Genomic DNA, 115,343 nt, shown 5'->3' on the forward strand with positions numbered 1-115,343 from the left:
CGGAGCGGGCGCTGGAGCGGCCTCCGCCGGCGCGGGCGCCGGACCGGAGTCCACATTGCGAATGCTATCCACCGTGTACCAGTGCAAAAGACTCTTATCGTCCCGAAGCACAAGCCACTGCTCGTCTGCCGCGACGAGAGTGCCTGAAAACGTGCCGGACCCCGCATCGTTCCGTAACGTTACCGTGACGGGTATCCCGACGGGTAACTGCGCCTCCGCCGGAAGGGCTGCGTACGTTTCGGAATTCGAGAACGCGAGCGCGAACGCGAGTACACCCACTACACCCAGCACCACCAGAATCAGCCGACGCATCGTTATCATCTCCTTTGTTGGACCTGACGGCCTTGCAAGCGGCGGAAGCATAGCACGAAGCCATCTTCCTTACGCCAGAATATTTTTCCGGACACCCGGCATCCCGCGATTGGCCTACAGTACCTTCTGTACTATGTGTATCGCGCATCCGGATGGAAGCAGACCACCGCCGCGGTCGTGCCCGTCGGAGAGAATTCGCCCGCGTCCGTAATCGTTATGCCGATGCGTCCGGTCGCTCCAAGCAGTTCGAGGATCGTGCGGTTGTACTTGGTGTCCGCCATCGCGGGATACCCCGGCGACCAGCGTGCGCCGTGCGCGGGTTCGAAGTGGAACCGCTCGCGCACATACCGGTGCGCGTAATCCGCCATGTCCTCCGCGATGCGGTCCGAAAGGCCCTGCAAATACAGTTGCGATTCGGAGTCGCCCGCTTCCTTGAACGCGCGAAGTTGTGCGTCAACCTGCGGGCCGCTCGTCGAAAGCTGCACACCGATCGCATCGAACTGACCGGAGTCCTTCGTCCGAAAGTATTGCGCCGCGCACACGGTGTCTTTTCGTCCGGCGCCGACAACCACCGTGAAACCGAATCGGGCGATTTCGCGCGCGAGATCCGCGGGGTCGTATACGATCACCTCGTCGCCGTCGGACTGGCACGGCCACACCCCGCAGACCGCCTGCGGCTGCACCCAGCCTTTCCTGTCCGCAAGCGCGATCCACTCCTCCAACAGCGCGCGCAGTTTCTCCGGGCTTTCGCCGCGCTTCTCGCGCCCCGCTTTCCCGCCAAACTTCCAGTTCAACGCGAACAAGGTCTTCGTGTCGATATTCGGCGCGAAGGTGTGCAGGTCGATGCGCAAAACCTCCGGCGAAAACCACGGTTTCTCCGGCAACCTGTGCTCGTCAAACGATATGACGCGGCGCGGCAACGTGCGCAGTAGTTCCGATTCCTCCGCCGCTCGTCTTTCCGCCTTCTCGAAGTTCTGACGAAGTTTTTCCAGGTTCACGCGGAAAAACGGATCGACCTCGCCGCCGGACTTCAGCGTATTCATTACATTGACGCCGTCCATCGCAGTCGGACAATAGAATACGTTCGACCGCATCGACTCCGTGTTGGTGTTGCCCGCCATCGCCACGTACGCCGCGTGCCGGTCGTTCACCGGTGCGCCGCCTATCAGCACCGGCAAATGGCCGAGGCCCTGTTCGAGCATCATCTTCGACACCGTGATCATGTGGTTCGACGTCTGCACCAGCAGCGCCGACATCCCAATCGCGTCCGCGTTGTGCTCCTTTGCCGCGTCGAGATAACTCTGCAGCGGCGTCATCACGCCAAGATCGATCACGCGGTAGCCATAGTTCTCGAACAGCGTCTTCGCGAGGTCTTTCCCGATCGAGTGAACGTCCTGATACACCGTGCCGATAACGATCGTCCCTTTGTATTCAATCTTCGAGTGCACGTCGATACCCGCGGACACGCGCATGTACTCCTCAAGGAACCCCATCACCTGCTTCATCACGTCCGCCGATTTCAACAAATGGGGGAGAGACACCTCCCCGCGCGCAAAGCCGTCGCCGAGTTCGTTCATCGCCCACATGAGGTGCATGTTGATAAACTCGAGCGGTTCGTGCTTTTTCACGACTTCCGCGACCTGCAACACGATTTTGTCCGCATACCGATACTCATGCCCGGCTACTGTGATGCTGCCCTGCGCGCGTTCCTTGAAACCGTCTTTCACCTTCTCGCAAATCGCCGTCTCCACGTCGAGATCGTCGTAGCTCGTGCGCTTGACGACCTCGAGTCCCTTCTTGCGCTCGGCAATCTCCTCGAGTTCTTCGTACGCCTGCATGTCGCGCTGAAGGATAACGCGCAGACCCAGTTCGTAGTCGTGCGGATCGAGGTCGCGCACGAACACGTAGTGGTGCGGATTGATAATCGCCGCATCGAGCCCGCGCTTGCGCGCTTCGTCAAGCCAGACGGACGTGAGCACCTTGCGCATGTACGGTTTCTTTGCAAGCCCATTCGTCAAGTTGCCGACACCGCACGTCGTCCGTAAATCGGGATGAATCGCCTTGATCAGCGGAATAGCCTCCAGCGATTCCATGGCAAAGTTCATCGATTCGTCCGATTCCGAACCAACCGGAAACACATTCATATCGATCAGAATCTGGCCCGGCCTTACACCATGTCGCGCTGCGTTCTCGACAATCTGCCGCGCAAGATCCGCCTTCTCCTCCCGCGTCGCGCCGGGGCCTTTTGCGCCCGCGGCAAGCCCGATATACAGCGGACAATGCTCCTTCGTCGCTTCACACACGGCGTCTACTTTGGTAACGCCCGGCGCCACCTCCTCCATTGACATCGAATTGATGATTGGGCGGCCCGGGTAGACCTTGATAGCTTCGGCAAGCGCGTCCACCGCAAACGAATCGAGACACATCGCGCCCGCAAAGTCCGTCGTCTGCTTATGGACAACTTCCGTAAGCGCCTTCGTCGTGTCGACAAGGTTCGAGTCCATGCACACGTCGATGACTTTCACGCCGAGCCCGCGCACCTGTTCTTCGACGACCTCCTCGAGCGCGGCATGATCGATCGGCCCTCCGCTCTCGACGGCGTCCCGCACTTTCTTCGAACCGCGCACGTTCAGCCGCTCGCCGATCATGATCAGCGTCTTGCTGCTATCGAGCAGCACCGCTTCCTGCGGTCCCGAAACGTACAAACCGTTCTCCGGCGTTCGCTCCGCGGGCTTGCGCGCGCGTATCGTGTCCGCGATCGCGCGGATGTGGGCGGGCGTCGTCCCGCAACATCCGCCGACAATGTTAACGGCAAACTCGCGCGTGAACGTATCGAGATACTTCGCCATGTCCTCTGGCGAGAACTTGAACACCGTGCGTCCGCCTTCGGACACCGGCAGGCCCGCGTTCGGGACCACACTTATCGGCAGCGGCGAATACCGCGCAAGCTTCTCGACCGTCTTCGTCATCAGGTCCGGGCCGATGCTGCAATTGATCCCGAACGTGTCGATGCCAATCCCCGCGACCGTCACCAGCGCCGCGTGAATGTCCGTGTTGAAGATTTGCATCTTCGAGAATTGATCGACCGTCACCTGCGCCATGATCGGCAGCTTCTTGCCGCGCTCGCGCATCGCGCGTTGCCCGCCCATGACCGCAGCCTTCACTTCCAAAATGTCCTGCTGCGTTTCGTACAGCAGCACGTCCGCGCCGCCGTCGATGAGGCCCAACACCTGCACGTGGAAGTTGTCCATCATCTCGCCGAACGTCGAAAGCTTCAGGTTCGCGTCCGTGCTCGACAGCACTCGGTTCGACGGTCCAATCGATCCCAACACGAACAACGGCCGACCGTCATATTCTGGATCGCGCCTATATTCGTCCCGCGCCGCGCACGCGATCTCCGCTGCCCGCCGGCTGAGGTGATACGCCATGTCCGCATGCGGCAGCGCGCGCAAATCGACGTTGTACGGGGTCGCCGCGAACCGCGACAGGTCGAGCCGCGAGAAATCGTATTCCGCCAGCCGGAACGGCGTCGCGCCAAATGTATTCGTCTCGACCGCGTTCGCCCCCGCGCGAAAGTAGGCGAGATGAATGCCCTTGATTTCGTCCGGGTGCGAAAACACGAGGATATCCGGAAGCATCTTGAACTCGACCCCGCCGTAATCGGCGTCCGTCAAGTCCAGGTTCTGCACCTGCGTGCCCATCGCCCCGTCAATGACGAGGACTTGGTGCTTGAGAGTAGATAGAAAGTCCATGTTCCTGAGAAATCCAATCAGGAAATTGTATCGAAGCGCGAATGCTACCTAAACAACGATCTGGTTGGGAGTATTCAACGGCGCGTTGATGCCGGCATTGCGAGCAAAGCCGATGGACGAGGAAGCTAACGCCGTGGAACGGCTACTCGTTCACTATAGCTTCCAATGCGGGCAAAAGCGCTGGAAGCTCGTCTTTCACCGTTTGCCACACGACACCGACATCTATGTCGAAATAGGCGTGTACAATTCGATTGCGCATTCCGATCATGTCTTGCCACGGAATCTCAGGGTGACCTGCGCGTGTTTCGAGCGACACGCGCGACGCGGCTTCGCCAATAATCTCAATACACCGCACGAGCGAATGCTGCAGTTGGCGGTCCTGTCGCGCCGCTTCGAAATCAACATCGTGCGCAAACTCGATGGCCTCACGTGCAGCGTCAACAATATGGCGTAGTCTCACCTTATCCGAATCAAGAAGCATACTGGACAACTGCTTCGCGGATAACGTTATCTCTAAAGTATCGGCTCAAATCTCCGGCTGTCCGCATGTCGGCTCTCCGGCCGAGAATTTCCGAGAGCTCTCGCTCCATGCGGCTCAATGCCAGAAGGCCGGGCACATGGTCAGGTTCAAATTCAACGAGCACATCCACGTCGCTGTCGGGTCCAAAATCGTCACGCAGCACTGATCCAAACAGCGCAAGTCTCGAGATATACCGCGCTCGGCAGAATTCTGCCAGCCTGTTCTTATCCACACAAAAGCTCATTTCATAGTCTCCGATAAGGAACTGCGTTCAACTATACCACAGGGAATATTGACGGATGGGTATCGAACCCTATCCGCGGGGCAATCGCACTAGATTGGCAAGTTTGCCGCGTATAAGTGGGGCAAAGCGGCGATACCTCGCCGCACTTCAAGGCGCTTTGCACAAATACATGACGTCGATTGCCCGCGCGGAGCGCTTTGGAGTGCGCCCCGATAGCGGCGCTTTTCTTCGCCCAGGCCCTGATTGTCGCGACTTTAAGCGCGCTTGCCTTGACCCTGCCCGCCTAGTGGAGCATATGCCGCTCGACGGAGTATGCTCCCGCTCATCATGCGACGATACATCTCAAAACGGACAGACTCCCGCCCAATGTGGAGCCGCGCCGACAGTCTGGCGGTGATTGTCGCGCTGGGGGTGTCACTCGCGGGCACGGTGGCTGTTTTCGTATTTGGAATACTATCGCGAGAGCCCGCCCACACGATATCGAAAACGGAGCCACCGGTAACAGCAGTGAAGCATCCCGCGGGCTCGCGCGAGGACGCCAAGCCGGCGGTTGTCGAACCGCCAGCCTTGGCCTTGGCGCCAAAGGCTGACACTCCTGCCGACAGGGCGGAATTCGAGCCGAAGCAAGTCGAGACGAAACCGTCCGCACCGTCCGGCCCGATCACCATCCGCCCGACAGACACCGTCATCTTGAAAGACGTCACCCGCTTCGGCCTCAACATCGGCGCGCGCTCAACCTACGGCGCGGCGCAGCATCTGAAAAACCTGATCCCCAACCCCGGCTTCGAGGCGGGCGTGTTCGGCAGCATGATCCACGCCGCCAAAGGCGCAACGACCGTGCGCGTCGCGCAGGCTTTTTGGGACACCGACTGGACGCGCGAGGATTACGGCATCGGCCAGCCCGCCGGCTTTTGGGACGGCGGCGAATACGAGTTCACGTACGGCGCGGCCAAAGGCCGCACGGGCCGAATCACACGGTTCGCGCTCGAGAACCACGAAAACGTGTTCTACCTCGACGGCGGCGGCCCCGCGCCGAACGAGTGGGACGTGCTCGTCGTGCGCCGCGACCTTCCGGGCCTCGTTGCTGGCCCGCGCATGGCCACCGACTGCGTCTCGAACGACGTGCGCCCGGGAAGTCCGGGCAAACAGTCGCTGCATCTGAAAGCGGGCGGCGAGTGGTCCAAGTGCGAAGTGTACATGGACAGCGAGTGGCGCGACGGCGACAAGAGCGCGGGCAAACTCATCGTTGTTCGCGGCCCGTGGAAGATTTCGTTCTGGGCCAAAGGCAAGGGCGTCGCAGACCGCATCCGCGTCATGTTTCATCGCGAGGGCGAAGGCAGTTTCATTGACGAATCGATCAAACTCTCGCCGCAATGGCAGCTCATCGAGCGCGCCTTCACTGTTCCCGACGGCGCGGACAAGCTGGGCCCGTACAACGAAGGCGATTATCATCCGCTCCTCGTGCTGTCCCTGAGCGTCGACAACGACGGGGGCCAGGTCTGGCTCGATGACGCAGCACTGGAACCCGCAAACGAAAAGAACCCCACCGTCTTCACCGATGCATTCGTCAATCGCCTGAAGGAGTTGCGTCCCGGCGTCCTGCGCAATTGGAGTACACAGCACGGCAACACGCTCGTCAATGAGATCGCGGAACCGTTCGAGCGAAAGACGAATGGATACAGCCCGCGGCAACGCGCCGCGGGCGAGTGGGGCTTCTCTCTGCACGAATTCCTGCAATTGTGCAAAGAGATCGAGGCCGAGCCGTGGTACGTCATGCCGCCCATGTGGAGCGAGCGGGACGTGCACGGGTTGATGGAGTACCTCGCCGGTCCCGCGGACGGCGCGCATCCCTACGCGGACCGCCGTGCAAGCCTCGGTCAACAGGAACCGTGGTCCGATGTGTTCAAACGCATCCACATCGAATTCGGCAACGAGATGTGGGGCGAAGCCTCCGCGAACGATCCGTTCTTCGGCGCATCGGCCCTCGGCGGCGAACGGCTCGGCACGATGGCAAACGAACGCTTCGCGTTATTGCGCGCGAGTCCGTTCTTTAAGGACGATAAGATCAACCTGATCATCGGCGGACAGTTCTACTACCCCGGGCGACAGGGGGAAATCGACGCAACGGGCAACCACCACCGCGAAATCGCGCTCGCACCGTACTTCGGTTCTGACAAGGAACATGCAAACGACGACGAACTTTTCTATCCCCTGTTTGCGCGGCCCTTCGAAGACGTCGCGACGGGCCGGATGAAACAGTCGCAGGACGAACTCGACAGGGGCGGCAAGAAGACCGGTCTTGCGATCTACGAAATCAACTTCCACACCACCGGCGGCGAAGCGCCAATCGACGTGACAAACGATTTTGTGACGGGCGCGAACGGCGCCCTCGCGCTGCCGCTTTACATGCTCGTCTACCAGCGCGACATGGGCGCGAAAAACCAATGCGCATTCACCGCGATTCAATACTCCTTCGGCATCGGCGAAGGCCGCTACGTCCGCGTCTGGGGCCTACTGCGCGACATCGCCGCCACCGCCCGCAAACGCCCCACCTGGCTAGGACTCGAACTCGTCAACCGCGTCATCCAGGGCGACATGGTCGCCGTCGACATCGAGGGTACGAGAAACGGCTGGACCCAAAGACCCATCAACACCGTCGAGAACGAAATCGACGTTCCATTCGTTCACGCGTTTGCGTACAAGAACGGCAACACGCGCAGCCTGATCGTGTTCAACCTCAATCTCACGGACGCAACATCCGTCAACGTCGCAATCGAAGGTGCCGCATCCGGTCCCATCACACGTCACCAAATAGCCCCTAAGTCGCTACACGACGACAACGAAGACGCGGAAACCGTATCAATCGTCACAGATTTGCTCGAAGCCACAAACCCAACTACCCTGGAGCTTCCGGCTCACTCGCTGACGGCTCTGGAATGGCAGACCTGACTCCTCTCCCCTTTGAGATTTCAAATCAGAGATTTAAGATTCCTCCCCTCAATGCGGCGCCGGATTCACGGTCAAGAACAAATGGTATGAGCCGCTCCTGACTCCTGACTCCTGGCTCCTGATCTCCTCTCCCTTCTGAGATATCAAATCTGAGATTTGAGATTCCTCTCCTCGAAGCCGCGTCGGATGCACGATCAAAAGACGAATGGTATGAAACACTACGTCGTGGCTGGCGCTCCGTTTGACACGATAATCTCGAATGGCGGCGTTCTGTCCGCCAAGTACCGAAGCAGGGCGAAGATGAGTATGCTCACGCCGATCATCTCGAGCGATTCCTCGAAGGTGACGTAAGCCGTGTAACGCGCGTTCATGTACCCGCCCGATTCGTCAATCGGCCCTTCCAACAATTCGAACCCGACCGACCCGGCAATAAACACGGCCCCGCCAAGAACCATCAATGCCATCACCGTGTGCGGCAAACGCATCAGGAAACGCAGGTACACAAAGAACACAACGATGGCAAAGATCAACGCCGGAATTATCCACACGTAATACAGGAATCCCGTGGCGCGCATGCCTTCCATCCGCAGCAGGTTCACCACAACCCCGCCCATCCGTTCGTGGAACTGGATTGTCTCGTCCATGCCGAACGCGCAGAAGATTCCCGCCAGCCCCGTCCAATGCGGCCAGTCGCGCCCCGCCCCGCGCCGTGCGGAATACGCGATCAACCCCGCGAGCGCTCCCGCGCCAAGCCACAAGCAGGTTGACCAGAGGCTCGGTATGTTCGTCTCCTCCTCCATGTTGAAGAGGGGCACCAACCCATACAGACGCCCGTGGCCGAACACCAGACGCGACACCTGCCCCAAGATATGAATCCCAGCTAGCCCCAAACTCACGCCAATGAGAAACGCGAATGTGCGGTTCGGAGAAATGCGAATGACCATACCGAATAGATCCCCCGCCACGAATCGTCCCGCCTCGCGGCGCGGCTGCGGCAACGCTGATCTCGCGGACGTTCGGGCCCTAACCGTTCGGACAAGAATCCTAATCGAGTCCGATACACGATTCGAGTTTCTGGGCCGGAAGTCTACCTGCTCCAAGGATCTCAGGTCGCGCTACTGCGACACCCACCACCGGCTGTTCTCGTACACAAGGTCTATCCCGACCTCCGTTCCCACGACCTGCACTTGCGCTTTGCTCTTGTCTTCGACCGACTCCAACTGCAACTGGAAATCCGCCGGCAGAACTACTCGGAGCCCGCCTTCAAACTGGTCGCTGAAAGCATCGCGCTGTCCCACTGCGACATGCCTCAGCGCTTCATTCCGGTCATTCCTCGCGACGGCCGCCCAGTTTACCTCTCTCTTTCTTTGCAAAACAGGTGCTACCCGCATGTTACATACTAATTCGCATGCTGCGTCTCTTGTTCCCGTTTCATCTTGTCTTTCGGAAGGAATCGCAACACGCCGTCCGGCTCAATAGTAATAATCTCGCTTGAGATTGATTCGTCCGTTGGAATGGCTTTGCAGACGAAACTGGGCCCTCCCTTCGATGTCTGAATTACCTCTATATGAAAAGCAAAACCCTCGATTTGGTCGTCTATGTTACCGTCCGCAACAGTCGTTGCCAGGTCTTGGAGATCGCCGTAGTCTTGCTTCCCGTCGTTGTCGGGGTCAAACATGCCTCTTTCCAGAAACGTCCGCTCCCAATGAGCTATTCGTTGCAGCTTAAGAATGGCGTCCTGCTTGCGTTTGCTGCTGGCGTGAGTCGAAGACATCGATTCGGCGACTCCAGATACATACGGTTTTCCACCGACACCTCCCGCGCCTTCATACCGCACCACCTCTTCGTGCGTGATCACGAGCGGCTTTAAATCTAGGTCAAGTCCTTCAAGCGGACGCGCAGAACACAAATAACCAGGCTCCTTTGAATCCGCTCCTTTGCTTGGTTTCCAGATCGCCGTCTCCGAACTGTTGCTCACCATAATGTTCAGCACATATCCGCCGTGGGCGCCACGGCCATACTCCTCAGGAATGGACTTCTCCTCGATGAGTTCGGCGAGCGTCGCGTAGTCGGGCACACCGTCGCCATCGTTATCGTGCTTGCCCTCCTCGCGCCATTTGCGCTCGGCTTCTGCAATCGTGCGCAGCATTTGCACGGCTTTGTCTTGGGCCATCACAACTTGGAGTTTCTTGAAGCTGTCATATCGTGCGTAGAAGATGTATGTGCCGAGAGCCGCAATCGCCAGGATTGCGGTCGCGCCGATCATTCCACACCCGCAACCCATCGAGCGCAAAAGCCCCCGATCGCTTCGTGGTTCCCTGGCTGGCACAGCAGCGGGCGTTGTCGCTGCGCCCGACTTCTCGCCGTTTGTGTCCGCACGCGATTGTTCCACCCATTTTTGGCCTTCGTCGAGAATCGCCTCCGGTGAGCCAACCTCGGCAAGTGAGCGCCGCAGAATTTCCAGCGTGACGAGGGAACCCGCTTCTCGTTCTGCCTTTTCGACGACATGTTCCCGCAGTCCAGACGCAATCTCTTCGCCGTCTTCGCCCGAACCGCGCGCTAAGGCCCGGACCTGTTGCAGGTATCCGTCGAGATACTCTCTTGCCTCCGGTGTCCACTCAGCCATGGTGTCCCTCGCTTTCATTCTGGAACCGGGTGACCCCGTCCGCCAGTTCGTTCCAATACATATTCATTGTTCCCCGCATCCGCTCACCCGCGGCGGAGAGCCGGTAGTACTTGCGCGCCGGGCCGCTAGTCGATTCCGCCAGCCGCGTCGTGACCAGCCCAAGCCGCTTCAATCTCGAAAGCAGCGGATAGATAGTCCCTTCCGTGACAACCAGCCCCCTGACCTCCGACAACTGCTTTACAAGGTCGTACCCGTACACGTCCCCCTTGGCGAGCAGGTTCACGATGCACAACTCCAGCAGCCCTTTCCGGAGTTGCGTGGTCCAATTGTCGATATCGCTCGCTATCGCCTCATTGGTATCCACGATTACAATGTATCACACATTACAATGTATTGCAAGGTATATGTAGAGAACGGTTCGCCCCGATCCAATCGACTCAAATCTAATCGTAGTCAACACAGTATAAAAGGACATAATTCACCGTTCCGTTCACCTGCTGTCAGTCAAATACGGGTCGTTCCGCGTGCGAATCCGCACGACAAGTGCAACACGTTGGGCAAAGATATGGAGACCCAGTCATACCATGTGACCACAGCCCGCTGGAGCCGCGAACACAGGCCGCATCGGGGGTGTATGGACACGTTTGCCCGACCCGGCCTAACGCCGGAAGACATCACTGGCACGTCCGGTCGTGAATTCGCCTTATCGAAACAACCCCAAACCGCGCATCCCGCCCGGCCCATGCCAATTTCGATAAAACTGGATCCCGCGACGATTCGGACACGTCTACCCCCCCTTAAATCGTCAAATACCCCTCGCATACCCAATCGGAGGCACCCATAAAATCAACACCTACGAGGATCGGTGCTCACCCACCCCCTCGATTCGTCAAAAAAACTCAGAACACCCCCCAACCGAGGGTGTCCTCTGAAGCGTCAGGCGAAAGAAGATGCAACACGATGGGCTAAAGTGTGGAGTGTGACGGCGGAGTCCACCGTAGCGGCGTGAAAGTTGAAGGCGCTGCCGCGTTGGCTTCCGGCGGAGTCGGGACCTGGCCAAGGGACGACGTTCAGCGCGCTCGGAAGGCTACAGCGAATGCTAGCGCCCGCTCGTTGCACCGGCGTCGAACGCCGAAACAGCGTAGAGGAGATGCCTTGGACCGATGGCCCGTACTCGACACCCCTTTTGACTCACTGTGTCATGATTGCGGAAGATTTGACGTCACAGTCGCGGCTCATCTGGAAACACGGACGTGCAAACCGCCGGATTCCACTGCGCCGCGCGCGTCAAGAACTGGGGATTGCCAACGCAATCTCCTGTAGGGCTACTTCGATGTCGTCAAGTGTGATCACCAATGCCCTCACATCCATCCTGACCGCTGCGGTCATGCTTGCCCTGTACAAGATGTTTCCGCCGCGGCTGCAAGATTACAGGCTGCCGCCTGGAACGGATATGCAGGCACTTGCCCAAAAATACTACAAATTCGAGTTCGGCCTGAACCTGTTGTACATTCTTGCGCTTGTGGCGTGGATGGCCGTTGCATACTGGGTATTTCGTGCCGTAGGTGAGTTTTTCGCAAGCCGCCTCGGCGAAGCCGAATTCACCTTGACGCCGCTTTGGTTCGTTTGGTTCTTTCCTGCGTTCCCCGCCGCAATGTTCCTGGCCGCGCTGGTTGTCGAACCGCTGGCGCTGCGGATACTCGGAGATCGAAAGGCCGAATACGACGCGGTCCAGGAATCGAGGTTTGGCAGGCTGGCCCGAATGACCGCGCGTCACTTCTACATCGGATGCTTTCTTCCATCATTGGCAATCGCGTACTTGTTTGTCGATACCTACGTTATCTTTCGCGAGGGCGAAATCGTAATTGACCCGCTGACGCGCTTGGCCGCGCGTCACTACATGTATTCGGACGTCGAACGCATTCTCGCCGCGCCAAAATCCGTCGCGCCAAACGGGAACGTGGGCGGAGAATGGCGGTTTGTGATTTGCTTTGGCGATGGCGGCCGTTGGAACAGCAAGTGGGACCCCTCCGGCGCGGGCGTTGCCGTGCACAAGCGAATCGCGGAATTCGTTTCGCAGAAATCGGATGTGGAAATCGAAACGATCGAGGTGCTCCAACGCGCCGATCAATAGCGGGCCGCCCGGCCGGGGCCCGCGCGAAGGAGTCGTTGCCTCGTGACAATGCCGTCGAGCATGATCGTGCGCGCTACGGTGCGTTACATCGGTACCCCGTTTGCCGGGTGGCAGGTGCAACCCGACCGCCCGACCGTGCAAGGCGAGATCGAAAAGGTCCTCTCAGAAATTGCGAACGGCCCCGTACGTATCCACGGCGCCGGGCGCACCGACACCGGCGTCCACGCCATCGGACAGGTCTGCTCCTTTCCCTGGAAAGCCGGCGCCGATCTTGATTCTCTGCGGCGCTCGCTCACCAGGATGCTCGCGCCGCACATCCAAATCTCGTCCCTTACGGAAGCGCCGCACGACTTTCACGCGCGCAAGTCCGCAGTCGGGAAGAAGTACTGGTACTGCGTGTCGACCGCGCGCGATCCGGACCCATTCAGCGCGCCATTCACTTGGACTCTTCCATTCGGCACAGACCTCGACCGCTTGCGCGCACTATGCGCGCGGTTCGCCGGCACGCGCGACTTCGCCGGCTTTCAGTGCAGTGGTTCGGAGCGGGAGGACACCGTTCGCAGATTGATCGCTCTCGATGTCTCCGAAGGCGGAATCGTCGTGCCGAGCGACGCGCGCGGCCTGTTCGCGATCCGCTTTCACGGCGATGGCTTCCTCTACAAGATGGTGCGCAACATTACCGGCACCCTCGTAGACGTCGCGCGCGGCGCGGTCCCCGAGTCGCGCATTGACGAACTCCTTGCGTCGCCGGGACCCTATCGTGGCTACACCGCGCCCGCGCACGGCTTGACATTAATCGAGGTGCTGTATGCGTGACTCCGGCAAGCCGATCCTGACAAGCGACCAATACAGCGCCGAAAGCTTGAGGCGCTACGAGTGGGTATTCGGCAAAGACTTTCTCAGTTCTGGCGCGCAGGAGATGGCGAAGCGCGCCGCACAATACTTCGGAATCCGCCCCGGTTTTCGCGTACTCGACGTCGGCAGCGGTCTTGGCGGCGCTGCGTTCTATTTCTCCGGTTCATGCGGCGCCACCATCCTGGGGCTGGACATACTTCCTGAGATGGTCGCCGAGGCGCGAAATCGCGCCGAAACCCAAGGGGTGACCGGTGTAACCTTCGTATGTGCAAATGTGTTGACCATATCAATTCCCGCGCATTCGTTCGACGCCGTCCACAGCAAAGATTCGTTCCTGCACATTCGCGACAAGATCGGACTCGCACGGCGGCTCCTGCAAGTTCTGGTACCCGGCGGCCGACTGTTCTTCACCGATTATCTGCGCGGCCGTGCGCGCGGGAGCGACGAGTTTGAGTCGTACGCCGCCGGTTCTGCGTACGAATTATCGACTGGTGAGGACTATGCCGCGTCCTTGCTCGAAGCGGGATTCGTCGATATCGAGCAAGTCGACTGGACCGGGAGATTGGTCGAAATATTGTGGGCCGACATCGATCGGTTGCGCTCGGCGGGACCAGCCAAGCAGGAATTGCCGCAATTGGACGTGGACTACCTCTTGGAAAGATGGCAACTGAAAGTGCGGTGCCTACAATCCGGCGATATGCGGTGGGCGAGTTTCAGCGCGCGCAAGCCGCCGCTCGTGTACGAATGAGAAATGCGCTACGCCGTTAAGCAATAGCGCACTCGTCAGAGGGTAAGACCTGGGGCTGCCTTTTCCAACGGCGGTGGGATTAGTCCGCCGGGTACTTCTTGGAGTGACGTGCCTTGGTCTTTATAAGGTTGACATCCGTGTCACTCGCCGCGACCTCCGTGTCTTGGCTTACACCTACTTTATCGGCCAACCCCAAGAATACTTGAGCCCGCTCGGCAGTTTAGGAAATGGCCGCGCCCCCGAAGGTCCGCTTCGGGGGCGCCGGGAGAAAAAGGCCGTGAGTGATTAGCCCTGCACGTTAATCAGGCTCGCGCCGTGCGTGTCGAGCGGCTTCGCCCGATCGTTGGCGTCTTCGGTCACCGCCTTCGCAAACGCCTCTTGCCACGTGTTTCGCATTGTGGTCAGGTGTGCGATGGCTTCCTCGAGCGGCGCGCAATCCTTGCGGATGTTTGCCTTGATCAGCAGATGCTGGAAGTACTCGTAAATGCAATCCAGTTGCTTGGCAATCGCGACCTTCATGTCCAGCGCGCTGCGCAGTTCCGCGACGATATCCTGCGCCCGGAGCAGATTGTTGTGTACGCCGTCTGTGCGCCCCTTGGCGAGCTGGCGCTTGGCCTCTTCCGCGCGTTGAATGGCGCCGTTGAACAACATCACGATGAGTTTCCCCTGCGATGCCGTCTCGACGTCGACGCGCTTGTAGGCATTGTACTGGGCTGCTGCTGACATGTCGTTCCTCCTGCTGCCAACCTATATCGACAAAAAACTGCTCTGAATACCGGCAAGCGACGCTCCCTGCTGCTGGAACTGCGACGCCATGGACTCGAGCCGCGTGAACTGCGCGCGAAGCCGGCGTTCCTTGGCCGCGATGCGGTCTTCCATGCGGTCGATGCGATCGTTCAGGTCCTGAATCTGCGTATCGATTGAACCATTGCTTTTGACACGCTGGTTCAAATAACCCGTCGTTGAAGTCGCTTCGTCAAGGAAATCGAAGAAGATGTCGGCAATGCCGTTATCGTTCGAGTTCGAAAACAAATCCTCGACATTCGTCCGGTTTGTCCGCAGCGCCTCGCGGAACGTGTCTTCGTCAAGTTGCAGCGGGGACACGGTGCCGGAATCGAAACTGTCGCCGGTGGTAATACCGATGTCCGCCAAGCTCTCGTACGAGCCGCTGATGCCCGAAATCTGGTTGAAAATGTTCCCGCGCAAATAGTCTTCGATCTGCTGGAACGTGGTGTCGCCCCGGAGCGGACCCGTGCCGCGCACTTGATCGCGAATCGCGGTAATCGCGTCGTTGTAGGCGGTCAGGAGTTCGTTCACGTCCTCGACAATGGCGTCATCGTCAACCGATACCGTCACCGTGCTCGTCCCGACGCTCAACAGCCGAAGCGTTACGCCGCCGATCGCGTCAGCGACTTCGTTCGTGTTGCGTGTAAGCGTCGCGCCGCCATTGATGGTGAACTGCGAATCGGCGCCGGCCGTTTGCGTTGCTGCGGCGAGGTTCGTAACGCTCAAGAAATTGCTCGTGCCCGCCTGGAACGAAATGGTCCGGCTGCCCAACGTGCCGCTGACCACGCGAATGGTATCGGTCGAGCTGTCGTAACTCGCGGTCACCCCCGCGTCGCTGCCGTTTATCCGGCCCAGAACGTCCGACAGCGAATCCGTCGTCGGGTCCACCGTGATCGTTATACCGTTGATCTTGAAGCTGCCCGCCGTAATCGCGCCGCCGCCGAAATTCACCGTGTTCAGAATGTCCGTTGCATCGATCGCGCCCAGATTGCGCGTGCTCGTCGCCTCCGTCGAACCGTTGCCGTTGGTCGACTGCGTCGCGCCGGTCAAGGCCAGCACGTCGAGAAGATTGCTCGTATCGCCCGTCGCGCCGAAATTGATAATACTCGTGTCGTTTGCCGCCGTATTGGCGATGGTGAGCGTATCGGTTCCTGCGTTGTACGTCGCGGTCACGCCCGCCCCGCTGGAATTGATCGCGTTGATAACCGATGTCAGCGAGTCCGTCGACGGATCGACGCTCAACTGCACGCCGTTGATGGTGAACGTGCCCGTCGAGATCTCGGTCGATATGCCGCTCGAATTCAGCGCCGCGCCCGTATTGATCGCCGCGCCCAGCCTTGCGCTGCTGTTTGCCGTGGTCGCGCTTGCGAGCTGAATTACATTGATGGCGTACGCACCCGAAACCGGGCTCTCGCCCGACACGGTCGCGGTCAACACCGATTCTTCGCTCGATGTCGACTGAAACTGATTGAAGAGATTCGTAAGGCGGAAGTCCTGGACGCGGTTGCGCAGGGTTTGCAGGGTGCTGCGCAGGCTGGTTACCGCCGACTTTGCGGCGTTCAACTCGGATATCTTGTCTTCCAGCCGCGAAATCGGCGCACGCTCGAGCGCGATAAGCTGGCTGATGATCTGGTTCGAATTGAGGCCGGTCACCAACCCGCCAATACTGAAGCCGCCGCTCATGTGAAAGCCCTTTTGTGGCCGTTCCGCTGCCCAATTGCGCGCCACATCGTTCGACCCTCCAAACAGAATCCCCGGCGCTCGGTGCGCCTAAGTCCTTATCGGCACAATTCGGGGGGACTTTAGCCGCCACGGCCAGTGAATTATTGGGAGGCTCTACGGACGTGAACGTGCAAGCCGTTCACTTATAACCACTTCCGGATCGGTTGACCGTGCCGGGTTCCAATGCCGGATTGTCTGGCGGGCTCCCGGCGGCATTCTTGGGTGGCCCCAACAGGACTACGTAGTACGTGTCGGGAGGGACATTCCCGAATACGTAGGGAAGCGGTCCGTAGATATCGGAATAGAACCCCGCGCCGACCGGCCTGCAGTTGACCGTCAACCCGCGCGTCGCTACAACTTCCGTCTTGGCAGTCCCGTACACCGACTGCGCCGGAATCGGGTCGACGTTCGCGTTGTTCTGAGGCATTACCACGTAGTCCCCAGACTGGTACGAAAAGCTGTTGCGGTCGACGCCGTTCCACCCCGCTTCCTCGAGGTAGTACTGCCACCCCCAATGCCCCTGGAAGTATGGAGTCCCTGGGCGCAGCTTCGCCTCTTTTGCATATGCCGCGGCCGTGGAACGAATTGAGCCGGCCCAGACGTAGTCCGCCCACCCGACTGCCATGGAGATTGCCAGGCAGACCGCCACCGGGACCCAGTAACTGCGCGGGTCCGACTGCGTTGCGCGCTGAACGCGCTCGATACGCCGGACGATGAGAATCGCAATCGCGGGCGCCATCGGCAGCAAGGTCCGCGCGGTGACGCTCCAGTTCAGGACGGAAGCGAAGACAAATGTTCCCAACACCCAAAAGGCGAGCAGTAGGGATGCCGGAGTTCGTACTGAGTAGAGTTCGTCAAGAACCAAGAGAAGCAGAATCGATCCGCCACAAACAAAAGGCACGATCTGCGCCAAGCTCGCCGCAGGCAACGCTTCGTCGCGGACTGCGTAAACGATAATCCCCGTGGCCGACGCGGTAATCCCGAGTAACACGAGCAATGTCCGAAAGAGGAAGCGCGCCGGGCGCATGAAGTACGAGAAGGCGAGGAGCCCTATTACGCAACCGCCGGAGAACGACAGGGCCGACGATATCCGAATGGCCATGCCCGATTGCTTGTCCGTGGCGATGTCGATCGCGTTGGCAAATATCGATCGACCATATAACGCGTAGTTGCTCGCCTGCTCCAATCCGAAGAGTGCCAGCGGAATCGCCAATGGCAGTATCCACGTGCCGACGCTCTTCCGCCGTGCCAACGCAAATGCGAACGCCAGCGGCACGAACGCAAGGCCGAAATACTTACACATGGCGGACGCACCGGCGGCAACTCCCGCCAGGACAAGGAGCGAGCCGCGTTTCGATTCGACACCCTCGCACCAAAGCGCTATGGCCGCGACGAAGAACGCCGTCATGGGCAGGTCCAACATGATGTTCGTCGAAGTGACCATGACTACCGGGGACCATAATGTAATCACGCCTGCAAGCAATGGATGTTCGCAGAAGCGCGACGCGACGGCACAGGTACTCGCCATCAAGAGGCACGCCATAATCAGGTAAGCAAGATGCAGCGACATCTCGCTCCATCCGAATAGCGTCCCCCAGGCCGCCAAGAGATACGGCACCAATGGCGGGCTTACGTGCATGTCGTACACATTCATGGAACGCCCATACCAATTGATTTTCAAGTCGTAGTAGTCGAACGGATCGTGGGTGATATGCTGCGCAACGCGAATGTAGAACGGGTCGTCGACGTGGAACGCCTTGCCGCAAAACGGCGCGAGGGAGACTACGCTGAGCGCGCAGATTATCGTGAGGGGCCGCAGGCGCAATTGCGGTCTCCCATCCCATTGGAGGTTAGGCGAAGCAAGCACTTCTTTGCGGCGTGTTGAAGATTTGCGTCACATGATACATGAAAGCAAAAGGGCGGGTATGTCTCGCGACATGCCCGCCCGTGAAAACCACTTCGTTACGTGTACGAAGTTCCCATAACGTGCGAAATTACGGGATCATCGACCACGAATACGACGACTGGTTGCCGACGAAGATGCGCACGACACCGCTCGGAGCCGGCGAATCCGTGTACAGAATCGACGCCGTACCCGCACCCGCCGTACCGGTAGCGTTCGGGATCGTCGAACCCGCGCCTTCGTTGGCGTCGGTCGCGACCGGACGCCACGAACGAGCGGCGTTGCCCGCGATCGTGAACGTGTTCGCGGCAGGCGTACGGTCTACGCCCTGGAGGGAGTAGTACAGAATCGTGTACTCCTGCGGCGACCCCGTGTTGTTCTTCAGTGTCATAAACGTGGCCTGAAGCGACGACGGCGTCAGGTTGATGTCCGTCGTGCCCGCGCCATCGTTGAACGCAGCTACGCCAAGCGTACCCGCGCCCGCCGTCAGCGCACCCAACATAAGAACTGATGCGAACAAAGCAAGCTTTTTCATTCTTTCACCTCCTTACACTGTGGAAAACTGCATACCAGGCATTAAGGACGAAACACGCATGCTTGGACGAATTGCGCGGGAAAATCACTACACCCCTTTCCCCGAAGACTTCAAAAACGTGTGCAGCCCGCCCACACAGTCGACCAATACCTGCTGACCCTCCCCAAGCGACCCGTAAAGTTCCGCACAAACGGAACTGAATGCAGCTGATTCTCTCCGTCGAAACTCTATCACAGGACAGGTTGGTTGTCAACCGTGATAACGGAGCCTAACGGATATTTAACACTTTTACTGGCTTAAAGTTCCGTGCCCTCGCACAAGACGTTTCCCGCGGTCATCAATGCACGGGATTCCGTACCGAGAGTCGCCGAACTGGGGCGTCCATGCTGCCTGCTGCGCCCCAATCAACTCGATCCCGGGCGGAGGGGTATGGGATGCCGTGGCAGTGTTTAGACATGTTCCAATTTGGCGCGAACTTTCGACTAAACATCCAATTGGAATACACGGATGTCTTGTTGACGGCTATCTGAGATACCCAATGTTCCTAATGTTTTCCTGCTGCTCGGGAGTCAGTTCGTTTGTCGTAGGCACGGCCTGGTACAAGGGGTGATCGCGATCCGCTGCCACCCGACCGGAAAGCGCTTCATCCAGCGCGCCGGCGCCCTCATATTCGCTCGCCGGGACACCAATGCTCTCAGTGGGGTTCGTATCCAAGTCGTATATCGTCCGCGTCTGAGCAATATTGTCCACAACGAGTTTCCGATTGCCGATGACCACCGCGTCAAGGTCCCGGTTGGAGCCCGTGATGGACATTGTCGCCGAACTAAACGTTGGCCGGTCGACGGGCAGCCGACCGGGGTCCGTATTCAGGTTGTGTCCCTGCCAGTCCGGATTTGGTTTCAGCCCCAAGAGCGAAGCGCAGGTTGGCAGCACGTCGATCAATTCGACTGGCGCGTCAATGGTCCGGGGCTGTGTGCCGGGAACGCGGACAATCAGTGGGACGCGCGTCAACTCCTCGTACACGGTTTTTGCATGGCCTATCGAGCCATGTTCCCATAACTCCTCGCCGTGGTCCGACGTGACCACAATAATCGTGTTGGGGTCGCGTTCGAGAATGCGGTCGATGAGCCGCCCGATTTCCGCATCCACGAAACGCACCGAGGAATCGTACTTCACGCGAATGTATTCCTCGCCCGCTTTGGACAGGTTTCCGAAAACGCGTTTCTTTGTGATCCCCACCTCGAACATGATGCGATCGCGATACCCATCGCCGTAGTTGTCGATGATCGCCTTGTCCTCCTCCGTGAGCGTCGGCAGAGCGGCGTCCGGATCGACGAATTCTTCTGGAGGGTTGTAGGGCGCGTGGGCGTCCATGTAATGCACGTAGAGCAAATAGGGGGGAGAGAGTTCGTCCAACCACTCGAGCGCGCGATCCGTTACCGCATCGCCATGGTGCTTTGGATACTTCAGATACTCGTAACGATCGAACCCTTGGCCAAACCCGAAGTGTTGCGTAATGTTCGCATTCGTCTGCAGCCCCATTGTTCGGTATCCGTTCGACTTCATGAACTCCGCAAACGTCTCGAACAATTCCGGGAGCACGTCCGTCTTGGGCAAATCGCGCAGATCGATATCGCCGTCGACTCCATACAGTACGCGATGCACTTCAGGGTACAGCGACGTGAACAAGGTCGCCATCGAAGGTTTTGTCCATGTCGCTTGCACGCGGCACTTGCGGAAGTCCCATGATTGCCCTGCGAACCTCGCGAGGTGAGGCATAAGGGGTTTCCCGTTTCGCCGGAAATCGATCCGGTCCGCGCGCAGAGTGTCCGCAACGATGAGCACCAGGTTGGATTTCGGCGAACTCTGCTCGACAATCGCCACGGATTCCTGTTTGGAACACGACGCGCAAACCGCCAGCATGACCACGGTCAATGCCAATTGCCGGATATACGTCCGGCACACCGATTGGGCAACGGCCTCCATAAGTGACTGGATGCGCCCGGGGCGCTCGCGCTCCGCTTGATACTGCATTGCTAGCCTTTCACTTCTTATCCGCCAGCGCGTTGATAGTCCGGACGACCGACGTCGAATACCGCACGCCGCGTCACTTACCGCCTGCAGAGACGTACCAATTCAAGAAGCGAATGTCGCCACTCTCGGTGTCCCGGAAAAACACATCATAACGCCCCTCTGCCTGGAGTCCTGCCGGCAAAGGCACTATCGCAGGCGAATCACCCATAACACTGATAGTTCCCGAATCGTACGGCTCGGTTGGATGCGACTGCGTCCCCAAATTCACTTGCTCAAACACGATCCGTCCCAAGTCGGCGAATGCCTTCTCCATGCCGTCCGGCAATTCCGTCGAAATGGTCAGGCGCTGTGCCGTCCCATCGCTCACCAACTGCCCTGCGTCGAACCAAGTCCATCCTGCCGTTCCAGCCGCGGTCCACGGCGTAATGACGCCTATCTCCGCGCCGCGGCCATCCGTGCGCGGCCCGGCGTTGAAGCGCAGCGCGGCGCGGGACACATTGGCCGGTTCCACCTCCTGCCAAAGGTACGCGTAAACGCGATAGGTCCCTGCGCTCAAGTACACATCGGCGAAAACGGATGCGGCCTCGTGCGAGCCGCGAGTCAACGCAGCGGCCATTTTGATAGGGTCGAGTACGTCGATGAATGCGGGATTCCCGTGAATTACCGGCTGCCAGACGTCGCTGCCCGGCTCGTTCCGGTTGAGCGACAGGGGCTCGATTGACTCGGCGCTCGCGAAGAGCCGGTACTCGATGGTTCGCGCGTTGGTGCTGCCGTTGCGAATCGTAATCTCGCCGGAACCGGTATTTCGTGCGGCCACCAGGGATCCGTCTTCCGTCCAGTCAGAAGCTGGGGCCTGACCAATGTCGCTGCCCGCGGCGTCCGTGTACCGAGGCACAGCAAAGCTTCCCGCATCAACAACCTGCTCGATGCGGACTGGCCCGTTACGCATCGCAGCAATGTCGAACAGACCCAGCCGCACCCCAAAGTACTGTTTATCGAAGCGCACGACCCCATGGCGAACCAGCCACGGCCGGTAGAATACGTGCCACGGCGGGGGCTGAAACGGTTCCCACCACGAATCCACATACCATATGCGCTCGCAGTTACCGGCGACCTCGTCGATTCGCGCCGGCAACGCGCCTGCGTGTTCCCACACCGATTCGTGCGGATACGCGGCAATCATACCCGTCCGGTCCTCTTCGGAGAACCCCACAGTTCCAATGGGCTTGCCGGGCAGATAGTGCGACTTTAGCGGAAAATGCGTTACGTGACTGAACTGCGCGACTACATCGCCATCCCGAAACTCCTCGCGAATGCGGTTGGAAACGTCGCGGTTTGCCACTTTGTACCGCACTCCGAGGCGATGGTCTGCGCTGGGGTGAATGCATTGCGCATAGTAGTCGGCGAGGCAGGATGCCGATAGGACCAGCCACAAGCCAGTCGCCGCAACACCAACCGCGCGGTTTCGAAAGGACACAAGCCCGCCTGCCGCGAAGATGGTGAACATCACACCGCACACGATGAACAACCGGTGTTCGTAGTACGAGAAACTGCGCATACTCCAGACCGCAAGGTTTCCAACGATCGGCACAATGGCCATTACCACCATCACAATCATGGAATCACCACGCCGGCGGAGCGACCATGCGCCCATGAATGAGAGCAAAGCTCCCGCCGAAAACAGCGGATAATACGCCCAAACGCGCGGGCTATAGCCCGCGAAAAATGTCTTGATCGTGATTAGTCCAGTCTTGAGCGTAAGCGGCGGATACCAACTCGAATCCGTGGCAGAAATAACGCTGTTAATGACCAGCCCTTGGCGAACCGCAGGAAAGATCAGGATCAAAAGCGCCAACTGCGAAACAACCCACCTATACGAAATACGGCGCCGGATCGCGCTGACGACGCAGACCGCCAAACCAAGGCTCGCGATGTACCACACGGTGAAAAAATGGGAGTACATCGACAGCGCCAGCATCACTACGAATCCCGTCCAGTGCACGGCGCGGTCGGATTCGAGTGCGTTGATCGCGAACCACAGCGCGCCCAGCACGAAGAACGTCAGGGCCGAATAGGGCCGCAACTCCTGCGCGTAGAACACATGGAACGGAGACACCGCTACAAGCACCCCGGCGAGCAGGCCAATCGAAGCCGAACCCGCGAGGCGTAGCGCGACTGCGAATGTCATCGGAATCGCCGCAATGCTGATCACGCACGGTACCAGCCGGACCAAGAAATCGGTCCTGTACGTGCCAGCAGCGAGCTCGATTCCGGCGGCCGACAGAAACGACTTCCACGCGTAAACGACAAGCGGCACCAACGGCGGTTCGGTCAGGATTCCCGGATCAAGCAGCCGCAGCGGAGACTCTGCCGCGAGCCCTGCCGCGTACATTGTCGTACCTTCGTCGTACCACAGGCTGTAGCGCGCCAGACCGTACACACGCAGCGCCGCGCCTAACGCCGTGATGCCCGCGAGCGCGAGCCAAACGCGGCGGTCAACGATACCAGGTTTATTAGACGTTTCGGCGCACGTTTCGCGCGCGGGTGCGTCGGTGCCGGGCATGGAAGCTCCACGTGTTGGATGGTATGCGAACGCGCGTTATAATGCCGTCCTCCGTTCGGGGTTGGCAACCATCGCCGCGCGGGTAGCGATGCGGAGAAGTCCGCCAAACCGCGGCACCACGGGCGCTCGCCGATGACATCGCAATCCAGTACCAAATCCATCGTTCGCGATGCCGCCTGGGTCATCGCGTTGTCGATCTGTGTCTACGCGCTAACCCGAATTCCATACAATTCCGCGGTCCGGAATGCGCCCGCCGGCGCCGTATCCATTGGTCAGGTTGCCGTAGCGGACGATGTAAACAGCTATTTCTCCTTCATGCGCCAGGCGGCGCAGGGTCACTTCGTCTTCCGCAACACGATGACGTATATCGACCACGATCCGGTTTTTGTCAATCTCGAATTCTGGTTTTTTGGTGCGCTTATGGGCTGGTTCGGCTGGGCTCCGCCACACTTGTACGATGTATGGCGCATTGCAGGCATCGCCACGTTGCTCTCCGGCTTTGCGGCGCTGGCCCGCGTGGCGCTCGCGACCGAGTTCCAGCGCCGTGTCGCGCTGCTAATGTGCGCGTTTGGTGGCGGATTCGGCTGGCTGCTCGTGATTCTGTATAAACTTGGCCTGCTCAACGTCCACACCGAGTTCGAAATACTGAACCCATTGCTGGACCTGACCGCCGGAATACACCCCTTTGTTCAAATGACTCGTAACCCGCACTTCTCGTTGCCGCACGGAACGTTTCTGTTCACGTTCGCGTGTATGGCCCTTGGAGAACGCACGCGCCGGGCCAAGTGGTATGGCATGGCGGCTCTCTTCGCGTTCGTGCACGGCCTCTGTCGTCCCTACGATCTCATCAGCCTGTTCGCGATACTTCCCGCCTTCGTACTGCTCGAGTGCGCGCTCGCGCGCCATATCGAATGGCGCTGGTGTATCGTGCGTTGCGCCCCGCTTGCGCTCGCCGCCCCGCTGCTTCTGTACAACGTATACCTGTTTTCCTTCCACCCCGTGTTCAAGTTTTGGGCAAGCCAGGGCGGTCACCCCGCGAACATCCCGATTCGATGGCACCTGTTGAGCCTCGGTATTCCCCTGTTGTTGTTCGTTGCACGGCTGCTCCGCGCTCGCGCACACCCCATCGCGACTCCCGCCGAACGCCTTATACTTGTCTGGGGCGTGACGCTTGTTGTGCTGTTCCACGCCTATCGCGTCTTTTCGTTCATGCCCTACACGCCACAACTTGTCATTCCCTCGGTAACTCCGTTGATCATTCTGGGCGTTTCGCTCCTGCCGGCACTCGAAACGCTCCATGCGTCGCAACGGCGATTATTGATTGTGTCCGCTGCTGTTCTTGTATGCGCGACGTCGCTTAGCACTCCCATCTACATCCGTCGAGAGTCGAGCCTGGTTACGCACAACGAGTTGCACTTCATTCGTACCGAGGACCTCGATGCAATCGCCTGGTTAAACGGCCATATTCGCGAGTCCGATATCGTCCTTGCGCGGTACCCCTACAGCTCCCGCATGAGTCAGTATCTCAATGCGCGGGTGTCGGTTGGCCACTGGGCGCTTTCGCCGCATGTAAACGACTTGCGTCCGCGTATCGACCGGTTCCTGGACGGTAGCGCCGCGCCTGAAGAAGCGAGGTTGTTACTCGATGAAATTCGTCCGCGGTACGTCTACCTCAATCGTGAAAACAGTGCGCCACCCCCGCAGTATTTTCAAAGCAACCCCGATCTCAAGCCGGTCTTCGAGAATGGTGGCGTGGCAATCTTCGAGGCGCCGAAAAGCGACTGACGTTGGGTCCGGGAGCGCGAAACTCTCGTCTCTGTCGCCGCATGGTAGAATTCATTCGTGGCTAAGCTACTCAACGCGAATAGCGCAAGCGGGGAATGGACGCTGACGCTGAAGAACCTGTTCTTCCCCATTTTCTGCAAACAGTGCGGTTTGCGGCTCTTGACCGATGACAACGGTTATTTTTGTCCAAACTGCTGGGAGAGCAGCCCGCGGATCGAGCGGCCGTTCTGTCCTGTATGCGGAAGACCGCATCGCGCTGGCGTCGGGCTTGGAGTCCGGTCGAACTTTCGGTGCGGGCCGTGCAGCGTGCTGGCGAAACCCCGGCCGTACGACCGCGTGCTCGGGGCGGCGCGCTACGACGGCGCCGTTCAAATGGCGATCAAACTGCTGAAGTTCAATGATAAACCGCGTCTGGCGCGACCGCTTGGCGCGCTGTTGTGGGAACAGGCGGAGCGGGAGTTGGATTGCGGCGAGTACGATTACATTGTCCCAGTGCCGTTGTATCGGGTGCGCCGGCGGGAACGGGGCTTCAACCAGTCCGAGCTGTTGTGCCGGGAAGTTCTGGGGCTTTTCCCAAACGCCAAAATCGACACCTCGCTGGAGCGTGTCCGCCCGACCCATGTGCAGAGCAGGCTGCGCACCGAAAAAGAACGGCGGGAAAGCGTTCGCGGAGCGTTCGGGCTTGTCCGCGGGGACCATCTCAAGGGCAAATGCGTGCTGTTGGTCGACGATGTTGTGACGACTGGCGCGACCATCGGCGAATGCGCTACCGTGCTGAAGAAGGGTGGCGTCGCCCGGGTCGACGTGCTGGCCGTTGCCCTTGCCGTACCGGAAATCGACGGCGAATCGTCGTAGTAATGAAAGGAGTCACCGGATGCCGCAACTGAAAGAGTGCTTTGGCCAGTGCGCCAACCTGACCATAAGATTCCGAGACCACTCCAAGCAGCATTATTTGAGGATTGACGAGGAGAAGTTAAAAGAATGTGACACCTGCAACCTGTTCAGCAAGTGCATGTTCCTGAAATACAACGAGTTAATTAAGGACTTGCTGAAGCTCTTAGACTCAAAGGCGTCGCTCGATCCGGCCGGAAATACCCGGATCGGTTAGGCTCGGGCAGGAACTACTTGATTGACGCGGTGAACCCCATGAAGAACCCCGACTGACCGGGGACCTTCTTAATCTTCAGCGTCTCGACGCTGTACTTGCGGAGTTTTTCGACTGCGTCTTCCTTCGTGTCCGCGACCACGGTTCCGCGTTCGACGCAATCATCCTTGTACCTGACGGTTCCGGTATAGCGATAGACGGCCAATGTACAGTTCTCCTCTCAATACTGGGCGTAAGTGAGGTACTACTACTCTTCGAACCACGCAACGGCCAGAGACTCGAGTGCGATCAGCCCACGCACTTCACAGAAGTGGCGAATCCTCCGCAGTATTCGCACGAGCGTATGGTAGCAAAAGGGGGCGAGAATCGTCAACCAAAATCGGAATCCAGACTAATCCGATTCGATTTCTATTGTTCCTAAATAATTGTGATTTAATATGTTACGGTTCGCGATGGGTCATCCGTCAGTCGCTGTCACCGTTGTCTTGGATCTCATTCGGATGTTCAACATTTCGACGAACAGCGAGAACGCCATGGCGAAATAGATGTACCCTTTCGAGACGTGCTGGTGCAGTCCCTCGATGACCAACATCACTCCGATCAGTATCAGGAACGACAGCGCGAGGACCTTAATGGTCGGATGGCGGGTAATGAAGGCGCTGACCCCTGACGCGAAGATCATCATGACCAGGACGGCGACCACAATTGCGGCAATCATGATGGGTATGTGGTCCACCATGCCGACTGCCGTAATCACCGAATCCAGCGAGAACACCAAGTCCAAGAGCATAATCTGAGCGAGAACAGCCGCGTACGAGGCCGTTCGTGCTTTCTGCTCCGTGTGGTGGCCTCCCTCAACCTTGTCGTGGATTTCCATTGTCCCCTTGCCGATCAGGAACATCCCTCCGACCAGAAGAATGAGGTCACGCCCGGAAAGTCCAAATCCGGCGATTGTCAGGAACGGCTTTGTCAGGCCCATGATCCACGACAGGGTGAGCAGCAGTAGAATGCGCATGATCATTGCCAGCGCCAGCCCAATCCGTCGCGCGGAGGCCTGTTTATGTTCTTCCAGTTTGCCCGTGAGGATGGCCACCATAACGATGTTGTCGATCCCGAGAACTATTTCGAGCGCGGCCAACGTCACGAATGCGATAGCACTCTGGACGATTTGGTCAGAAGCGAGGAATTCCACGACATACACTCCGGTGGGTAGTTTGGAATGGGTCCGCCAAGATCGCGCATACGCTAACAGAGTGCGAAATGACGCGCAAGCGCGCGCGCCGTATTCGCCGTGCGCGGCGCGCATAATTGGCGCCGCGCCGGTAGGGGACGAACATACCGGCGGGTACAGCGCAGAGGACGGGAATCGATGAAGGAAAACGTCAATTCATTCAAACAATTCGTTCTGGATCAACTTGCCCCATTGGACGGTGTAACATGCCGCGGAATGTTCGGCGGCTACGGAGTATATTGCCGCAGCACATTCTTCGGAATCGTTTATGAAGACCGGTTGTACTTCAAGACTACCGAAGCGACCGCCGCGAAATACCGGGACCTCGGAATGAAACCGTTCCGGCCCGGCCCCAACCAAGTGATGAAAAACTATCACGAGGTCCCCGCGGACATTCTTGAAGACGCGCGCGAATTGTGCGACTGGGCCCGCGAATCCATCTCGGCCGCCGCCAAAGCGCCCGCCAAGCGCCCGCGCCCCGCGCGAGGCAAGTGACTACGATGGATATGACTTTACCGTCGCCTTGTACGACGTGTCCATCGGTATGGAAACGCTTCCCATCTGCGGTACGGTCATGGACATGTTTCCTGGAACGTTCGCGGTGATCGTGGATTCAACGAGCCAACCGCTTGCTTCGTCAAATCTCATCGTTCCCGTCCCCTGTCCCGACATCTCCGTCTTGAGTTCCGGCATGTCACCAAACTTCTTCAGGAAGTTTCCAGCGGGATTGAGGCTCACTTGGCCGACATTTTCCACGCTGACCGTACCGCTTGACCGCTCTTTTAGTGTATATGTCGCATCCCAGTTCACCTCGGATGCGGCGTTTCCCAACGACAGTTTTTCTTGCCACGTATCCCCGATGTTGAGTTTCTTGTCTGGACGTGCCGCGAACACCGCTTGCATAAGATTCTTCATGGATTGATCGCCGATTGTCGCCACGAAAATGTCTTCGGCCGTCATTGGAAGTTTGGCGATTTCCGGCATCTTATAATCGGCAGCCGCCTTTTCCGCAATCGCGTCCGCGCCGCTGATCTCGGTAACTTGGCCCAACTTATTCACTTTCACGGTGAACGACTGGCCCTCCGCAGTCTTCAGGGCCGACTGCATCGCCTTCATCCCGAAGGGATCGTCGGTTCCAGGCATTCCCGGAATCTGTGGCATTCTTCCTGAGAACGGGGTCGTCATCTCCGCTGAAAGGGATCTTATTACAGCATCAAATGTTGCAGTTCCCGAGTCATCAATCTGCTTCACAGTCAGATCAAACGTGTATGCCGTCGAGTTGCCAAAACTCATGGTCGTGCCCACGTTGGTGATGGACGTGTTCATGGCAACTTCCATGTCGACAACACGCTTCGCGCCCTGTTGCGGCTTGAAGTAGAGCTTGTTCTTGTCCGGGTTGCAGCCCGAGCCCAATGCAAGGACTATGGCAAACGTGAAGACAATACCAGTCGTGCGTGCGTGCATTTATTCGTCTCCCTGCGTATAAGGCGCGTTCTTGAAATGGTCGTACCCCGCTGCTTCGATCGGTTCGCCGTCGATGCGGACGCCGAGCCACTTGTCGGTGACGACCCCGATCGTTGTCGTCTCGACGCGAAACTCGTGGTGGAACGCGTCGAGCACTGCGTTGGCTTCCGCCGCCGCCACCGTAAATGCCAACTCGTAGTCTTCGCCCCCGTGCAGCACAAACGCGTCCGGCTTACACTGGTTCTCCCAAGCGTACCGGGACAGGACGGCGGGCACCGGAAACGTTTCGGACATGAGGTTGATGCCCAGGTAACTGAACGAGGCGATGTGGCCCAGGTCCTGCACCAGGCCATCGCTAACGTCTATCATCGCGTGAACGCCGGTCCGCCTGCAAAGCCATTGCCCCTCGGATATCCGAGGGGTGGGACGCAGGTGCGCCAGCACCAGCTCCGGTACGTCGTGGCCGTGCCGTAACGCGTGCAGCCCAGCCGCGGACATGCCGCAGTGACCCGTCACAACGACATGATCGCCCGCTTCCGCGCCGTGCCGCCGCAGGCACCGGTTTCCGACTGTCTCGCCGATTACGATCACATCGAGCGCGATGCCGCTCTCCGTACATGTTGTGTCGCCACCCACTATGACCGCGCTGAACCGGGACATTGCGCTCGACAACCCCTGGTACATTTCTTCGACAAACGCCGTAGGTGTGTCCGCGGGGCATGCCAGCGAGGTGAGGCAAAACAGCGGCGCGCCGCCCATCGCAGCGATGTCACTAAGGCTCGATGCAGCCGCCTTCCACCCGATATCCGCGGGCGCCGCCCACTCGCGGCGGAAGTGGACGTTTTCCACAAACAGGTCCGTGGACACCAGCAACTGTTTGTCGCCGAACCGCAACACCGCGCAATCATCGCCGATGCCTTCGATGACAAGCGGCGACGTGGGTAAGAACCGTTCGAGCCGGTCGATCAGGCCAAATTCACCGATATCGCGCAGCGTCTGCATTCCCTAACAACCTTCAATCTCGCGCCACGCGCTTGGGATGGCAAGCAACAGATCGCGCGCGATCATACCGCGCTGCGACGCGCACTTGGCCGCGATGTCCCCGGCCAGACCGTGCACGTATGTGCCGGCGCAAGCAGCGTCCATCGGAGACATGCCTTGCGCCATCAGCCCGCCGATCAGTCCCGACACGATGTCGCCGGTGCCGCCGGTCGCCATACCTACATTGCCCGTGGGATTTACCATGCATTTGCCGTCCGGTCCGGCGATAACCGTGTTGTGTCCCTTTAAGACCACGACACATTTCTGGCGCGCTGCGAATTGCGTCGCGACGACGACTCGGTCGCGCTGCACGTGCTCCACAGTTATTCCCGCCAGCCGAGCCATTTCGCCCGGGTGAGGCGTCACGACGACGGGGGCGGCCGCCGTTGCGATGACGCCCGGATTGATGCTGATTGAGTTTAGCCCGTCGGCGTCTATTACAAGCGGCGTTTTGCACTGCCGTACAAACTCGAGGACAAACCGCCGCGTTTCGTCGTGCGTGGAGATGCCGGGACCGAGTACGACGGCCTGTTTGGACTCGGCCGCCGCGAGCGCGGGCGCGCTCGCCTCGGTGGAGAACGAATCGAATCTCGTCGCGGGCAGCGCCAGCCACATGAATTCCAGCAGCCCGGGCACGACGAGCGGTGCAAGTGGCTGTGGAATGCCGATAGTCACAAGCCCGGCGCCGGCCCTTCCCGCGCCCTCGGCCGCGAGTTTCGCCGCCCCCGTGAACCCGCGGGAGCCGGCAAGGATCAGCGCGTGACCGAATGTGCCTTTGTGGCCGTCGACGGGACGCGATGGAAGCAGGCCGCGGACCGATTGATGTGAAAGCATGTTGCTCATGGCGCGTAACGTTGAATCGTAGCCGCCGGTATCCGCAAGATCAAAAAAGCCGCCGCGGTTTTCATTGTCCACAGCGCGCCGGTATAATGTGTCGAATGCAGCGAGGTATGGGGTCGGCGGAACGTAACCCTCGTTTCGTCTTATCAATCGGGTAATGACTGATCAGACTGCCGAAGGCGCGGCGGAAGTGGAGTCCGGCGCGGAGGTGTGCCCGCATTTTCCGGAATGCGGCGGGTGCACCGCGCAGGACGTGCCCTACGAAGAACAACTGTCGCGCAAACAACTGGCGCTTGAAGACCTTTTCAAGCCGATGTGGCAGAAGGCCGTTCCCGTCGCGCCATCGCCCTCTATCTGGAACTACCGGAACCGAATCGATCTTACGTTCGGCCGCAAGCACTATGAGGAACCGCCGCCCAAGGACTTCGTGCGGGAGACCGTCCTGGGGTTCAAGCGCGAGGGCAAGTGGTATTGGACGATTGACATTACCGAATGCCGGATCGGGCCGGTGGGCGTCGAGAACCTGATTAACGCGGTGCGGGCGTGGGTGCGCGAGCGTTCCCTGACGGCCTACAGTTCGAAGTCCAAAGACGGTTTTCTGCGTGTACTGCTCGTGCGTGAGGGAAAGCGCACCGGCGAGCGCATGGTCGTATTGGTGACCAACGAAGGCGAACTCGACGCGGCGTCCTTTGTCGAAACGGTGCAGTCCGCATGGCCGAGTACGAGTATTCAGCACGCGATCTTCCGCGGCAAGGCGGAGGTTTCCGCGGCGGATGAGATTCGCGTGCTCCATGGGAAAGCGTACATCACGGACGAGCTACTCGTTCCCAATGGCGCGGGCTATCGCAAGATCGTGCTGCGTGTGTCCCCATTTGGGTTTTCGCAGACCAACTCCGCCGCGACGGAAGTGCTGTATGGGACGATACGGCAGTGGGTCAAGGAGAGCAGGCCACGGTTTGTGTATGACCTGTACGGCGGGTCGGGAGGTATCGCGTTCAGCGTGTCCGACAAGGTGGACCGCGTTGTGTCGGTCGAAAGCGTCGAGACCGCGTCCATCGACGGCACGTTCAATCGCGAAGCGAACGATGCCGACAACGTCGCCTTTTTCACGCAATCGGTCGAGGAGTACCTTCGCGATGCAATCTCGATGCAGCATGGCCTCCTGCCGCAGAGCATGGTCGTGCTTGATCCGCCGCGCGCGGGTCTGCACCCGAAGGCCATCAAGCGGTTGTTGCTGCTGAAGCCGCAAGAAATCGTGTACGTGTCGTGCAAACCGTCCGTCTTCGCGAAGGAGTTACCGCTGCTCCTGCCGTCGTACGATCTTGTCGATATGCGCGCCGTCGATCTCTTTCCCCACACGGAACACGTCGAACTCCTGGCACGGTTGCACGCGAAGGAGTAGCGCCGCGTCAACGCCGCGTGTGCGCAAGCACCTTTTTCAACGCGTCGGCGACATCGCGCACGTTCTTGTCCGTAAGGCCCGGATGCAACGGCAGCGAAAGTATGGAGTCGGACAGGGCGGACGCGTGGGGGAGATCGGAGTCGCGCACGCCAAGCGTTTCCCGGTAATACTTGTGCTTGTGCACGGCCACGAAATGCACGCCAGTGCCGACGTTTTCAAGTCGCAGCAGCCGTGCAATTTCCTCGCGTGGTACGGTTAGGGCCTCAAGCCGAAGCTTCACGATGTACAGATGCCACGCGTGCTGGACATCCTCGATAACGCGCGGTAGCTCAATCTCGTCTACGTCGGAAAGCACGGACGCATACATCCGCGCCATGCGCCGCCGCGCGGCGATAAAGCTGTCGAGTTTCTTTATCTGCTCGATGCCCATCGCCGCACCCACGTTGGTCATGTTGTACTTGAACCCCGGCCGTACCACTTCCGGGGACGCGGGCGGTGCGTCGCCGCTGTAGCGGTTCCACGCGAGCGTACTCAGCCCATTGTGCGCGAGCAGCCGCAGGGTGTGCGCCTGACCTTCGTTCCGCAGGGTGATCATGCCGCCTTCAATCGTCGTGATGTTTTTTACTGGATAGAAACTGAAGCACGTCGGAGCGCCGCAATTTCCGATGGACTTGCCTTTGTATGCGGCGCCGAGGGCGTGCGCGGCATCCTCGATGACGGTGACGCCATGCTTCTTTCCGATCGCGTAAATGGCGTCGAGGTCACATGGTTGTCCCGCGAGGTGCACGGGCATGATTGCCTTTGTACGCGGTGTAATCGCGCGCTCGATGGCCGCGGGATCGATGTTCAGGGTGTCGGGTTGCACGTCCGCCAGCACCAGCTTTGCGCCCATGTTCACGACAGTGTTCGCCGTGGACACCCACGTCAGCGGCGATGTGATCACTTCGCCGCCGGGCCCGGCACCTGCTTCGACCAGGCACAAATGCAACGCCGCGGTGCAGGACGAAACCGCGACGGCGTGCGGCGCGCCGACCTTCTCCGCAAAGCGATGCTCAAATTCGGTCACCTTCGCGCCGGTCGTCAGCCAGCCGCTGCGCAGCACGTCGATAACGGCGTGCTCTTCTTCCGCGCCGATAGAAGGCGGCGACAGCGGAATAAATCGCGGGGCTACGGCTTCGCCCCCCGCCGCGACGGGCGTACCGAGCAGTTCCTTCATCCGCCGCACGTTGAAATGAATGGCAGTAAACGGGTCGACGGGATCGCTTCTCAGCCAATCGCGGATTTCGATGGCGCCCCGTTCGGCGCTCCACTCCGGCTGGAATTTCAAGACGCGCGCGAGCTTCCCGAACTGCACGTTGTAGCTGCGCAGGTCCTCGTCCTCCTTCATCACATCGATTTTGATCCCGTCGATCAAGCCCGCTACAAGATGCGCCAGATCGATGATGCGGTAATTGTTCTTGTCCGATCCGACGTTGAATACCTGGCCGCTGACGTCCGCGGCCGGCGCTTCCACCATGTCGACGAACGCCCGCGCGGCGTCGCGCACGTGTACGAAAGGCCGCCACTGGCTTCCGCCGCCGTACACCTTGATTTCGCCGTTGCGCATCGCTGTCGCGACCATCAGGTTGATGGCGAGGTCGAACCGCATCCGCGCGGACCACCCGAACAACGTGGCGGGACGCGCAATCACGGGCTCGAACGTGTTTGATTTCAGCGCGATCAGTGCGCGCTCCGAATCGAGTTTGCTCTGCGCATACACGGATACGGGGTTCGTTGGGCAGTCCTCGTCGAGCATCTCGAACACACCCTTCCCGTACACGCTGCACGACGACGCAAACGCAAACCGGCGCACGCCGGCGGCTATCGCGCGATGGGCAAGGTCTTTGGTACCTTCGAGGTTTACGTCCAACGCCATAAGGGGGTCGAGGTCGCAAGATGGGTCATTGGCGAGGCCGGCGATATGGACGATACCCTCAACCCCATTCATCAGATCGGGGAAATCACCGAGCCGGCGGATGTCGCCGCGCACAACCTCACACCCCAGTTCAGTGAGCGCCGGGACCGGTGCGTCGCCAAAGCACAGCCGATCGAATACGCGCACCTGGTGGCCCCGCTCGATAAGCAGCCGGACCAAATGATTGCCCAGATACCCCGCACCCCCCGTGACCAAAATGCGCATGCACAACTCCTGGGCCGAACACCCCGTGAAAGCGCCGAGTATACTCGGTGTTTGGCCGCGCGGTGAAATGCAGTAATTCGGCTCTGGACATACTGGCGGCATCTGTGCATTATGATAGCCCGTGTTCGGCTGCGGTTGGGTTGAATGTTCGTTCGCAGAAATGGAGGAGCACTGCCAATGGAATACTATGACGAAATCGAGTCGGCGCCCGTGGTCAAGTCGTGGCTCAAGTTCGTTGCGATTGGGGTCTGTGCCGTTTTCGTTTGCGCGGAGGCGTGGGCGGCCGCGGCCCTGGCGTACGACGATATAACCGGCGTGCTGGGATACGGTATCGGCACCGACAAGGCGAGCGCCAAGGCGGCCGCACTCGCGGATTGCGAAAGCAATGGCGCGACCGATCCGGTATTCTGGTTCTGGTATTCGGAGCCGGGCTGGGGCGCAGCGGCGCATTCGGACGATGGCGGCGGCGCGTGGACCATCGGAGGCGCTTTGGGCTACAGCACCCAGAAGAAGGCCAAACGCAAAGCGAAAAGGCAATGCAAGAACAGCGGTGGCATTAATTGCCAGATCGTCGAAGTGTTCGAGGATACCATCGGCAAGAAGTCGAACAAGGGCGGCCGGAGCTTCCACCTGAATTCCGACTAGCAATAGCACGTATTCACCGGAGAGGGGCGATTCAATCAGGGCCGCGTGTCGAGCGCGCGGTCCTGATTCGCGTCTAACCAACTCCAGCGCGAGTGGGGGAGCCGACTCGGATTTTGCCTTCCAGTGAATTAAGAAGCGATATGAACAAACACATTATCATGTATTCGGGAGAGCTCTGCGGCGACTGCCAGCTCCTCAAAGCGTTTATGGAGGCGCGCGGCATTCCATATGAGAACCGCGACATCCGCGAGCACCCCGAGTTCGGCGAAGAGCTCCAGGCAAAGACTGGAAAACTGGGTGTGCCGTATCTCGTGATTGACGGGGAATGGGTGCGCGGGTACGAACCCGGAAAGCCATTTTCGGAAGAGTTTGCCGAAAAGCTATTGGGACTGGCATAGCGCGCAATGGAATCGCTCCAGCGACTGCTCGATAACAACCGTACGTGGGCCGAATCCGTGCGCCGGGCGCGCCCTGACTTTTTCCCTGCGCTCGCGCGACAGCAGCAGCCCGACTACTTGTGGATTGGCTGCGCGGACAGCCGCGTTCCCGCAAACGAGATCGTCGGCCTGCTCCCGGGCGAGCTGTTTGTGCATCGCAATGTTGCAAACCTCGTTGTTCACACCGATCTGAACTGCCTGTCCGTACTGCAATACGCGGTCGAGGTATTGAAAGTGGAACATGTCATTGTGTGCGGGCACTACGGCTGCGGGGGCGTCGCCGCCGCGATGGACGATCACGAACTGGGCTTGATCGACAACTGGTTGCGCCACATCCGCGATGTCCGCGCGCATCATGCGGACGAGCTGTGCGCGATCACCGACAAAGAGAAACGGGTCAATCGTCTCTGCGAATTGAATGTCATCGAACAGGCCCGCAATGTTTGCCGTACGAACATCGTCCAGAAGGCGTGGCGCCGCGGGCAGCCGCTGCAGGTGCACGGTTGGATATACGGCATTCAGGACGGCCTTCTAAACGACCTCGGATTGTGCGTTGCGGGCCCCGGAGACTTGGCGGAGGCGTACCGCATCGCCGTCGCGCCGTTCGGCCAGTGAAAATAACAACGGCGCGCAACGCAGTCGCGTGCGCGCCGTTTGATGCGGCGCAGTGCCGAATCGGCAGTTAGTTATCTTTCTTCTCGGAACCTTCCGCTGGCGGCGTCGCGGGCGCGGGAGCGCCTTGCCCCAGCGCATCCGGGCGCGGACGCCCGCTGCCAAGGCCGCCATCGCGCGGGCCGCCACGGCCTTGGCGGAACCCGGGCATTTCTTTAAGCTTCGTCACTTGCTCCGCCGAAAGAATCTTCCCCAAGTCCGCTTCGAGCTTCGAGCGCAGTTCGGACATCTTTTGGCGCACCACGTCGCGATCGCCCGCGGCCGCTTCACGGGCCTTGCCGGACTCGCCGATAAAGCCCGCAACCGCATTCATCGCGTCGGTCTTAACCTTATCGTCCAATCCAAGCGCATTCAGCGAATTTACCATTCCGTCCCACTGGATGCTGTACGTGCCGAGCACGGCCAGCGCACTCGCCGTCTGTTCCGGCGTCAGGAATTCCTTAAGCTTGGCATCGAGTTTCGCGCGCTCGTCCGTAATAAGCTTGCGGTACGCTTCGCCACGCCCGCCGCCAGGGCCGCCTTGACCGCCGCCCGCCATTTGTCCGATCGCGGCTTTGGATAGCGCTTCGCGGGACGCCTTGTACGCGTCCGTCAACTGTTTCGTTTTCGCATCGTCCAGCGATAGGCTCTTCGCCACCGTTGCGGCCTGTGGTTCCCAGGCCTTCGCCAACTCTTCCATCCCCGGCAACCCCGGCAACCCGCCGGGACCACCCGGCGGCTGCGCAATTGCCGATAGGCCGAGCAGCCCCGCCGCGCCTATGACGGCCGCAATTCCCAAGATTCGATTCACGCGCATGTTGGTTCTCCCGATCTGGTTGTTCGATTTATCTGCAAGCGCCGCCGACCGAGACTGGATCGGCGCCGCGCGCACCCGATTTGACTTCACTCGGGCGACTCGCGCCAGAAAGCGCACCGTTACGTCAACACTAACACCGGCCCGTGCGATTAGTTCCCTGAGACCCGGATGAACGACGCGTGTCCCTGGAACTCGATCGTTTGATTGTCCGACGCGAAGTTAGTATACGTGCCGTAAAGCGTATTCCCCGCCTTGCGCAAATTCCAAACGGTATTGCCAAAGAGGTCAACACCGCTTTCCCATGTCATGGTAATGTGGTTAGTGTCCGACACAGACCCGCCCACGGCGAACTGGCGGCGATTGGTCTCGCCACCGAGCCGCAGCGATCCCGTGCCCGTGATCGTATCGTCGGCGTTCACCGTGTCGATCGAGACCGCCGCCAACTGGCTGGCGCGATTTTCGGTTTGGTTTGTCGTTGAGGTGTCGAAGAAGGACGCCACGTAATTGCCGGGCAGCCCGCCGGCACTGCCAGATCGCCACTCCGCGTGGCCGCGGCTGACAAACGCGTCGCTTGCGTCAAACTGCGTATACGATCCAACAAGCACGCTGCCCGCCAGGCGCATCGACCACGCGAACCGCTCGCCGTTCCGAACCATGTCCATGGTCAACCGGTTTCCGACGATCGTGCCGTTTTCGATCGTATAATTTACGAATGCGGGCGAGGACGCGGTTTCCTCGAGCACGCGCACAGTACCGCTCAGCGAGTTGCCGCTAATAGTTACGCCCGACATAGCCATCACATAGTCCGCAAAGAGATTGCCCGCCGCCGCCGAATCGCCAAAGGAGGTTATCCAGTCGCGATCAAACTGCGCAGGCGTGGCATCGCCCGCCTCGAACCACGTCGCGTGGCCGAATCGAACGATCTGGCTCTCGTCGTTGAATTGGCCGTATGCCGCGGCGATGACGTCCCCGCTGTGGTACCCGAACCAGTCGACCTCGCCGTTTTCCGGCGTAAAGTCCACGAAGCTGAATCGTGTTTGAGTACCGCTCGACGATCCCGCTCCGACGTCGAACGCGAACTCCTGCGACGTTCCCGTCGAGCGTTGTTCCACATAGGAGCCCAGTCCCGATATTACGTTGTCTGCCACGGCAAGCGTGGCAACTGCCGTGCGATCGCGGGGAGCGAACCCCGCCCCAACACCGAACTTGTCGCCGAATGCCGCGGCCCACGACGCGTTCAGGTCGACTGCTCCGGCGGGGTACCACAGCGCGTGGCCGGAGCGCTGAACGACGAGATTGGCATCCCGTTCCGCGTACATGCCGACGAGCCGTGAATCCGCGATGCGCAGGTACCACGTTGGATTGTTGGCGAACACTCCGCTCGTGCCGCTCAGTGTCAGCGTCGCCTCGTTATTGTTCGCGGTACCGTTCGCGGTGATGCTCAGCGGTTCGGCATCGAAGGCGATCGAACCTGAATTGTAAAAGCGCACCATGGCGCCATTTCCCGTCAGCGCGTCGTCGTTCCGCGTGATCGCAATGTGCATTGCGTACTGCCGCCGGCCCGTCCCGACGGGCAAATCGTCGCCGTAGCTCGCGATCCACGTGCCGACGAACCGCGCGTCTCCGTTGCCGCCTCCGCCGCCACCGTCGTCACCGCCGCCATCGCCACCCCCGTCACCACCCCCGTCGCCGCCGCCATCCCCGGTTCCGTCATCGCCGCCGTCATCCGGATTGTCCGGCGTATCATCGCCCGCGACGGGCTGATTCAGCTTAATACCGCCGTCGTTGTGGCACGCAATGGACAACAACGAAAACCCGGTAAGTATCAATGCGGCAGCCAATGCGTAGCAATTAAGGCGCACAAATGACTCCTTATTGGGATCCGATCCGCGTCCAAGTCGACCGGTTCGGAGCGCTTCAGTATACAGGCAGCAAAGCGATTTCAATACTCGCCGAGACTCCGCTACACGCGCTTGCCCGTGGGTCCGTTTGCGTCGCGTTCGTCTTAAAGGTCCTTCCCAAGGCGGCCACCCCGAGTACTACACGCGTTCTAACGGAGAAAGGTTGACGTCCGGTCCGTTGCGCGCATTCCGGAAAACGACTATCGTGCTGCCCGCAGCCATGCAGAACACAACCCTCAAGTCATCGGTTGGCACATTGCCGTGGGCGCGGCGGACTCTCGGTGCGCTCGGCGCCTCGGATCGGTTGGCGCTCGCCGGCCAGGCGATTCGGCTGCAGGGCTTCCTTGCTTCTAGCCTGCTGTTTCGCCGAAATCGCATCCGCATCGACATCGCCGAGATTCGGACACCGGACTCGGCACTCGCACGCAAGGCCGCGGACCTCTGTGCGGCGGTGTCCCCCGAACAATTGGTAAACCACTGCTGCCGCGCCTACCTTTGGTCACGACTGTTTGCAGATGCCTACGGAATTACCTTCGACGACGAGTTGCTTTACGCCGCGTGCATGCTGCACGACCTTGGACTGACCTCCGCCTATGACAACTGCGCGCGCCACGGCGAGTGTTTCACGCTCGACAGCGTGGAAGGGGCGAGTGCCTGGGCAAAGGATGCGGGTTGGGACGCGGCACGGCAGGATGCCCTTGCGGAAGCGATCCTTCTTCACATGAACGTCAAGGTTGGCATCGAACAGGGTGCGGAAGCGCACTTGCTCCACGAAGCGGCGGGACTCGACTGCCTCGGTCTGCGCGCATGGGAAATCGAACGCGCAACGCGCGACGCCGTCGTCTCCCGCCACCCACGGGACCGGTTCAAGCCGTTTTTGATCGAGACGTTTTCCGCGCAAGCACGCAAGCGGCCCAACTGCCGTGCCGCGTTTCTTATTCGGTATCTCTTGTTCCGCCCCATGATTCGGCTCGCCCCCTTCGCCGACGCGCCGTAGAAAGCCAACGTCTGTCACGATGCCCAGTAAAGCCTTCGAGACTCTCGTCGCGATGCAGCGCGCGCGCCGCCCTCAGCGTGACGCGAGTGTCGAGAATCTCCGTGATCGGTTTGAAAGCATGGTCCCGCTTCTGGGTCCGCCACCGGACGGCGTAACGATCGAACCGGGCACGATCGCAAACCTTCGAGCGGAGCGGTTCATCCCCTCAGGCGCGCACTCCGATTCGATTGTTATGTTCTTGCACGGCGGCGGATATTGCATTGGCTCGCTGAACACGCACCGGTGTTTCGCGGCGAACCTCGCGGAATGCGCGGGTGTATCGCTCGTTTCCATCGAGTATCGCCTCGCGCCGGAGCATACGTTCCCCGCGGCGGTCGACGACGCGATTACGGCGTATCGCGGTTTACTGCGCGACGGATACGCCGCGCACCGCATCGTGGTCGGCGGCGACAGCGCGGGAGGGGGATTGGCGTTGGCCGCGATCGCCGCGCTACGCGACGCGCGCGACCCGCTCCCGGCCGCGGCGTTCGCCCTTTCGCCGTGGACCGATCTCGCCCATACCGGCGCTTCGATTGACTCGCGCGCGGCGGCCGATCCCATGATCCAGCCGTGGGAATTGCGCGGATTCGCGGACCGCTACCTCAATGGGAGCGATCCTCGCAACTCCCGTGCATCGCCGTTATACGGCGACTTTCACGGTTACCCGCCACTGCTTATTCACGTCGGCGGCGCCGAAATCCTGCGCGACGATTCGACGCGCCTCGTCCAACGCGCCAAGGACGCGGGCGTCGAAGTCACGTTTCGGCTCGATCCTGACATGATTCACGTCTGGCATTTCTTCTCCACGCTTATACCCGAAGGCGCGCAAGCGCTTCGCGAAGTGGGCGAGTGGGTCCAACGAAAGCTTGCGTAGGCACCACACACCGTCGTCGTGCCGGCATTGCATCCCCGTGAACTCCGCTGCCTCCGAGCTGTCACAATAGCCTCCCAACCTTTACGCCCTCCTCGCACCGTGCCGCTGCCTTCTATTAGAATCGGCCAATAACCATGAACGATCCGCTCGATAGCCTCCGCTCCGAAGGTGACCTCAACATTTCGCCGCGCCGTGCCTCCTGGGCGTTGTCATCAATCGACCGCGACACGCAGGCGATTCTTGACGAAGATGCGCGCTACTTCCTGCACCAGTCCCTTTCAACTCCGTGCCTCAACGCGATCGTCGAGTGCGACGGCATCTACCTCATCGATGCGCAGGGCCACCGCATCATGGACTTCCACGGAAACAACGTTCACCAAGTCGGTTACCGCAATCAGAGGGTGATGGACGCGGTTCGCGAACAACTTGAAACACTTCCGTTCTGCCCGCGACGCTACACCAACGCCCCGGCAATCGCGCTGGCGAAGAAGCTCGCCCAACTTGCCCCCGGGGATCTCAATAAGGTGCTCTTTGCACCCGGCGGGACGAGCGCAATCGGTATCGCGCTCAAGCTGGCGCGCGCCGCGACCGGACGATTCAAAACAATCTCGATGTGGGAATCGTTCCATGGTGCTTCGCTCGACGCGATCTCCCTCGGCGGCGAGGCCATTTTCAGGCGTGGCGCCGGACCATTACTTCCCGGCGCGGAGCACGTGCCGCCGCCCGACCCAACACACTGCCCGTTCGGATGCGGCGCGACGTGTACGCTCAGGTGCGCGGACTACATCGAGTACGTCTTGGAAAAGGAAGGCGACGTGGCTGCGGTCATTGCAGAGACCGTGCGCAGCGCACCATTCGTACCCCCACGCGAATACTGGCAGAGAGTGCGCGCAGCCTGTGATCGGCACGGCGCATTGCTCATTCTCGATGAGATTCCAACCTGCCTCGGCCGCACCGGCCGCATGTTCGCGTGCGAACACTACGACGTTGTGCCCGACATATTGGTCATCGGAAAAGGCCTGGGTGGCGGCGTAATGCCGATTGCCGCGGTTATTGCACGCGACAAACTGAACGTCGCCGGAGACCGCGCGCTTGGCCATTATACGCACGAGAAGAACCCCGTAGCGTGTGTTGCGGGGCTAGCAACTCTCGAATTCATAGAGGCCGCCGGCCTGCTCCGACGGACGCTGGAACTTGGCGCGTACGCCCTTGAGAGAATGCGCGCGTTGAAAGAGTGTCACCGCATCGTTGGCGATGTGCGCGGCATCGGATTGATGCTCGGGATGGAGCTTGTCCGCGATGGCGACCGCACGTCGCCCGCGACTTCCGAGGCCGAAGACGTCATGTATCGCGCCCTGTCAAGGGGGCTAAGCTTCAAAATCACGATGGGAAATATCTTGACGCTGACGCCGCCGCTGACCATCTCGCGGGAAGAATTGGATCGCGCGTTCGACATCCTCGATGCGTGCCTTCGCGACACAGCGCGTGGGTGACTTGCCCGCCGGAATCGTTTTCCCGCACCGTGTGCGACGCACTGCGCGCGGGATGTGCGGAAGCACGGATGGCCTTTGTTTATAGGGGCGATCGCGATGCCCGCGAAATCGCTCGCGATGGAACACGGAGTGTGCGCGGCATGATCGGTCGCAACGCGCCGCGCATGAGCGGGAGATCGCATACATCAGAAAAAACTGGAGTCGAATCGCGTTCTCAACGCGCTTCCGGTGTCGCCGCGGAATCCCGTTACCCGATGAAAAGAAATTTTTCCAGAAAAAATACTTGTATTTTTCTTCAAAGCATGATAAAAGTTTAGTCGGATGTTGCAAGGTTGAGCGAAATCAACTACAGCAACCGAACAGTTGGATGAGCGAAAAAGACGGCGCGCGAGCGGATCGCGAGTCGCAACCGTACAGTTGAATCAATGGTCTTCGCGAGCGCGAGACGGCCGCAAGCGCGAAAAAAATGAGCGCCCGGCAGTGAAACCAATCGTTCTCGATAAGACCTCAATTTCGCCCCGGTGGCGTCCCAAATCATCTCTTCGCGGAACGCGTTCCGCGCCAATTCATACGAGCCGCCGTGGGCAAGACAAAGAGACGATTCGCACGGGTTCGGCGAACCAGGGGGCATGACGTATGGGGCGTCATCCAAGATCGCCGGAACGCGCCGCCCAAGCGCGGCATCCCAATTCGGGAAATCCAGACAGTGCGTTTCCCAGTTCCCGTTGCACCCGGGGGCTGAGAACATAGACCAGTAGAGCCATACCGGGCCGAAAGCCCGATGGTCATATTCCCGTAGGCACCTGCGGGAATGAGCGCCGGATATGGCATAGCCACCCGTGGTGGCTTAGTGACACCAGGCCGGTGCTGGTGGAAGAGCTCAAAAAAAGGAGAGCTAAGAATGGCAGCGAAGAAGAAAGCAGCGAAGAAGAAAGCGGCCCCGAAGAAAGCGGCGAAGAAGCCCGCGAAGAAGAAAGCCGCCAAGAAGAAGAAGTAGTTCTTCTATTCTTCGTAACTGAAGGGCTCCGCCGTCAGCGGTCGGCCGGCTGCACCAGCTAGGCGGATTGGAGCAGTAGGCGGCGGTGCCCGGTCAGTGAGTCTGTTGTTCTTGCACGTTAGGTTACCCTAGGGGCCTGACGTGCTTTTTTTGTGCGGCGCCCGTCCGAAATCGCCTCCTACCCGAACCGCCGCTCGCGTCATTCGCGTTCGTGCTCGAATCGGATTCGTAATCGGTTTAGAATATGTGCATTTGCCTCACTTCCGCCCGCGTACTATGGACCATGAGGGGATTCACTTGATAGATCAATTCTTGACAAGCAAAGCCTCCAAGACCGAGACTGCGCTTCGTTCCTACCTCACGCGATGCTCCGACGCTCCGAGCGCGTTGCGTGAAGCGATCGAGTACAGCCTCTTCGCCGGCGGAAAACGCCTGCGTCCCGCGCTCGCGCTCGGCGCCGCGGAACTGGTCTCCGGCAACGACGCGCCGGCGTTACCGGTCGCATGCGCGCTCGAGATGATTCATACGTACTCGCTCATCCACGACGATCTTCCTTCGATGGACAACGACGACCTGCGTCGCGGCAAACCTACTTTGCACAAGGTGTACGGTGAAGCCGTGGCGATTCTCGCGGGTGATGCGTTGTTGACGCTAGCATTCGAAGCGGCAGCGGATTGCGGAAGCATCCGCGTGATGCGGGAAATAGCCCAGGCCGCTGGAATGTGCGGCATGGTCGGCGGGCAGGTTATCGATATCGAGAGCGAGCACCGCCGCCTGGGCGTAGCGGAACTCCGTAAACTTCATGCGAAGAAGACCGGCGCGCTGATTCGGGTTTCTGTCCGCGCGGGCGCGATGGTCGCAGGCGCGGCCGAATCGCAGCTCGGCGCGCTGACCCAATACGGCGAAGCGATCGGCCTTGCGTTTCAGATCGCCGACGACATTCTCGACGTGGTCGGCGACGAGGTGGCCATCGGAAAGCCCGTCGGCAGCGACGAGGCCAGACAGAAATCGACCTACCCAGCGGTGATCGGGCTGGACGGTGCGCGAAAACTCGCGTCCGAAGCGATCGCCGATGCAGTCAATTCGCTCGCGGAGTTCGGACCTAAAGCGGACACGTTCCGCGCCCTCGCACGCTTCATTATCGAACGCGACCACTAACCGGCCCGCCCCGCAGCAACCAAAATCGAATTCCCGAAGCCGTTTCGTTCATAATCCCCGGATGCCCCATCTAGATACAACATCCGCCGGTGTTTTGTGGGAAGATCAAGATGCCCGCGAGGAATTGCTGCGCCGGGTTGTGACCGAACGGCTGGCCGAAAACCCACCGCCGCGAATCGATGACTACGTTGTCGCCACGTACTTCTTCGCACTGCGCACTACGCGGCTAACCGATGCCGCGGAGGAAATCAGCTATCTCGCGACCAGCGGGGTGCACAATCCGCCGCCGGGTTCCCTGCTTGACCAATGCTCCGCCAAACCCGCCGGCGTGGACGCCTTTGATGCGACCGGCCGGTTGGGTCTTGCGCACGTCGCCATTCCCCTCAAGATGATGCAGCATCCCGACGGCCACGTGACGTCCTGCGATCTCCTGCACACCATCGCCGGCGCGGGCATTTTCGATCTGTACGAACGGCAAGACGCACGTCTCGTCACGCTGCAGATTCCCGCCCACATCCTTCGCACGTTTCCCGGGCCTGCGTACGGGCCGAAAGGCGTTCGCAAAATGACCGGATTCGCGCCCGACCAACCGGCGTTCGGCACAATCCTGAAACCTACCGCGGGCATCACGCCGGAAGAGGTAGAGTTCCTTGTTGAAGAAGCGGCGCAGTGTCCGCTGTTCCTGTTTGTGAAGGAAGACGAAGACCTCTACCCCGACCTCGACTACTCGCCGGTCCGCGAACGCGCCCGGCGTGCGATGGCCGCCATTGACCGCGTCAAGGACAAGCGTGGGGGACTTGGCATCATCTTCGCGCCGCACGTAACCGGCTCTCCGCACGAAATCCTCGACACCGTTCACGCGGTCCTCGAATGCGGCGTGCGCGGCGTCATGTTCAGCGAAACCTTTGCGGCCGGGGCCGTGCGCATGGTGCGCGAATCGACAAAGCGCCTTCCGAATCCGCCTGCCATTTACGGCCACAACGCCGGTATCGGCACGCGCACCCGCGCAATCTGGCGCGACGTTATTGATTTGCTCGCACGCCTTGACGGCATCGACTTTCGGCAGACCGCGCCGCTCAAAGAGGGTATGCCGTTCCTGCGCCCCTACGGCGGCGAATGGCGCGCTTCCGAATCGACGCTGACAGCGCCCATCGACGGTATTAACCCGACGATGATCGTCCGGGCAGGCGGACTGGACCAGGGCAATATCGGCATCAACCTCGCCGACGTCGAGGCCAGAGGGATCGAGGAGAACATCCTCTTCCTTGCGGGATCGGCTATTAACTCGATTAAGGACGGCGAGGGCAAACCCAATCCGCGCCTGGGCGCCGAGGCCATGCTGCAAGCGATCGACGTCCACAAGACCGGCGAACTGCGCGGAATTTCGGCTGACGACCATGTCCCCGCGCTTGTGTCCGTCGCGGAGCGCCGGAAGCTGATTGCCCTGCGCGAGGCCCTGCGCCAGCGTTATCCGCAGGTGGCCCAGTGATCGCGAAAGAGCCGCGACTGCTCCGCGTGGGCGTACTCGGTTGTGGGCCCATCGCGCAGTTCGCCCATTTCGACGCCTGCCGCAAAGGCCGCAACACGGAACTCTACGCGATTTGCGACGCCGCACCCGACCTGCTCGAACGTATGGCTGCCGTCCACCGGCCCGCGAAAACCTACGCGAAATTCGACGATATGATGAACGATCCTGATGTGGAAGCCGTCATCGTAGCCACATCGGACCAGTTCCACGTCTCGTTGTGTGTGCAGGCGCTCAGTGCCGGCAAACACGTGTTCGTCGAGAAACCGCTGGGCGTCTCCGTCGAAGAATGCGAAGCGCTCCGCGCGTCGTTTCACGCAATTCGCGCGAAGGATCATCGCGTCTTCCAGGTCGGCAACAACCGGCGGTTTGATCCCGGAGTCCGGTTCGCCCACCAATTCATCCAAGAGGAAATCGGAGGGCTAATCGCGATGAAGTCGTGGTACTGCGATTCCACCCAGCGCTACGCCATGACCGACAACCTCCAGCCGATTCCGATCACCAGCGCCAACGCCGTGCGCCCCGGCGGCAATCCTAAGGCCGACAAACGCAAGTACTTCATGCTCACACACGGCAGCCATCTCGTCGATTCCGCGCGGTTTCTCGCCGGCGAAATTGAGGCTGTAACGGCCAAGCTTGTCGAAAAGTACGACTCCTATTGCTGGTTTGTCTCCGCCGACTTCAAGGGCGGACACGTCGGTCACTTCGACCTTACGATCCCGATTCGAGGCGACTTCCAGGAGGGATTCCAGATTTACGGCGAGTTCGGCAGCGTTTACGGCAAGATACCGCTTCCGTGGTATCACAAGAGCGGCGACGTCGAATGCTTCTCTGTTAAGGACCGCCAATTCCGCCGCGTACTTGGCGAAGACGCCTACACGTACAAACTCCAGCTCGAAGCGTTTGCGGATTCCATCCTGCATGGCAGGGCGCAAGTCGGCGCGACGGTCGACGACGGGACCGCCGCGATGCGCGCGATGGTAGCAATTGCACGTTCCGTCGAATCCGGCGCGTCCGTCCGCCTCGACCAAGTCACAGGGTCGGTTTAATCAGCGGCGGTTCTGCTGAGCCGCTTTCCATTTCATCTAAGGTCCGGATAATGCCAATACCAAAAGCCATCTTGAAACCCCGCGAAGACCGCCGTCTTCTACGCGGCCATCTGTGGGCATACCGCAACGAGTTTGCCCGTCTCCCCGATGCTGCCGACGGCGATATTGTCGATGTGATCTCCGACGCTGGGCGTTTCGTTGGCCGCGGCTTCTTTCAGCACGAAGGCGGAATCGCGGTGCGCATTCTCGCGGACAAGGCCGACACGATCGACGACGCACTCATCGAGCGGCGTATTGCCCGGGCGCGCCGGTACCGCGAAACGCTCTACCCGAACGAATCGACCTACCGTTGGGTGTTTGGAGAAAGCGACGGACTCCCCGGCCTGATTGCCGACCGCTACGGTGACATCGTCGCGATTGAGACGACGTGCGGCTTTTATGCCCGGCAGGCGGACCACGTCGCTCAGGGATTCCTCGACTTCGACGATATCCGAGGAGTTCGGTTTCAGTCCGGGAACCAAGTCCAGCGATTCGGCGAGGTGCCCGCTCGGGTCGAGTCCGAGAGTTGCGCTGTGCGTTTCTCGGTAAACCTCGACCAAGGCCAGAAGACCGGGCTATTTCTCGATCAGCGCGAGAATTGCGTCGCGAACGCGCCCTTCATGCGCGGCGCGCGTGTATTGGACGGCTATTGTTACGCGGGGCAGTGGGGCCTTCACGCGGCGCGTGCCGGGGCAGCGAGCGTACTGTGCGTCGATACGTCGCAACCCGCGCTTGATATGGCACTGGCAAACGCAGAAAGAAACGGTTTCGGCGCTACGATGTCCATTCATAGCGGAGACGTAGCGACTGTGCTGCGCCAGGGCGAGCGCTACGACGTAGTCGTCATCGACCCGCCGGCGCTCGCCAAGTCGCGCGCGCAGGTCCAGAAAGCCTTGGGTCACTACCAGTCGTTGAACCGCGACGCCATGCAGGCGGTCGAGCCAGGCGGCTACCTCGTCACGTCGTCCTGCTCGCATTTCGTCGACGAGGTTGCGTTTCTCGAAGTGTTGAAGCGCGCCGCGCGCTCGGTGCAGCGACCGATCTGGATTGTCGAGGTTCGCGGCGCCGCCCGCGATCACCCCGTCCTCATGGCCATGCCCGAAACAGCCTACCTGAAGTGCGTCACGCTCCGCGTGTTCTAGCGCGCCTCGATCCAGTCTCCAATGTTTCGTAGCACGCCCTCCGGTAGCGTGTGTCCGCCCTCGTACCGAAGCCGCTCAAACGGAAATTGGTGGGTACTCAGGATCGCCTCCGCCTCCTCCGCCTTTGCCACAGGGACCACCGGATCGTCATCGGCGTGCGCGAGTAACACGGGGAACTTCGCCATCCCCGGCAACTTCTCGGCGACATCCGCCGGCAGGTCGGCGCAGCACGCGATGAGCCCGCGTGGCGCCACGGCGCCCGATGCAGCGAGGCGGTACGCCATTGAAACCCCTTGGCTGAAACCCAGTAAGAACAGGTTGTCGCGAACCTTTCCGAACTCGCCTTCGAGCGTGTCGAGGAGCCGGCCCATGTAACCCACGAAGTCCCGTATCGTCGTCTCTTTCTCGTAAATCGTCAGCCAGTTGAATCCCACTTTCTTGGGTTCAAGCTGCATGTAAAACTGGTGCGGACCCTGCGGCGCGACGACCAGGATGTTCCGCTCGCGCAACGGCGCGAAGTTGCGCACGAATCCCCTGCACTTCTGTCCGAATCCGTGCAGCGAAATGAGCGTCTTCCGTGGTGCGGTATGGTCACCATTCGGCGTCTGCACGCAGTAATACGCCGTCATTTCAATCGTGAGCCGTCGCACTTCCAGTTCATTCGACATCAGGCGCCTCCCACAAGGTGCCAAATCATAGCAGAGTCGTGTCCGCCCCGTTGTCCCACGCGCGGGCTGCTATGATAAACTCGTCGTTTACAGTGCAAGGGGGAACGCGGGTGCGGTTCGTCCATTGGGTCCATACAGTCCATAGGAGTCGTTGTTTATTCAACCGCGCAACGCTTCTGCTCGTGATCGGGAGCGTGTCTCTGTTCGCGTCGAATCCCGCCGCCGCATTCGAAGCGGGCGCTGCAAAGGTCGAGATCACCCCGCCGCTTGAAACCCCGTTGAACGGTTACGGAGACCGGATGGGGCGCGGCGCGATCGCTGTCCACGATCCCGTCTGGGCGCGCAGCCTCTTTCTAAGTGACGGCAAGACGGCGGTCTTGCTGGTCAACACGGACCTTTGCGTCATCAACCGCGAACTACGCGACCGCGTTTTCGAACTCGCGCCAACGGACGTCCCGAAGGAAAATATCCTCCTCACGGCGACGCACACGCACAGCGCGCAGGGCGGCATGAGCCATCCGCTCATTTTTCGCGCCGTATCGGGCCGGTTCATGCCCAACGTCCTCGAAGACACCGCGCAGCTGATTGTCGAATCGATGCAGGGCGCGCTCGCGGGCCGCAAACGCGCCACGATCGGCTTCGATGTCTCGTCACACGAAAACCTCACCGAAAACCGCCGCGTCCCTGAAGGCCCGATTGACCCGCAGATTGGCGTCATCCGTGTAGACGACTCCGACGGCAACGCCATCGCCATCGTTGCCAACATGGCCGCGCATCCGACAACCGTCGGCGGGCCGGACAAGCTCTCCATTTCCGCGGATTACCCAGGATATTTCTATAGCGCCGTCGAAGCGCAGGCCGCCGCAGGATGCGTCGCGATGTTCCTCAATGGGGCGGAGGGCGATCAGCGGCCAAAGAACCCGGAGAACCTCGTCGGGTGGGCGCACACCGAGTGGGTGGGAAAACAACTCGCTGCAAAGGTCATGGAGGCCGCCGGGAACATCACGTGCGGGGAATTGGAGCTCCGCGTTGGCCACGCCACGCCGGACCTTCCTCCAACGATGGCCTCGTCGTTCATGCCGGCAACCACCGTGATCAAGACGCTCGAAATCGGCGACCTGCTGCTTACCTTCGTACCCGGCGAACCGTGCGTCGAGATCGGGCTGCGACTCCGCCGCATCGCACTCGTGCGCGGCTACAAGGCGCAATTTACCGTCGGTCTCGCGAACGACCATCTCTTGTACCTCGTTCCGCAGAGCGCGTACGCGGCGCCATCGTACGAGCGCAGCATGAACATGTACGGCCCGGGGATCGACGAATGGCTGTTTCGTCAGTTCGACTCTTTGATGACGAGGGGCGAAAAGCAGCCCGAAGACGCGCCGATAGGGGACGCCGTGAAGCGCGACGTCGAAAACGGCGTAGTGCTCGAGTTGCGCGGCACGCCCTATGAAATCGGCCACCAACATGGCGCGGCGCTGGCCGAACAACTGCAACAGGCCTACGCAACGCAAATCGTCGCGCGCTGCCAGGACGGCACATGGATCCCGAAGGATGGATGGTGGACATATGCGCCGTCGTTTGTCGATCTTTCGCCCCTCGCCTTGACCCGGCTCGGCATTGGCGCCCGGCCCATGCTCGTGTCGCTGTCGAGCGAAACTCTCGACGTGTTGACCGGCCTGGCTGACGGCGCGGAAATGCCGTTCGATGCCGTTTGGCTCCTGCAATGTGCGCCGACAATTCTTGCATCCGAATCTGCCGACGCTCTGTACGGCGCCCCGTTCTGCACCATGCTCGCAATTACGGGCGACCGCGCCGGCACCGACCAGGTCTTGGTCGGCCGCAACTTCGATTGGCCGGAATCGCTCACACCGATTGTTCGCGATATGGACCCAAAGGGCGGCATGCGTTACGTGCAGGTTGGGTTTGCCTCCACAATAGGCGCGTTCACGGGCATGAACGAAGCAGGCCTCGCCGTAGCCGTCGAGCGCGTCGAATCCCTCGGCGCGCCGTCATTGGCCGGTCCTCCCGTGGAAATGGTGCTGCACGACGCGCTGCAAAAAGACCGTAGCGTGGCCGAAGTGCTCACCCGTCTCGATGCCGCGCCGCACCTGCGCGGATACCACGTGCTCGTGTGCGACGCGATCGCGGAAAACGCGCGGGTCGTGGAACTCGGCGAGACCCGCACGACGCGCGTTGCGTCGAACGGCGTGCTGCTCGGCGTAAACCCCGCGGAAGCACCCCAGCACGATGCCGACTACCGTTATCAGCGCATCAACGCGCTCCTGCGATCGCAGCGAGTCATCGAGTCGGATGCACTCGCTAGAGTGATGGCCGACCGCGAACCCGGACGTTCTGGACAACAAACAATCGTCAACGATCAAACGCGCCACAGCGTCGTTATGGAGCCGCGTTACAAGCGCATGCATGTATCCTTCCCTGATGCCAATGGGAAACTCGGCAGGCCCGTAACCATCTCGCTTCGAAAGACTGCGCCGTGAGCGACGTAGTCCGAAACTACACCGGCTCCGGAGGTCGCATCAAGGGCCGATCGATAGGCGCCCGCGGCAGCGGATGCCTCGGGCGAATCGCGCTGGGGTGCGTTGTGCTGCTGCTTTTCGTCCTGTGGTTCACACGCAACAGCTATGAAGCAACCGCCTTTATCCCGGCCGGTTCGCGCTATAACGTTGTCCTGTCCGATCCCGTTAATGGACTCGACCGCATAACTGCATCGGACGTATGGAATACGTGGCCGGATGCCGCGTCGCGCGACGCGCTGTTGCGAAAACTGCGCCAAGACCCAGGGGTTCCCCGCTGGGTGCTCAACAACCTGCTCACGCAACGTCTGTACCTCACCGGAGGCGATGTGCGCACGTTCTCGGACGCGCTCGCCATCACCCACATGTCCCGCATCGGGACCCTCCTCGAACGCCTGTTAGTGTTCGGATCGGGTATAACGGGCGATTACGCCGGCGGATTGCGCATGCGCCATATCGAAAAGAGCGGCATCTACTATGCCGTGCGCGGACGAATTCTAATCCTCAGCGCAAACCGCGATGTGCTCGTCCACTCACTCACGTTGCAGCCGGGCGCCGCGCTCGATGACGTGGAGCGCGACAACCTGCTTACCGAAGGCGCGGAAGACGTCCGCGGTACAGTCCAACTCGCGGAAGACGATCCGCTTGGCGACGCTTTTGAGTCTATTGCTTTTGCCGTCCGTATTGACAACGACCGAGCATATGCCAAATGCCACGCGACGATTCGAGAGTCGGCGCGCGCACGGTTCGGGCCGCTGCTCAACGGCGCAAATCCGTACGCCCTTGCAACGCCGATTCCCGGCATGGTCGAAGTGTCCGCCAACTTCGGCAAGCCGGTGCGCGAAGTGTGGGCGAGCCTCGGCGAGGCGCTGGAGAGTTCGTGGCTCAATGCTTCGCAATGGCAAGCTTGGGAAGCGCCCAGCGCCGACGGCGCGCCGCGAGTTGCGCAGACTATCACGTCCATGCTCGGACCACTTGGCCCCTCGATTCGGCTGTCGTGTACCGGTTTCGATCAGAATGAAATGGTCCCAGTTCCTATCCTTGTCGGAACGTTGCAGGTCCCGGCCGGCGCAATTCCCAACCTCGGCGCGTTGCCGCCGCCTCCGACGGGTGCGAACCCCTGGGACATCTATCCCCGCTACAACGCCGACAAGAAACTCGCTTCAGTCCCACTCGTTGGCGGGCCTTCGCTCGAACCCGCCGCGCTGCTGGCCGGACGCGATCTGGTATTCGGCACAAGCAGGACCGCTGTGGAAGGTTTCACACAGCAAGGGCCGGCAACCGGTGAACTTGGCGAACAAGCGAACCTGTTCGCGCGCGTCTATCCGGAACCGCTGGTACGCGAAGGCGCCGCGGCGCTGCGACAGCTCGCGGAAGTCGGAATGTTGAAAGGGTACGATCTTGGATCCTTTGACACCGCCGCGCGCGGCTGGATCACATCCGCGGCGCGCGTGAAGGAGGTCGTCCTTGTTGCGGCGGGAACGGACAACGCCATCGACGCGGAGCTGCGCATCGTGTGCGGCGAAACCGCCGTGACCTCGCCAACAGGGACAACACAATGAAAATTCTGAGCCCCTACCTCAACGAATCAATCGACTGGCGCCGTGGAAATCTCCACGCCCACACTACGCGGAGCGATGGCGACCGTCCCCCGCAGGATCTGATCGATCGGTATGCCGAACTCGGCTACGACTTTCTCATGATTAGCGACCACGACATGATTACCGAATCGGAAGCGTTCGATTGTCACGGTATGACCCTGATTCCCGGGAACGAAGTCACGATAAACGGCCCACACATTCTCCACGTGGACGCACGGGCCTACGTGACGCCCGACGCTGATCGGCAAGTTGTGCTCAGTGCTATTGCCGCGGATAGCGCGTTCGCGATCATGGCGCACCCCAATTGGGAGCGGCACTTCAACCACTGCCCGCAAAATAAGCTCGAATCGTGGCAAGGTTATCTGGGTGTCGAAATCTACAATGGCCTTGTCCGAATGCACGCCGGGAACCCCCTCGCAACCGACCGCTGGGACATGCTCCTGGGTTCGGGCCGCCGCGTGTGGGGCTTCGCGAACGACGACGCTCACCAAATCGGCGATGAAGGCGTTGCATGGAACATGGTCCAGAGCGACTCGAAGCAGGTAACAGATTTGGTCGCCGCACTGCGCGCGGGGCGTTTCTATGCGAGCACAGGCGTGATAATCGATTCAATCCGCCTGACGGGTAACGTCATTCGCATCGCGACACAGAACGCCCAGCGAATCGTCGTTACCAAGGATTTTGGCCGCTGTATCACGCACGCGGACGCCGCCTCGTTCGAGTTCACCGTCGGTGAAACGCTAGATGCGACCTACGTCCGTTTTGAATGTTTCGGCCACGGCGAATCAATGGCGTGGACCCAACCCATTTTCATCGAGAGCGAAGCCCAGTAGTCGAAGACGCCTGCGACACGGGCCATCTTGCGCGAACGCGTTCGCTTCGGTCCATGAAGTCCATCCCGTCCTTTTGCGTCCGTTGGGTCCTTTACGTCCATTACAAGCCTTTTGCGCCCTCTATAATTCCGCCCGCAGAAATCCCCAAAAGCCCCCGCCCAGCAACTCTGTCACGTCCCGCCGAATCTCGTCCTCGGCAACGGTCCAACCCGCCGCGAGCAGGTCGCAATACTTGTCTTCCAGCACCTTCCCGATGATCGCGCGCGAATGTTCCCACTTGTAGATGACCTGTTCGAGAACGCGCGCGTCGCTGTGCTGCGGCGTTACGCTCAGACCCAGCAGTTCAATCCGCATCCGCGTCATCTCCTCGATCAAGCTGGGATTGTTGAGAAACCACCAGCACCCGAAGATAAACAGGTTGGGAAGTTTCCGCCCCGCGACGCACAAGTCATGCTGGTTCTCCCGCGACAGCATCGTGACCATAAACTTGTTCTTTGGGAACCGCGCGCACAAACGCTCCACCGCGCCCACGTCCGCCCGTGCGACGCCGTCGCCCGCCAGCTTCAACGAAGGATTCACCGCCCGTTTTACGCCAATCATTAGCGCGAAGGGGATGTTATACTCGGCCGCGACCGGCACAACGCACTCGGAAATCAGCTTCGACCGCAGCGAATTGTCCGGGTACGCGAAGTCCGGTGGCAACGACACCGCCATATAAAGCGCCTTCATGCGCTTTACGTGATCGGAGAGGAAGCGCCGCACTTCGGCGAGGCTGGGTGCGTCGGCGGTTTGCCCCGCGTTGTACCCCCACCCCCGCAGCTTCTCGCTCGCGGCCGTGTAATCGTTGAGCAGCGGGTCGATCCGCAACGCTGCGTGAAAGCGTTTATCGCCCGCGAAACCCTGGTCCCATGTGGGTCGTTCAATCGGATCGAACGGATCGTTCGTCATCACGACGTCACGCACCCGTGCTGCGGCGAATACGCGGTCAATGTGCGCATCAATGCTTACATCCTCGAAGAACGCACGATACGCGTCGAGATCGCGCGAGGACACGTCGAGCCCCAGCCGATCCAGCGCAGTCAACACGCCGCGGCAGGCTTCGCCGATCGGGGATCGCTCCACAAACAGCGAGCGCCATATGAACGCTGCCTGATCGCGCTTGGACATGGACCAGTAGGACTCATAGGGCACACGTGTTGCGCGGACAACCTCCGCGATGAGGTAGTGGTAAGTGAGTAGCTCGTCTACTCCGTAAAGCAGCAGTGGCCCAAAAGGCGGCGCATACAGATGGGTGTGCAGATCGGTGACCGGTGTGTCGCGCACGATACGGCCGACCGTCTGCCGCACATCGGCTTCCTGGCCGCGACTATACGATATAATCATGCAATCTTCTGGTTGGCGGATCGCAATCGGAAACTATCTCGTCACCGCCAGTTTTTCCGCGGCCATCTTCCGCAACTCGGTCTTCAATATCTTTCCCGTCGGCCCGAGCGGCATCGTCTTTACAATTTCTACGTGGCGCGGATATTTGTAGGCAGCCATCTCCTTCTTGGCCCACGCGATGACATCTGCCTCGTCGATGGTGGAACCCGTCTGCGGAATGACATACGCGGCTACTTCCTCGCCGTACTCTTCGTGTGGGATGCCAATGACCGCCGCGAGCGAAATGTCCGGATTTGTCATCAGCACTTCTTCCACCTCGCGCGGATACACGTTGAAACCACCGCGGATGATCATGTCCTTCACGCGATCGACGATGTAAAAGTAGCCATCCTCGTCCTTGTATCCAACGTCGCCGCTGTGGAACCACCCGCCGCGAAACGCTTCGTCGTTCGCTTCGTCGCGTTTGTAGTATCCCTTCATGATATTGTGCCCGCGAATCACGATTTCGCCCGTCTTCCCGATGGGCATCTCGTTCATGTCGTGGTCCACAATCTTCATCTCGACGCCCCACACCGGTAGGCCAATGGAACCCGGCTTCCGTGGCTTCTCCAGTTGATTAAAACTGGCCACGGGCGACGTCTCGGAAAGGCCGTAGCCTTCGAGTATCGTTACGTTGAACTTGTCTTCAAACCGCTTCATCACTTCCACGGGCATCGCTGCGCCGCCTGAATTGCATAAACGGAGCGACTTCGATATCTTCGCGATGTCGTACTTGTCGAGATCGGCGTACGTGAGCAGGTCCCAATACATCGTCGGCACGCCGGAAAACAATGTAATTCCCTCGTCCTGGAACGCGCGCAACACCGCGCCGGGATCGAATCGCGGTTGAAGCACGAGCGTGCTGCCGGTCAGGATACCCGCGAGCATTTGGCACGAGAATCCAAATGAATGGAACAGGGGCAAGACCACCAGCAGGACGTCTTCCTTGGTCGACTTGCCCATATCGCGCGTGATCATCGCGTTGATGGTCATGTTCGAGTGCGTCAGTTCGGCGCCTTTCGGACGTCCCGTCGTTCCCGACGTATAGATGATCAGACAGGTATCGTCCGCGCGCGTCGCGACGGTCTCGAACGTCTGCGGCTGATTGTGCAATAACTCCATAAACGTCGGTATGCCCTCGATAGGCGAGTCCGCGCCGGGAATTGTCGGAATCACCCACAGGTTCGGGCATGTCTTCGCTTCCTGCCAGCCTGCGTACCCCTCCTGGAGCACTGGCAATTGTTCGGTGCCTTGAAAGCAGATGAAACCTGTCGAGTCCGAATCGGCGATGTGATAGGCAAACTCGCGGTGTTTCAGGAGCACGTTCAACGGGACGACCACCGCACCGGCCTTCAGAATTCCGAACACGATGATGGGAAAGTACGGCAAGTTGGGGCAACACACGCAAATCTTGTCGCCCTTGCGAATACCTGCCTTCACCAGGCCGTTCGCAAGTTGGTTTGCCATGGCGTTGACCTGCGCATAGGTCAATCGGATTTGATCGAACACAATCGCCGTCTTGTCAGGATACAGCCGAGCGCTCTCTTCCAGCAGCGTCGCAAGATTCAACATGAGCTACACTCCAACCTACTTGCTTAGTGGTAATTCCAATGCGTTGATTGTTCGTTTCAGGCGGGCGCCTGCGCCAACGCAATCTTCCGCAGTTCGGTCTTCAGAATCTTTCCCGTCGGGCCGATGGGAAGGCTGGTCACAATCTCCGCCATGCGCGGGTACTTGTATGCCGCCAACTGCTTCTTGCCGTACGCAAGGATGTCCTCGACCTGCATCGTCGAGCCATTTTCGAGAATGACGTAGACCTTCACTTCCTCGCCGTACTCTTCGTCCGGAATTCCAATCGCCGCCGCCAGCGATATTTCCGGGTGCGCCATCAATACTTCTTCTATCTCGCGCGGATACACGTTGAATCCGCCTCGGATGATCATGTCCTTGATGCGATCGACGATGTAAAAATAGCCGTCCTCGTCCTTGTATCCGACGTCGCCCGTGTGGAACCAGCCGCCGCGGAAAGCTTCCTCGTTCGCCTCGTCGCGCTTGTAATAGCCCTTCATAACCAATGGTCCGCGCACAACGATCTCGCCCGGCTGGCCTACCGGAAGCTCGCTCATGTTGTCGTCCACGACCTTCATCTCCATACCCCAAATGGGTACGCCGATCGACCCGATCTTTTGCGGCATATCGATGCGGTTGAAGCTGCAGCCCGCCGTCGTTTCGCTCAGACCGTATCCCTCGAGAATCTTGATATCGAATTTCTCCTGGAACCGCGTCATCACGTCCACCGGCATCGGCGCTCCGCCGCACACGCCCAGACGCATGTTCGACCGGATTTTCTCCATATCGTGCGTATCGGCTCCGGAGTAATTGAGCAGGTCCCAATACATCGTCGGCACGCCGGCAAACACGGTCACCCCTTCGTCGTCAAATGCCTGCCACGCGGCGCCGGGCTCGAATCGTGTGTGCAGCACAATGGTCGCGCCGCCGTAGATTACCGAATTCAGCAGCGCGTTGAGTCCGAACGAGTGGAACAACGGCAGCACCGCCAAGGTTACGTCGTCCGGCGATCCGTCGAGTAGCTTCCGGCTGGTCATACTGTACATCAGATTGTTCGAGTGCGTCAGTTCAGCGCCCTTGGGACGGCCCGTTGTGCCCGAAGTGTATATGATGATTGCGGTGTCATCGGGCCTGCACTGTACCGTATCGAATGTCGTGGGCTGCTCATGCATCAAGTCGCCCAGCGTGGGCACGCCGGGAATGGGGGAGTCCCCGCCGGGAATCGTCGGAATTATGTAAAAGTGCTCGCAGGTCCCGGCTTCCTTCCAGCCCTCGTACCCCACCTTCCCGATTGGCAACTCCTGCGTACCCTCGAAACAAATGTATACCGACGCGTCGGAATCCGAGAGATGATACGCCACCTCCCGATCGCGCAGCAGCACGTTGAGCGGCACGAATACCCCGCCCGCCTTCAGCACGCCGAAGTATACGATCGGGAAATAGGGAAGGTTTGGGCACGACAATGCCACCTTGTCGCCCTTGCGAATGCCCGCTTTCACCAACCCGTTCGCGACCTGGTTCGCCATCGCGTTGATGGTCTGGTAGTCCAACCGGAACTGCCCGTACACCACGGCCGGATGGCTCGGCCGCTCCCGCGCACTGTTCTCGAGAATTACTGCCAAATTCAGCATGGCGCACAACGCCCCTCTCGTTTGGATTAGGCTCCGCACCCTCACGCGCCGCCCAGCGCTGGCGCGATACTACCAAACCGGCGCCCAACTGTCTACGAACAGCAATTCACTCGTACCGAAGGGCCTCGACCGGGTCCACGCCCGACGCTTTGAACGCCGGGTATGCCCCGAAGAATACACCGACCGCCATCGAGAAAAAGAAGGCAAGAATGACCGCCCAGCTCGACGTGTACACGGGGAGGGGCGGGTAAATCGATCGAATAATGAAGGTGCCCAGGAACCCCAGCGCAATCCCGATCGATCCGCCTATCGAACTCAGCGTTATAGACTCGATCACAAATTGCATTCCGATGTCGTGACGCGTCGCGCCGACCGCCTTGCGCACGCCCACCTCCCGCGTACGTTCCCGAACGGACACCAGCATGATATTCATGATCCCAATGCCGCCTACCAGGAGCGAGATACCCGCAATGCCCGCCAGCATCACGCGCATCGCTACAAAAATCTGATTAAACGTAGCAAGGATTGACGTCTGATCGGTGATGGTAAAGTCCTCGACGTAGTCGTGCGCGGCTTTAAGTATGCTCCGAACGCTTTCCGTCGCGACTTTCACGTCGTCCGGGCTCTTGGCCCCGGCCACGATTTGGAACAACCGGTCTTCACCGCCGTAAAACATCAACTGTCCGCTGCGTAGCGGAATCACCACCAGGTCATCGATGTTGAGGCCCAGCATCATGCCCTTCGGCTCGAGCACGCCGACAATCGTGTGTTTCGACCGATTGATGCTCACGCTCTTGTTCAGGGGGTTGTCCGTGCCGAACAACTCTTCTTTCACCTTCACGCCGATGACGCACACCTTGTTATTCTTGTCGATGTCCTGATCGGAAATGAACCGGCCCAACTGCGCGTGAAGGTTGCGGACTTTCTCGAAGTCCTCCGTTGACGCGATAACCATCGTATTCCGGCGGCGCTCCCCATACTCGACTGCTCCCGCCCCAATCACGACCGGCGCCACAGCCCGGACACCGAGCGCCCTGCGCTCGATCTCTTTTGCGTTCTCGTACGTGAGTTTACGGAAGCTTCCGGCAATGATCGGCATCATCCCCGAAGTTTCCTGCTTGCCCGGCGTGATCAACAGCACGTTGCTGCCCATGCCCGCAAACTCGCGTTGAATGTATGCCTGCGCGCCTTCGCCGAGCGAAATGAGGAGAATCACGGACATCACGCCGATGATGACGCCCAGCATCGTAAGCAGCGACCGGACCTTGTTCTGCGCGATCGAATCGAGGGCAATACCAAGGTAATCGAAGGGGCCCATTACGTCGCCAACTTTTCGACGACCTTCACTTTCACACCCTCTTTCAGCGCCGCAAGCGACACCGACGTGATGAGCTGGTCGCCTTCCTCGAGTCCTTCCGTAATCTCGATCGTGTTCCAGTTTCCGACGCCGGTCGTCACGTCGCGGCGCACCGCACGGCCGCCTTCAACGACGTATGCGAACTCCTGCCGGATGAGCGACTCCGTGGGCGCGAAGATGACATCGTCCTTTTCGTCCACGAGGATGATCACGTCCGCCGACATGCCGGTGATGAACTTGTCCTTGTCCTGTTCGATCTTGACCTGTACGTTGAGCGTTCGGCTCAGGTCCGGGTTCAACGAAACGACCGGCGAGATGAAATCGACCGTGCCGTAAAAGTCCTGTTCACGGTACGCGTCGATGTTGATGCGCACCTTCTGGCCCACTTTGATTTGCGATGCATTCGCCTCGTCGAATGGCGCCTCGATATAAATGTCCGACGGATTGACGAGTTGCAGCAGCGGCATGCCGATCGTCACCGCCTCGCCCACTTCGCGCATCGTCTTCGCCACGACCCCGTCGAATGGCGCCTTTACAATCGCATTGTCGCGCATCGCTTCGGCTACCTCGACCGCGGCCTTCAACTGCTCGATGTTCGCCTGCGCCATGATCACTTCTTCGTCTCGCACGGCGTTCTCGCCTTCGCTCGCCAGCGCCGCCGCGAGCGCCTCCTCGGCGACCTTGAACGCCGTCTCGGCCTTGTCGAAGAGGTTACGCGCGATCGAGTTCTTGTCCATCAGCGTCTTTGCCTGTTCGTAGTCCTTCTTGGCCTGATCGTACTGCGCCCGCGCCTGCGCCACGCGCGTACTCGAGACCTTGCTGCTGATATTCTTGCCCAATGTCGCCTGCAGCAGGCGGGACTCCCCGACTTTGAGGTTCGCTTCTGCGAGCCGGACTTGCGCATCCAGTTCCGAGTGGCGCAATTCGACTAGCACGTCGCCCTTCGCCACGGTATCGCCTTCCTCGGATGGAAACGCCATGATCGTTCCCATTGCGCCTGCGGCAACCAGCGACGTTGATGTCGCTTTCACCGTACCGGACGCGATCGCCGTGATGGTCTGCTCGACGCGCCCGCGCTCCACCGGCGCGGCCGTCACCTCGATGGTCTTCTCGCGCGTCAGGAGAAATGCCGGTACGCCCAGCACGACCACGAGAACAATTAACCACCCAATGATTTTGGGTCCCAGACTCCGTTGGTTCGCCATTCGTCCTTCACCAGATTGCCGTCACGAAAACTCAGGATGCGTTCGGCGTGTTCGGCCACGTCGCGCTCGTGCGTTACCATGACGATTGTGTTGCCTTGTTTATGCAGTTCGTCGAACAGCGCGAGGATGCTCTCGCCGCTCGTCGTATCCAGGTTCCCCGTCGGTTCGTCCGCGAACAGAATGCTCGGCTTGTTCACCAGCGCGCGCGCAATCGCCACACGCTGCCGCTGACCCCCGGAGAGTTCGCTCGGCTTGTGGTACAATCTCTCGCCAAGCCCGACCGACTCCAGAGTCTCCTTCGCCCGCGCTACGCGGTCCTTCTTCGGGACGCCGTCATAGAGCAGTGGCAACTCGACATTTGCCAGCGCGGTCGTCCGAGAAAGCAAATTGAAGTTCTGAAACACGAACCCAATCTCATGGTTGCGCAACTGGGCCAACCGCGACTCGGGCAGTTTCGACACCGGCACCCCACCAAGCAGATACTCTCCCGAGGTTGGCCGCGACAGACAACCCAGTATGTCCATCAACGTCGTCTTGCCCGAACCCGAAGGGCCCATGATCGCCACAAACGTACCGCGCGCTATTCCAAATGACACGCCGCGCAGGGCCTGCACCACCGTATCGCCCATCTCGTAGTGCTTCGTAAGTTCCCGCACTTCAATGAGCTGTCCATTTTCGTTCGCTTCGGGTTGCCCGGCCATAGAGAAAAGATTCTACACCTATCTGGCGGCCAACTTCGACCCGTTCTGGCCGTCGAGGCACACCTCGCCACTTCTTTGTCCGGTTTGACTCGGAGAAATCCCCGATGGTTTTGGCGGGGAACGGTTCCGACGACCCAAGCGTCAGGCTGCCCAGCTCGTTTGAAGGAGCGCTCAATCGGCGGGGTTTACGGATGCCGGCTCTTCCGGCGCCGCAGCCCGCTGCCACCGGTTCCAAATCAGTGAACCGGCCGTGGCGGTTACCCCGAACGCGAAAACGCTAATCACCAATGGAACGCCTTGTGTCCGAAGCAGATCGTACGCGAAAACCTTCGTCGCCCCGATGAGCGCGACAACCACTGCGCTCGCGAGTAAATCGTTGCGCATCCATTTTAACGCGATGAATTGATGAGCACGGACTGCCCGCATTCAAACGCGTATCCGGCGTCGTCCAGCAAGTAAACCAGCGCGTTGTACAGCACGATTCTTCCCGAGCAAAAGGCGTAGATGAGTCCGGCAAAGAACACTGTAATTGTTATCAGGCGTGCCTGTTGCGGCAGGACTGCCGGGTGCGCCGCCTTCGGGTCGGCGTTGCGTTGCAGCCACGAGTAGTGGAATACGGTGCCAATGCTCAGCATGGTTAAGGCCGCCGCGCTGACGAAGGGCTGCGGAGAAACGACGTCAAAAACTCCGTTCCACAACGCATATACGCACCCGTATACCTGCAACAGAATCGCCGCGATCGGAACCGCCCCGCCCAAACGCCGGCGAGCACATATCGTCACAACGAGCGATGCGGCTGTCCACACGAAAATCGGGAGCAACGCGTTTGTAAACATATCCGGAACGCTGAGCGCAAGCAGGACAATGGATGCAACCATAAACCACGTTGCCGCCGTTTTGCCTTTCGCGTTACGCGGCGCGAACCACACGGAAAGTGCAGCGTAGACGATCGCTCCACCGAGGCCAGTCCAGCCGACTACGTGCGGCGCGTTCCCGCCGGCTGCGCCAATGTCACGCGCCAACAGGTATGCCGCGGACGATGCAAGTAATGGCGCTGCGCACTCGAATACGCCCATTGTCCGCCGCGCGCTCAACGCCGCGATAATGGCCTGGCCCGTGTACAACAGGACGAACACGGCGAGGCACGCCTGGTACCAGTTCGCCCGGAGCGACGGGTCCAACGGTTCTCCGCGAGAAAGTGGGACGTGTAGTTTTATGGTCCACCACATCCAGAAGAAGGCGCTTACCGCTAACATGAAGTACGCCAGCCAACGCGTTCGCGCGTCGGACGATGCGGCATACGCGGCCGCCATCGCGACGGCAAGAACCGCGCCTACGCGTACAAAATCCGAATCCGGAAAGTCGATGCCTATTGCCACTACCGAAACGCCCGGAACCGCAATGTCAAACGCGCCATACGCGCCGTATCGAAGTCCCGCGGCGAGCATCACGCACAATGTTGCAGCGATGACCGCGTACGCCGCGTCGGCAGAGAGCAATCCAAACCGGAAATGCGTCTCTACCACGATCGCAAGTATCAGTACCGCGCCGCAGGTGGTCGAAAGCGACGCGAACCGTCGCTTTGCGTGCGCGCGGTAATATCCATACACGAGTATCAGGGATGCATAGATGAGGCCCGCGACCGCCCCGATCGGCTGGTCGATGACCCGATTGTCCACCAAGGTTCGAAGGATTAAAGCAAACACCAGCAGGAAGCACACCGCCGCCGCGCCCGCAAGCACCGTCGCGCCTGTCCAATCCGCCGGCCCGCGCTGCGGAACCGCATCGTCTTCAAGCGACGAGTGAGGTTCGGCGTATTGGGTGACGAAGGATTCAGCCCCGGCAAGGCGGAGAGCAAGTTCGTCCACGCGCGCAGACAGCGCTTGTACCTCGGCCGCAAGCTGTTCGAATCGACGCTCGAAAGTTGGCAAGTCGTCGCTCATGACCGGCCCCGTCATCCGAACTGTGGTTTAAGGCGGCGGGCCGATCTTGACGCCGCCGCCGAATTCTAATCGCGGAAGTTCCTCGCGCGGCTGTATCCTGTACGAACAGCCGCGGGCCCAACGCGATTTCCGCGTTCTACGACACGTTTGCCGGCATGCCGCGTCCGCCTTCTTTTTGGTCCGCGTGCAGCGGCAAGTACCGGTTAAAGACAGCCATCACAACGAACGGTACGATAAAGACGATGATCGCGGCTGCGATTCCCTCTTGGCCAAACAGTTCGGGCACATAACTCTCCCGAAACCCGCGCAGGCTCTTCGAGAATATCTGCCCCCCAATGACTACGTTCCAGCGCATCGAAAAAACTTGCAGCAAGAGGATGATCGACGCAACGAACGCGATCGTATTCCGGAGTGGATCGGTCAGGAACGGCCGCATCAGCACGACAATTCCGAACAAAATGATCGGAATCATGGACCCGATTACGGTTTGCACTACAAGAAATGGAAATGCCAGTTTATCGCTCAACAGCGTGGCGATGATCGGCCATTCCTCACCCTGTTTGTACGCCAGCGTTACAATTTCCAATTGTTCAATCGTTACCGTAAGTATCGTAAACAGCCACAGCCACCGCGACAGCGCCTGCACGCACTCGCCGTCGATGATGCGCTGGTTCAAGCGTGAGATCACCATGTAGAGCACAATCACCATTGCGATCCCGGAAGTCACCGCCGAAAAAAGAAAGATGATGGGCATCAGCGGCGTCGACCACCAGTGGTTGGCCTTCACCGATCCGAACATGAACCCCACATAGCCGTGCAGAATGCATGCCGCCGGAATGCCAATCGCGGCAAGCGTTACGATCACCTTGCGATCGATTCGTAACGCGTCGTCCGACATGTCGTACACGCCCAAGGCAAGGACCTTGAAAATGACGCGCTTCAGCCCGCGGCTGCGCGCTGCCGTCAGAATGATGTCCTTTCGGTACACCAGCCAGATTTCGACCAAGACGAGCGTCAGATACAACGCGTAGATCAATCCGAACGCTGCCATGGCTGACGTAAAATGCGGCGTGACCATGATATTGAAACAGCGCTCCGGGTGGCCGAGGTGCAACAGTAGCGGCACGGGCGCCATCGTTAAGAATGAAAACGACGCCACCATCGACAACCGGCTTACCGGGCGCAACTCGTTCCTGCCGAAAACGTGGTACAGTGACGACACAATAAACGCGCCCGCCACCAGCCCCGTAATATACGGATACATGACGATCATCAGGCTCCACATAATGTGGAGATCGTTGGGAAACGAGTAGCCCAAAGATTCAGGCGCCATTAGCGAATCTCCTTGCTATATCCCAAATAGTGGCAGTTCGGTTCGGTCAAAAGTTCCGGCTTCAGTTCGGCGACCGGCTGCGTAGCGATAATGTTGCTGACTTCATCGTTCGGATCCATTGCGTCGCCGAGCATGCGCGCATTGACCGGGCACGCGTCAACGCAGGCCGTCCTCATGCCCTTCGTGATCCGGTGATAACACAGCGTGCACTTCGACGCGACGTGCTTCGTCGGATGAATAAAGCGCGACCCGTAGGGACAAGCCTGCACGCAGTAGCCGCATCCGATGCAGCGTTCCTCGTCGACCAGAATGACGCCGTCCGGACTCCGGTATGAAGCGCCCACCGGACACAACTGGACGCAGGGCGTGTGCGTGCAGTGATTGCACAACTTCGGGACGAAAAACGCCTTGGTTACGTCTCCGCCCGTTACCGACTCGGAGAATCCGTCCCTGCCGCCGTTTGGCGAATCAATCGATACGTCGCCGGTCCGCGTCACTTCATAACGCTCGATCCACGTGCGGAAAAAGTGCTCCGGCACCTCGTTCTCCACCTCGCAGGCGCGCACGCATTCGCCGCAACCGATGCACTTGTTCACGTCCACGAGAAACACGTACCGGTGCTTCGTCGGGTCGTACACGCCGGCAGGCGCCGCAGCAGGCGCCGAAGCCGCCGTGCCTTCCGCGAATACCTGACATAAACTCGCACCGCCCGCGACTGTCGCCATCGCTCCTGTCACCGCGAACGCAGTATTCTCCAAAAACGCGCGCCGCGACGTGGGATTCGCGAGACTACTGGGTTGTAATGGGTTGGGGCGCTTCATCGGTTGTTTCCTCTAAGCCTGGGCTGTGTGCGTCGTGGCACGTGTAACAAACATCTTCCGGGATCTGCTCGCCTGCTTCCGCTACACCCAACGTTACCAAGTGCTCGCTGAACACGATTTGATGTTGCGTCTCGGGACGCGCCCGAAGTTGCGCGTGGCAAAGGGCGCACTGCGCGCCGGTCATCGTCGTTGGCATGTCGGCGGTTTTCTCTTCGCCTCGCGCGTGTTTGGATTCCGGCCCGTGGCACGTTTCGCACGCCAAGCCAGCGTGCTTTCCGGCAAGAAAAGTCTGCGCAACGTCCGCGTGGCAGGAATTGCACGACGTCCGCGTTCCGTGGACCACCGGCTTCGACATGTGTTCCGTGAGACTGTCCGCCCGGTAAAACCCCGTCGCGCCGAATGTCGGAGGAATCAAGAAGTGTCTTCCAACGACACCCGCGACACCCGCGACGATGAGCAAAACTGCGACGCGCCAAAGATGTTTGGTGTGAGTCAAGTTGGGTTCCTCCCTTTCGTGCAGGATTCCGCCGCGTCAACATCTGACGACGGCAGCCGTTCGGGGGAGAAAATGAAACGTAATAAGCCGGCTGGCTGCTGCTCGGTTGCATTCGGTTCGAGTACAGGGAGCTCTTCGGGCGAGAGCAGCCATCGCCAGAATCCCTTCCGCGTCCCGGCACTAGGGTCGCCCGGCGCGGACTCCAGTGTCTCTCCCGCCAGTAGCCATTTGATAAAGGCCAGTGGCGCCCCCAACTTGCTCACGGCTTGCCCCCTCGCCAGAGCGAATCCTGACTTCCGAAGCCCCCTTCGAAGTGAGGATTCCCCTCTTAGCTTCTGGCGTACACGTGCAACGCGCTCAATATCGTGAATACTATCACGATTAAAATAATTCCGCAATAGGTATCTTTAATCGCCTGGCAAACCTTGCGTTGGCGTACGTAAATGGTTCAAATAAAACAGCTTGAGCGGCTCCTCGAATCAAGTCGCCATGAAGCAGGAGCGGGAGGGAGGGGGCAGACGCGAACCATGCACGTCCGGTGGCCATGCCACATCAGGTCGAAAGATGCGATTCGCCCCGACTTGCGAGGCAATGCTACGGCGTATCGAATCGGTGTTGCTGTTGTCGAAGTTGGATGCGCGGTGCGCCTCGACGCCTCACCTGCCTCTGGCGCTCTGCGGGCGCCCCCGAAGCGATCAGAACCGGGGGGGCGGGTTGAGGAGTTCACATGCGCGTCCGGGGCACGAGTACCGGTTCGGGCTTGACCGGGTTACTCCGCGTCGGTTGGTGTGACCGAATCATCGCCCGGCCCGGCTGCGTCATCCGACGGGCCAGGCAGGAGCCCTTTGCGTTCGAGTTTGCGCTTCTTCTTTTCTTCTTTTTTGCGCATTTTCTCGAGGTCCTTTTGCCGTTTCTCGCGCTGATAATTTGTCCGTCGCAACGGTTACTCCTATTGTTGGTGTCTACCCACGCATATGGTCGATGGTGTTTTGCAGTCCCTCCAACAGGCCCACCGTCGGCTCCCAGCCCAACTCGGCCTTAGCGCGACCATTGTCGCAGATTATCTTCTCGACTTCGCCCGCACGAAGCGGTTTGCGCAACGGCGCTTGATGGAACCCAATCACCTTATCGAGGGCATCGAAGATTTCGTTGACGGTCGTGCCTCTGCCATTGGAAATATTCACCGTGACGTTGCGGCCACGGTCGAGCGCAAGCACGTTTGCGCGCGCAACGTCCCCGACGTACACGTAGTCACGCACCGGCTCGCCAAACCCATATAACGTCGGCTGCTTGCCCTTCAACATCAACTCTGTCAATACCGCGCATACGCCGCACTCGCCGTGTGGCACCTGCCGCGGCCCAAACACGTTCGAGTACCGCAGGATCACGTACGTCAGCGGATGGTTCCGCGAGTACGTCTTGATGTACTCCTCTGTCGCCAGCTTGCTTGTACCGTACGGGCTCATGGGTTCCGGCTTCGTGTTCTCGTCCGCGGGCAACTTCTCGGGCGAACCATAAATGGCGCCGCCCGTGGACGAAAAGACGAACCGCTTTACGCCCGCCCGGACCGAAGCCTCGAGCAAATTAATCGTCCCGATTATGTTCGTCATCGCGTCGAACGCCGGGTCCTTTACGCTCTCGGTGACGTTGATCTGCGCCGCAAGGTGGCATACCGCATCCGGCTTCTCTTTCTGAAAAACTTCGGCGATGCCGCTATCGCCGATGCTCAGCTCGTGGAACGACGCCTTTGGATTCACATAATCGCGCACACCCGTGCTCAGATTGTCCACAACCGCTACCGAGTGCCCTGCGTCAATCAACTGGTCTACGACATGGGAGCCGATGAAACCGGCCCCGCCGGTCACAAGAATATGCATTCCGAACTTCCTTGCTTTCGTGGACGCAGATGATAACGGAAACAGGCAAAGGGAAGCGAAGGCGGGCATCTTGACGACGGCCGCGCGCCGCCTTATACTATACCCCAGTCCGGTATCTGGGAAAGGAGTTGGCGTGTCCCACACCATCGATTCCAAAGCGAAATTGCTCGTCCGCGTCCGGCGCATCAAAGGGCAGGTCGAAGCGATCGAGAAGGCCCTCGCCCAGGAAAAGGATTGTTACACGGTCCTTCAGACGATTGCTGCGTGTCGAGGCGCAATCAACGGGCTGATGTACGAAATCGTTGACGGACACGTCCGGCATCACGTGCATATTCCCGACAAGAAGCTGACGGCGGAGCAGTCTCGCGCGACACAGCAACTACTGGATGTCATTAAATCGTACCTGAAGTAGGCCCCATCGGAGATCGTCCCATGCAAGATACGCTTACGCTTGTCTATTTTCCGACCGCTATCGTGCTTGGAGCGCTTCACGCGCTCGAGCCGGGGCACGCGAAAACGCTTACGGCCGCCTACCTGATCGGCATCAAGGGCACCAAGCGGGACGCGCTTCTGCTGGGCCTCTCCGTGGCGGCCACGCACAGCGTCGTCGTCATTGCGCTTGCAGCGGGCGCCCTGTACCTCGGGCGGGAGGCGTTCGCCGACAGCGCCATGTACTGGCTCCAGATTTCAAGCGGCGTCATCGTCGTTGGCTTGGGTGCGTGGCTGTTGTGGCGGCGATGGCCTCGGCATGCCCCCCATGAGCACGGCCACCATCACCATCACGCGCCGGACCCGGTGCACGTACACGGGAAGCTCGTCCACGGGACACTCGAAATTATCGACACTCCGGAGGGCGAACGGATGCGGCTTACACTGGACGAATCTTACCCGGATGTTTCGTATCGGGTTGAAATTCAGCGCGATGGAAACCGAATCGAAGTGCTCCCACTTTGTACTCCGGATGGCAATTCCGTTCTTCTGAGCGATGCCGCGCCGGAAGAACCCCATGAGTTTTCCGCAGCATTAATCGCCACGCGCGGCGACGATCGCGAAACGGTTTCGTTCGGCATGCAAGAGCCTATTCACGATCACGACCACAGCCATATGACAGACGACGAGCACGCGCGCGCCCACGCCGCGACATTGCCCGACTACGCGAAGCGGGGCGACAGACCGACAGTCGTCCAATTGCTCTCGTTTGGCGCCGCGGGCGGCATGATTCCGTGCCCCGCATCGGTTACCGTGATGTTGCTCGCGCTGAGCGTTGGCAAGGCCGGGATGGGGATGCTGACGGTATTGGGTTTCAGCTTCGGACTCGCGGTGACGCTCGTCGGCGTCGGCCTGACGGTTGTGCTCGGCATTAGAGCGGTCGGGCGCACGCATCGCTTCGAGTGGGTCTCGCAGTCCGCCCCCGCGCTGAGCGCCGCGGTAGTCATGGTGTCCGGTTTGGCTGCGCTAGTCTTCGCACAATTCCACGGACAGTGAACACAAGTTTGCTCCATAGCCCACCGTACGCGACGCAGTGCCGGAAGCAGCGTACCGCGGTGTTTCGTCGCAACCTCGCTAACCCGGATTCTTCACGCGAACAGCAAAGCCGTGTACTATCCGTTGCGTCACATGAAGTTCCATAGGTTCACGTCTTTACAGGGTGTTCGCGTGAAGAATCCTCCCGCCATGCGCTCGAGGGTTTACTCGTGAGCATTTCTCACCGCACCGAAGGATTTTACATCCACTGCGACGTCGTGGGGCGGTGAGAAATGCGGGCTGACACCGAATAACGCTGCGATCGCCCCCGAATTTGACGCGCGCACCGTTTGTGACTAGGCTCTTGCCGGGGCATTTCCACTGACTACTTGCAAGGGGTGTTCACATGGCGCAGATGGGTGTAGGAATAGTCGGCACGGGTTGGGTTTCGGGCGAGCACATCCGTGCGTTCGAGGTAAACCCTCATACGAAGGTCCTCGCATTGTGCGGCCGCACGGCGGATTCCGCGAAAGCCAAAGCAGCGGAATGCGGCATTCAATGCGACGTCTTCACCGATTACGAAAAGATGCTCGCGCATCCCGGCATTAACATCGTCTCCATCGCGACGCCGCCCAACCTGCACAAACAGCAGGCGGTCGCTGCCGCGCAAGCCGGCAAACACATCATGCTCGAAAAGGCCATGGCTACAACGATTGAAGATACGAAAGCGATTCGCGACGCCGTCGCCAAAGCGGGCGTGAAATCCGTCGTCAATTTCGTGCTCCGCTGGAACCCGCTCTTCGAGATAATCAAGTCCCAACTCGCGGACGACGCCATCGGCGACATCATCATGGGTGAAGTCGACTACTTCCACGGCATTGGCCCCTGGTACAAGCAATTCGGTTGGAACGTCAAAAAGGACGTGGGCGTCAGTTCCCTGCTTTCCGCCGGTTGCCATGCGCTCGACGGGCTGCGCTGGTTTATGGGCGGCGAAATCGCCGAGGTGTTCCAATACGCCGCCTATGGCAAGGGTGAGCCGTTTAAGGGCTACGAATACGCTCCGACAACCTGCACCATGCTGAAGTTCAACGACGGCCGCATCGGCAAGGTCGCGTCGTGCATCGAATGCATCCAGCCCTACGTGTTCAACATCAACCTTGTTGGCGCGCACGGCACCATCAAGAACAACAACATCTATTCGAAAAAGAAATTCGCCGGCCAGACATCGTGGACAACCGTGCCTACGATTCTCCCCGACAGTGGCGACGTCACGCACCATCCATTCGTGTACGAAGCCGCCCACCTCGTTGATTGCATCCTCGCGAACAAGGAATCGCACTGCAACGTCGCCGACGCGTACAAGACGCATGAGGCCTGCTTCGCCGCCGACCTTTCCGGCAAGGAAGGCAGGCCCGTGACGTTGCCGCTGTAGGCACGCATGCGGGCCTGCATGGTACTCATCTGGAAATTTTGGATTTTGGATTCTGGATTTTGGGTTCAGCGCGCCGCGATTTGTGCTGAATTGAAAGCGGGGCGTTGCATTGCGCGATATTTCGCAAAGAGACTATCGAATCCCATGCGCACTACATCCCAATCCAAAATCCGAAATCCGAAATCCAGAATTCACTCGCACGCGGCCATTGGCCGCATCCGCGCCTAACATGCCCCGTTTCATCTCCAAGAACCTGCTCATCATCGTGATGGGCGCGGTGTGCGTCGTATCGGCTTTTATTCTGCCGTATTTTCCCGCCACGCAGGACACCGCGAAGTTCTTCATGCCGGACAACCTGCAAAATGTCGCCCGACGGATCAGCGCGATAACGGTTGTGTCCGTTGGCGAGGTCCTCGTAATACTCACGGGTGGCATCGACCTCTCCGTTGGCAGCATCGCCGCCCTCGCGCAAGTGGTGTCCGGCCACGCCATCAAAACGTGGGGCTGGCCCGTCTTTCCCGGCATGGTTCTCGGCGTCCTCACCGCGCTCGCCTGCGGCGTCGTCAATGGCCTGCTCGTAACGAAGGGCCGCATCCCGCCGTTCATCGTGACGCTCGGAATGATGCTCGCGGCGCGCGGCGCGGCGCTCGGCATATCGAAAGGCTTCCGCTACTCCGGGTTTCCGGACTCATTCAAATGGCTCGGCGGCGGGCCACAGTGGTCGATCCCCTTTCTCGTCATGATGGGGACCGTTGCAGTCTTCGCCCTCATCCTCACCTACACCCGGTTCGGGAGGGAGGTTTATGCCACCGGCGGCAACCTATCCGGCGCGCGCCTCTCGGGTATCAACGTTGATCGGGTGCGCCTCGGCGCGTATGCCCTCTGCGGCACGCTCGCGGGGTTCGGCGGTCTGATGCTCGCCAGCCGCTCCGGCGTATGCGACCCGACTTCCGCCGAAGGCTGGGAACTCGACGCTATTGCCGCGTGTGTCGTCGGTGGGGCAAGCCTGATAGGAGGAGAGGGCGGCGCCATCGGCGCCCTGCTCGGCGCGCTGATCATCGGTGTGCTTGTGAACATCTGCCAGCTCAACGGCATGAAGAACGAATGGCAGCGCGGCTTCATCGGCGTCCTTATCATTGTGCTTGTTTTCGTTGACAATGTTCGAAAACGCCGCGCGGGTAAGTTGAAGGACGGGTAATCACGACACCGATTAGGCTATGTCCCAACCTGTAACCCGCTGAAATTAAATAGTTTGTATTGACTTGATCCACGTGTCCGAGTACTATCCGTGGGAGCGTTAAAGTTTTCCGGCTTTCTGCCGATATACGGTACGGAGGACTCGCCAAGAGGGACGGGCCCACCCCTACTAAGGAGATTGGAAATGGTTGGCGTACATGGAGTTGGCGGCGTTCCAGAGCCGGCACCAGAACGCCCCGTAAACGTCCGGGACAAACGGCGTGACGAGGCGGTGGCCTCGTCATCTGCCGAGACCGACGACGTCCTCATCAGTTCCGAAGCGCAGGCCGCCGCAAAGCTGACGGCACTCGTCGCGCTGGCGAAGCAGTCCGACGTCCGCCAAGATCGCGTCGATCAGGCCAAGCAGGCTCTCGAGCAGGGTACGTACAAGCACCCGGATGTCGTCTCCGAACTTGCCCAGCGCATCAGCAAGTTCCTATAACCCGCGCAAACTGTCCCCCGTGCCGGCCACATCATCCTGCCCCAGGTGCTGATCTGCTGTTGTGCGCCTCGATCCAGACCTGTATGTATGTGCTCATCGCGATCCGCGTTCGTCCATGCACTTGGAATTCTCCGTCTCCCTGCGGTAGCGTCTAGCTCATGGCGCGGGTACAACTTCACATCGACGATCCGGCGAACCGTCTGACCCTGCGCACGATGCTTCAGAGCGCGGGGCATGACGCCGTCGACGCAAACGCCGACGTGCTCATTACCGATACGATTGACACCGCGCCCGGAATCGCCGGCGCCATTCCCGTACTGGTCCTGGCCAGCGCGACACAAATCCGCGACGCCGTCGCGGCGATGCAGCGCGGCGTGTATGGCTACATATTCCTGCCGTTCCAACCCGGCGAAGTCGACGTGATGGTGCGCCGCGCACTCGGCTCCACGGCAACGCCGCGCGAAGTCGACTCGCGCCCGCTCAACGAGGTCGAGGCGGACCACATCGTCGACGTTCTCCGCCAGTGCAAGGGCAATCGCGCGAAGGCCGCGCGCCTGCTTGGCGTTGGACGAAACACGCTGTGGCGCAAACTCAAAGAAATCGAATCGCGCCGGTGAGCCGGTAACGCGCATGCCCATTTACGATCAATCCTACAAGGCCTGGAAATCGCAGTACCGCGTGCGCGGGCGCTGGCTCGCTGTGGCTGCGCAGGAGTTGCGTGTCGCCCGAACGTCGCCGATTTATCGGCGGCTCTTCCTGCTGGCGCTGTTCCCCTTCTTGATCAGCTTGTTTATCCTCGTCGTCACCGATCTCATGACGACCAATCCCAGCGCGCTCCTGCGCGAAGTCGTGCGGCGCGTGCAATATACGAACATCGACGCGCGCTTCTTCAAAATCTACCTCATGATGACCGTGCCCTTCGTGTACGTCTTTTGCCTGCTTGTCGGGGGCGGTTCCATCTGCAACGACTACCGGAACAACCTCCTCGAAGTGTACTTCGCCAAACCGCTGACCCGCCTTGAATACTTCTTCGGCAAGCTCGCCGCGGTCTGCTACGTCCCGCTCGGACTTACAATCGGCGGCTCGCTCGTACTGTTCACGCTGCACCTCATCATGGCCCCCATCTCCGCGCGCGAGTTCCTCGCCGCGAACCTCTGGGTCGCGGGCATGTGCATTGCCTTCTCATTCTCCATAGTTATTCCGTCAGCGCTTCTGGTCATGGCGAGTTCCGCCCTCAGCCGCAGCACCGGCTGGGCCTCGGTAATCGTCTGCGCCCTCCTCTTCCTCAACAGCGCCGGCGCAAATATAGTCGCGATGATCCTGCGTAAGCGCAATTACACCTGCTTCGGATACGCGCGCAGCGTACTCCACATGTCCGATCTCATGTTCGGCGGGTTCACGCGCATCACGGTCCCGTGGCAGACCATCGCAATCGGCTTTGCGGCAGTCTCGCTGGTTTGCTTCGTCATCATCATGCGCCGCATCCGCTCCGTGGACCTCGCGTCATGAGCGCTATTGCGTTCGACAACGTCTCGAAGTGGTACGGCGAAGTCGTCGCGCTGAACAAGGTCAATTTCACCATCGGCGCGGGCATCACGGGCCTGCTTGGCCCGAACGGCGCGGGCAAATCGACCGTCATGAACATCTGCACCGGACAGGCCCGCCCGAGTCAGGGCGACGCCCGCGTGCTTGGCGAATCCGCTTGGTGCAATTACCCGTTGCTCCGGCGCATTGGGCTCTGTCCCGAACGCGAGAATTACTACGACGACATGACGGGGTTCGAGTTCGTCTATTGGCTCACGCGCTGCACCGGAATGAGCGCCGCCGCCGCGCGCAAGGCGGCGCTCGAGAGCCTCGATCGGGTCGGAATGACCGCACGCATGAACGATCCGATTGCGCGATATAGCCGCGGCATGCGCCAGCGCGTAAAGCTCGCGCAAAGTTTCGCACATGGACCTGACGTACTGTTCCTCGATGAACCCATGACCGGCCTCGACCCCGTCGGTCGCTCCGCGATTTTCGAGTTGATACGGTCGCTCGGCAAAGAGGGGAAGACCGTTATCGTATCGAGCCATGTGCTTTACGAGATTGAAAACGTCACGCGGACCATCGTTTTAATCAACAAGGGACGCGTACTTGCGCATGGCGATGTTCACGAAGTCCGCGCGCTCATCGACGCGCATCCCCATTCCGTTACCGTTCGCTGCGGCCAACCCCGCAAACTCGCGTCCGCGCTTGTAGGTCATGCGCATGTTGTAAACGTGGAATTCGAAGAGGACGGAGCCGGCGTAACCGTATACACCCGCGACGCAAACACATTCTACGACGAGGTCAACACCCTCCTCACCGACCCCGCCTTCGCCGTCGAAAGCATGCACTCCCCCGACGACAACCTCCAGGCGGTCTTCGAATACCTTGTTCGCTAATGGGTAGCTGCGGCAAGTACACCAATTGCGCGGCCGCAGCAATCGATCTCGTACTCGTCCACGTTCACCGCGGCGAATCGTAATCGAGTTCCTGGCTTCGAAACTGAGTAATGCCCGCGCCTGTAGGTTCGTGAGTTCTTGAATCGCTCCAAATGCCGCCACGGGTGCCTATCACCGCGCTCCAGCGGACGAAGCGTGCAACGAAACGTACCAATCCGAGCGGTGGCGATACCCGTGTTTCGGCCCCTACCGTACAGTCGTCTTCCACCGCTGCGTAATGAACCCCTCTGGTTCGCCATGCACCGGATTCCGTGACGTACACTCGATCAGATGCTCGCCCGCTTCCTTGAACGTATGCGTCAGGATTTCGTCTTTCCCCGCGCCGTGCCCGTCAATTCGCCACTCATGCGAACGATACCCGCCGGTCGCGCGCAACGAAAACGATTTTCCCTTGCGGACCTGCCACAACATCTCGGGATACTCCACCACCTGCAAAACGCCGCTCCACCGCACGACTGTCGCGCCGGCCTCGCGCGCCTCCAATTCGATATACCGGTTCCCCGTCTTGTCCAGCACGTACTTCAGGACGTTTTCGTCGATCCCCTGCAACACTACCTTGCCGTCAACCTTCCACGTATAGTCTCGCCCCGGAGATGCCGGTATTCGCAAGGTGAAGGTGCTTCCCACGTATTGCCGCTTCGGAAGCAGTACTGTTAGCGTCTCGCGCTTGCCTTCTTGCGACAGACCCAGCTTTGCCTTCATCTCGTCGACGGTAACCCCCTCTTGCTTCGCGCGGTCCTCAAGCGTGCCCGGAATCTGATCAAGCGGCATCTCGACTGCCACGAGCACGTCGCCCGCCTTTGTCGAAATCACGAGCGTAAACGTGCCCACCTGCGCCGTCTCCGGGTTCGGCGCAAGCGTAATCGTCGCCGGCCCAGTCTTGCTGCGCTCGATCTTGAACTGGTGACTGTAGTCGCTCTTGCCGATCACGACCCGTGCACCGGTCAACGACCTTGACGGCAGCGGCTTGTCGCCTATCATGACACGAATGGTCGCCGAATCCTCCATCTTCGAAAAATGAACTTGGTCCGGCTCGGCCATGACGGCCGCCTCTTCCGCCGAAAATGTCGGCGCCGAGATACACAAAAGTGCGACAGCGGCTAAATACGTGCGAAGCATGGCCCATGTTTCCTTGTTTTTGGCGTCCCAGCCAAATCTCTGTCCGTCATTGTGCCGATCGATCCGACACCCCACAGGGACTGTCACCGATTGCGCAATAGCTCTTGTCTATTGTACGGAACGATCAGGCAACGGGTGGCTGTTCCCAACCGCATCAGTACCGTGGCGACGCGACATTCGTTACTACTTCCTATCCAGCGCCCCGGCCAAGAGTTCCGCCATATGCACCGGTTTCGCGTCGGTCAAATGGTCGATTTGGTGCCGGCAACTCGTGCCCGAAGCGACAATCTCCGTACCCGCGGTCAGGTTATTGATTTGTTCCACCATTGGTTTCGCCACCTGCAACGACAATTCGTATTTCGACTTCATCTGACCGAACGCGCCGGCCATTCCGCAGCAACCGGTATTTAACATCGTTACCGTCGCGTTCGGCAGTCTCTCGCACAGCTTCGGCATCACCCCGGTATCCGTCAGGGCCTTCGCGTGGCAGTGCGCATGAATCGCGACCCAATGATACCCGGAAGAGAATGTAAGCGCGTGCGGCTCCTTCTCGAGCAGATCGAAAACAAACTGCTCAAACAAGTGGCATCGCTTCCCAACGTCGCGCGCGCCTGCAATTCCCAGCTCAACATAGTCCTCCGCGAACATCGAATAGCACGATGGTTCAAGGAAGACGACCGGTTCCGTGCGGCCCTTCAGCAAGGCGATGTTTCGCTCCCCGTTCGCCCGCGCCGTATCCAGACACCCCACGCTGAATGCTGGCCGTCCGCAACACGCGCGGCCACCGAGCAGTTCGACGTCAAAGCCCGCCGCCTCCAGCACGGTGACCGCGGCGATCCCAATTTGGGGCTCGTGATATCGAACGAAGGTATCGTCCCACAAAATCACACGCCCGTGCGTCGCCTTGCCTCCGCGCGAACGGTTCGCGAACCAACGGTCAAATCGAAACGCGGCGTAGGGTGGGAGGGGACGTTTGGCCGTAAATCCGAATACGCCCTCCGCGAAGGTCCTCACGAGTCGAGTTCGCATCGCCGCATTACTTAGTTTCGGCAGTAGCGTCCCCAATCTTCCAAGCAGATCGACGTTGCTAATCATGCGATCGCGCAGAGGGACCCCGTCGCGCCGCTGCCGCGCGTGCAGCAACTCGGCCTTCAACAGAGCCATGTTCACGTTCGACGGGCATTCGGTCGTACATGCCTTGCACGACAGGCAACTGCCCAGCGCCAGCGACAATGACTCCGACGCGAACTGGTCTTCCTTCAGCCGTTGATCAAGCACTGCGCGAATCGTATTCGCGCGCCCACGCGTGGACATGATCTCCTCGCCCGTCGCGACGTACGTCGGGCACATCGTGGGCGCTGCTTTCCGGCAGCCGCCGCACCCATTGCATTGTTCGAGATTGGCGACAAACGATTCGTCTTTCGCCGCGAATTTGAGCACCGGCGTGAATGGCACGGGAATCCTGCGGTCTGCGCCCTGCCGTAGGTTCGTTTCGATGCGGTAGTCCTGCGGCCCCGGCACAATCTTTCCCGGATTAAATACGTTCTTCGGATCGAAGAGCGCCTTGATCGTGCGCGTGAGTTCCATGACCTCCGCGCCCATGTGCTCCGGCATGTACTCGGTGTGGCCGATGCCAACGCCGTGCTCCGCGGAAATCGACCCCTTCACCTGTCGCACAAGCGCGGACACCTCGTCCGACACCTGCCGGTACCGTGCCACGTCCTCCGCCTTGTGCAAATCCAAGACCGGACGAACATGCAGCAGCCCCGACGCGGCATGCCCGTAAAACGACCCATCCAGTCCCAGCTTCTCAAAAATCGCGAGCAGTCCGTTCACGTATTCCGGCAATCGCTGCGGCGGTACCGCCACGTCTTCAATACCCGGCACCGGCTTCGCCGATCCTTTGCACCCGGTTAACAGCGACAATCCTGCTTTGCGCAATGCCCATATCATCTCCATTTCGCGCGCTGACGTCACGACAATCTTGCGAATGCCAATGTCGCGCTTCTCCAGCAGGGCAATGCGTTCGTCCACGTCATCATAGAATTCGACAATCAGGATGGCCTTGCACGGTGCGTCGTCCAGCCCCAGCAATTCACGCGTCGCCCTGAACGCGAGTTGCCCGCGCGTGGACTCCCACAACACGTCGTCGATGAGTTCGATCGCCGCCGGCTTCAGGTCCAGAATCTCCAACGTCGCGTGTGCCGCTTCGGGAATCGTGTCCACGCAAATCAGACACAACCCCTTCTCCTTCGGCAATGGGTTCAGCGACAGTTCGGCGGATGCGATCATCGCAAGCGTACCCTCGCTTCCCGCGAGCACCTTGGTCAGATCGGATTCGCTCCGCAGATACAGATCGAGCCCATACCCGGGCCACCGCTTGTTGAGCGTGTCGGGAAACCGTTCGCGCACCGCGTCAGCCTTGCGCGCAATCGCCTCGTTCACTCCGCGATGCAACTCGTGCAGTGTCTCGTATCCCGGTCCAATCGTTTCGACGCGGCCGTCGGCCAGCACCAGTTCGAGCGCGCACACGTGCCTCGCCGTTGTTCCATACACCGGCACGTGCGCGCCGCTGCTGTTATTGGCGATCATCCCGCCCAGCGTCGCGCGCGCGCTCGTCGCGACGTCCGGGCCAAAGCACAACTCATGCGGCTTCAAAAACGCGTTGAGCTGATCCAACACAACGCCCGCGCCTACACGCACCGTTCTGCGCTCGACGTCCAGGTCTTCGATATTCCGGTTGTAGCGTGAAAAATCGACCACGACGCCATTGCCGATGGCGCCGCCGGACAAGCCCGTTCCTGCGCCGCGCGGAATCACCGGCAGCCCAGCGTCGCCCGCTGCACGCACCACGCGCGAAGCCTCGTCCGCGCTCTTCGGAAACGACACGGCATCGGGCACGATTTCGTACAACGACGCATCCGTCGCATAAAGCTGCCGGGTCAAATCGTCGAAGCGCACCTCGCACGCCGCGGCCTTGGAGAATCGTTCGATGGAAGTTTGCGTCATACCGCCGTCAATCGTATCCGGTTGTCCGTCACATCGTCCACATCGCGCGCGGAGCACTTTCCCTTCGCGTTGTTGTACACTGGCCTCTCCGGACCAAGTTCTCGGGCAGCAACATGATTACGACGCGAACAACGCCGTTTACGCCACGTCTGCAATCGAAGCAGGAGGACCAGCTTCGTCACATACGGACTGATCGAGTAATCCAAAATCCAAATTCCAGAATCCAAAATTTCTACGTCGTCGGCAGTCCCTCTCCATGATGTATTCGAGTCTGCCCAAACGCGTCGGCAACGCCGTCCGGCTCGCCGAGGTCGTCCAGATACTCGTGAAACACGGGTTCGCCGATCTCGTCCGGCGGATTGGCCTGCACGAAAGCATCCCGGCGCGGGCGCTGCGCAGGATGCACCTGATAGACGAAACCGCCGACATGCCTGAGACGATCGGCGCGCGGCTTCGGGCGGCACTCACCGAGTTGGGGCCCACTTTCGTGAAGTACGGACAAATCCTCAGCACGCGCCCTGACCTAATCGGCAACCAACTCTGCGCGGAATTGAGCCAACTTCAAGACCGTGTCGAGGCCCAACCGTTCGACGTCATGCGCCCGATCATCGAGGAGGAACTCGGCGGTCCCGTCGCCACGCGCTTTTCGGAGTTTAATGAAACCGCCGTCGCCTCCGCTTCGCTCAGCCAGGTATACCGTGCGCGCACGCATTCCGGACGCGAGGTCGCGGTTAAAGTGCAGCGCCCCGGCGTCCGTGCGAAGATTGTCTCCGACGTCAACCTCCTCTTTGGCATTGCCGAGTGGATCAAGGAACACGTTAAAGAGTTCGCATGGATGGACCCCGTCGGGATGATCGACGAGTTCGAACGTTCGATTCTCCGCGAATTGGATTTCACGATCGAGGCCCGCGTAATCCAACGCTTCCGCTCCATCTACACCGGAGACGACCGAATATTCATACCAAAGGTCGAAATGGACCTGTCAGGGCCGCGCGTACTCACCATGGACTGGATTGACGGCGTGCGCGTGGACGCCCTCAATAAGTACGCCGAGCGTAACTGTGACCCGCGCGAAGTGGCGATCATCGGGTGTCACGCGTCGTTCAGTCAGGTGTTCGAACACCACATCTTTCACGCCGATCCCCACCCCGGCAACTTCCTTGTTACGCGAAATAACCAAATAGCTTTTCTCGATTACGGCATGGTGGGCCACCTCGAACGCGCCGACGTGCACGCCATGGCGGACCTCTTGCGCGCCGTGTTCGATGAGGACGCCGTGCGCTGCGCGACCGCGCTGCTTGCGTTCACCAAGGGCGGCGACGTCGAAGACCCCACGGCGTTTGTGCACGAGATCGCCGCGTACCTCGCGTTCGAAGCACAGGCCATTGTCGGCCGGGCCGACGTCGGCCGCGCGCTCGAGCGCGTCACGCAAATCCTCCGCCGGCACCGCCTGCAACTCGCGCCGCGTTTCTCGATGCTGCTGAAGGCGATGGCCACCATCGAATCCACTGCGCGCGTGCTCGACCCCGATATCGACGTGACCCCCATCATGCGCCCATACGTGGAAAAGATCATCGCGAGCCGGTTCTCGCCCCAGCAACTCGCGCACGAAGGGCAAGAAACGATGTCCACCTTGTTGCGCATCGGGCGCCAATTGCCCTCGGACATTCACGATCTCATCCGCCAGGCACGCAAAGGCAAGTTCAAAGTCCAGCTTGACCACGAAGGCCTCGATCACCTCGCGCACGTCACCGATCGCGCCAGCAATCGGATCGCCTTCAGCGTCATCGCCGGGTCCCTCATCGTCGGGTCGAGCCTCCTCCTGGCGACCAACTTCGGCGCCCGCTCTCTTGGCTACACCGGATTCAGTATCGCCGGCGTGCTCGGCGTGATGCTGTTGATTTCCATCCTGCGGTCGAAGAACTATTGAGGCAGCCTGCCTTGACGTCGGCCATGATCCACGCGCGATCCTACGCCAAAATAAATCTCTACCTCGACGTCCTGCGCAAGCGCGCGGATAGATTCCACGATATCGAGACCGTATTCCAATCCGTCAGCCTGTGCGACGAACTCTCTATTACACCGACCGCCGGCGCACTTTCGTTAACCTGCACGAATTCCCAGCTCGATTGCGGCGCCACAAATCTGGTTCTGCGCGCGGCGATCGCGCTGCGCGAACGCACCGGCTGCAAGGCCGGCGCGAAGATGGTCCTCAATAAACGCATTCCCATTGCCGCCGGCCTTGCGGGCGGGTCCGGTAACGCCGCCGCCGCGCTCTTCGCCCTGAGCGAACTGTGGGGCCTTAAACTCCCGCACGGACAACTCGCCGAAATCGGCCTCACCCTCGGGTCCGACGTTCCCTACTGCCTTCGCGGCAGCACCGTTGCCGCAACGGGCCGCGGCGAAGTCATGCGCCCGCTCAAATCGCTCGTTGACGTCTGGTTCGTTCTCGTTCACCCCGACCTGCACGTCAGCACGCGGGATGTCTACTCGAGCCCACTCCTGAAAAAGAACCGCGAAAAACCCGTCGATGGATTTACACCGTCGTTTCGCCGGGCCCTGCAACGGTTGGAGGTGCGCAATTTCCCCGGTGCTTTGTTCAACCGGATGGAAGAACCCGTGTTCGCCATGCACCCCCAACTCGCGGACATCAAACGCGCGCTGCTCGGCGCGGGTTGCACCGCGGCCATTATGAGCGGCAGCGGTCCGACCATGTTCGGGTTGTGCGCGTCACAGGTGCAGGCACGTAACGTCGCCGCAAACCTCGCGCCGCTACGGACCACCGTCGCGACAACGGTGCCGCATGGTGTCGAATTGTCCCTCTAAACTCCGCGCATTGACAGCGATCCCCCGCGCCTCTAGAATGGTTTCCAGGATGATCGCGACAGGCCGCGCAGTGTTTACCCGCCTACGACTACGGGCACCCAAAAAACACGACACGCCCAGCCAACGCAGCAGATGAGGAACGCGATGTATGACGCCATCGACAGGTAGCACGCAGCCCGATCCGCGCAAGACCGCGCGCCCGCCGCAGAAATCGGGGGCCGTTAAAGGCCTTGACGCGGTCACGCGCCGGCGAATCGGCGAATTGCTGGTCGATGCCGGCCTCGTCGACATGAACCAGCTCAACGAAGGCCTCAACATCCAGCAGCAGCGCGGTACCAAAATCGTCGAGACGCTGATTACCCTCGGCTACCTCACCGCCGAAGCGTTCGTGCAATTCCTCGCCAAACAGCCCGGCATCGCGAGCATCGATCTTTCCAAGTACGAGATTCCGCGCGAACTCATCTCGCTTATTCCGCGCGAAATGGCGGTCAAGCACGAGCTCTTTCCAATCGATAAACTGGGCAAGCTCCTCACTGTGGGCATGGTATGCCCGCTCGACTCCGCGACCGTCAAGCAAATCGAGTCCACCACCGGCCTGCGCGTGAAGCCACTCCTGTGCGCGCCGAACGACATTCGCGCCGCGATTGAACGTTACTATCCCGCCCCGATTGCCGAGGCGGCGGAGCCTCCAAAGCCCGTCGAGCCCGCGGAGAACGTCAAGGGCCTCGCCACGTCGCTGCGTCTGTCCAACGTCGCCACAATGATCCGGCAAATCGATTCGCTGCCGGCGCTACCGGAAACCGTTCGCCGCGTGCAGGATGCCACTCTCGATCCCATGAGTTCGATCCGTGACGTCGCGGACATCATCGTCATGGACCCGCCCATCGCAGCAAAGGTGCTCAGCGTCGCAAACTCCGCCGCGTACGGGTTCGCCCAGCGCGTGGACGAAGTGTCGCTCGCAGTCTCCCTGCTCGGCCTGCGCGAAACTTACTCGATCGTCCTATCCGCCGCCGTCGTCAACGTCTTCGAGAAGACGCGCACGCTCGATTACCGCCAATTCTGGTTGGACGCCATGTGCTGCGCGGGCGCCACCCGCATCGTCACCAAGGCCGCCGGCCGCAAGCACATCCCCGGAGTCTTCAGCGGCGGTCTACTGCACGACATCGGACGTCTCGCACTGTCCGAAGCGGTACCGGATTTGTACACAAAAGTGCAGAAAGACCTGCAGGGCGCCGACCTTATGACCGCGGAAGAATCGGCGATCGGATTGTCGCACACCGAAGCCGGCTACGTGCTCGCCGACCACTGGGGACTGCCCATCGACATTGTCGAGCCTATTCGGTTCCACCACAAGCCCGAACTCGCGACCGGCGCAAAGGAAGCAACCGCGATCGTCGCCATTGCCGAAGTCATGGCGCGCACCCCAGGCGATAACGTGGAAGCCTGGCGCGCTGCAATCCAATCGCTCGAAGGCCCCATGCGCGAACTCGGAATGGATGTCGAAAACGCCGAGGCCATGTTCCAGGAGTACCACAACCTCCGCGAATCCTGCCTCCGCGAACCCATGTTTTAGAACAGTTACATCACTTGCGCAGGCGCACAATTGACTACTGTGCAAATAAGCGCGTCTAGCCGTCTTCTCGTGCCCGTGCTCGCAATCGTGCTCGTAACCGCAATCGATAGTCCGCGTTCGCCCTAAATGCCGTCCAACCTGTCTATCCCGTCCATTCCGTCCATGAATCTACATTCGTATCGGTGAACCCATACCCCATGATGACTCGTAATCGTTATCGGGTGTTTGGCTTCATAACCGACTGGTGCCCGCGCCCCCAGCTACGTGAATTCTTGAATTGCGCCAATCGCGCGTCGAGGAGAAAAAGAGGCTTGCAGAAGTTATTTTCTGCCCTGTGCGTTCTCTGCGTGACCTGATCGGGCGGAGCAAAAAGCAAACCCTCACGCCAGGCCCGCGTCATCCATCTTCTGCTGAAGATCACGGGCGCGCTTCAGGATCGCCTGTACTTCCATCGCCAGCTTCGGGTTGTTCTCGCCGCGCGCCTGGTTCATCGCCGCCTCGAGCGCGTTCAACATCGTGCCCATGTTCTGTTGCATGGCCTGCACCACTTCCGCTTTGCTCGGGATTCGCGCGGTCAGCATGACCACCGGCCCGGTCATCAATCCCGCGGCAGCTAATTCCTCCAACTCGTCTTCACCCAGCGCGCCCGATCCATGCGGATCGATCACCGTAAACAGTTCGTGCTTTCGCAAGAACCCCAATAACTCCGATTCGGTAATCCCCCCGCACTCTTCGTCCTCGCGCACGACGTTCAACAAATGCGCAATCGGCGCCAAGGGCTTTGGCGCATCACGCAGGTACGCGAGACAACGCTGTTCAATGGCTTCAAGGTTCATTCGGTTCGCCTTCAAGGTGATCGAGAATCGCGGACGCAGCCAGCGCGATCCCGTTGTCGTTCCAATGCCCGTCCTGTACATAATACAATGACGCGGGATCGGGATGTTCGCGGAAACTTTCCCGGAGATCGATGACCTCGATATCCGCCGGTCGCAGCGTGGCGAGCATCGCATCGTAAGCCCGCGATTCCGGGGTCGCAGCCCCGGTTGCCGTTTCCTTGCTGGGAATAATCACAAGAACGAAGCGCGCCCCTGCGTCGCGGGCGCGTATCGCGGCCGCGGCGATCGGTGTCGTTGTCAGATTGATAGTGTCTTGCGTAACCACGCGCGCGGAAGTTTGCGGGCCGCGCAGTTTTTCCTCCAACACACGGGCGAACGTATACCAGCCACGCGTGTAGGTCCGCGAAAACCGCTCGAACGCACCGTCGCCGATGGGTGGGCCGCACCAGGTGCCGGAGTGATAGGTAAACCAATCGATCCCGCTGACCTGCCAGTTCCTGAAGTCGATCGATTCCTGAAAGTCGTTTTCGAAGATTCCGTAGACCACCACGCGAGGCTTCAGCGGCAATGCCCACGAATCGAGAATTGTCGTGTACTGGGGCGGGCATTGCCGGTGAATGGCAAGGCTGTAATACGAAAGGCCGGCCTCCTTGAATCGCTCGTGAAATTCGCCCGCCGCCATCTCCATGAACGAATCCCCCAAACCGGCGGCATCGACCGTCCCGCGCTCCGCGCGCATCTCGATCGCTGCGGGCGAATTAATCACTCCAAACGAATCGGTCGAGAGCGGGGGAGTGGTCATGTCGTTGATGTCGAACCGAATGCTTCGTTCCGCCGATATGCTGGGTTGCCACTTGAACCCAATGACCGGGTCGAGCGTGAGGTACTGCTGCACAGCGCGCACTTCCGGGCGCGGGTTGTACAGCATGTGGCCGTATCGATGCCGGAACACAAACTCGGCGGGAATGGCGACAATCACAAGCGATACCGCGACAAGCGCGGCATTACCAAACAGCGATGAAATACGGCGCGGTGGTCGAGAATCCGGGGATGAGCCGTTACTGTGCGTCGACACAAGCAACGCCTATGGCAGTCCATTCGCGTCCATTTCGACCATGAATGTCCATCGTACGCGGCGCACGCGAAGCGCGCCCTTACCGGATGTACTGGAACTCCGGCGACGTAATCAGCGCCCACAGCGCGTCGCCCACCGCCGTCGTAGGCCCGCCAAGCGGCGCGCTCAACACGCCGGTTTTGTCCCAATACGCCGTGCCGCCCGCTTGCACAATCGATACTTCGCCGATGCCGCGGCGGTCGCGCCCAAGATTCACGAGGTATGCCGGCACTTCGAGCCTCACCCACTTGCCTGCCTCGGGCAACGCGCCCATCCCGCGGCGCGCGGGACCTTCCGCAATGTCCGTCTTCAAAACGTCGTCACCCCAGTACGCGCGGTGTTCCCACGAATCGCCGGATTTCCACTGCAACATGATCGCCTTCGGCGGATCGGTCGGATCAATGTACACGTACGCGTACAACACGTCGTCGGGATTGACGACGATTGCCTGCGGCAACGCGCCGAGGCTCTGCTCGACGACCGTTGGCGCGGAGGCCTCCGCCGGTTCAGCCGATACTACTTCGGGCGTGGCAGGCGGCGCAGTCTCGGCGACGGATTGCTCTTGCGCAAAGGCGACACCGCTTCCACTCTCGTCCGCCGCGAATGTAATCGCGCTCGCGCCGTCGAATGACGCCGTCTGCGTATTCGCAGGGTCAACGGTCTCGGTCTCGCTTATCGGGGCGTCGGCCCCTTCGGCGGGCGCGGGCGCTTCCTGGACCGGTGCGGGCGGCGCGGACAGTTTCCACGATGCGCCGCCGCTGAAGACGGGCGCATCGGGCCCGTTCACCGTCGCCCACGTCGCGGTGCTCGCGGTGCCTTCCGGCAACGTTTCGTCCGCCACCACGGATTCGACAATCGCCGGCGATGCGGGATCGACCGCCGCTCCGGCCACAAATTCGCTGCCCGCCGCGCGTTCCGAATCGTTCGACGCGCGGCCCAACACAGACCAGTAAAGATCGTCAACCACACCGTCGTATGCGCCCGCTTCGCGGCCACGCTGCGCCGCGGCAAACACAAACTCCCCGTCGTAGATGCGGTCGTGGTACTCGTCGCCGTTCAACAGTTCCAGCGTTTGCACGACGGCCGAATCCTCCGCGCGCGCCGTGCTTACCTCGTTGCGCGTTGCGGGCCGCCCGAGCGCGCGCGTCAACGGCGTCGATTCGTCGCTGCGATACACGCGCGTGCCGTCCTCGAGTTTCTCGCCCAGTGCAACCTTCACGCTGTCGAGCAGTTGTTCCGCGGTCATGCGGCGCAGGCGTGGCGACCGGAAATAGCGCGGCTCCGCCGGTTTGGCAACGTCGAAATGGTCCTCCAACGCGGCATTGTATTCGAGCTGATACGTGCGGCTCGTCAGAATCAACCGCATCGTATGCTTGATGTCATAGCCGTGCGCCATGAAATCGTACGCAAGCCACTCGAGCAATTCCGGGTGGCTGGCCGGCGTGTCTTCGCGGAAGTTGTCGGCGGGCTCGAAAAGGCCCATGCCAAGGAACCGCTTCCACAACCGGTTCACGATGGTCTTCGCAAAACGCGGATTGCACGGATCGATCAGCAATTGCGCGATACGCGCCGCGCGCTCATCCTCGGTCGTGGGCACGTCGGTAGGCATTCGCGGCAAATCGAATACGAATCCCGTCGGCACATACTCGTCCGTGTGCGCCTCGCACTTGATCAACTCCAGATCCTGGTCCGCGAAGTACCCCGCGAAGCTCAGAAACCGCCGCTGCGACCATTCCTTGTTGTCGAAATGGTTATGGCATGCCGCGCACTTCATCTGCGTGCCCAGAAACACCTGCGCCGTGTCCGCCGCGCTCTTGAGAATGCGCGTGTGGTCCTGACGCAATACAAACCGCGCGGGATGGTCGGGCATGTGTGGATCGAGCAGCTCAGCGACCATCACGTCGTACGCCTTGTTCTCCTTAAACGAATTGAAGATCCAGTCGCGGTAGTTCCCGCGCGTACCCACACCGCCCTGGTGGTTGCCGTTGCTGCACAACGCGTCTTCCCAGAACGGCGTCCAGTGCGCGGCGTACTCGTCGTTCCGCGCCAGCAGCGAGTCGATCAGTTTCGCGCGCTTGTCCTCGGCCGTGTCCTGCACAAACGCCTTCACCTCATCGGCCGTAGGTATCACGCCAATCACGTCGAGATACACGCGGCGCGCAAACGCCGAGTCATCGCAGACCGCACCCGTGAATGTTGGATCCACCTGCTGCCACTTCGCCGCGACGAACCTGTCAACGTCGTTATTCACGGGCGCGCCGGTCGCGGGCGGAGCTGGCGGTTGCGGAACGAGCCCCAGACGATACGCGCGCCGCTTCACCAGCAAGTCCTCTGGTCCGCCGCTGAACAGCAATTCGTCGATCGACGGCGCGCTTGTCGTTGAGGCCGCCGGGGCCGCGTCCGCGGGCGTAGTCTCAGGCGCTTCATTTGCCGGCGCGGCTGGCTCGGGCGTCGTTTCGGGGACGGGCGCTTCAGCTTCGGGGGCGCTCGTCGGCACTGACTCTTCCGGCTTTGCTTCCGCTTCGGGCAGCTCCCCGCTTGGTGCAGTCTCTACGGTGGGCGCAGCCGCGGGCGCTGCGCCGGACGAATCGTCAAAGGCGCCAGCGGCAATCCACTGACGGATCACGTGCAACTGGTCTTCCGTCAGCGGGTCTTCGCCTTTCGGCATCTGGGGCTGCATCGCCCCGCGAATGTACTTGACCAGAGACCCTTCGTCCGGTTTGCCCGGTACCACACCAACGCCACCCTTCTTCCCGCCTTCCGCCATCGCAAGTACCGAAGTGGTATCGAAGTCGCCCCGCATCTTCTCCGGATTATGGCACTCGTCACAATTCTCCTCGAGAATGGGCCGGACATCTTTCGTAAAACTGATCGCCTTTGCCGCTTCAATGTCGATGGCGCGCGCCGGAGGCACCAAATCGTCCGCGGGAGGATCGAGCGTGGCGGGCGCCCGATCGGTGGGCGCTGGCTCCGCAGTTGCCGGTGCGGTTTGCTCGTCTGGTGCGGGTTGTGCCGTGAGTTCGCCCATTGCCGGCGTGCCGACGCCATGCTGATATACGAGCATGCCGCCGAAATGGCCGAGAATCGCCACCCATACCGCCAGCACGATCGCCGCAAGCATGCCGATGCCGACAAACAATTGCCGAATAACGCGGACCGGAATCGCGCTCAAGGCCAGCAGCAACGTCACGCCGGCCGCGAACAACCACACCTTTTCGCCCATCTCTTCGTGCTGGCCGACAAGGTCCCATACTTCCTTCGCCACACGGTGATCGTTTGGAATCCGATCCATCGCGCCGTGGCCGGTTACGAGCGCCGCGTACGAAATCACCGCGGTGATCGCATAGAATCCGACGGTAAACCACCGCAACGCCTCGGTCTTCTGCTGCGAAATCGCCAGGTAATAAATCAGCGGAACGCCCAGCAGCACGAATACGATCGGCAAATGGACCACCGCCGCGTGCAGCATCGACGAATTGGAGAATGCTTCGAACAAACTCATGATCGCTCCTGTACTCCGAACTTCCCGTTACGCGATCAGCGTATCGATCGGCTTGCCCTTGCCCAGTTCCGTGACGTACACGGGCCGCCCTTCCGTCACGTAATACACGTCCGGCGCCACCCCAAGCAGGTGGTAGATCGTCGCGTACGCGTCAATCAGTTTCGTCGCGCCCTCGGTCGGCAGCATGGGATGAAGATCCGCCGTCTTCCCATGAATGGCGCCGCCCCTGATGCCCCCGCCGAAAAACAGCATGCAGTTGCAACTGCTGAAGTGTCCATGGAATCCGTACATCTTCTCGTTTTCGATGACGAGGTTTTCGCCCGTGGATTTTTCCGTGAAGCCCTCGGCTTCCTGCCCGGCGGACGGCTTGTCCGCAATCGTGCGCCCGAACTCGGTGCCGATAACGACCAGTGTGCGCTCGAGCAACCCGCGTTCGTCGAGTTCCTTTATCAACCGGCCGATGGGCCTGTCGATGTACTGCTTCATCGTCACCATCCGCGATTGCCCGTCCTCGTGCATGTCGAAGCCCTTGAACGGCGCATATTGATATTCGACTTCGACGTAGCGCGCACCCGTTTCAACCAGTCGCCGTGCGAGCAGGCAGCTCCATCCGAACCGGTGACCCACGTCGTAAGCATTCAGCGTCTCTTCGCTTTCCTCTTGCCGGAAGTTGAACGCCTTCTTCACCGGCGAGTCCATCATCGCGCGCGCGTCTTCCATCACCCGCATGTAGTCCTTCACCGCGTTCGCGTCGCGCAATTCCTGCGCAGACATCCCGGCTACGGACTGCAGATACGCCTGCCGCCGGTCGAGCCGGTCCGGGTGCATTCCCGCGACCGCGTTCAGCGTCTTCAATCCTTCCGCCGGTTCCGGAATCATGAACGGGGCATGGCCCACGCCGAGGAAACCGGGGCCCATGTATTCGTTAATGAACAGGTACTCTTCGTTGCTCGTGTTGATGTCGCGTCCGATGTCGATGTAGGCGGGCACGTTCTTGTCGCGGCGCCCGAGCGTGCGCGACACCATCGCCCCGAGGCTCGGCGCCTTGAACCCGGCAGGGAAGAGATAGCCGGTCTTCGCGTAGTACTGCGCCTTCAGATGCACCGCGCCGAACTTCGTCTCGTTCGTCAGCGTGCGCAGAATCGCACCTTTGTGCATCATTGCCGCGACGTTCCCGAGGCCCTCGCCCAGCATGATGCCATCGGCGGACGTGGAAATGCTCTTGCAGGTACCGCGAATATCGCTTCCCTTCATGCCCGCGGCGTATGGCGTGAACTGCTTCGGATCCCACGTGTCGGTCTGGGCGACACCGCCCGGCAGCCAAATATAGATGATGGAATCGGCTTTCGCCGCCGGCATTCCGCTGGCCCGCAGGCCCTCCTCGCCCTCCTGTGCGCCTGCAAATGGGAGTAGACTCGTCCCGGCGCACGCCGCCACGCCAGCCTTAAGGAATTCACGTCGACGCATAGCTTGCCCCTCCGTTGAATCCGCCATCGTCCCCCCAATCCAGAAAGCGGAAAACAGCAAAAACCGGCGCTAACTATAGCACAACCTGCCGCTCTGGTGAACTCGCGGAATGCGCCGCAAGGCTTTGAAAAACGCCGTGATACGACGGGTGCCGGCCCGGGAAGCCCCCGTCAGTACTCGTGGTCCGGCTCGGGCACGCTCGGCGGCTTCGAAAACCAGGCCCGTTGCTCGTATGCAATTCCCGCGAAGGACGACGCAAGAGTCGCCGCGACAACGACCGCAATCGCATAAACCGCGGATCGACTCAAGGCGATTCGGCGCGACGCGGCCCGAGTCCGAAGGCCAATCGCCGCCGCACCGGAAACGACGGCCGCTGCGAGCAGCGCCGTCCCCGTACGGCCATACCACCCCATGGCCGGTCCGGATGCCGGTTCGCTCGGCATCCGCCACACTCGCTCCATCGGATAGAACCTCGGCGACGGCGGGTTCCACATAAACACCGCGCAAAACACCGCCGCCGCAACAGCGGTCGTCAACAACACAAATGCGGGATTTCCGCTCGATTCAGTCTTCATCGCCACCGTTCGTCACGTCTTGGGATTCCATTCATGCTCAAATGGACTTCAACGTCCCCAAATACCAGCCCGCCCACGCGTTATACGCGAGCACTCCGAGCACACACGCCGTAAAAATTATGCAGGCAACGATGTATGGACGATGTTCGTTGTTTCCAAAATCGATGCTGCGCGCGAGCATCCATACGCCGATCGCGGGAATGAGCGCGATCGACGCGCCCAGCTCCTTGATCTCGAACAAACCTGTCGCCCACGGAATCGCCGCATCCAGAAAATCATGCCGCACGCGAATCCGAAATGTCGGGTAGACCAGTCCGCCCAATACGAACGCAACCGAATAGGATATGGCGAGAATTCTCGCGTGCAATTGCGCCTGCGAAAAATACACGCCATTGAGCGCGCGCCAGAACCGCGTCAGCAAATGCACTGAACTCGCCAGCGCCACAATCGCCGCCGCCAGATGAAAGAAGAGCAGCACTTTGCTGATTGGTTCGAGTGGAATGGATTCCATATGCGGCCCGCTGGGTCTGTCTAAACAAGAAAGCGAGAGCGTACCATGCTCGTAGTGTCGTGTGCACAGTCTGCCACCGGCAATAACGGCCCGCCAGATTTCGCAACGCGTGCATGTGTCATGCGAATCATCGAGCACATCCGCGTCGCATTTCCCCCGGCGTGGCCGCGCCTGCTAAAATAGTTTTCCGCAATCAAGGAGAATCCCCGGCGTATGAATGGAATCACACGCGCATACCGCAACTTTGTCCATTCGCGAAAATTTGCCAAACTCGGCAAGGGCTGCCGGTTTATCGGGCGCGACCTCACGGTCGAGGGCCACGTCGAACTCGGCGACTACTGCCGCGTGCGCGACGACGTAAAACTCCGCGCCGGCGAGGGCGCGAAGATCGTGATCGGTAACCGCTGTCTTCTCAGTTGGAATGCCATCGTCGAATGCGGCGAATTGATCGAGATTCACGACATGGTCGGACTCGGCGAGTTCTCCCGCGTGCGCGACGGCACGCACCTCATCTACGGCACCGAAGCGAACTGGCGCTACGTGCCGAACTACTACCGGCCGGTCGTTATCGAAGAAGGCGCGTGGATCGGCAGCGGCGCCTACGTCTCAAAAGGCGTGCATATCGGCAAAGGCGCCGTCATCGGCGTTGGCGCGATGGTCACGAAAGACGTCCCGCCCTTCGAGATTTGGGTCGGTTCGCCCGCGCGTTTTCTCCGCCATCGCACGCGCGACCTCCCCGAGGAATTGCAGAAGCTCGCGGACGATCTCATCGCCAAACACGGCATCAAAGAAGACCGCCGGGAGTTCTAGCCGTGCCGGTTCGCGCAATCACCTTCGATTTTTGGCGTACACTCTTCAGCGACCAGCGAGACCCCGCCGAGCGTCGGCGAATTCGCATCAATGCAGTCTGCCGCGTGACCGGCGCCGCCCCCGAAGCCGTGCGCGACGCACTGCTAACCTCTGAGCGGGAGTTCCTCGAACACCACATTCAATACCAGGTGACGCTCGGCCCCATGGATGCCGTTCGTATTGTCGCGCGAGAGCTCGACGTTTCCATCCCCGGCCACGTTGCGCACGAACTCGCGGGCGTCTTTGGCGCCGCGATTCTCGAATACCCGCCGAGCCCTATCGCCGGTGGACTCGATGCCGTGCGCGCCGCATCTGCGCGCGTTCCCATTGGCATCATCTCCGACGCAGGAATCAGCCCGGGAAGGTCATTGCGCACAATCCTTGATCGCAATGGGTATACGCGGCACTTCCGGCACATGGCGTTCTCCGACGAAGTCGGCGTCGCGAAGCCGCAAGCGCTGATGTTTGAAAGCACCGCGAAGGCGCTCGGCGTGGCGGTGTCAGAACTGCTTCACATCGGCGATCTGGAAGGCACGGATGTTCGTGGCGCGAAAGCCGTAGGCGCCAGCGCGGGCCTCTTTGTCGGCGATCACGACCGCTACCGCAACACCACCACCGCCGACCACATCTTCGAGAATTGGGCACACTTCATAGAATTGTTGCCGTCGCTCTCCTAGAGAATTTCAAGGTCGACCGCACCGCGTGCTCGTGCTCGTGACCCGTCATCGTATTCGCACTCGATACTCGAAAGGATCGAGTACGATGACGGGTCACGAGCACGAAGCAGACGGTGTTCTCAAAATGAATCGCTCCAGATTCGTGGGCCCATTGCTCTCTTTACTCCCATTCTCAACACCCAACGCGCACAAGCTCCCCAATAGCCGGCACTCCATCCGTATCGATCACCGCGAATGCTGCGCGTCCCATCACCGCATCCACTCGTCCCGGATTCACGAACAGCGTCGTATCGATTTCCCGCACAAACGCTTCGACGTCCGATCCACAAACGATTACGTCGCAATTCGCCGCTTCCCTCTGTCGCCGGAAGACCTCGAGCGAATCGTCCGCGTGCAGCGCATTGCCCTGGCTTGTCACGCTGCCGTGGCAAAGACATATAGTCTTCCCTTCAAACGAAAGTGTCAGGCGATGCGGCAATGCGCGTAGATACTCGACGTTCTCGCTCGCCAACGATTCGTGCGCGCAGACGATCGCCTCGAATGCAGCCTCCGTCAAGCGCTTCCGAAGCGAGTCGGCCTTGCGCAGTGCGCGCACAACGAACCGATCGAATTCGCCCTGCACGCAGGTGACGCGCCGCTCGCGCAGCCGTTCAATCACGCGGTTTCCATCACTGTCCCCCACCGCAAGGTTTCCCGTGCACAACACGGTGTGGATACCCCGATCATCGATCTCGGCCAGCGCAGAGTCGAGCGCGGCGACGTTTCCCGCCGCACCCCCAAGTACCGCTACGAGCATCGAATTGTTCCACGCATCGACTTCTTCCCCACGCGCGGCGCCGCCGCGAAGCGCGATTCTAGGCCCTGTTTACAGGGCGATCAAGCAATATGCAACGCGTTTCGACACAACGATTTGCGCGCAATTCGGCATGCGGTCGAATGCTCCCTGGGCGAATACCCCTGTAAATACAGGGCGATTCGGAGGTCAATTTCATTTTAGCCCCGAAAATAGGGCTTGACAAAAGCCCCGTTACTTTGTAGATCAAGCGTCGGGCCGGGTGGGCTCCCAGCCACCTGTGGCGAATCAACCCGTGGGCGACGCCTATCGCGCCGCCGGTTTTCACGAGATGTGAGGATGTGGGGAACTGGGAAAGAATACTCGAAGGAGGTAGATAAGAATGGCAGGCAAAAAAGCAATGACCAAGTCGCAGATCGTCGGCGCGCTCGCCGACAAGTCCGGTCTAAGCAAGAAAGACGTGGCCGGTCTGTTGGGCGAACTCACCGCGCTCGCGTACAAGGAAGCCAAAGTCGGATTCACAATTCCCGGCCTCGGCAAACTTGTCGTCGTAAACCGTAAGGCGCGCATGGGCCGCAACCCGGCCACCGGCGCCACGATCAAAATCCCTGCGAAGCGCGTGCTCAAGTTCCGCATCGCCAAGCAGGCCAAAGACTCGATCAAGTAACCGTCGCGCATTCGAATCTAATCGGCCGGCCCGATAGCATCAACGGGCCGGCCGATACGTTTCTCCAACACGAATTGCTTTTTGATTCCTGCCCGCTGTCCTTTGGGTCGCTTCGGCCCCTTTTCGTCCTTTAGCTCTCGTTCCCAACTTTCCAGTCCAGCTCAACGCACTCTTGCTCTCGTTCCCAACTTTCCAGTTGGGAACGCGCTCCAACGGCGGCTCGCTCGCGAACGCCGTTCGAAAAGCTCCGCTTTGACTCACACCGCGACTATCCCGCGTCCCATCTCCCCGCGCTACTTCTCCCGCTGCTCGCGTTCCACCTCCGCGATCCGCTTCGTGCGTTCCCACGCCTCCTGCTTCCTTCCCGTCACCAGCCGCAAATAGAACGGAATCTTCCAAAACAAAAACAACGGCACCGCGAGCAATCCCATCCACACTTCCCGCGGCGCGTTTCGTTGGCGCAATCCGGCCACGACGTAGACGCCCGTCGCCGCCAGACACAACGCAAAAGCGACAACCCACTGCCAACCGGCAAACATGGCGGCCACCACGCACGCGAGTTCCAGGAACACCAGCAGCGACAACGGCGGCACGCACAATTCCAGCAGCATATCGATGTACCGCCACCGCGGCGATCGCGCAAACGCCCTCAACAGCAACGGCGCGTATGTGATGACCGTTTGAAGTCGCCCGCTCTCCCACCGGCGGCGTTGCGGTTCCGCCTGCGCCGTCGTCGTCGGCATCTCGGAAATAACCGCCGCGTCCGGATTGAAGTAGACGAGAATTCCGTCGATCAACAATCGAATCGAGAATTCGATGTCTTCTACAATCGAATACGCGGGCCAGCCATACGACAACAGCACGTCCGAACGGAACGCCATGCCGCACCCCTTGATGTCCGCCGTGCCGCCCCAATAACTTCGCCCCGCGGGGCGCAAACCATTGATCAGGGCAAACCCCGCCCACGTCAGCGCCGTGCGCCACCCCGCATCGGGATTCGAAACACCATTCCACGCCTGCACGACCCTTACGTCGGGATGCGACAGACTCGCCGACACCTCCGCGAGAAATCTCGAATTGACCGTGGCATCCGCGTCGACCAGCATGATCGCGTCATATCCGCGAAATGCATCGGCGTGCGACTTCAAACACCAGTCCAGCGCCTGGCCCTTCCCGCGCAGGACTTTGTCCGTTCGCTCGAACACCGTCGCGCCCGACTTGCGCGCGCGCTTCGCCGTCGCGTCCGTGCAGTTGTCGGCAATCACGAACACATCGAACCGGTCGGACGCGTAGTCGGACGCAAGCAGTTGTGCAACCGTATTCTCGATTTGCAGCTCTTCGTTGTGCGCCGGACACAGCACCGCAATACGAAGCGGTGGCGCAGTCGCGTCTACCTTCTTACTCCACAGGTACGATCCAATCGTAAGCAGCAACAAATACGCCGAGATTACACCCAGATACAGCGCGGCCACGGCCAACGCAACAGTCAATACGGTCAACAAAGCAACCTCCACACGTTCAGCGCGCAAGTGTACAAGAACTGATGACCGAGACCAAGCGAGAATAAACTGAGCGCCGCGTTTCAGACTCCATCGCGTCCACATACTCCAAAAACGTATCGCAGATGATCTTCGACTACGATTGCGATTACGATTGCTGGCACGAACACGAGCAGGAACAGGAATGGCAACCCAATCCAATCAGTCGGAAATCGCTAACGCGTTGCGAGTGGGGGAGAGGCACCTTTCTCGCCGCGATCCGTTTCTCCGCGGTGTGATCCGCCGCAACGGGCCCTGCGCGTTGCGTCCCCACCGGGGGTACTACGAAATCCTCGTGCGCGCGATAATCTCGCAGCAGCTCAGCGGCAAGGCGGCCGAGACCATCATCAACCGGTTCCGCGCGGTTTACGGCCCGAACGGCTTTCCGAGGCCCGATCGGATTCTCGCCACACCCGACGCCGTCCTGCGCGCCACAGGCATGTCGAACGGAAAAGTAACTTTCGTGAAAGACCTCGCCGCAAGGTTGCAGGACGGGTCGCTCAAGCTGAACCGTCTCTCCCGCATGGGCGACGACGAGATTGTCGCCATGCTCACGGAAGTCAAGGGCATCGGCGTGTGGACCGCGCACATGTTCCTCATGTTCTCGCTGTGCCGGCTCGACGTACTGCCCGTCGGCGACCTCGGAATCCGCAACGCCTTCCAAAGGCACTATGGCCTTAGCGGCACGCCCACCGCAGCCCAAATGGAGTCCGTCGCCGAACGGAACGGCTGGCGTCCCTACCGCACAATTGCCTCGTGGTACCTCTGGCGCGCACTCGAAGACGAAAGCCTGAAAACAAAATGACCGACGACTCGCCCGACTTGTCGTTCGTCGTCATTGGCTATAACGAAGGCGCACACATTCGCGCGTGCCTGGAATCTGTACGCGCGATTCGCCTGCCCGGCGCGCGTTACGAAATCCTTTACGTAGACGGCGGCTCGCAAGACAACAGCCTCACCGAAGCGCGCAGCGTCCCCGGCGTTCGCGTCCTCGGTGGAGACAAGCGACGCCGCGCCGCGGAAAACCGGAACCTCGGCGCAGCGCACGCACGCGGCAAGTACATCCAATTTATCGACGGCGACATGTACCTCGATCCCGAATGGCCCGCGCTCGCCATGGCATTCCTCGATCTGCGCCCGGACGTCGCCGTGGTATCCGGCGCGCTCGAGGAGGCCAACACGTCTTTCTTCTTTCGCGTGCTCCAAATCGATTGGAACCCGCGCGAAGGCGAAGTGGACACCTGCGGCGGCGCGGCCATGTATCGTCGCGACGTGTTCGAGAAGGCCGGCCGCTTCCCCGAAGACGTCAGCACCGGCGAAGAGCCGCTCCTGTGCTGGCGTATCCGCAACGAGACCGCTCACAAAGTCTGGTATCTCGCCAAGCGCATGGCCAAACACGATCTCGGCTTCCGCGGCCTTGGCGACTACTGGAAACGCTGCACCACTACCGGCCGCGCCTACATCGAGATCGCATCCCGCTGCTGGAACACCAGTGATCCCTTCTGGAAACCCAACGTCCTCCGAAACTTCGCGTGGGCGGGCGCGTACCTCATTCTTCTCGCCACGCTCATAGTCGCACCGCTTTGGCTGAAGATAGGTCTTATAGGACTTATAGGACTTATTCTGATTCGCCTCACGATAAGAACCTGGCGCAAAGGCCACTCGCTTCCCATCGCCGTCGGCTACGCCGTCCACTGCTACGCCGCGAAAATTCCCCTCGCCTGGGGCCAGCTAAAGTGGTTCCTCCTGATCCAAAATCCAAAATCCAAAATCCAAAATTCCCCGCCGCCTCCCTCAATTTGACGATGGATTTATCCTGGGGTTACTCTCTCCCCTTTGGTTTTTACCCGAATTACCCATGGAGGCTGTATCAATGAAGTGGTTTGCGTTTGTCTGCATGTGCGCGCTCCTCGCGCTTGGCCTTGTTTCCACGCAGTGGGTCTTCGCGCAGGACGCGCCGCCTACCGCGCCGGTCATGAAGACGGATCGCCTTATGAAAGTGTTCTCCGATCCAATCATGGAGACTTTAAAGGGCGCCATTAAGGAAGCTCCCACCACGCCCAAAGGCTGGCGCGTGATACAAGACCAAGGCGAAGCCACCGCCGAAGTCGCCATCCTCACCATGCTGCGCGAAGGCGAACACGAAAACACTCCCGAATGGGATCCCATGGCCGACGCCATGAAGAAGGCCGGTCTCGCATTGGCGGATGCCGCCGCGAAGAAAGACTTCGCCGACGTTCAGACCAAGACTACGGCCCTCATCAAGACCTGCAACGACTGCCACCAGAAATTCGAACCCGACACCGCGCCGGAGATTCTTCCGTAACGGCGGCATCCCAACGACATCACATCTCTCCACGGGGCGGCTTAAAGGCCGCCCTTTTTGTTTAAGGCGACTCCACCCCCAATCTCACATCGACGGCTCCCTTTCTCTATTGCATCCTTTCTGCGCGGTTTGACATTTTTTCGCTACCGACGCGCGGGGTACCAATCCAGCGCCCTATCTGTTTCCCCAGGTCTTCGACAGCTATATTGCAAAGCTATATAGCTTATGATAAGCTATAGCGCGAAGCAGACGAAGTGTATCCGTCTCATGAATGATCCAGACACGTTCAACATCGACAACTGGAGCACCCAGCTCCGAAAAGGACTCGTCGAGTTCTGCATTCTTAACATGCTTTCCCAGCAAGAGTTATACGGTTATGACCTCGTAAAGCGTCTTACCGCGCAGCCCGGACTTGCCATTGCCGACGGCTCTGTCTATCCCTTGCTCTCACGCATGCGCAAAGTCGGGCTGGTCGTCACGCGCCTCGAAGAATCCCCCAATGGCCCGGCCCGGAAGTACTACGCCCTGACCCCGGAAGGACGCCGCTGCTGGGCAATGATGAACGCCCACTGGGACGAACTGGCCAGAGGAATCGAATCGCTCCGCGGAAACGGAACCCAGCCGGGAGCTGGACCGTAAAGCACGGCGCAAATCTCTCAGACAAGTTACAGCGAAACAGGAGTGACCGGAAATGAAAACTTGGACCGACGAAGCCAAAGCGTACACTGATCGCTACCTTCGCCAAGTAAGGGTGCTCCTCGAAGGCGGCGGTGCGGACGCGCACGAAGTGGTCGAAGACCTCCAGCGGCATATCCACGAACAGGCGCAGAACGCTCCCCAAGTCGTCATCACGATCGACGACGCCAAGCGCGTGGTCGCGGGCATGGGCTCGCCCGAGGAAGTCGCCTTCTCGTGGCGACAACTGGGAGCAGATGCGGGCAGGGACCCTTGGGTTGAACCGACAACCCCCGTGCCAATTCCGCAATCCAATCGTAACGTTGCTGTCTGGAAGATTCTCGCGACGGCGATTCTGGCGGCAATCATCGCATTTCCTGTGGCGCTGTTCGTCGGGTACTTCGCGTGGAACCGAACGCAAACCGTGGCCATTCCGGCAAAAGAAACGCCGGTAGACCATAAGACCGCGCTTCACGCCGCGTCGGCTGGCGGACACCTGGAAGAAGTCACCAGGCTGCTTGCGGCCGGCGCGGACCCCAATGCGCGCGACAGCGGCGGCATGACCCCGCTGCATTACGCGGCGCAAAACGGGCACAACGGCACGGCGCAAACGCTGATGCAACATGGCGCCGACTCAACCATTCGCGACTTGGCCGGCAAAACGCCCGCGGATCTCGCGAGAGAGCAACGGCACGAAGAAACGCTTGCTGTCATCACCGGCGAGCCGGCGGAGAAACTCCAACCCGGCATGTACACGAAGGAGTTTATCGCGTCGCACGACGTAGCGTATTTCATCAATCGCATCGGCAACCCCGAAGCGGGGTATCACGATTTTGCCGGCATGTGGGCGGTCATCCTAAAAGCGAACGAAGCCACCTCCACCGCGCGCGACAAAATTATCGCCGACGCGCTGAACATCGCTGCCGACATCTCGCGCCCCTTCGCGCAACGCTACCAATGCGTCTATATCGCCAGCCAGTTCGGCGACCCGCGCGTCGTTCCGAATCTCGCGCAACTACTCTACCGTGACGCTGACCCCAAACTTCGCGGTGTTGTCGCCTGCGCCCTGGGCCAAATTGGCGGACCACAAGCGAAAGAAGTGCTTCAATACGCCCAACAAAACGAACCCGATCAAGAAGCCCAATCCTGGATCGCCCGCGCCCTCGCCGGCGAATTCAAACAACCAAAGCTTCCCGAATACGGATTGGGACCGCGCCGATAGAATCTCCCCTTGATCACCCTCTCGAATCTGGCTAGAATATAGCTAGAATGAAGTACGAGATCATTCTCGCCTCGGAGGCAGTCGACGATCTCCGACGGTTGCCCGCAAATATCCGGTCTGCTGTGAAGGACGGCATCGAGCGGCACTTGCGGTACGCACCGTCGCGAGTTAGTAAGAGCCGAATCAAACGCCTGGAAGGGATTTCCAAGCCACAGTTTCGGCTTCGGATCGACGACGTTCGAGTGTTTTACGATATTGAAGGATACCGGGTGCACGTACTCGCTATCCTCGCCAAGCCGGATGCACAACGCTGGCTCGCCGAGATGGGAGAACCTTGATGAAGAAAGTAGCGCTATCCGAAGTGAAAGACGATTTGTCGAAATTCCTGCGCTTGGCCGAGAAGGAAAAAATCGTCATTACGCGACATGGGAAGCCGGCGGGGGTACTTATAGGATTCGCTTCCGAAGACGATTGGTTCGACTATCGGCTCGAAAACGATCCCCGATTTCTCACCCGAATCGACGCGGCGAGAAGGAGCGTGCGCGAGGGCCGGGGTGTGCCGCTTGAGGACCTTTAATCCGGTGGTTTCGAAGGGCGATGGCAAGTCCACGCACCCTTCGGTATACTGAGTCCACTCCAGACATGATCGGCGAGGTGCCTCATGCCGTCACATCTCCGCATTTGTCCTCTGTGCGAAGCGACCTGCGGGTTGCAGATTGATACCGAGGGCCGTCGTGTCACGCGCATCGAAGGTGACGCCGCGGATGCATTCAGCGAAGGCTATATCTGCCCGAAAGGCGCGGCGCTCGCCGAACTCGATGCAGACCCGGACCGGCTGCGTTCGCCGCGGATTCGCGACGGCAACGTCTTTCGCGAAGCGACGTGGGACGAAGCGTTCGCCCATATCGATGAACGTCTCACAAACATTCGCGAACAGCACGGCTCAGATAGCGTGGGCATCTATCTCGGAAACCCCATCGTCCACAATATCGCCCTCACGGCCTATCTCCCCGCGTTAGTGAAAGCGCTCGGAACTCGCAACGTCTTTTCCGCAAGCACCGTCGATCAGTTTCCGAAGCAATTGGCCTCCGCGCTGATGTTCGGCACGGGCCTGAGCGTGCCGATTCCCGACATCGATCGCACGCACTACATGCTCATCCTCGGCGCAAACCCGCTCGTGTCCAACGGCAGCATGATGACCGCGCCAAACTTCCCGGGACGTCTCCGCCGCCTTCGCCAGCGCGGTGGCAAAGTTGTCGTCATCGATCCGCGCCGCACGAAGACCGCCGAAGCCGCCGACGAACACCACTTCATTCGCCCCGGCACGGACGCGTACTTCTTGTTCGCGATCGTGCACACGCTGTTCGAAGATGGATTAATCAATCCGGACCGGCTGGATCAATGGACAACGGGCATTGACGAAGTCCGCCATGTCGCGATGGCGTTCACGCCGGAACGTGTCGCTCCGCGCTGTGGTATTGACGCAGACACCATTCGCCGCATCGCGCGCGAAATCGCGAAAGCGCCCAGCGCAACCGTCTACGCCCGCATCGGCACCTGCACGCAAGAATTCGGAACGATCGCCAACTGGTTGCCGGACGTCATTCATATCATCACCGGCAACCTCGATCGCGCGGGCGGGGCGATGTTCCCCAAGGCCGCCATCGGCCCCGGTAATACGAAAGGCACGCCTGGAGTCGGCCGCGGCGCGAAAGTCGGACGCTGGAAAAGCCGCGTGCGCGGCGCAAACGAAATCTTCGGCGAATTGCCCGTCGCCTGTCTCGCGGAAGAAATCGAAACGCCCGGCGACGGTCAAATCCGCGCCCTCATCACCGTCGCGGGCAATCCAGTCCTGAGTACGCCGAACGGTGCGCGCCTCGCCAAGGCGCTGGATTCGCTCGAGTTCATGATTAGCCTCGACGTCTACCTCAACGAAACGACGCGCCACGCCAACGTCATTCTGCCGGGACCGTCACCGCTCGAGGTTTCGCACTACGACCTCGCGTTTGGCCAACTCGCCGTACGCAACGCCGCGCGCTATTCGCCGCCGGTGTTTCCAATCCCGGACGGCCAACCCGAAGAGTGGGACACGATACTCCGCCTGGTTGGCGTCGTCAGCGGGATGGGCGCCAATGCCGACACGAAACTCCTCGACGACATGGTGCTCATGACGTTGATTCAGCGCGAAGTGGGGGAGAGCACTTCGAACATCAGCGGTCGCGACACAGACGAAATTCTCGCCGCGCTCAGTGCGCGGCGCGGTCCCGATCGCCTGCTTGATTTTATGTTGCGCACAGGCCCATACGGCGAGGGCTTCGGCGCGAATCCGAACGGGCTCACGCTCGATCGCGTCGCTGCGAACCCGCATGGACTCGACCTCGGCCCGCTCGAACCGCGCATCCCCGAGGTGCTGCGCACCAAGTCCGGCAAAATTGAACTCGCGCCGGACGTCATCATCGCGGATATCGCGCGCCTCGAACAGAGGCTGACCGACGACACGAACGGCTTCGTGCTCATCGGCCGGCGCGAAGTGCGATCGAACAATTCGTGGATGCACAACTTGCCGATGCTCGTCTCGGGCAAACCGCGCTGCACGCTCCAAATGCATCCTGACGACGCCCGCGACCTCCAACTCACAAACGGCGCGCAAGCAAACGTAAGGTCCCGCGCCGGCGAAATCCGCATCCCCATCGAAATCACCGACGCCATCATGCCCGGCACCGTCAGCGCCCCCCACGGCTGGGGCCACAACGCCGACGGCGCAGCAATGGCTGTCGCAAGCGGTCACGCCGGCGTAAACAGCAACCTACTAAGCGACGAGATGTGCCTCGATGTCCCCTCCGGCACCGCAGTACTCTGCGGAATTCCGGTAACGATCGAGCGCTAAAGGAGCACGGGCGTCCCGCCCGTGATTAATGCGGGTATCGTATAAAATTGACTACACTTGCTGAAATGAAAGCCGCCGTAGACTCCCTGTCACGCGAAGGCAAACAAGAATTGCTTCGATTCCTCGTTAAGCAATTGTGCGATACCGGCACCCCTCTTCCACCGCCACGCGAGTTCACACGCGGGCAAATCAATGCATGGATCGCTGAGGATAAGAGAGGTATGAAGCGGCTACGAATGAAATAACTCTATTAAGCAATCGGTATGGACTGCGGGAAGCCCCCCAACTGCTACCGAGCCGCGGAATTCAGACTGTCGGATGCGGATGGGCGTGTGGTCCATGCTACTATCGCACAGTCGAAAGCACTCGGGCGGCTGGTCCTATGATAAAGAGGGGAGGAAGCACGATGATCGACGACAAGCATCCCCTTGACGAGGCTGCCGAGCAAATGCAGGCCGCCGCCGAGAAACCTGTGGCAGACCTGGCGCCTTCTCCGGACTACTGGGAATTTAAGACGGCGGAGGACGACTCGGTGGGGACCTTTCCTCAGGCAGAGCCCGTGGTAGAAGCCAAGCGCGGGCAGCCGGGTCACCAATCGTGTGTCGATAGCTTCGGATTTCCTGACCTGCCTGATGGGCTTCCCGCGCAGAAACTCAAAAGGCCGGCAAAATGGACCGACGCGCTTTCCTTATACGTCTGGAGAGACGGGTATCTACTGAACGAAGCGGCGCTCCAAGTCTTCCGGCAGGTCAACCTGGGCAATTATCGCGAGTATCCCACGACCGTAACCGGCGGCAAGCATGACGAACGGGCATACACCTTGGTCTACGTGGACAATTCCATCCCACCCGAGGCTCTCGATTTCGAGCGCTCGGAGTTTTACGTGCAGGACATGATCTCTATACCGATTGCACCAATCGAAATCGATTCTTATGAGGAGTGGCTGGCGGCGACTAAACAGGCGAGGAATGGCGAACTGGAGGGAGGGGAAAAGTTTAGTCGCATAGGCTACAAACGGCTCTATTTCCGGCAGGGACAAAGCCCGAACGTCGATCTATTCCACCTCGGTCGTTTGGGCATCCGAAAGTACATCTCGTCCAGATTTCGAAGGGCTATTAACGAATCCGGGATTTCGGGATTGCTGATCAAACCCAACCGGCGGTTATTCAATAGCTGATAGGACTATCGGGAGTGCGGCGGCGGACAGACGCCGCTTTGGCTTTTCGTCGTCATAAGCCTGTGTCTCAATTCGACAATTCCGTTATTGTATGCACTCGCGTTGCGCGTGTTCCATATTTCCTATACGTCTCATTCTTCCCATCATTCCCATTTTCACGAAACAATCCCCGACTTCACCACATCCGTCGCACGCCCCATCACCACCCCCAAATCAACCTGCGCCAACGAAGGCGTAGCCGAAACAATCTCTTTCTTCCCATTTGCCGTCAAGATAAACGTGTCCTCGCTCTTCACGCCCACCGCCGAAGGGTTCCACGCAAATGCCATCCCAAACTCTGTGCCGATACCCGACACCTCGTACACCTTCCTGCGCCAAGCATCATCCAAAATCAAAAACTTCTCACCGGGACTTCCCTTGCACGTGCGGCCCGCATAACCCGTCGCGCCGCCCTGATGGTGGTTGTGCCACTCGTTCTCCGGGAACCCAAACTCCTTGTACGCGCGCTGGCACGCCGAAAACACGTCGCCCAACGTCGCGCCCGTCCGCGTCGCTTCCTGCATCGCAGCGTCTACCGCGCAAACGCGGTTGTAGGCGTCCGGCACGAACAGCGGAATATCGCCGACGCGTTTGAACCTTGTCATCGACACGACCAACCCCTCGCGCAGGAAGCACCCAACGACCATTACGTACCCGCGCAACACGCGCTCCTTCAACGGCCCATCGAGCAGCGGCCCCTGCGTGGGAATCGGATGCCGGTACTTCGTGATTCGCTCGTCCGCGGCGACGAGAAACACCGGCACCTGGCAACGCCGTTTGAATCCCTCCGCGACGAGTTGCGCCGCGATGTCCGCCTCGCTCATACCCGCCTCAATGCCATCAAGAGTCGTGGTCATCGACTCCGCCGCGAGCTTGCCCAGCACGCGGTACTTCTCCAACTCCGCCGGTGTCAGCAATGCGCGCAACATCGCGAGTTTGCCGTTTACGTTTTCGCCCAGCGAACCGTCGTCGCTCACGATCTTCCCGCTGAATTCCTTCTTCACGACATTCGTGGGCGAATCGTCAAACCATAGAAAGTTCTTAATCCCGCACTCGAGCCCCGCGAGTTCCTCGTCCATCACGCGACCCTGCTCAATCGTGTTGCCGACGTAATACGCGTCGCCGCCTTTCGTCACATACAGCGAATTCGCGCCCAAATCTCCCGCCGTCCACACCCAGTTGCGCTTTCCACCCGTCGCCATCGCAAAATTGTCCGCGCGCGAGATCAGAATGCCATCGAACTTATTGGCGACGAGGAAAGCCTGTACGAGCGCTATTCGCGTACGGAAAAGATCAATGTAAGTCATGCATTCCCCTTGTCTACAAGACTCGACGATTTTATTCCACTATCGCCATACTTTACTAATACTAAGAGCAATTACCCAGACACTCTATGCGTCCTATAGGTCCTATAGGTCGCATAGGTCGCATAGGTCCCATAGGTCCTATAGGTCCCATAGGTCCCATACCTCCCATTGCTCCCATAAACCCCTGCTACTTGCCATTCCCATAGCACTTTCCGGTCGTACTCCATCCAGCGTTGCTGTCGGTTACGCCCGCACCTTCTTAAACGCGCTCAACGTCGCCCACGCGCACTTTTCCCACGTATACTCCCGCGCGCGGCTACGCGCGAACGCGATCTGCCGCCCGCGCTCCGACTTCTCCTCCTGCAGTGCGCGCTTCACCGCGCCGATAAGCGACGCCACACTCTCGTGGTTGTAGAAGATTGGCAAGGTAGATGCGATCTCCGGCACGCCCCCCACGCGCGGCGCGATGATTCGCGCGCCCGCGCGCATCGCTTCAAGAATGGTGATGCACGCGCCCTCGTGCAACGACGCGCTGATAAAAGCATCGCTGTGCTGCAACAACCCCGCCCGCTGCGGCACCGGACACTGGTGCACGCGCAGCACGCGCGGGCCCCAATCCGCCGGCTCGGTGTGGTCCGGCCTTCCAATGATTACCAAATTGTGCGGCAGCTCGTCCATCAATTTCTTGAACGCGTCCAGCACAAACGCCAAATGCTCGCGGTGCCGCGTGTCATTGCACGTCACGAGATACGGCTCTTCCGCGATCGACGGGTTGCTCGCCTCAAACCCCGGGTCCGCCCCCGGCGGCGCCACCACCACCCGGTCCATCGCCACGCCCAACAGCGCCAGCAACCGCCGCCGCATGCTGTCCGACGGCACGACGATCACCTGCGCCCGCGCGCAGATTTTGCGAAACTCCTTGTTCAGCGACGCCGCGGACCAACGGCTCGCCTTTTCCGGCGACTCGATGAAGCTCAGGTCCAACACGTACGGAACCACCGGCACCGCCGTCACCTCGCTCGCCGTTTGCAGGGGCGAAAACACCAGGTCCACCTTCGCCGCTTTCGCCGCGCGGTCGAGGGACTTTTCGACGTTCACCGGCCCCTGCAAATGGTCCGGCGGCCTACCCACGAACACGCGCTCCCACCCCGAAAAAGACCCGTGGTTTTTCTCGTCCGTAAACAACACAAACTGCGAATCCGGCTGAATCTCCCGCATCCGCACCAGGATATTCCGGAGGTAAACATCCTCCTCGTCATATCCCGGCTCCAGCCCAAGAATGTTGACGCCAATTCTCATCGTTACCCAACTTCAGCCGACGCCTACGGTCCGGCCGTCGTAATCGTACTCGTGCCTGCAATCCCATGTAGAACACAAAGTCGCTACACCCGCCCAAAGAGGCGGCATTGTAGCAAACGCCCCGCGCCCAATGTCCCATCCTGTCTAAAATCCCGATTGACAACCCGCCGAATCAGGCAGAGACTAAATCACACGGCGAGTCCGGCCGCGCACCGGGGCGTGCGTCGTGTTGCCGTGGCTCCTGCTCGATGCAAGGCGAGCCCTGGGAGAACAAAGTGTGCAGCAATACTCGTCGCGAGTTTCTCGGCAATGTCGGCCGTGGAATGCTCCTGGCCGGGCTCGGCACAACGTTATCCACGGAACTCGGATTGGCAACCGCCGAAGCTGCAGACGCCCCACAGGCCCTGACGTTCGGCGAACTTGAACCGCTTGTCGCCCTGATGCAAGACACCGAACCGGTTAAGCTCACAGCGATTCTCGTCGAGAAGCTGAAGTCCGGGACAAGTCTCAAGACGATGGTCGCGGCCGGCGCGTTGGCAAACGCGCGCACCTTCGGCGGACAGGACTACGTCGGCTTCCACACCTTCATGGCGCTCGCGCCCGCATACACCATGTCTCAGCAGTTGCCACTCGAACTGCAGCCGCTGCCCGTGCTGAAAGTGTTGTATCGAAACGCGGACCGCATTCAGGAATTCGGCGGGCGCGCAAATGAAACGCTGCGTTCCATCGTCGCCGAACCGATTCCCGATGGCGCGGCGCCCGGCGAATACCTGCGCGACCTGTCGCGCACCGGCGATATCGAAAAGGCCGACCGTACCTTCGCCAGTTTGTCGAACGCCCCCGTCGGCGAAGCGTTCAACCACCTGCAGTTCGCCGTCGAAGACGAGGTCGATGTACACCGCGTCGTCCTCGCTTGGCGCGCATGGGACACGCTCGATTTGGCTGGCCAGGAATGGGCGAACTGCCTCTTGCGTCAGTCGATTCGGTACTGCGCGTCGCGCGAAAAAGACATCCTGGATCGCGGCGGCACGCGCTCATCCATCCGCACCGTGCTGCCCGCGCTGCTCGACCAATATGACCTGCTCGAAACACCCTTGGGCGATAAATCCGGCGACGACACATGGCTCAACGAATTGGCGACGACGATGTTTCGCGGCACGCGCGACGAAGCCGCCGCCGCCGTCGCCCAATCGCTGCGCGCCGGCTACTCGCCCGAGTGCATCGGCGAGGCCATGTCCCTCGCCGCGAACATGCTTGTCCTCCACGATCCCGGCCGGCCCGACAAATGGGCCAACGCCGACAAACCGGTCGGCAGTTGTCACGGCGACTCGATCGGCGTGCATGCGTCCGACGCCGCAAACGCGTGGCGCAACATCGCCCGCGTGAGCAATCCGCGAAACACTGTCGCCAGCCTCATCGTCGGCGGATACCACACCGCGGGCGCGAGCCAGTACTCGAACGCGCAACCGTATCCCCTTCCCGAACACCTCGCCGAAGTAACGACCACCGACGCCGCCGGCCTGCTGCGCGAAGCCGAAGAGGCAATCCGCGCCAAGGACCAGTTCCGCGCCGCCGCCACCATGGCGCGCTACGGCGAACTCGGCCACGACGCGAGGCCCGCGTTCGACCTCATGCTCAAGTTCGCCACCAGCGAAGACGGCGCCCTCCACGCGGAAAAGTACTACCGCACCGCCACCGCCGAGTTCGACGCCATGCGCTCGTCCGTGCGGTGGGGACAAGTCACCGCTCTCGCCCGCGTCACCGCCAGCGAGTACGGCCACCTATCCCCCGGCTACCAAGCCGCCAAGCAAGTCCTGGGCACGTAACCCTGCGACGCGGCAAGCGGAAGGTTCGGCCCTGTTCTTCCCACAGTCCGACGACGCGCCCGCCTCGAGTACGACTGACCCAAGTGGTTCGTTCCACATGATTTACTCGTTACGAAGTTTCCACTTCGTAACGCACTCTTGAAAAGCTCCGCCTTGATGCCATTGCGACTTGGCCCACCCCAGTGCAACATCCTGGACATATGAAGTGAAGGCATTGCCGCTGTCCCGTTACCGGAGCCCCGGTGCGGAACGTCGTCATTGCCTGGGGTCTACTCGTTACGAAGCTTCCACTTCGTAACGCACTCTTGAAAAGCTCCGCTTTGATGCCATTGCGACTTGGCCCACCCCAGTGCAACACGCCGGACATATAAAGTGAAGGCTTTGCCGCTGTTCCGTTACCGGAGCCCCGGTGCGGAACGTCGTCATTGCCCAGGGCCGGAAGGTTTTATTTGCCGTCCCTGTCTGGTATACTGCTTAGTCGGTTCATCTGCGAGTTAGGGCTGAAATCGAATGAAGCAGCTCAAGGTACATGACGGAGTCGCGGTCGTCGAGGTGACGGACCCCTTGTTGCTCACCGAAATGGAGAGCGACATGGCGCTGCGCCCATTTCTGGGTCAGCGCATATCGGACACCTGCATAGTGGTGCAACCTCAGGCCATTCAGGAAGTTACGCGGCGGCTGCAGTCCCTCGGGCATCTGCCAAGAGTCATTGGACCGGCCAACGGCAAGTAGTGCGCAGTTCGCGGGAGTTAGGGCGTAGTTGGATGACGAGCGGGCGGTACACACCAGGAATTGGGAACCCGGGTACGCGTACCGGAAACCGAGTTCCAGGTTCTACAGGTATGAGCAGGGCTGCAATACATCGGTTTGATTTTGACGCTGTCTCGCTATCTCGTTACTTCCCTCTTTCGCACTCTTCCAGCGTTGCTTCCTCGCTTCCTAACTTCCTAACTTCCTTACTCGCGAGGGCTTGCCCGTGACGCCAATGTTTAGCGTCAAAGAGTGCCTGCGCGGGTACAGCATCGACTCATTGGGTCAAATGTGCGACCGCTGGAACCTTGCCGTGTCCAACCCGGCGAACCGGCTGCGCGCCATCGAAAAAGTACTCACAGACCCCCTCCATATTGAAAAGGTCGCAGGGGAGCTGTCCGCGCCCGAACGGCGCGTACTCGCGCTCATCGCCGAGCGCCCGCAGGTCTCCGCCGGTGACGTGCTGGGCGTGCCCGCCTTGGCGGGAGCGGAGCCAATGGCCTCCGTATTGCAGTCGCTGGCGACATGGGGCTTCGTTCTGGCCTTGCCGCGAGAACAACACGGCGCGTTCGGCTTCTCCTATTTTGCGCGTGCGGACCAAAATACAAACGGCATTGCGTTTGCCGCGCTGGACCTCGTGCGCCGCGCACTGCCTCCCGCGCCGCCTCTTGACTTCGCGTTACCGCCGCAGGCAGATGCGCCCGAAGCGAAAACGCCGGACGCGCCGGCAAATAGACCGGCCCTCGATGCGGCGACGGACGCAATCCTCGAAGTCCTGCGAATCGTCGAAGTGTTGACCCCGCGCGTGACCGCCACGGGCGAGTTACACAAATCCGACGCTTCGCGCGCGAAAGAACTCGCAGCCGAGAGCGGCCTCTCTCCGGACGCGCTCGCGCTCGCGCTTATGATGGGACGTCAATCCGGTTGTCTCGACGCAAGAGACGGCCGGCTGGTGGTGACGCAACGGGCGGACCGGTGGTCGGAGTCGAATACCGCCGACCGGGTGCGCGATATGTTCGATGCGTACCTCTCGTCGGAAGACCTATTCGACATTCATTTGTTCTTCCCGCAGATTGAAGGCGCGCTCGATGAACACCTGCCGGCGGGGTCGCTGCGCCGCACCTACCACAAGGTGCTTGTCTCGCAGTTGCTCGCGTGCTTGCAGCCGGACGCGTGGTATACCTCCGATGCATTCGCGGACCTCGTCCGCCGCGCCGACCCAAATGTGTTGTTCAACGAAGAGCGCTGGCGCGCCATTGCCTCCCACACGCACGACCCGTCGCCCGCGTGGCGCGACCGATCATGGCAGGCGCACGACAAGCGCCTCATCGCCTGGATTATCCAGAGCGTGCTGGGCCGGCTGGGTATGGTCCAGCTCGCGAACGAGGGCCGCGTATTTCGCCTGACGCCATTGGGCCGTTTTGCGCTCGGCATCGGCGAGGCCCCCGCCGAACCCGAAACAACCGACAACGAAGCCCTCGTTGTGCAACCGGACTTCGAAGTCATTCTGTATTGCGACAAAAGCACGCCCGTCGTGCGGCGCCGGGTCGACACCTTCTGCGAACGCGTGCGCGGCGGCATTGTCAGCACGTACCGCTTGACCAAAGACAGCATCTATCGCGGCCTGAAGACCGGCGTCACGTTCGAGCAGTTCACGCAGACGCTCGAACGCCATACGCGCCGCGCGTTGCCCGCGAACGTCGTCGACCAAATCGCGACGTGGGAGCGCAAAGCGTCTTCCGTTTCGATCTTCACCGGGTGCAAACTGATCGAGTGCCTGAGGGCCGAAGACGCCGCGAAGTTGGTCGAGCAATATCCCGAAGCGCGCCGTATCGGCGAAAGATTCGTGTTAACGGTTGCCACCCCGGACGAAATCGCAGCGCGTGTCGACTATTCGACGCCCGATCAACGCTGCCTGCTTCAGGATGACGGGCTCGCGCTGCGCGCGCCGTGGGCCACAAGATCGCTGTTTGTGCGGCATCGGCTTGAAGAAATCGGCGAGGTGACGGAAACGCCCGAAGGCGATCTTGTGTTGGTGTTGAAAAAGGAATGCCTCACGAAGGACGTCGATTGGGGGCTGCATGTCGCGGCGCTCGATTCGATGGTGGTCGAGCCGCTGGCGCCCCGGTATCGTACGGCGCTGCGCACGTGGAGCGGCGACGCGAACCCGCCGAGCATTCATAACGCGACGCTCGTGCGATTTGACGACGCGGACATGTGCTCGAGCGCGATGCAGTTGCCGGACCTCGCCCAGCACGTCGAGGGCCGGCTCGGCTTGTACACCGTCGCGTTGAAGCCGGGGGCCTTGACATCATTCAAGAAGGCGTTGAAGGCGCTTGGCCTTTCGATCGATCGCAGCGAAGGCACGCTCGATGACGGCGCGCCCGAGGACTGGGCCGTGCAGTGGGTCGAGTCCCAACGCCCGCCACAGCCGACCACGGAAGACGCGGTGAAAACCGTCGCCGCGGAAAAGTTGGTCTCACCCGACGACGACATCCAACTGCCGGCCTATTCGCCTCAGATCATGCGCGAGATCATCCAGGACGCGATTCAGCGCCGGCGTACGTTGTTGCTGCGCTACAAGTCCACGTGGAGCAACAAGCCGTCGGTGCGCCGCGTGAACCCGGTGACGCTCGATACAGTCGGGCCTGTGCCGTCCTTGAGCGGCTACTGTCACCGCCTCGGCGGCGCGCGCGTGTTCAAGTTCGCGCAAATCTCCGGTATCCGAGTGCTCGAAGACGAACGGTTCTGAGTTGGAAGCGGGCGGTCTTGGTGCCGAGCGCGGATGGCACTGCCTCATCGGACCGCGGTTCTACCCCTGCGGATTGCCCATCAGCTCCACGAAAGTCTTGAAGAGATCCGTATCGAGATCCAGCGCCATTTCGTCGTTCATGAGCTTGAGCGCCCGGTAGCTTGACATAGGCTCCTTGTACGAACGCCGCGTCGTCAGCGCGTCGAATATGTCCGCAATAGTCGAGACGCGTACCAGCGGATCAATCTGCTTGGCCGTCAAGTTGTCCGGGTAGCCCCCGCCGCGCAACTTCTCGTGATGGTGCCGCGTAATCTCGAGGGCGAGATCGCTGAACATCGCGTGGTCCCTGAGGATATCGAATCCGGTCACCGGGTGTTTTTGCATCTGCTTCCACTGTTCGTCGGTCAGCTTTCCTTTGGCCCGCAGAATCTTCGGATCGATCGTGCACTTTCCGATGTCGTGAAGCAGCGTGCCTTCGCCGAATTCGAGCAAGGTCTTCTCGTCGGCGATACCGGCGCGGCTGGCAAGGCTAAAGCTGTACACGAAAACGTTTACGCTGTGCGTGTACGTGTAATAGTCGTACGAAACGAGCCCGACGAGATGCTCGAATGCCGATTTCTCGCGTTTGAGAAACGCCGCGGTCGAGGCGACGAGGTCCTTGCTGCTCTTCATCATGTCCGTCGATTCGGGATTCGCGAGGATGTTCTCGACCATCGTGTGCGCCGTCGTATAGAGCAATTGGGTGCGCTCGACGACAGGCACCGTTTCGTCCGTGAGCACCGTCTCGAGGTGTTTTTCCAGATACAGCGCGTACTCTTTGCCTTGCGACGTGGGAATGAGAATGCACTCGTGTTTGTTGTCCCCAAGCCGGTGCAATACTTCGGTCGAAATGGGCAGCGACTTGCTGCGAAACAGGACCGGGAATTCGACCCCCTTGAGCTGCACGTAGATATCGAAATCGGCGATGGTGTCGGCCACGAGCGTGGCAAGTGGAATCGGCCGGAAGAGTGACGGAAGAGATTGATCTTCGGTTGCGACGACGATGTTCGTAGCCAAACGAGACGTCCCCTGTTCTGCCACGCTCCAGGGTGATTCTACCGCAAATTGTCTCGGTACGCCACGGGTTTCTTAGTCAAATGCCAACGAAAGAATTCCCGCGGCGATAGTGTCCGCCGCTCCGGGTTTAGCCAACGTACCCGCCGCGTGCGACATGGCGTCCAATTGACCGGAACCCGTCAACAGTCCGCGGATCGCAGCCAACAACGATTCAGGCGTCAGGTCCGCGTCGTGCATGAGTACCGCAGCGCCGGCCTCGACGAACGCCCGCGCATTGTGCTCTTGATGGTTGTCGGTCGCGTGCGGGTACGGGATCAGAATGGACGGTTTGTGCATCAGCGCAAGTTCGGCCGTCGTGGACGCGCCGGACCGCGCAATGACCATATCGGCCGCAGCAAACGCCGCCGCCATGTCATCGATAAACGGAAATACCTGCACGGGGACCGGAGCGTCTTGGGCGGCTTCGCGCGCGCGGGCGGCGTCCACCGGCCCGGTCATCCACATAAGCTGGACTTCGTTCGGCGAGAACAGCGGGAGCAGTCTTGCGACCGCATCGTTAATCGAGCGCGCACCTTGACTGCCGCCGGTAACGAGAATGGACGGAAGAGCCGGGTCGATGCCGAACCGCGCGCACGCCTCGCCGCGCGCGGGTGGATTCGTGAACGCGGCCCGCACCGGATTGCCCACGACGCTCGCTCGCTCTTGCGGATAGTCGCCGACGGTTTCAGGAAAACTCAGGAAGATGCGAGCGGCGCGCTGCGCGGCGAGCCGGTTCGTTTTGCCCATCAGCCGGTTCTGTTCGTGGAGGACCGCCGGAATACCCATGCGCGGCGCGACGTACATCGCCGGAAGCGACACGTATCCGCCGACCCCGAATACGACGTCCGGCTGAAAGTTCCGCAGGTACACCCACACGCGCGCCATGGACCACAACATCTTCAATGCAACCCATCCCCGCCGGACGAACCTCGCGCGCGGCCATCCTTCAACGGGCAGCGAACGAAACGGAATGTCGAGTTTCGTACAGATGCGATGCTCGATAGCGCCCTCGCGCCCTATCCACAGCACGTTGAGGCGCGGGTCCCGGCGCAGGAGTTCTTCGTACACCGCGACCGCGGGCGACGTATGCCCGCCGGTGCCACCGCCTGTGATGACAAGCCGCATGCGTTACGCGCGGCGCGGCGTGGCCGCAATCGGCACGGGAATGTCCCGCTCGACGGCGCGCGAGCCGACGCTGAGCAGTATGCCGACGAGCACCATGTTGATGATGAGCGAACTGCCGCCGGCGCTGACGAACGGGAGACCCAATCCTTTCGTGGGGAGCAGACCCGTGGTTACGCCCATGTTCGCGGCGGCCTGGACGGTGATTAGCGTGGCGACGCCGCTGGCCAGCAGCGTTCCGAACAGATCGCGCGCGCACACCGCG

At 60.2% G+C, this 115,343-nt stretch carries 98 protein-coding genes and 2 pseudogenes (1 of these 100 running past the window's edge); 49 read left to right on the plus strand and 51 right to left on the minus strand.

Annotated features, from left to right (window positions below; genetic code table 11):
• From HUU46_20255 to HUU46_20270, 4 genes are all read right to left on the minus strand, one after another.
• Positions 1 to 312, minus strand: a 312-nt coding sequence (locus HUU46_20255) for a hypothetical protein (GenBank protein ID NUM55980.1), incomplete at its 3' end; no start/stop codon positions are given.
• Positions 313 to 443: 131 nt separating this feature from the next.
• The gene (locus tag HUU46_20260) at positions 444 to 4,064 is read right to left on the minus strand and encodes a homocysteine S-methyltransferase family protein (protein NUM55981.1); all 3,621 of its coding nucleotides are present in this window, start codon (positions 4,062 to 4,064) and stop codon (positions 444 to 446) included.
• Positions 4,065 to 4,206: 142 nt separating this feature from the next.
• A complete protein-coding gene (locus tag HUU46_20265) occupies positions 4,207 to 4,545 on the minus strand; it encodes a DUF86 domain-containing protein (protein ID NUM55982.1) in 339 nt (112 codons plus the stop codon).
• On the minus strand, positions 4,535 to 4,828 hold the full coding sequence (locus HUU46_20270) for a nucleotidyltransferase family protein (GenBank protein NUM55983.1): 294 nt from the start codon (positions 4,826 to 4,828) through the stop codon (positions 4,535 to 4,537). The genes HUU46_20265 and HUU46_20270 overlap by 11 nt, the downstream gene beginning before the upstream one ends.
• A gap of 507 nt (positions 4,829 to 5,335) precedes the next feature.
• On the opposite strand from HUU46_20270, the gene HUU46_20275 reads away from it, so the two are divergent.
• The gene (locus HUU46_20275) at positions 5,336 to 7,777 is read left to right on the plus strand and encodes a hypothetical protein (protein ID NUM55984.1); all 2,442 of its coding nucleotides are present in this window, start codon (positions 5,336 to 5,338) and stop codon (positions 7,775 to 7,777) included.
• Positions 7,778 to 7,995: 218 nt separating this feature from the next.
• Here HUU46_20275 and HUU46_20280 read toward each other — a convergent pair whose 3' ends face one another.
• The 4 genes from HUU46_20280 to HUU46_20295 form a co-directional block, all read right to left on the minus strand.
• A complete protein-coding gene (locus HUU46_20280; protein ID NUM55985.1) occupies positions 7,996 to 8,721 on the minus strand; it encodes a hypothetical protein in 726 nt (241 codons plus the stop codon).
• 171 nt (positions 8,722 to 8,892) lie between these two features.
• On the minus strand, positions 8,893 to 9,075 hold the full coding sequence (locus HUU46_20285; GenBank protein NUM55986.1) for a hypothetical protein: 183 nt from the start codon (positions 9,073 to 9,075) through the stop codon (positions 8,893 to 8,895).
• 101 nt (positions 9,076 to 9,176) lie between these two features.
• Positions 9,177 to 10,403: a hypothetical protein gene (locus HUU46_20290; protein NUM55987.1), complete on the minus strand. Its 1,227-nt coding sequence runs from the start codon at positions 10,401 to 10,403 to the stop codon at positions 9,177 to 9,179.
• Positions 10,396 to 10,749 (minus strand): PadR family transcriptional regulator, encoded by a 354-nt coding sequence (locus tag HUU46_20295; GenBank protein ID NUM55988.1) that lies wholly within the window; start codon positions 10,747 to 10,749, stop codon positions 10,396 to 10,398. Before HUU46_20295 ends, HUU46_20290 begins: the two co-directional genes overlap by 8 nt.
• A gap of 987 nt (positions 10,750 to 11,736) precedes the next feature.
• Between HUU46_20295 and HUU46_20300 the strand changes: the two genes are divergently transcribed.
• Genes HUU46_20300 through HUU46_20310 form a run of 3 tightly spaced genes read left to right on the plus strand, consistent with a single transcriptional unit; the run spans position 11,737 to position 14,140 of the window.
• Positions 11,737 to 12,537, plus strand: coding sequence for a hypothetical protein (locus HUU46_20300; GenBank protein ID NUM55989.1), 801 nt, complete (start codon positions 11,737 to 11,739; stop codon positions 12,535 to 12,537).
• A gap of 42 nt (positions 12,538 to 12,579) precedes the next feature.
• Positions 12,580 to 13,353 (plus strand): tRNA pseudouridine(38-40) synthase TruA, encoded by a 774-nt coding sequence (truA, locus tag HUU46_20305; protein ID NUM55990.1) that lies wholly within the window; start codon positions 12,580 to 12,582, stop codon positions 13,351 to 13,353.
• Positions 13,346 to 14,140 carry a methyltransferase domain-containing protein gene (locus HUU46_20310; protein ID NUM55991.1) on the plus strand — a complete coding sequence of 265 codons (795 nt, stop codon included), beginning with the start codon at positions 13,346 to 13,348 and terminating at the stop codon, positions 14,138 to 14,140. The genes truA and HUU46_20310 overlap by 8 nt, the downstream gene beginning before the upstream one ends.
• A gap of 285 nt (positions 14,141 to 14,425) precedes the next feature.
• Here the strand turns inward: HUU46_20310 and fliS are convergent, their stop codons facing one another.
• From fliS to HUU46_20340, 6 genes are all read right to left on the minus strand, one after another.
• Positions 14,426 to 14,866, minus strand: coding sequence for a flagellar export chaperone FliS (fliS, locus tag HUU46_20315; protein NUM55992.1), 441 nt, complete (start codon positions 14,864 to 14,866; stop codon positions 14,426 to 14,428).
• Positions 14,867 to 14,887: 21 nt separating this feature from the next.
• On the minus strand, positions 14,888 to 16,654 hold the full coding sequence (gene fliD, locus HUU46_20320) for a flagellar filament capping protein FliD (GenBank protein NUM55993.1): 1,767 nt from the start codon (positions 16,652 to 16,654) through the stop codon (positions 14,888 to 14,890).
• Between the two features lie 133 nt (positions 16,655 to 16,787).
• Positions 16,788 to 18,473, minus strand: a complete 1,686-nt coding sequence (locus tag HUU46_20325) for a glycosyltransferase family 39 protein (protein NUM55994.1) — start codon at positions 18,471 to 18,473, stop codon at positions 16,788 to 16,790.
• Between the two features lie 169 nt (positions 18,474 to 18,642).
• A complete protein-coding gene (locus tag HUU46_20330) occupies positions 18,643 to 19,086 on the minus strand; it encodes a hypothetical protein (GenBank protein ID NUM55995.1) in 444 nt (147 codons plus the stop codon).
• A 522-nt stretch (positions 19,087 to 19,608) separates the two neighbouring features.
• Complete coding sequence (locus HUU46_20335) at positions 19,609 to 21,120, minus strand: sulfatase (protein NUM55996.1); 1,512 nt, start codon at positions 21,118 to 21,120, stop codon at positions 19,609 to 19,611.
• A 73-nt stretch (positions 21,121 to 21,193) separates the two neighbouring features.
• The gene (locus HUU46_20340) at positions 21,194 to 23,683 is read right to left on the minus strand and encodes a glycosyltransferase family 39 protein (protein NUM55997.1); all 2,490 of its coding nucleotides are present in this window, start codon (positions 23,681 to 23,683) and stop codon (positions 21,194 to 21,196) included.
• A 132-nt stretch (positions 23,684 to 23,815) separates the two neighbouring features.
• Between HUU46_20340 and HUU46_20345 the strand changes: the two genes are divergently transcribed.
• From HUU46_20345 to HUU46_20355, 3 genes are read left to right on the plus strand one after another with little or no spacing between them, the layout of a single operon-like run.
• Positions 23,816 to 25,468 carry a hypothetical protein gene (locus HUU46_20345; protein NUM55998.1) on the plus strand — a complete coding sequence of 551 codons (1,653 nt, stop codon included), beginning with the start codon at positions 23,816 to 23,818 and terminating at the stop codon, positions 25,466 to 25,468.
• A 57-nt stretch (positions 25,469 to 25,525) separates the two neighbouring features.
• Entirely contained in the window at positions 25,526 to 26,323 is a 798-nt protein-coding gene (locus HUU46_20350; protein ID NUM55999.1) for a ComF family protein, read from the plus strand.
• A 19-nt stretch (positions 26,324 to 26,342) separates the two neighbouring features.
• Positions 26,343 to 26,576: a hypothetical protein gene (locus tag HUU46_20355; GenBank protein ID NUM56000.1), complete on the plus strand. Its 234-nt coding sequence runs from the start codon at positions 26,343 to 26,345 to the stop codon at positions 26,574 to 26,576.
• A 13-nt stretch (positions 26,577 to 26,589) separates the two neighbouring features.
• Here the strand turns inward: HUU46_20355 and HUU46_20360 are convergent, their stop codons facing one another.
• Together HUU46_20360 and HUU46_20365 are read right to left on the minus strand one after the other, a co-directional pair.
• Entirely contained in the window at positions 26,590 to 26,778 is a 189-nt protein-coding gene (locus HUU46_20360) for a hypothetical protein (protein NUM56001.1), read from the minus strand.
• Positions 26,779 to 27,030: 252 nt separating this feature from the next.
• The gene (locus tag HUU46_20365; GenBank protein ID NUM56002.1) at positions 27,031 to 27,879 is read right to left on the minus strand and encodes a TerC family protein; all 849 of its coding nucleotides are present in this window, start codon (positions 27,877 to 27,879) and stop codon (positions 27,031 to 27,033) included.
• 63 nt (positions 27,880 to 27,942) lie between these two features.
• Between HUU46_20365 and HUU46_20370 the strand changes: the two genes are divergently transcribed.
• Positions 27,943 to 28,299, plus strand: a complete 357-nt coding sequence (locus tag HUU46_20370; GenBank protein ID NUM56003.1) for a TfoX/Sxy family protein — start codon at positions 27,943 to 27,945, stop codon at positions 28,297 to 28,299.
• Here HUU46_20370 and HUU46_20375 read toward each other — a convergent pair whose 3' ends face one another.
• From HUU46_20375 to HUU46_20385, 3 genes are read right to left on the minus strand one after another with little or no spacing between them, the layout of a single operon-like run.
• Positions 28,300 to 29,268: a hypothetical protein gene (locus HUU46_20375; GenBank protein ID NUM56004.1), complete on the minus strand. Its 969-nt coding sequence runs from the start codon at positions 29,266 to 29,268 to the stop codon at positions 28,300 to 28,302.
• On the minus strand, positions 29,269 to 30,270 hold the full coding sequence (thiL, locus tag HUU46_20380) for a thiamine-phosphate kinase (GenBank protein NUM56005.1): 1,002 nt from the start codon (positions 30,268 to 30,270) through the stop codon (positions 29,269 to 29,271). It abuts the gene before it with no gap.
• Between the two features lie 3 nt (positions 30,271 to 30,273).
• A complete protein-coding gene (locus tag HUU46_20385; protein ID NUM56006.1) occupies positions 30,274 to 31,152 on the minus strand; it encodes an NAD(P)H-hydrate dehydratase in 879 nt (292 codons plus the stop codon).
• 154 nt (positions 31,153 to 31,306) lie between these two features.
• Here HUU46_20385 and rlmD point away from each other — a divergent pair, with 154 nt between their 5' ends.
• Positions 31,307 to 32,551 carry a 23S rRNA (uracil(1939)-C(5))-methyltransferase RlmD gene (gene rlmD / locus HUU46_20390; GenBank protein NUM56007.1) on the plus strand — a complete coding sequence of 415 codons (1,245 nt, stop codon included), beginning with the start codon at positions 31,307 to 31,309 and terminating at the stop codon, positions 32,549 to 32,551.
• Positions 32,552 to 32,558: 7 nt separating this feature from the next.
• On the opposite strand, the gene HUU46_20395 is transcribed toward rlmD, so the two are convergent.
• A complete protein-coding gene (locus tag HUU46_20395; protein ID NUM56008.1) occupies positions 32,559 to 34,730 on the minus strand; it encodes an aminotransferase class I/II-fold pyridoxal phosphate-dependent enzyme in 2,172 nt (723 codons plus the stop codon).
• 177 nt (positions 34,731 to 34,907) lie between these two features.
• Between HUU46_20395 and HUU46_20400 the strand changes: the two genes are divergently transcribed.
• The 3 genes from HUU46_20400 (at position 34,908) to can (ending at position 36,427) form a co-directional block, all read left to right on the plus strand.
• Positions 34,908 to 35,375, plus strand: a complete 468-nt coding sequence (locus HUU46_20400; GenBank protein NUM56009.1) for a DUF4189 domain-containing protein — start codon at positions 34,908 to 34,910, stop codon at positions 35,373 to 35,375.
• Between the two features lie 140 nt (positions 35,376 to 35,515).
• Positions 35,516 to 35,773, plus strand: a complete 258-nt coding sequence (locus HUU46_20405) for a glutaredoxin family protein (GenBank protein ID NUM56010.1) — start codon at positions 35,516 to 35,518, stop codon at positions 35,771 to 35,773.
• Between the two features lie 6 nt (positions 35,774 to 35,779).
• Positions 35,780 to 36,427, plus strand: a complete 648-nt coding sequence (gene can / locus HUU46_20410; GenBank protein ID NUM56011.1) for a carbonate dehydratase — start codon at positions 35,780 to 35,782, stop codon at positions 36,425 to 36,427.
• Between the two features lie 67 nt (positions 36,428 to 36,494).
• Here the strand turns inward: can and HUU46_20415 are convergent, their stop codons facing one another.
• A complete protein-coding gene (locus tag HUU46_20415; GenBank protein NUM56012.1) occupies positions 36,495 to 37,280 on the minus strand; it encodes a hypothetical protein in 786 nt (261 codons plus the stop codon).
• A gap of 1,619 nt (positions 37,281 to 38,899) precedes the next feature.
• Positions 38,900 to 39,004, minus strand: a pseudogene (locus HUU46_20420) (attachment protein).
• Positions 39,005 to 39,386: 382 nt separating this feature from the next.
• On the opposite strand from HUU46_20420, the gene HUU46_20425 reads away from it, so the two are divergent.
• The 8 genes and pseudogenes from HUU46_20425 (at position 39,387) to HUU46_20460 (ending at position 48,494) form a co-directional block, all read left to right on the plus strand.
• Positions 39,387 to 40,178 carry an HD domain-containing protein gene (locus tag HUU46_20425; GenBank protein NUM56013.1) on the plus strand — a complete coding sequence of 264 codons (792 nt, stop codon included), beginning with the start codon at positions 39,387 to 39,389 and terminating at the stop codon, positions 40,176 to 40,178.
• Between the two features lie 19 nt (positions 40,179 to 40,197).
• Positions 40,198 to 41,091: an alpha/beta hydrolase gene (locus tag HUU46_20430; protein NUM56014.1), complete on the plus strand. Its 894-nt coding sequence runs from the start codon at positions 40,198 to 40,200 to the stop codon at positions 41,089 to 41,091.
• 134 nt (positions 41,092 to 41,225) lie between these two features.
• Positions 41,226 to 42,584 (plus strand): aspartate aminotransferase family protein, encoded by a 1,359-nt coding sequence (locus HUU46_20435; GenBank protein NUM56015.1) that lies wholly within the window; start codon positions 41,226 to 41,228, stop codon positions 42,582 to 42,584.
• Between the two features lie 901 nt (positions 42,585 to 43,485).
• Positions 43,486 to 43,572, plus strand: a pseudogene (locus HUU46_20440) (DUF773 domain-containing protein).
• Between the two features lie 285 nt (positions 43,573 to 43,857).
• The gene (locus HUU46_20445) at positions 43,858 to 44,739 is read left to right on the plus strand and encodes a polyprenyl synthetase family protein (GenBank protein NUM56016.1); all 882 of its coding nucleotides are present in this window, start codon (positions 43,858 to 43,860) and stop codon (positions 44,737 to 44,739) included.
• Positions 44,740 to 44,878: 139 nt separating this feature from the next.
• Positions 44,879 to 46,228, plus strand: coding sequence for a hypothetical protein (locus HUU46_20450; protein ID NUM56017.1), 1,350 nt, complete (start codon positions 44,879 to 44,881; stop codon positions 46,226 to 46,228).
• A complete protein-coding gene (locus HUU46_20455) occupies positions 46,225 to 47,313 on the plus strand; it encodes a Gfo/Idh/MocA family oxidoreductase (GenBank protein NUM56018.1) in 1,089 nt (362 codons plus the stop codon). The genes HUU46_20450 and HUU46_20455 overlap by 4 nt, the downstream gene beginning before the upstream one ends.
• A 50-nt stretch (positions 47,314 to 47,363) precedes the next feature.
• Positions 47,364 to 48,494 (plus strand): class I SAM-dependent rRNA methyltransferase, encoded by a 1,131-nt coding sequence (locus tag HUU46_20460; protein ID NUM56019.1) that lies wholly within the window; start codon positions 47,364 to 47,366, stop codon positions 48,492 to 48,494.
• On the opposite strand, the gene HUU46_20465 is transcribed toward HUU46_20460, so the two are convergent.
• On the minus strand, positions 48,491 to 49,162 hold the full coding sequence (locus HUU46_20465) for a hypothetical protein (protein ID NUM56020.1): 672 nt from the start codon (positions 49,160 to 49,162) through the stop codon (positions 48,491 to 48,493). The two genes, HUU46_20460 and HUU46_20465, sit on opposite strands and share 4 nt — an antisense overlap.
• A 194-nt stretch (positions 49,163 to 49,356) precedes the next feature.
• Here HUU46_20465 and HUU46_20470 point away from each other — a divergent pair, with 194 nt between their 5' ends.
• Genes HUU46_20470 through HUU46_20480 form a run of 3 tightly spaced genes read left to right on the plus strand, consistent with a single transcriptional unit; the run spans position 49,357 to position 54,130 of the window.
• Positions 49,357 to 51,660: a neutral/alkaline non-lysosomal ceramidase N-terminal domain-containing protein gene (locus HUU46_20470; GenBank protein ID NUM56021.1), complete on the plus strand. Its 2,304-nt coding sequence runs from the start codon at positions 49,357 to 49,359 to the stop codon at positions 51,658 to 51,660.
• Positions 51,657 to 53,258: a hypothetical protein gene (locus HUU46_20475; protein ID NUM56022.1), complete on the plus strand. Its 1,602-nt coding sequence runs from the start codon at positions 51,657 to 51,659 to the stop codon at positions 53,256 to 53,258. The genes HUU46_20470 and HUU46_20475 overlap by 4 nt, the downstream gene beginning before the upstream one ends.
• Complete coding sequence (locus HUU46_20480; protein ID NUM56023.1) at positions 53,255 to 54,130, plus strand: CehA/McbA family metallohydrolase; 876 nt, start codon at positions 53,255 to 53,257, stop codon at positions 54,128 to 54,130. Before HUU46_20475 ends, HUU46_20480 begins: the two co-directional genes overlap by 4 nt.
• Before the next feature lie 120 nt (positions 54,131 to 54,250).
• Here the strand turns inward: HUU46_20480 and HUU46_20485 are convergent, their stop codons facing one another.
• The 13 genes from HUU46_20485 to HUU46_20545 all read right to left on the minus strand — a co-directional run bounded on the left by HUU46_20485 (position 54,251) and on the right by HUU46_20545 (position 68,485).
• The gene (locus HUU46_20485; GenBank protein NUM56024.1) at positions 54,251 to 55,513 is read right to left on the minus strand and encodes a glucuronate isomerase; all 1,263 of its coding nucleotides are present in this window, start codon (positions 55,511 to 55,513) and stop codon (positions 54,251 to 54,253) included.
• 33 nt (positions 55,514 to 55,546) lie between these two features.
• Entirely contained in the window at positions 55,547 to 57,124 is a 1,578-nt protein-coding gene (locus tag HUU46_20490; protein ID NUM56025.1) for a long-chain fatty acid--CoA ligase, read from the minus strand.
• Between the two features lie 56 nt (positions 57,125 to 57,180).
• Positions 57,181 to 58,752, minus strand: coding sequence for a long-chain fatty acid--CoA ligase (locus HUU46_20495; GenBank protein NUM56026.1), 1,572 nt, complete (start codon positions 58,750 to 58,752; stop codon positions 57,181 to 57,183).
• A gap of 106 nt (positions 58,753 to 58,858) precedes the next feature.
• On the minus strand, positions 58,859 to 60,070 hold the full coding sequence (locus HUU46_20500) for an ABC transporter permease (GenBank protein NUM56027.1): 1,212 nt from the start codon (positions 60,068 to 60,070) through the stop codon (positions 58,859 to 58,861).
• Positions 60,070 to 61,314, minus strand: coding sequence for an efflux RND transporter periplasmic adaptor subunit (locus tag HUU46_20505; protein ID NUM56028.1), 1,245 nt, complete (start codon positions 61,312 to 61,314; stop codon positions 60,070 to 60,072). The genes HUU46_20500 and HUU46_20505 overlap by 1 nt, the downstream gene beginning before the upstream one ends.
• Positions 61,269 to 62,015, minus strand: a complete 747-nt coding sequence (locus HUU46_20510) for an ABC transporter ATP-binding protein (GenBank protein ID NUM56029.1) — start codon at positions 62,013 to 62,015, stop codon at positions 61,269 to 61,271. The genes HUU46_20505 and HUU46_20510 overlap by 46 nt, the downstream gene beginning before the upstream one ends.
• Before the next feature lie 171 nt (positions 62,016 to 62,186).
• Positions 62,187 to 62,399, minus strand: a complete 213-nt coding sequence (locus tag HUU46_20515; GenBank protein ID NUM56030.1) for a hypothetical protein — start codon at positions 62,397 to 62,399, stop codon at positions 62,187 to 62,189.
• Positions 62,400 to 62,404: 5 nt separating this feature from the next.
• Positions 62,405 to 63,958 carry a hypothetical protein gene (locus tag HUU46_20520; GenBank protein ID NUM56031.1) on the minus strand — a complete coding sequence of 518 codons (1,554 nt, stop codon included), beginning with the start codon at positions 63,956 to 63,958 and terminating at the stop codon, positions 62,405 to 62,407.
• 136 nt (positions 63,959 to 64,094) lie between these two features.
• A complete protein-coding gene (nrfD, locus tag HUU46_20525) occupies positions 64,095 to 65,291 on the minus strand; it encodes a polysulfide reductase NrfD (GenBank protein ID NUM56032.1) in 1,197 nt (398 codons plus the stop codon).
• Positions 65,291 to 66,112: a 4Fe-4S dicluster domain-containing protein gene (locus HUU46_20530; GenBank protein ID NUM56033.1), complete on the minus strand. Its 822-nt coding sequence runs from the start codon at positions 66,110 to 66,112 to the stop codon at positions 65,291 to 65,293. The genes nrfD and HUU46_20530 overlap by 1 nt, the downstream gene beginning before the upstream one ends.
• The gene (locus HUU46_20535; GenBank protein NUM56034.1) at positions 66,081 to 66,608 is read right to left on the minus strand and encodes a hypothetical protein; all 528 of its coding nucleotides are present in this window, start codon (positions 66,606 to 66,608) and stop codon (positions 66,081 to 66,083) included. The genes HUU46_20530 and HUU46_20535 overlap by 32 nt, the downstream gene beginning before the upstream one ends.
• Before the next feature lie 769 nt (positions 66,609 to 67,377).
• On the minus strand, positions 67,378 to 67,548 hold the full coding sequence (locus HUU46_20540) for a hypothetical protein (GenBank protein NUM56035.1): 171 nt from the start codon (positions 67,546 to 67,548) through the stop codon (positions 67,378 to 67,380).
• A 22-nt stretch (positions 67,549 to 67,570) separates the two neighbouring features.
• Positions 67,571 to 68,485 carry an NAD-dependent epimerase/dehydratase family protein gene (locus HUU46_20545; GenBank protein ID NUM56036.1) on the minus strand — a complete coding sequence of 305 codons (915 nt, stop codon included), beginning with the start codon at positions 68,483 to 68,485 and terminating at the stop codon, positions 67,571 to 67,573.
• A gap of 133 nt (positions 68,486 to 68,618) precedes the next feature.
• Between HUU46_20545 and HUU46_20550 the strand changes: the two genes are divergently transcribed.
• The 8 genes from HUU46_20550 to HUU46_20585 all read left to right on the plus strand — a co-directional run bounded on the left by HUU46_20550 (position 68,619) and on the right by HUU46_20585 (position 75,485).
• Entirely contained in the window at positions 68,619 to 68,897 is a 279-nt protein-coding gene (locus tag HUU46_20550) for a metal/formaldehyde-sensitive transcriptional repressor (protein ID NUM56037.1), read from the plus strand.
• A 20-nt stretch (positions 68,898 to 68,917) separates the two neighbouring features.
• Positions 68,918 to 69,970 (plus strand): hypothetical protein, encoded by a 1,053-nt coding sequence (locus tag HUU46_20555; GenBank protein NUM56038.1) that lies wholly within the window; start codon positions 68,918 to 68,920, stop codon positions 69,968 to 69,970.
• A 385-nt stretch (positions 69,971 to 70,355) separates the two neighbouring features.
• On the plus strand, positions 70,356 to 71,381 hold the full coding sequence (locus HUU46_20560) for a Gfo/Idh/MocA family oxidoreductase (protein NUM56039.1): 1,026 nt from the start codon (positions 70,356 to 70,358) through the stop codon (positions 71,379 to 71,381).
• A 229-nt stretch (positions 71,382 to 71,610) separates the two neighbouring features.
• Entirely contained in the window at positions 71,611 to 72,579 is a 969-nt protein-coding gene (locus tag HUU46_20565; protein ID NUM56040.1) for an ABC transporter permease, read from the plus strand.
• Between the two features lie 183 nt (positions 72,580 to 72,762).
• Positions 72,763 to 73,059, plus strand: a complete 297-nt coding sequence (locus HUU46_20570; protein NUM56041.1) for a flagellar biosynthesis anti-sigma factor FlgM — start codon at positions 72,763 to 72,765, stop codon at positions 73,057 to 73,059.
• Between the two features lie 158 nt (positions 73,060 to 73,217).
• On the plus strand, positions 73,218 to 73,676 hold the full coding sequence (locus HUU46_20575; GenBank protein ID NUM56042.1) for a hypothetical protein: 459 nt from the start codon (positions 73,218 to 73,220) through the stop codon (positions 73,674 to 73,676).
• A gap of 13 nt (positions 73,677 to 73,689) precedes the next feature.
• Positions 73,690 to 74,568, plus strand: coding sequence for a hypothetical protein (locus tag HUU46_20580; GenBank protein ID NUM56043.1), 879 nt, complete (start codon positions 73,690 to 73,692; stop codon positions 74,566 to 74,568).
• Entirely contained in the window at positions 74,565 to 75,485 is a 921-nt protein-coding gene (locus HUU46_20585; protein ID NUM56044.1) for an ABC transporter ATP-binding protein, read from the plus strand. Before HUU46_20580 ends, HUU46_20585 begins: the two co-directional genes overlap by 4 nt.
• A gap of 246 nt (positions 75,486 to 75,731) precedes the next feature.
• Here the strand turns inward: HUU46_20585 and HUU46_20590 are convergent, their stop codons facing one another.
• Both HUU46_20590 and HUU46_20595 read right to left on the minus strand, forming a co-directional pair.
• Positions 75,732 to 76,664, minus strand: coding sequence for a hypothetical protein (locus HUU46_20590; protein NUM56045.1), 933 nt, complete (start codon positions 76,662 to 76,664; stop codon positions 75,732 to 75,734).
• Positions 76,665 to 76,847: 183 nt separating this feature from the next.
• Entirely contained in the window at positions 76,848 to 79,673 is a 2,826-nt protein-coding gene (locus HUU46_20595; GenBank protein ID NUM56046.1) for an FAD-binding protein, read from the minus strand.
• A 256-nt stretch (positions 79,674 to 79,929) separates the two neighbouring features.
• On the opposite strand from HUU46_20595, the gene HUU46_20600 reads away from it, so the two are divergent.
• The 3 genes from HUU46_20600 (at position 79,930) to HUU46_20610 (ending at position 84,072) form a co-directional block, all read left to right on the plus strand.
• The gene (locus HUU46_20600) at positions 79,930 to 81,603 is read left to right on the plus strand and encodes an AarF/ABC1/UbiB kinase family protein (protein NUM56047.1); all 1,674 of its coding nucleotides are present in this window, start codon (positions 79,930 to 79,932) and stop codon (positions 81,601 to 81,603) included.
• A 23-nt stretch (positions 81,604 to 81,626) separates the two neighbouring features.
• Complete coding sequence (ispE, locus tag HUU46_20605; GenBank protein ID NUM56048.1) at positions 81,627 to 82,499, plus strand: 4-(cytidine 5'-diphospho)-2-C-methyl-D-erythritol kinase; 873 nt, start codon at positions 81,627 to 81,629, stop codon at positions 82,497 to 82,499.
• A 148-nt stretch (positions 82,500 to 82,647) separates the two neighbouring features.
• Complete coding sequence (locus tag HUU46_20610) at positions 82,648 to 84,072, plus strand: HDOD domain-containing protein (protein ID NUM56049.1); 1,425 nt, start codon at positions 82,648 to 82,650, stop codon at positions 84,070 to 84,072.
• Between the two features lie 380 nt (positions 84,073 to 84,452).
• On the opposite strand, the gene HUU46_20615 is transcribed toward HUU46_20610, so the two are convergent.
• From HUU46_20615 to HUU46_20640, 6 genes are all read right to left on the minus strand, one after another.
• Positions 84,453 to 84,908, minus strand: a complete 456-nt coding sequence (locus tag HUU46_20615) for a hypothetical protein (protein ID NUM56050.1) — start codon at positions 84,906 to 84,908, stop codon at positions 84,453 to 84,455.
• Positions 84,898 to 85,983 (minus strand): hypothetical protein, encoded by a 1,086-nt coding sequence (locus tag HUU46_20620; GenBank protein NUM56051.1) that lies wholly within the window; start codon positions 85,981 to 85,983, stop codon positions 84,898 to 84,900. Before HUU46_20620 ends, HUU46_20615 begins: the two co-directional genes overlap by 11 nt.
• A 79-nt stretch (positions 85,984 to 86,062) precedes the next feature.
• Positions 86,063 to 89,524, minus strand: coding sequence for a DUF1553 domain-containing protein (locus HUU46_20625; GenBank protein ID NUM56052.1), 3,462 nt, complete (start codon positions 89,522 to 89,524; stop codon positions 86,063 to 86,065).
• 27 nt (positions 89,525 to 89,551) lie between these two features.
• The gene (locus HUU46_20630) at positions 89,552 to 90,991 is read right to left on the minus strand and encodes a DUF1501 domain-containing protein (GenBank protein NUM56053.1); all 1,440 of its coding nucleotides are present in this window, start codon (positions 90,989 to 90,991) and stop codon (positions 89,552 to 89,554) included.
• A gap of 170 nt (positions 90,992 to 91,161) precedes the next feature.
• Entirely contained in the window at positions 91,162 to 91,566 is a 405-nt protein-coding gene (locus tag HUU46_20635) for a hypothetical protein (protein ID NUM56054.1), read from the minus strand.
• 37 nt (positions 91,567 to 91,603) lie between these two features.
• Complete coding sequence (locus HUU46_20640; GenBank protein ID NUM56055.1) at positions 91,604 to 92,077, minus strand: hypothetical protein; 474 nt, start codon at positions 92,075 to 92,077, stop codon at positions 91,604 to 91,606.
• A gap of 213 nt (positions 92,078 to 92,290) precedes the next feature.
• Here HUU46_20640 and HUU46_20645 point away from each other — a divergent pair, with 213 nt between their 5' ends.
• Complete coding sequence (locus HUU46_20645) at positions 92,291 to 92,887, plus strand: acyltransferase (protein ID NUM56056.1); 597 nt, start codon at positions 92,291 to 92,293, stop codon at positions 92,885 to 92,887.
• 2 nt (positions 92,888 to 92,889) lie between these two features.
• Positions 92,890 to 93,603, plus strand: coding sequence for an HAD family hydrolase (locus HUU46_20650; protein ID NUM56057.1), 714 nt, complete (start codon positions 92,890 to 92,892; stop codon positions 93,601 to 93,603).
• Between the two features lie 172 nt (positions 93,604 to 93,775).
• On the opposite strand, the gene HUU46_20655 is transcribed toward HUU46_20650, so the two are convergent.
• The gene (locus HUU46_20655) at positions 93,776 to 94,399 is read right to left on the minus strand and encodes a metallophosphoesterase family protein (protein NUM56058.1); all 624 of its coding nucleotides are present in this window, start codon (positions 94,397 to 94,399) and stop codon (positions 93,776 to 93,778) included.
• 379 nt (positions 94,400 to 94,778) lie between these two features.
• On the opposite strand from HUU46_20655, the gene HUU46_20660 reads away from it, so the two are divergent.
• Positions 94,779 to 95,063: an HU family DNA-binding protein gene (locus HUU46_20660; GenBank protein NUM56059.1), complete on the plus strand. Its 285-nt coding sequence runs from the start codon at positions 94,779 to 94,781 to the stop codon at positions 95,061 to 95,063.
• 293 nt (positions 95,064 to 95,356) lie between these two features.
• On the opposite strand, the gene HUU46_20665 is transcribed toward HUU46_20660, so the two are convergent.
• Entirely contained in the window at positions 95,357 to 96,562 is a 1,206-nt protein-coding gene (locus HUU46_20665; protein ID NUM56060.1) for a glycosyltransferase family 2 protein, read from the minus strand.
• A gap of 184 nt (positions 96,563 to 96,746) precedes the next feature.
• Here HUU46_20665 and HUU46_20670 point away from each other — a divergent pair, with 184 nt between their 5' ends.
• The 9 genes from HUU46_20670 (at position 96,747) to HUU46_20710 (ending at position 104,888) form a co-directional block, all read left to right on the plus strand.
• The gene (locus HUU46_20670; protein ID NUM56061.1) at positions 96,747 to 97,406 is read left to right on the plus strand and encodes a DNA-3-methyladenine glycosylase 2 family protein; all 660 of its coding nucleotides are present in this window, start codon (positions 96,747 to 96,749) and stop codon (positions 97,404 to 97,406) included.
• Complete coding sequence (locus HUU46_20675; protein ID NUM56062.1) at positions 97,403 to 98,404, plus strand: glycosyltransferase family 2 protein; 1,002 nt, start codon at positions 97,403 to 97,405, stop codon at positions 98,402 to 98,404. Before HUU46_20670 ends, HUU46_20675 begins: the two co-directional genes overlap by 4 nt.
• Positions 98,405 to 98,474: 70 nt before the next feature.
• Positions 98,475 to 98,927: a cytochrome c gene (locus tag HUU46_20680; GenBank protein NUM56063.1), complete on the plus strand. Its 453-nt coding sequence runs from the start codon at positions 98,475 to 98,477 to the stop codon at positions 98,925 to 98,927.
• A gap of 267 nt (positions 98,928 to 99,194) precedes the next feature.
• Positions 99,195 to 99,566, plus strand: a complete 372-nt coding sequence (locus tag HUU46_20685) for a PadR family transcriptional regulator (GenBank protein NUM56064.1) — start codon at positions 99,195 to 99,197, stop codon at positions 99,564 to 99,566.
• A 52-nt stretch (positions 99,567 to 99,618) separates the two neighbouring features.
• Positions 99,619 to 100,824 (plus strand): ankyrin repeat domain-containing protein, encoded by a 1,206-nt coding sequence (locus HUU46_20690; GenBank protein ID NUM56065.1) that lies wholly within the window; start codon positions 99,619 to 99,621, stop codon positions 100,822 to 100,824.
• A 47-nt stretch (positions 100,825 to 100,871) separates the two neighbouring features.
• On the plus strand, positions 100,872 to 101,162 hold the full coding sequence (locus HUU46_20695) for a type II toxin-antitoxin system RelE/ParE family toxin (protein NUM56066.1): 291 nt from the start codon (positions 100,872 to 100,874) through the stop codon (positions 101,160 to 101,162).
• A complete protein-coding gene (locus tag HUU46_20700) occupies positions 101,162 to 101,401 on the plus strand; it encodes a type II toxin-antitoxin system Phd/YefM family antitoxin (GenBank protein NUM56067.1) in 240 nt (79 codons plus the stop codon). Before HUU46_20695 ends, HUU46_20700 begins: the two co-directional genes overlap by 1 nt.
• 84 nt (positions 101,402 to 101,485) lie before the next feature.
• Entirely contained in the window at positions 101,486 to 103,711 is a 2,226-nt protein-coding gene (locus HUU46_20705; protein ID NUM56068.1) for a molybdopterin-dependent oxidoreductase, read from the plus strand.
• Positions 103,712 to 104,117: 406 nt separating this feature from the next.
• Positions 104,118 to 104,888, plus strand: a complete 771-nt coding sequence (locus HUU46_20710) for a hypothetical protein (protein ID NUM56069.1) — start codon at positions 104,118 to 104,120, stop codon at positions 104,886 to 104,888.
• Between the two features lie 155 nt (positions 104,889 to 105,043).
• On the opposite strand, the gene HUU46_20715 is transcribed toward HUU46_20710, so the two are convergent.
• Together HUU46_20715 and HUU46_20720 are read right to left on the minus strand one after the other, a co-directional pair.
• Positions 105,044 to 106,234, minus strand: a complete 1,191-nt coding sequence (locus HUU46_20715) for a M24 family metallopeptidase (GenBank protein NUM56070.1) — start codon at positions 106,232 to 106,234, stop codon at positions 105,044 to 105,046.
• Between the two features lie 243 nt (positions 106,235 to 106,477).
• Positions 106,478 to 107,533, minus strand: coding sequence for a glycosyltransferase (locus HUU46_20720; GenBank protein ID NUM56071.1), 1,056 nt, complete (start codon positions 107,531 to 107,533; stop codon positions 106,478 to 106,480).
• A 248-nt stretch (positions 107,534 to 107,781) separates the two neighbouring features.
• On the opposite strand from HUU46_20720, the gene HUU46_20725 reads away from it, so the two are divergent.
• The 3 genes from HUU46_20725 to HUU46_20735 all read left to right on the plus strand — a co-directional run bounded on the left by HUU46_20725 (position 107,782) and on the right by HUU46_20735 (position 112,861).
• Complete coding sequence (locus HUU46_20725) at positions 107,782 to 109,359, plus strand: hypothetical protein (GenBank protein NUM56072.1); 1,578 nt, start codon at positions 107,782 to 107,784, stop codon at positions 109,357 to 109,359.
• Positions 109,360 to 109,869: 510 nt separating this feature from the next.
• Entirely contained in the window at positions 109,870 to 110,091 is a 222-nt protein-coding gene (locus HUU46_20730) for a hypothetical protein (protein ID NUM56073.1), read from the plus strand.
• Positions 110,092 to 110,335: 244 nt separating this feature from the next.
• On the plus strand, positions 110,336 to 112,861 hold the full coding sequence (locus tag HUU46_20735; GenBank protein ID NUM56074.1) for a helicase-associated domain-containing protein: 2,526 nt from the start codon (positions 110,336 to 110,338) through the stop codon (positions 112,859 to 112,861).
• A 60-nt stretch (positions 112,862 to 112,921) separates the two neighbouring features.
• Here HUU46_20735 and HUU46_20740 read toward each other — a convergent pair whose 3' ends face one another.
• The 3 genes from HUU46_20740 to ftsW form a co-directional block, all read right to left on the minus strand.
• Positions 112,922 to 113,917: an HD domain-containing protein gene (locus HUU46_20740; protein NUM56075.1), complete on the minus strand. Its 996-nt coding sequence runs from the start codon at positions 113,915 to 113,917 to the stop codon at positions 112,922 to 112,924.
• 72 nt (positions 113,918 to 113,989) lie between these two features.
• Positions 113,990 to 115,081, minus strand: coding sequence for an undecaprenyldiphospho-muramoylpentapeptide beta-N-acetylglucosaminyltransferase (gene murG / locus HUU46_20745; GenBank protein ID NUM56076.1), 1,092 nt, complete (start codon positions 115,079 to 115,081; stop codon positions 113,990 to 113,992).
• A gap of 3 nt (positions 115,082 to 115,084) precedes the next feature.
• Positions 115,085 to 115,343, minus strand: the final stretch of a protein-coding gene (gene ftsW, locus HUU46_20750) for a putative lipid II flippase FtsW (GenBank protein ID NUM56077.1). It continues 878 nt past the right edge of the window; 259 of the gene's 1,137 nt are visible here — the last part of the coding sequence; its start codon lies beyond the right edge, outside the window; it ends in the stop codon at positions 115,085 to 115,087.

The organism is Candidatus Hydrogenedentota bacterium, from assembly GCA_013359265.1.
GTDB lineage: Bacteria > Hydrogenedentota > Hydrogenedentia > Hydrogenedentales > SLHB01 > JABWCD01.

Coding starts and splice junctions, on each gene's coding strand:
- ispE (NUM56048.1), top strand. CDS start 81,627: ATGATCCACGCGCGATCCTACGCCAAAATAAATCTCTACCTCGACGTC.
- HUU46_20700 (NUM56067.1), top strand. CDS start 101,162: ATGAAGAAAGTAGCGCTATCCGAAGTGAAAGACGATTTGTCGAAATTC.
- HUU46_20555 (NUM56038.1), top strand. CDS start 68,918: ATGCAAGATACGCTTACGCTTGTCTATTTTCCGACCGCTATCGTGCTT.
- HUU46_20690 (NUM56065.1), top strand. CDS start 99,619: ATGAAAACTTGGACCGACGAAGCCAAAGCGTACACTGATCGCTACCTT.
- HUU46_20685 (NUM56064.1), top strand. CDS start 99,195: ATGAATGATCCAGACACGTTCAACATCGACAACTGGAGCACCCAGCTC.
- HUU46_20335 (NUM55996.1), bottom strand. CDS start 21,120: ATGCAGTATCAAGCGGAGCGCGAGCGCCCCGGGCGCATCCAGTCACTT.
- HUU46_20560 (NUM56039.1), top strand. CDS start 70,356: ATGGCGCAGATGGGTGTAGGAATAGTCGGCACGGGTTGGGTTTCGGGC.
- can (NUM56011.1), top strand. CDS start 35,780: ATGGAATCGCTCCAGCGACTGCTCGATAACAACCGTACGTGGGCCGAA.
- HUU46_20460 (NUM56019.1), top strand. CDS start 47,364: ATGCCAATACCAAAAGCCATCTTGAAACCCCGCGAAGACCGCCGTCTT.
- HUU46_20310 (NUM55991.1), top strand. CDS start 13,346: ATGCGTGACTCCGGCAAGCCGATCCTGACAAGCGACCAATACAGCGCC.
- HUU46_20565 (NUM56040.1), top strand. CDS start 71,611: ATGCCCCGTTTCATCTCCAAGAACCTGCTCATCATCGTGATGGGCGCG.
- HUU46_20290 (NUM55987.1), bottom strand. CDS start 10,403: ATGGCTGAGTGGACACCGGAGGCAAGAGAGTATCTCGACGGATACCTG.
- HUU46_20435 (NUM56015.1), top strand. CDS start 41,226: ATGAACGATCCGCTCGATAGCCTCCGCTCCGAAGGTGACCTCAACATT.
- HUU46_20695 (NUM56066.1), top strand. CDS start 100,872: ATGAAGTACGAGATCATTCTCGCCTCGGAGGCAGTCGACGATCTCCGA.
- HUU46_20405 (NUM56010.1), top strand. CDS start 35,516: ATGAACAAACACATTATCATGTATTCGGGAGAGCTCTGCGGCGACTGC.
- HUU46_20520 (NUM56031.1), bottom strand. CDS start 63,958: ATGAGCGACGACTTGCCAACTTTCGAGCGTCGATTCGAACAGCTTGCG.
- HUU46_20445 (NUM56016.1), top strand. CDS start 43,858: ATGGACCATGAGGGGATTCACTTGATAGATCAATTCTTGACAAGCAAA.
- HUU46_20720 (NUM56071.1), bottom strand. CDS start 107,533: ATGAGAATTGGCGTCAACATTCTTGGGCTGGAGCCGGGATATGACGAG.
- HUU46_20640 (NUM56055.1), bottom strand. CDS start 92,077: ATGGAATCCATTCCACTCGAACCAATCAGCAAAGTGCTGCTCTTCTTT.
- HUU46_20600 (NUM56047.1), top strand. CDS start 79,930: ATGATGTATTCGAGTCTGCCCAAACGCGTCGGCAACGCCGTCCGGCTC.
- HUU46_20485 (NUM56024.1), bottom strand. CDS start 55,513: ATGATTATATCGTATAGTCGCGGCCAGGAAGCCGATGTGCGGCAGACG.
- HUU46_20530 (NUM56033.1), bottom strand. CDS start 66,112: ATGAAGCGCCCCAACCCATTACAACCCAGTAGTCTCGCGAATCCCACG.
- HUU46_20725 (NUM56072.1), top strand. CDS start 107,782: ATGCAAGGCGAGCCCTGGGAGAACAAAGTGTGCAGCAATACTCGTCGC.
- fliS (NUM55992.1), bottom strand. CDS start 14,866: ATGTCAGCAGCAGCCCAGTACAATGCCTACAAGCGCGTCGACGTCGAG.
- HUU46_20505 (NUM56028.1), bottom strand. CDS start 61,314: ATGGCGAACCAACGGAGTCTGGGACCCAAAATCATTGGGTGGTTAATT.
- HUU46_20300 (NUM55989.1), top strand. CDS start 11,737: ATGTCGTCAAGTGTGATCACCAATGCCCTCACATCCATCCTGACCGCT.
- HUU46_20595 (NUM56046.1), bottom strand. CDS start 79,673: ATGACGCAAACTTCCATCGAACGATTCTCCAAGGCCGCGGCGTGCGAG.
- HUU46_20465 (NUM56020.1), bottom strand. CDS start 49,162: ATGTCGAATGAACTGGAAGTGCGACGGCTCACGATTGAAATGACGGCG.
- HUU46_20585 (NUM56044.1), top strand. CDS start 74,565: ATGAGCGCTATTGCGTTCGACAACGTCTCGAAGTGGTACGGCGAAGTC.
- HUU46_20375 (NUM56004.1), bottom strand. CDS start 29,268: ATGCACGCACGCACGACTGGTATTGTCTTCACGTTTGCCATAGTCCTT.
- HUU46_20705 (NUM56068.1), top strand. CDS start 101,486: ATGCCGTCACATCTCCGCATTTGTCCTCTGTGCGAAGCGACCTGCGGG.
- HUU46_20355 (NUM56000.1), top strand. CDS start 26,343: ATGCCGCAACTGAAAGAGTGCTTTGGCCAGTGCGCCAACCTGACCATA.
- HUU46_20280 (NUM55985.1), bottom strand. CDS start 8,721: ATGGTCATTCGCATTTCTCCGAACCGCACATTCGCGTTTCTCATTGGC.
- murG (NUM56076.1), bottom strand. CDS start 115,081: ATGCGGCTTGTCATCACAGGCGGTGGCACCGGCGGGCATACGTCGCCC.
- HUU46_20715 (NUM56070.1), bottom strand. CDS start 106,234: ATGACTTACATTGATCTTTTCCGTACGCGAATAGCGCTCGTACAGGCT.
- HUU46_20675 (NUM56062.1), top strand. CDS start 97,403: ATGACCGACGACTCGCCCGACTTGTCGTTCGTCGTCATTGGCTATAAC.
- HUU46_20480 (NUM56023.1), top strand. CDS start 53,255: ATGAAAATTCTGAGCCCCTACCTCAACGAATCAATCGACTGGCGCCGT.
- HUU46_20575 (NUM56042.1), top strand. CDS start 73,218: ATGGCGCGGGTACAACTTCACATCGACGATCCGGCGAACCGTCTGACC.
- nrfD (NUM56032.1), bottom strand. CDS start 65,291: ATGGCGCCTGAATCTTTGGGCTACTCGTTTCCCAACGATCTCCACATT.
- HUU46_20680 (NUM56063.1), top strand. CDS start 98,475: ATGAAGTGGTTTGCGTTTGTCTGCATGTGCGCGCTCCTCGCGCTTGGC.
- HUU46_20730 (NUM56073.1), top strand. CDS start 109,870: ATGAAGCAGCTCAAGGTACATGACGGAGTCGCGGTCGTCGAGGTGACG.
- rlmD (NUM56007.1), top strand. CDS start 31,307: ATGACTGATCAGACTGCCGAAGGCGCGGCGGAAGTGGAGTCCGGCGCG.
- HUU46_20365 (NUM56002.1), bottom strand. CDS start 27,879: ATGCGCGCCGCGCACGGCGAATACGGCGCGCGCGCTTGCGCGTCATTT.
- HUU46_20340 (NUM55997.1), bottom strand. CDS start 23,683: ATGCCCGGCACCGACGCACCCGCGCGCGAAACGTGCGCCGAAACGTCT.
- HUU46_20615 (NUM56050.1), bottom strand. CDS start 84,908: ATGAACCTTGAAGCCATTGAACAGCGTTGTCTCGCGTACCTGCGTGAT.
- HUU46_20400 (NUM56009.1), top strand. CDS start 34,908: ATGGAATACTATGACGAAATCGAGTCGGCGCCCGTGGTCAAGTCGTGG.
- HUU46_20510 (NUM56029.1), bottom strand. CDS start 62,015: ATGGCCGGGCAACCCGAAGCGAACGAAAATGGACAGCTCATTGAAGTG.
- HUU46_20395 (NUM56008.1), bottom strand. CDS start 34,730: ATGCGCATTTTGGTCACGGGGGGTGCGGGGTATCTGGGCAATCATTTG.
- HUU46_20500 (NUM56027.1), bottom strand. CDS start 60,070: ATGGGCCCCTTCGATTACCTTGGTATTGCCCTCGATTCGATCGCGCAG.
- HUU46_20590 (NUM56045.1), bottom strand. CDS start 76,664: ATGCTTCGCACGTATTTAGCCGCTGTCGCACTTTTGTGTATCTCGGCG.
- HUU46_20710 (NUM56069.1), top strand. CDS start 104,118: ATGATCGACGACAAGCATCCCCTTGACGAGGCTGCCGAGCAAATGCAG.
- HUU46_20385 (NUM56006.1), bottom strand. CDS start 31,152: ATGAGCAACATGCTTTCACATCAATCGGTCCGCGGCCTGCTTCCATCG.
- HUU46_20545 (NUM56036.1), bottom strand. CDS start 68,485: ATGCATATTCTTGTGACCGGCGGGGCCGGTTTCATCGGCTCCCATGTC.
- HUU46_20630 (NUM56053.1), bottom strand. CDS start 90,991: ATGCGTCGACGTGAATTCCTTAAGGCTGGCGTGGCGGCGTGCGCCGGG.
- HUU46_20580 (NUM56043.1), top strand. CDS start 73,690: ATGCCCATTTACGATCAATCCTACAAGGCCTGGAAATCGCAGTACCGC.
- HUU46_20645 (NUM56056.1), top strand. CDS start 92,291: ATGAATGGAATCACACGCGCATACCGCAACTTTGTCCATTCGCGAAAA.
- HUU46_20495 (NUM56026.1), bottom strand. CDS start 58,752: ATGCTGAATTTGGCAGTAATTCTCGAGAACAGTGCGCGGGAGCGGCCG.
- HUU46_20635 (NUM56054.1), bottom strand. CDS start 91,566: ATGAAGACTGAATCGAGCGGAAATCCCGCATTTGTGTTGTTGACGACC.
- HUU46_20260 (NUM55981.1), bottom strand. CDS start 4,064: ATGGACTTTCTATCTACTCTCAAGCACCAAGTCCTCGTCATTGACGGG.
- thiL (NUM56005.1), bottom strand. CDS start 30,270: ATGCAGACGCTGCGCGATATCGGTGAATTTGGCCTGATCGACCGGCTC.
- HUU46_20655 (NUM56058.1), bottom strand. CDS start 94,399: ATGCTCGTAGCGGTACTTGGGGGTGCGGCGGGAAACGTCGCCGCGCTC.
- HUU46_20625 (NUM56052.1), bottom strand. CDS start 89,524: ATGAGTTTGTTCGAAGCATTCTCCAATTCGTCGATGCTGCACGCGGCG.
- HUU46_20660 (NUM56059.1), top strand. CDS start 94,779: ATGGCAGGCAAAAAAGCAATGACCAAGTCGCAGATCGTCGGCGCGCTC.
- HUU46_20265 (NUM55982.1), bottom strand. CDS start 4,545: ATGCTTCTTGATTCGGATAAGGTGAGACTACGCCATATTGTTGACGCT.
- HUU46_20415 (NUM56012.1), bottom strand. CDS start 37,280: ATGCGCGTGAATCGAATCTTGGGAATTGCGGCCGTCATAGGCGCGGCG.
- HUU46_20515 (NUM56030.1), bottom strand. CDS start 62,399: ATGCGCAACGATTTACTCGCGAGCGCAGTGGTTGTCGCGCTCATCGGG.
- HUU46_20670 (NUM56061.1), top strand. CDS start 96,747: ATGGCAACCCAATCCAATCAGTCGGAAATCGCTAACGCGTTGCGAGTG.
- HUU46_20330 (NUM55995.1), bottom strand. CDS start 19,086: ATGAAAAAGCTTGCTTTGTTCGCATCAGTTCTTATGTTGGGTGCGCTG.
- HUU46_20430 (NUM56014.1), top strand. CDS start 40,198: ATGCCCAGTAAAGCCTTCGAGACTCTCGTCGCGATGCAGCGCGCGCGC.
- HUU46_20370 (NUM56003.1), top strand. CDS start 27,943: ATGAAGGAAAACGTCAATTCATTCAAACAATTCGTTCTGGATCAACTT.
- HUU46_20490 (NUM56025.1), bottom strand. CDS start 57,124: ATGTTGAATCTTGCGACGCTGCTGGAAGAGAGCGCTCGGCTGTATCCT.
- HUU46_20570 (NUM56041.1), top strand. CDS start 72,763: ATGGTTGGCGTACATGGAGTTGGCGGCGTTCCAGAGCCGGCACCAGAA.
- HUU46_20610 (NUM56049.1), top strand. CDS start 82,648: ATGACGCCATCGACAGGTAGCACGCAGCCCGATCCGCGCAAGACCGCG.
- HUU46_20270 (NUM55983.1), bottom strand. CDS start 4,828: ATGAGCTTTTGTGTGGATAAGAACAGGCTGGCAGAATTCTGCCGAGCG.
- HUU46_20345 (NUM55998.1), top strand. CDS start 23,816: ATGACATCGCAATCCAGTACCAAATCCATCGTTCGCGATGCCGCCTGG.